Genomic DNA, 88,640 nt, shown 5'->3' with positions numbered 1-88,640 from the left:
ACTCAGTATTTACAAATGAGAGGCATATGAAACTAGTAAAATTAAAAAAGCTTCCGTGAGGAAGCTGAGTAGTTACAAAATTAGTATTTAAGTTGTGAAAGAAAACGGATATAATGAAGTGGGATTTTTGACAGGTGAGAGGGGAGACGGAATTTGAAACAAGAAAGATCAATCGCGCTACCATTAGCAATTTCCATTATAGCCATTTCATTCGCAGCAGTTTTTGTAAAGATGTCCTCAGCACCATCTTCAATATTAAGTATGTATCGATTATGGATTATCGTGCTTATTATGCTGCCTATCGTTTGGAAAAAACGGGAAGAGTTTAGTAAGATTCAAATAAAAGATTGGGGATTTTTAATTGGATCTGGTTTCTTTTTAGCACTTCATTTTCTTTTGTGGTTTGAATCTTTAAAGCATACGACAGTTGCTAGTTCGACGATTATTTTAGCGCTTCAACCAATCGTATCTTTAGTTGGAGGTTTTTTCTTATTTAAAGAAAGAACAACATACTCAGCCATTGCGACAATGGGAATAGCGATACTAGGCGTAATGTGTATTGGGTGGGGAGATTTAGGGTTAAGTGAACAAGCAATTTATGGAGATATATTATCCTTTTTAAGTGTCCTAGCGGTTGTTGGTTATTTATTTATCGGGCAAACAACAGTAAAGAAAGTATCACACTGGATTTATAGCTTTACAGTCTTTGCATTCGCAGGTATTTTTATGGGGATTTATAATATAGTATTGCAAGTGCCTTTTACAGGTTATACGAAGTGGGATTGGACCGTTTTTCTTTTACTTGCGGTCGTGCCGACAGTGTCACACGTCATTAATAATTGGTTATTAAACTACGTAAATGCAACAACAATTTCAATGAGTATTTTAGGTGAACCAGTTGGAGCATCTATATTAGCGTTCTTCTTACTCGATGAAAGACTAAATGCCATGCAAATTATCGGTAGCATGCTCGTATTGTTTGGTGTATCTGTTTTCTTACTACAGCAACAAAAACGAACAGCAAAAAATGTAGTAAATGAGCCGGCGTATACACAGGAATTATAATGTTAGAGGAGAAAAGAGAAGTTGTGATACTTCTCTTTTTGTTTTACAGAAATATAGGGGTGGAAGGGAAGTTTAATGGAATTTCCATCAAAAAAAGATATATGGTTATATCCGATTTTTTTCGTTGTCATTGGAGCGTGTTTTGCTCCTCTATTTGCAGGAAAAGAGTATTTTCTTTTATTTTTTACAATTCCGTTAGCAATATTATTTATGTGGAGTTGGTTTTCGACAAAATACATCGTCGGAGAAGAAACAATTACAATTAGATCAGGTCTCGTTAAAAAAAGCATATTTATACGAGATATAAAACAAATTTCAAATACGAAAAATCCAATAGCTGCTCATGCATTGTCATTGGATCGACTTGAAATTGTTTACGGCGCACATAAAACAGAAGTTATTTCTCCTAAAGATAAAGACCAATTCATCAACCTTGTTACAAGTAAAAATTCACACATTGAAATCAAGTAAAAGAGTGGCTAGGAAGCCACTCTTTTACTTTGGGCTTGTCATATAAGGTTGTACATGAATAATACATAGGTCACGGAACTTTCCTTCAGTAGTTGTGACAATTACGACTGCTCTTCCGGCACTTTTTCCAGTAATCGTTACCGTATCACCTTTTGGATACATTGTGATAACATCAGCATTCATATTTGTCCAAATAAGTTCTTTATTCGTTGCTTGCACTGGTAAAACGGAGGCTGATAACTCAGTGCTTTGTCCAGTTCTTACTTTCAACTTATTTTTTTCCATATGAACACCAATGACTGAAATAACAGAAGGAGCGATTGAAATTTTAGGTGGATTAGGTTGTATGTTCAAACGAGACGCAGAAGTATTTGTAATAGGTGAAAATTTTCGTGTTTGTTGTTGCTGGAAAGCTGCTAACATGTTGGAGTCCCCTTCCTGTATAAGTGCTGATAGTACTACTATAAAGGACTAGTGTTATGTTTAATTTAACGAAACATAAAGAAATTGTTAAATTCGAGTAGAAGATTGTCGAACTTTCATAAAAAGAAAGCTCTGCTGATACGATAATAGCAGAGCTTTTCCTTTATAGATTATGACTATGTTGTTTTTCGAAATTCTCAAATTGCTCTTCAACTTCTTTTGAAGGTTGTGTTAGTAAACTAACAATTACGATGGCTAGTAAACTAATAGCGAAACCTGGAATCATTTCATATAAGAAATTTTTTAAGAATTCGAATTGAGTCCATATAATAACAGTAGCGGCACCAGAAATCATACCAGCAAGTGCGCCCCACTTCGTCATACGTTTCCAATATAAGCTTAATAAAATAGCAGGTCCGAATGAAGAACCGAAACCAGCCCAAGCGTATCCAACAAGAGCTAAAATCGTATCATTTTGTTTAAACGCTAATGCGCACCCAACTAATGCAATAACAAGTACAGCCATACGACCGACAAATACAAGCTCTTTATCAGAAGCAGAGCGTTTAAAGAAGGTACGATATAAGTCTTCGGTTATAGCACTAGAAGTAACGAGTAATTGAGATGAAATTGTACTCATAATAGCTGCTAAAATAGCTGCTAATAAAAATCCAGTAATAAGTGGGTGGAATAAAATTTTTCCTAGTTCAAGGAAAATTGTTTCTGGATTAGATAATGTTAACTCTTGTTGTGAGTAGTAAGCGATACCGATAAGACCAGTAAACATAGCTCCAACAACAGAGAAAATCATCCAGCTCATACCAATTCTTCGTGCGCTTTTAATCTCTTTTACAGAAGAAATCGCCATAAAGCGTACGATAATATGAGGTTGTCCAACATAACCAAGGCCCCATGCGAATAAGGAAATCATTCCTAAAGTAGAGGCACCTTTAAAAATATCTAGACGTGTTGGATCTACAGAACGAATTGTATCAAATGCAGGCCCAAGTCCGTTCGAATTCATAATTGTTACGATAGGAACAAGAATAAGAGCAATTACCATAATGATTCCTTGTACGAAGTCTGTCCAACTTACGGCTAAGAAACCACCAAATAATGTGTAAGCGACAACAACGCCAGCAACAATGAATAACCCAAAGTGGTAGTTCATACCAAATGAATTTTCAAATAATACAGCGCCTGAAACTAATCCTGAAGCTACATAAAAAGTAAAGAAAATCATAATAACAAGTCCGGATACTAAGCGTAGCATGTGAGATTTGTCGTGGAAGCGGTGTTCCAAAAATTCTGGGATAGTAATAGAGTTGTTTGCAATTTCAGAGTAGGTACGTAAGCGAGGAGCGACATAAAGCCAGTTTGCGTATGCGCCTAGTGTTAGGCCGATCGCAATCCAACTACTACTCAATCCAACGCTAAACATTGCACCGGGTAAGCCCATTAAAAGCCAACCACTCATATCGGATGCTCCAGCACTTAATGCTGTTACTGCGGGGCCTAGTGTACGCCCGCCAAGCATATAATCTGTTAAGTTGGACGTTCGTTTATAGGCGAAATAGCCAATGACTAACATCCCGAGCATGTAAATAGAGATTGAAGTTAAAGTTAACATCTGCGTACTCATGAAGTTCCCCTTCCTTTTGTCATGTCTTTTGATGCGTTATGCATATTTATAATCTATCATGATTATTCTGAAAAATCCATACAGAAATATGAATTTTCAGAAATGTAAGCGTTTTTTGATATCATTTTACTTTTTTAATATATAATATTCATACAAAAAACCTTATTTTTAATAGAGTATTTATTATATTTACATAAAAAGAGGTTGTTTTGTCAATATAATATTGAAAGGAGAGAAAAATAAATTTTTTTAAAAAGTATTGACTTATGAAAAAAGTAAGGTCTATAATGAGTGCAACTTAAAAAAATGCAAGCGTTGATGAAGAAGAGTACACATGATGAACATGTCAGAGAGCTGATGGTTGGTGCGAATCAGTATGGAATTGATGTGGAATGGGCTTCGGAGCTTCCAAACCGAAACGAAAGAAGTAGGCTTTGGCGACATGATCTCATCGATACAAGAGACACGTATTGTTTTTGATACGGTAAAGTGCGTTACATTCGTAACGAATTAAGGTGGCACCACGGGAGTACCCGTCCTTTCTATAGGATGAGTACTCCCTTTTTGTGTACAAAAAATTAAATAAATGAAATCGTTGAAGTAAGAAGAGTACGTATATTGGAGACGTTACAGAGAACCGGGGATAGGTGGGAGCCCGGTGCGGTGCCATATACGGAATGGGCTTACGAGAGGTATGCTGAACAATTATTTTCAGTAGGCAACCCGGGTTCCGCCGTTACAAGGATAAGGTATATATTTTGTACCTGAATAAAGCGGGATGCTTTTGCGTCCAACATGAGGTGGTACCACGGTAAATTTATCGTCCTCTACATATTTTCGATATGTAGGGGACTTTTTTATTTTTCAGATTGAGGTGAAAGGCATGATGACAAAAGAGGAATTTATGAAGCAAAAAGAACAGGGAAGAGCATTTTTAGTAATCGCTGAAGAAGAAGGAGATAGCATTACGCCAATTTCTTTATATAGACGTATGAAGGGAAAGAAAAAGTTTTTATTAGAAAGTTCGCAGCTTCATCAAGATAAAGGACGCTATTCTTACTTAGGATGTAATCCATATGGTGAAGTGAAAAGTGTTGGTACGGAAGTAGAACGAACGATTTACGGCCGGGCAGAAGAGTTGCAAGGTAACGTACTACAAGTGTTAGAAGAAGAAATCGCGTCAGCTCAAGTAGACAGTCCATTCCCATTTTGCGGAGGAGCAGTTGGTTATATTGGCTATGACGTCATTCGGCAACATGAAAACATTGGAGCAGATTTACACGATCCACTAAATATTCCAGAAGTACACCTTTTACTATATCGTGAGTTTATCGTGTATGACCATTTACGTCAAAAATTATCATTTGTATATGTATGCAGGGAAGATGATTCAGCAGATTATGAAGAAGTATATGAAAGATTGCAAGTATACAAAGAGGAAGTGCTGAGGGGAGAAGAAGCGGAAGTAACTGAAATAAAATCAACATTATCATTCACTTCTTCTATAACAGAAAAAGAATTTTGCGCGATGGTAGAAACGGCGAAAGAACATATAAGAGCCGGGGACATATTCCAAGTCGTACTGTCACAGCGTTTGCAAAGTGAATGTATTGGGGATCCATTCGCGTTATACCGAAAACTTCGAATTGCCAATTCGTCACCATATATGTTCTATATCGATTTTCAAGATTATGTTGTACTCGGTTCTTCGCCGGAAAGCTTGTTATCAGTTAGAGAAGATAAGGTGATGACGAATCCAATTGCGGGTACGAGGCCGAGAGGGAAAACGAAGGAGCAAGATGCGGAAATTGAAAAAGAACTGTTAGAAAATGAGAAAGAACGAGCGGAGCATATGATGCTTGTAGATCTTGGGCGAAATGATATTGGCAGAGTAAGTGAAATTGGATCCGTGACGATAGATAAATATATGAAAGTAGAAAAATACTCTCACGTTATGCACATTGTATCTGAAGTTTACGGAATATTGCGAAAAAGGATGAGTGGATTTGATGCATTAGCGTATTGCCTACCAGCAGGAACAGTGTCGGGAGCTCCGAAAATTAGAGCGATGGAAATTATAAATGAGCTAGAGAATGAAAAAAGAAATGTATACGCAGGTGCAGTTGGATACGTTAGTTTTTCAGGGAATCTTGATATGGCGCTCGCCATTCGAACAATGGTCGTAAAGGATGAAAAAGCATACGTTCAGGCAGGAGCGGGAATTGTTTATGATTCAGACCCAGTAGCTGAATATGAAGAAACGTTAAATAAAGCGAGAGCACTATTGGAGGTAATGAAATGATTGTACTAATTGATAATTACGATTCATTCACATATAACTTGTATCAACTGTTAGGTGAATGCGAGGAAGAAATTGTTGTCGTAAGAAATGATCAAATAACGATAGAACAGTTAGAAGGGATGAATCCAACAGGAATTGTGCTATCACCAGGACCAGGAAAACCAGAGGATGCTGGCATTTGTATCGAAGTGATTCGTCATTTTTATAAGAACGTTCCCATATTAGGTATTTGCCTTGGTCATCAAGCAATTATATCAGCATTTGGAGGAGACATTGTAAGAGCAGGACGCATTAAACACGGTAAAACATCACGTGTAAAACATAATGGAACTTCAATCTTTTCATATGTAACACAGCCATTAACGGCGATGCGCTACCATTCCCTTGGTGCAGCGCAAACGAGCTTGCCAGAGTGTTTTGACATACTAGCGACAGCGATGGACGATGGAGAAATTATGGCAGTTCGTCACAATTATTATCCGCTATTCGGATTACAGTTTCATCCGGAATCAATCGCGACAGAAGAAGGTGGAAAGTTAATACGTGCCTTTTTAACAGAAGTGAAGGAGGAAAGAGTATGAATAACTATCTTCGTAAATTAGTGGAGGGACAACATTTAACAGAAGAGGAGATGTATAGAGCAGGGCTTCTTTTATTAAATGAAAACATATTGGAGAGTGAAATTGCAGCTTTCTTAGTATTACTGAAAGCGAAAGGTGAAACAGCAGAAGAAATATATGGCCTTGTTCGAGCTCTTCGTGAAAAGGCATTACCGTTTTCGAACCATATACAAGGAGCGATGGACAATTGTGGGACGGGTGGTGACGGTGCCCAAACGTTTAATATTAGTACAACATCGGCATTTGTACTGGCAGGAGCTGGCGTAAAGGTTGCAAAACATGGTAATCGAGCTGTTTCTAGTAAAACAGGAAGTGCAGATTTATTAGAAGAACTCGGTGTAAATATTAGCAGTACGCCAAACGAAATTGATCATTTATTAGAGCATGTCGGCATCGCATTTTTATTTGCACCAGCGATGCATCCAGCATTAAGACGCATTATGAAAATAAGAAAAGAATTGAATGTGCCGACGATTTTTAACTTAATTGGTCCTTTAACAAATCCGGTAAATTTAGAAACACAATTTGTCGGCATTTATAAACGAGATATGTTACTACCAGTTGCACAAGTATTACAGAAACTAGGCAGAAAACAAGCGCTTGTCGTAAACGGAAGTGGATTTTTAGATGAAGCATCATTACAAGGAGAGAATCATGTTGTCATTTTAAAAGATAATGAAATAGTAGAAACGAGTATTGAACCTAAGAAATATGGTTTCTCAATAGTGAAAAACGAAGAGATTAGAGGCGGGGATTCGAAAGAAAATGCAAAGATTACGCTCGGAGTATTAAGCGGAGAAAAGAGTGTCTATCGTGATACTGTTTTATTAAATGCAGGTCTAGCCCTTTTTGCAAATGCAAAAGCAGAAACGATTGAAGAAGGAATTACACTAGCGGCATATAGCATTGATTCTGGAAAAGCATTAGCCAAACTAAACTTATTAATTGCAGCAAGTAATGAAAAATTAGAAAGGGTGAATTAACGTGGGGAAGATTTTAGATAAAATTGTAGACCAAAAGAAAAAGGAAGTTGCGGCATTATATGAAACGTATACACCATTAAAAGAAAGTAGAAAGACACTTTCACTTGTAGAAGCATTACAGCAGTTTACTGTCATTGCAGAAGTAAAGCGAGCATCACCATCAAAAGGAGATATTAATTTACACGTTGATGTACGAAAACAAGTGAAAATATATGAAGAATGCGGCGCAGGAGCAGTATCTGTTTTAACAGACGGTCAATTTTTTAAAGGATCGTTTCACGATTTACAAACGGCAAGAGCAGAAAGTAACATTCCGCTTTTATGTAAAGATTTCATAATTGATAAGATTCAAATTGATAGGGCGTATGAAGCTGGAGCAGATATTATTTTATTAATTGTAGCGGCGTTAACGAAAGAAAAATTAAAAGAGCTGTACAGCTACGTACTAGAAAAAGGATTAGAAGCAATTGTTGAAGTTCATGATGAGCAGGAATTAGAAATTGCAATTCAATTAAATCCGCACGTTATCGGTATTAACAACCGTAATTTAAAAACATTCGAAATCGATTTAAGCCAAACAGAAAAGCTTGGAAAACGATTAAACGAGGAGAAATTACTTTGGGTTAGTGAAAGTGGGATTCATTCAAAGGAAGATATTATCCGTGTTAAAAAAGCTGGAGCGAAAGGTGTATTAGTTGGAGAAGCACTTATGACATCATCTTCTATTCATACCTTTTTTGAAGATTGTAAGGTGAACATATGAAAGTGAAAATTTGCGGTATCACTGATGTTGAAACGGCAAAACGTGCTTGCGAATACGGAGCTGATGCACTCGGATTTGTTTTTGCAGAAAGTAAGCGGAAAATCACTCCAGTGCTAGCGAAAGAAATCATTCAGGAGCTTCCAACAAACGTGTTAAAGGTTGGTGTTTTCGTAAATGAATCAGTAGAAGTGATCGAGAAAATTGCAGATGATTGCGGGTTAACACATGTGCAACTACATGGAGATGAAGACAATCATCAAATCAGAAGATTGAATATTCCGTCTATAAAATCACTTGGGGTAACTTCAGAGAGTGATATGAAAAATGCTCAAACATATGAAACGGATTATATATTGTTTGATAGTCCGAAAGAAAAGTTTCACGGGGGAAATGGAAAGAAATTTTCATGGGAGTTACTCGCACATATGTCAAAAAAATTGCGAGAGAAAACGATATTAGCTGGTGGATTAAACGCTTTTAATATAGAAGAAGCGATTCGAACGATTCAGCCATACATGGTCGATGTAAGTAGCGGAGTGGAGACAGAAGGAAAGAAAGATCTAAAGAAAATAAAACAATTTATTATAAAAGCGAAGGAGTGTTCCAAATGAACTACGCATATCCAGATGAAAAAGGTCACTACGGTATATACGGAGGACGATACGTTCCAGAAACGTTAATGCAATCTGTATTAGAGCTAGAAGAAGCATATAAAGAAGCGATGCAAGATGAAGCGTTCCAAAAGGAATTAAATCATTATTTAAAAACGTACGTCGGAAGAGAAACACCGCTTTATTTCGCTGAAAATATGACGAAGTATTGCGGCGGTGCAAAGATTTATTTAAAACGTGAAGATTTGAACCATACAGGAGCTCATAAAATTAACAATACAATCGGTCAGGCACTTCTTGCAGTACGAATGGGCAAGAAAAAAGTTGTCGCTGAAACAGGAGCAGGACAACACGGAGTTGCAACAGCTACTGTATGTGCCCTACTCGGATTAGAATGCGTCATCTTTATGGGAGAAGAAGATGTGAGACGTCAAAAATTAAATGTGTTCCGAATGGAATTACTCGGAGCGAAAGTAGAAAGCGTAGCGGCAGGTAGCGGCACATTAAAAGATGCGGTAAACGAGGCGCTTCGCTACTGGGTTTCACATGTACACGATACACACTACATTATGGGATCCGTTCTTGGACCACATCCATTCCCGCAAATTGTTCGTGATTTCCAAAGTGTAATTGGGAAAGAAACGAAAAAACAATATGAAGCGTTAGAAGGGAAATTACCAGAGGCAGTCGTTGCATGTATTGGTGGTGGTAGTAATGCGATGGGCATGTTTTATCCGTTCGTACACGATGAAGAAGTCGCTCTTTACGGCGTAGAAGCAGCTGGGAAAGGTGTTCATACAGAAAAGCACGCAGCTACTTTAACGAAAGGAAGCGTTGGTGTTTTACACGGATCGATGATGTACCTTCTGCAAAATGAAGAAGGACAAATTCAAGAAGCGCATTCTATTTCAGCGGGACTCGATTATCCAGGTGTTGGGCCAGAACATAGCTTGCTAAAAGATATTGGACGCGTTTCTTATCATTCAATAACAGACGAAGAAGCGTTAGAAGCATTTCAATTATTAACGAAAAAAGAAGGGATTATTCCGGCGTTAGAAAGCTCACATGCTGTCGCATACGCATTAAAATTAGCGCCGCAAATGAAGAAAGACGAAGGGCTTGTCATTTGTTTATCTGGCCGCGGGGATAAAGATGTAGAGAGTATAAAACGTTATATGGAAGAGGTGTAAAAAATGGGAGTAGAAAAAATTAAAGCAGCGTTTGAAAATGGTAAGAAAGCATTTATTCCGTACGTAATGGGCGGAGATGGTGGCCTTGAAAAATTAAAAGAAAGAATTTGTTTTCTAGACGAAGCAGGAGCAAGTATCGTTGAAATCGGTATTCCGTTTTCAGATCCAGTCGCAGACGGTCCAACGATTCAAAGAGCAGGGAAACGAGCGCTAGATAGCGGTGTAACATTAAAAGGCATTTTTCAAGCATTAATAGAGGTAAGGAAAAAAGTACAAATTCCGTTTGTACTCATGACATATTTAAATCCAGTACTCGCATTCGGAAAAGAACGATTCATCGAAAACTGTATAGAAGCAGGTGTAGACGGTATGATCGTTCCGGATTTACCGTATGAAGAACAAAATATTATTGCCCCGTTACTTCGAGAGGCAAACATTGCGCTAATTCCACTCGTTACAGTAACGAGTCCAATTGAGCGAATTGAAAAAATTACGAGTGAATCAGAAGGGTTCGTTTACGCTGTTACAGTAGCGGGCGTAACAGGAGTACGTCAAAACTTTAAAGGTGAGATTCATAGTTACTTAGAAAAAGTAAAATCACATACACATTTACCGGTAGTAGCAGGGTTCGGTATTTCAACGAAGGAACATGTAGAAGAAATGATTACAATATGTGATGGAGTAGTCGTTGGAAGTAAAGTCATCGAGCTGTTAGAAAATGAAAAGCGAGAAGAAATATGTGAATTAATACAGGCAACAAAACAAAAAGAAGAGGCATAAGTCTCTTCTTTTTGTTTTACGTAATAAATGTTAAAATATACAGAAAATACATATAACTTAGAGGGTGAGAAAGCATGCTAAGACGGAAACTACTATATCTTCTTCTAACTGTACCATTATACGCTTGGCTTATTAGCATGACGAAAATAGAGGTGATGGCTCTATTTTTAGGATATGTATTCATCTTTTCCAACTTAAATCGCATTCAAGAGCAATCTATTTTAGAAATATGTATATTTTCGATTAGTATAGAACTATTTAGTATCGTTTCGATTGTATTATTAAACGAATTATTTCGCTGTATCCATTCATTTGAATTAATGAAATTTGGAAATGTTGTATTGCAAGTAATATGTGCTTATATTGTGTTTGTTGTATTAGACAAAATAGTTGGACAGCAGAGCGTTTTTCAGGATAAAAGAAAATGGGAGTGATTCAAAAAAGGAGCTAAATGGCTCCTTTTTTGAATCTGTAGTAAAAACAATTGAAAATTATGACATCTGTTATATAATAGTTAAAAATTGTATTTTTAATGAAAAGAGATGATAACATGGCCATATTGTTGGCGCTTATCCCAATTATGATGATTTTCATTTGTTTATTTTTATTTAAACAAACGTCATTAAGGTCCTCTTTAATTGCTTACGTTGTGTCTGTTGGAATCGTTTTACTCTCGCCAACGTTTCAACTAGGGATAAGTGAAACTGTGCACGCAACGATTAAAGGTTGGTTAATTTGTTTTATTGTCGGGTACGTGTTGTTTTTCGGTATTTTTTTATTTCACCTCATGAACAAAATGGGGTACATCGATCAAGTAGCACGTTTTCTAGAAGAAGTGACGCACGATCGTTTATTACAAATGCTCCTTATGTGTTTTGGTATTTGTCCGCTAATCGAATCAGTAAGTGGATTCGGAATTGGCTTCATGGTTGCAGCACCTATCTTTCTATCATTAGGCTATAAACCGTTTCAAGCTGTACTACTTTCATTTATTGGTTTACTAGCTAGTTCATGGGGCGCAATGGCAACTGGTACGATTATCGGTTCGCAGCTTATAAATATGCCGCTTACAATACTTGGCACGAATACGGCACTACTAAGCATTCCGATGTTTGCTTATTTCGTCATCCTTTCTTTACACGTTGTTGGTGGTTGGCAGGCTGTTATTGAAAAGTGGAAAGAAGGATTCAGTTTCTTTCTATTATTTTCTCTCGGAATTTATCTTTCTAACGCATACGTAAGTGTTGAACTAGCAGGTATATTAAGTTCTATCGTTACAATTGCATTTGGTTTTCTTATCATTAAATTAAAAGGAAAAAGTGAGCAAAATTTAATGACAGAACATGCTGCGGCAACGGAGAGAGAAGTATCTATTATAAAAATTATTAGCCCTTATATATTCCTAACAGTTTGTATTTTACTTTCTCGCCTCGTACCAGCATTACATGATGTATCCAGGTCATATGCCGTTCTTGATTTGAAATCATACTCTTATAAACTGGAGCTACTATATTCACCAGGATTTTGGCTCGGTATGACTTGCTTATTTACTATTATTTTCTTCCGCATTCCATCTCATATTATTAAACAATCACTCTTGCAAACGATAAAACAATGGATTCCTTTTGCGATTACAACGACAATGTTTATCGCCATTTCAGAACTAATGGGTGCATCTGGCATGCATTCATTACTGGCAAAAACAGCTGGTGAAACATTTGGCACATTTTTCGTTTTCGTTGCGCCGTTTATCGGCGGAATCGGTGGCTTTTTAACAGGTAGTAACGCAGGATCAAATGCGATGTTCATAAAACTACAAATGCAAACTGCGCAAAACGTAGCACTTCCGTGGCAATACGTTACAACACTGCAAAACACCGCATCATCAGTAGCGACAATCGCTTGCCCGTCACGGATTACGTTAGGTGCTTATTTATGTAATATACCGTATCGTGAAAATGAACTATTAAAGAAGACGACGTTAATGATTTTGGGTGCGGTGTTACTTGTGGTGGTAGAGGTTATTTTTTGGTATCTGTTGAGAAAATAAGAAATCCTCCTGAGAAAGGAGGATTTTCTTTTTATATGGATAATGCCTTAAGTATGAAAAGCTTCTACTAAATGAATAGGAGATGAAATGTATGCCCCTAAAAAACTACGGCGTGTTAAAAGGTACAGTTATACAATCAAAGATTGGAAAAGGGAAAACACCTCATTATCAAGTTCATTTACAAGGCGAAGCAGGAGTAGATTATCGTATTGCAATTAACGTGAAATCGCAAAGTTATCCGTCAGAGGTTTTATATTTTGCGAGTACCGATATTCGGTCAGAGGCGATTCACATTTTACCGACATTACCATTCGGTTTTACAGAAGTTAAAAACAATGAGCCGAAAATAGCTTTAGACTACGTAAGAGGTAATGTATTTGATTCGAAGCAAATGATTCCTTTACCAGCTGAAAAAGCAGGAGTGGATAATGATTTAAATGAAAAAATAGAGCGTTATATAAAACGAGCGATAGAAGAAAAAGCAATTATTTATGCGTTCGGTGAAAGATGGGGACCAGAAGAAAATACACCTGATTCTTACTTTCATTTCGAGCCAGGAAACGGTATACACGATATTCATATGAATCAAGGGAATGTAGAGAAATGGAAAGGTGATAATGGTATATGGCAAGACGGGGGGAATACTTATTCACTTTGAAAAGGAAGAAGAATGGATCGGTATCTTTCTTGCCTTCCAATCACAGTCATGGTGTACTGATGAAGAAGGACATGCTCGTGTTCCGGTTGAGCATTGTGATTATAAGGGAAATAAATGATGAGAGGAGGGCGTTCAAAACGAACGCCCTCCTCTTATTTTATAAAACCCAAAACTAACAAGTGTAGAAATACAAGAGAACAGCAGAGCCACACTAGAAAACGCAATGAGGTACATATTATACTTCATCACTTTTCCAATGAGCTGGTTACTGTCGTACTGAAATAGTCCTGCTATTATGTTGAATAAAAATAATACGATAAACATGACGATAACACCGTCTATTGACCCTTTAATATCTGGTTTACTTAAAGCGATATGTGCAGAAATACAAATGGCGATAAATAAAAATAACCAAAAAGAAGGATTTAATAAATTACTTATTGTAAATAAGCTTTTCAATAATACAAACGTCGATAAAAGCATGTTTTGAACCATTTCTATATTAATAGAAGTAGAAGCGATTGTTTTTTCGAGGGTTGTATTAAATAAGAAATATGAATTTGGTACGAAATAGCGCATTAAAAGGATTAACGCAGTAATACCGGAAATAATAGGACCGATTCCAATAAAGAAGTTCCCAATTCGTTGATATACACTTTTTTGATTGTATTGATGTTGTACGTAGCCTAAAGCACCTTGGCTTGTATCTGTTGGGAAAAACTGCGTTGCTACAATTTTATGACGAAATAGTACACACATAATGGCATGTCCAAGTTCATGAATAGGAACACCAATCCACGCCGTTAAAAGGAATCCTTTTCTTCCGAAAGCCCTTGACCAATACATGCGTGTGAGAGATTCTAAATAACCTAATAGAAATCCAATTACAATGATAACGCCAATTAAAGAAAATAATTGGATTAAGCTTGTAAGGAGTATTTGAAAAATTGAGTTTACTAATTCCATTGCCAGTCATCCAATCTGTTAAAAATGTTATTTGTTCTGTTTCATAATAGCATTATTTTTCAAGATTGCTAGCACATATATTTTCATTTGAAAGAAGGATTTCATAATCTTTTTCTTGTAGTCATGTTTTATGTACAAAGTCATATATTGAATTTGTAACACCCTATATGGTATCTGCTTAAGGGGGGGGAATGCGATAATGAAATGTCCGGCGTGTCATACGGAAAATACAGCAGAGGCAAAATTTTGTGGGAATTGTGGACATTCGTTGACGGAGGAAGGTGAGCAACAAGCACGCGTAGCACCAGCAGAGGAAACTCGATCAAATGAAACGGTAGAGCAAGCGAAGCGGTTTGCAAGTGGCTACTTTCAGTTTTTTAAACACGCATTACAAGCACCGACAGCTATTATGAAAAGTGGCAAGGTTGAAGTACGAAATGGAATTGTAAGTCTTGTTCTTATTTGTTTTTTAGGGGCATGTATTTTTTATAGAATGATGAGTGCTGCAGCAGCTGTTACGAAAACATTTGCACCAGATATATCTACCCCTACATTCTTTTTGGACTCTGTAACGGTCTTTTTATTTTTACTCATTTTAACTTTATTTGTCGGATTTATTATTTTTGTCAGTGGGAAGATGATGAAATCATCTTTTTCGTTTCTTGAAGTATTTGGAATATGGGGAACGATAGCAACTCCGGTAATTGCTATATTAGTGCTTTCTTTTCTGTTTAGCTTTTTATTAATCTTTTTCTTACCAATTTTATTAGGGCTGGCTACAACATATATGGGAATTAGTATAATTGTAGCTACAGTAAAACTAGATAACGGTGGATTAGATCTTGTTTACACTCTTTTTATCGCAAATATTTTCATTGGAATTGCAACATTCATTGTACTGTGGTCTTACATTAGCACGATAATTCAAACCTTTACACAGGGATTAAAGGGCCTCTAAAGAAAAGGTGGTTGAATGGATGAATGTATGTACAAAGTGTGGGACTCAGCTTGAAGACGGTGTGCAATTTTGTCAAAGCTGCGGGAGGAAGAGGGAGAGTCTTGCAGTAAAGAAGAAAATGAGCAGCGGTACAAAGGTTGGCATTACAATTTTAACATTACTTGCTGTAGTGATTGTTGGACTGTATTTGTACGGATCATCGTATTATAAGCAGGCGGCACAAGTAGATCGGATCATTACTATTTTACAAGAGAGGAACGGGGAGAAGTTAGCTGAAATCGTCACGGCAGATGATCCATCAGTTACTGTAACGAGAGAGAGTCTAATGCCACTATTTTCGTATATAAAAGAAAATCCATCTTATGTGAATGAATTGAAAGAACAGTTGAGGATAGGTGAAAAACAAGGGAACGGAATCGAAAGAGCAGACTTTTCGTTAACGAAAGACGGAAAGTATTTCTTTTTATTTGATCGGTATAAATTGAAAGCGAAGACGTATTATACGACATTGCTTACAAATGAAAAAGGTACATCTTTAAAAATGAACGGAAAAGAAATAGATAAAACAGATGACAAAAAGTTTGAGAAGCAATATGGACCGTTTCTTCCAGGAACTCAAGTGTTTCAAGCAGAATATAAAAATGATTATGTGAAACTATCACGTGAAGAAAAGGTTGTACTTATGAAACAAGGTCAAAATAACGTAACGATAGATTTAACGTTGCAAGGACAATATATTACGGTTCAAACGAACGTGCCTGGTGCAACATTGTATGTGAATCAAAAACCAGTTACAGCGCTGGCAGGAGAAGAAATTACATGGGGGCCTGTAGCAACTGATGGAAGTACGACGATTTATTTAGAACGAAATGGAGAAAACGGAAGGGAAACGACGAAGGTAGAAACGGTAACGGCACTTCCGTCTTATAATCTTCCATTCGAAAAGAAAGGTACAGAAAAACCAGTTGTTTACAATGTTACTCCGCCACCTACGACTCGGTATGTATATAATGGTTTCATCTTTCCTGATAGTGATATTCGAAAATTAACGAGTACGGACTTAGCATATGTATCGAAAGAACAAATGAAAATAGCGAGAAACGAAATATACGCAAGACATGGACATATGTTTCAAACGGAAGATATGCAAGCGTATTTTTCAAAACAGTCTTGGTATAGAGAAAATCCATATTTTACAGGAAAGCTAACAGATATTGAAACTTATAATGTTGAATTGATCAAATCAAGAGAATAAACACGTGAAAAAGGTACAGTGCATAGCTGTACCTTTTCTATGGTTTTTTAGCTGAACCAGGATCCCTTGAAAAAAAGATATGAAAGAGGAATGTGACTTTACTTGCTCCTCCTGATGTACTTGCTTGCACATCAGATAATGCACTAGATGTTAACACACCTTCAGAATGAGGAGGTACCACTATTTTGAGGGTATCATCTGATTCTGATGATGCAGTAACTGTTATTGTATCATCAGATAAGTTTAAAATTTTTACAGTACCGATTGGTAAGATAGACTTGCCAGCGTGTGATGCTGAAGCGAAGTGAGAGCCTTTCCAAATCGTTTGTGCGAAGGTTTCATCATTAGATAACCAAGCGCGAGCGCTGTATAATGTTGCGTTAATGGAAAATTCTTGGTCAAGTGACACGGCGGGTTTCGGTTCTTGCGGTTCCTCTGGAGTTTGAGCGAGAAGACCGGCACACATATATGTTTCACCTACTTTCGATAGTTACTGTTATAGCATATTAAACATGTTATTTATAAGACACGACGGCTACCTATTCAGGCATAGGTTTGTGCACCAAATTTGAAGATGAAATTATCTTTCTTTACAATGGAAGTAGGTGTTATTTCTGAAAAATATGGAAAACGTAAAGAGTATGTAGAAAAGAAGGAGTGGTAAAGTGAACTATGTCATTATTGGCGGAGATGCAGCTGGTATGAGCGCAGCTATGCAAATTGTTAGAAACGATGAAAATGCAACTGTTGTAACGTTAGAAAAAGGTGAAATTTATTCGTACGCGCAGTGTGGGTTACCATATGTCATTAGTGGTGCTATCGCTTCAACGGAAAAATTAATTGCGCGTAATGTGAAGACGTTTCGTGATAAATATGGAATTGATGCGAAAGTACGACATGAAGTAACGAAAGTAGATACGGAAAAGAAAGTGGTGTACGCAGAGCATACGAAGACGAAAGATATTTTTGAATTTCCGTACGATCGTTTATTAATTGCAACTGGCGTACGTCCTGTTATGCCAGAGTGGGAAGGTCGAGATTTGCAAGGCGTTCATCTTTTAAAAACAATTCCAGATGCTGAGCGTATATTAAAAACGCTAGAAACGAATAAAGTTGAAGATGTAACCATTATTGGCGGTGGTGCGATTGGACTGGAGATGGCAGAAACATTCGTCGAACTTGGTAAGAAAGTAAGAATGATTGAGCGAAATGATCATATCGGTACGATTTATGATGCAGATATGGCTGAATATATACATAAAGAAGCAGATAAACACAATATTGAAATTTTAACGAATGAAAATGTGAAAGCATTTAAAGGAAATGAAAGAGTGGAACAAATTGAAACGGATAAAGGTACGTATAAAGCAGATCTTGTTTTAGTATCGGTTGGAGTGAAGCCGAATACTGATTTTCTTGAAGGAACAAATATACGTACAAATTATAAAGGGGCAATCGAAGTAAATGCATATATGCAAACGAATGTGCAGGACGTATATGCAGCTGGTGATTGCGCAACACATTACCATGTTATAAAGGAAATTCATGATCATATCCCGCTCGGAACGACTGCCAATAAACAAGGGCGACTTGCTGGACTGAATATGCTTGATAAACGAAGAGCATTTAAAGGTACGTTAGGTACAGGTATTATTAAATTTATGGATTTGACGCTCGCAAGAACAGGTTTAAATGAAAAAGAAGCAAAAGGGCTACATATTCCGTATAAAACAGTCAAAGTAGACTCCACAAATATGGCGGGCTATTATCCTAATGCGAAACCACTTTACTTGAAATTATTATATCGTTCTGACACGAAACAATTATTAGGTGGACAAGTAATTGGAGAAGAAGGTGTAGATAAACGAATTGATGTGATCGCAATGGCACTTTTCAATAAAATGAGCATTCACGATTTAGAAGATGTCGACTTAAGTTACGCACCACCATATAACAGCGTTTGGGATCCAATTCAGCAAGCGGCAAGGAGAGCAGAATAGCACTTTTTAAGTGCTATTTTTTTCGTTAAAGGGGAATCATTATTTTTGGCGAAAGAAGCGAATTGGAAATAGTTATATATAGGGAAGGGGATCATTAAAAATGTTTGTAACACTTCAAACAGTTCAAGAATCAGAAAAAGAAATATTACGTAATTTATATGCACTATATCTTCATGACCTCTCTACATTCACTCCTAATATAAAGATTGGGGCAAATGGATTTTTTGAATACGAAGATTTGTACATGTTTTGGGAAAATGACGGAATCACTCCGTATTTTATTAAAAGTAATAATGATATTGTAGGATTTTTATTACTACTGGAACGTCCATTTTTGAAAAAAGAAAATGACTTTTGTATTAATGACATTTTCATATTGAATCAGTACAAGGGAAAAGGAATCGGTAAACAAGTTATTGAGAATGTACTAAAAGAGAAACGAGGACAATATTTCGTTATCGAACTTGTGAAAAATGTACCAGCTGTTTCTTTTTGGAAGAAAGTATATAGGGAGCTAAACATCGAATTTGATGAAAAAACACAGTTAATCGATGATGAAGAATGTCTCGTTCAAACGTTTAAAATATAATGAAATCGGTGCCTCTAGTAGATTAATTTGAAATTTAACTTTATCCTGCATTAACGGGCAGTAAGACCCCCACCTCAAAATTCAGCGAAAGCAAAGAAGCTAAGTGGGGGGCGGGCTGCCCGTAAAAGCCCGATTGGTGAAGGCTGATAATCAGTGGGGGATGAAGAAAACCCCCACTAATTAAAGTTTCACTTTATTTCGAATATACCGTTCGCCCTTGAAAACATAGTACTTATCGCTTATATTTTCATATAGTATTTATTTTTTAATAAAGCAATGATCGAACCAGGGGGCACAGTATGGCAATTAACATGAAAACAATCGAAGAATGGATTGCTGAATCAAACGCAAGACAAGAAGAAGACTTTGGAAACGTTGTTGAAGAAATGAAAGAAGTATGCGTCGGACTTGATAATGCGACATTAATTTATACAAAAAATGTATTTTGTTTCGGTAAGAAAGTAGAAGTATTGTTCTTCTTCCAAGATCATGTCGTGATTGGACAAGAAAAAGATGAATATGTTGAAATCGAAAAATTAAAGTATGAAGCAATTACACATAGCAACTTAAAAACAAATGACAAAAATACAACGTTAGAATTAAAGTTTGCTAACGGACAATCTATCAATTTAGATAGTTTAAATGATAACTACGGTACGAAAAATTGGTTATTCGCGAGACAAATTAAGAGTATTTTTAAATTAATCTAGTAAAAAAGCACGCCGTCCACCGGCGTGCTTCTAATTACGCAAATCCCCTTTTAACCAATTCCGCGCTCGATACGCCCCAACAGGAATTTGAATGAGAGACGTTTCATTTCCAGTATCTATCCCGTATAACTGATCACATGAATTTGTATCAAAACTTAGTAATGGATGCCCGCCCATCCCCATCGCGGTTGCGGCGAAAACGAGTTTATGAACGAGTATGCCAGCTTCCATTTGGTGAATACGGTATCCTCTATAGCCTAATACATTTGTATAGTATTCTTTCTTTCCGACTACATGTAGGCAAAGCGGTACTTGAAAAAGATTTACGTTATCCATCGTCATACTGGATTGAAGGGGATAACGAAGGTCTCCATATCGAAGTGGCTGTATGGAATGTGTTTTACTGTTATAAGAATAAGCGCCGTTCTCTATATCTTTTACGTTATAAAAACATCCATATAATGAGACCCGTGCATTTTCATTTACATACTGACCATCAAGGTCGTTGTAATAAGGGAAGGAGAGACTCGCTTCTTGTAGTAAAGTAGCGAGCTCGGCTGCATCCCATTTCGTGAAAGTAAAGTCAGCATCAGGGGAATACCGTTCTTTACAAAGTTGTAAGAAATCATACGATAACCGTTCTACTTGCGGCAACTGTACAGCGTGCGCATGATGTTGATAGTGCTCTTCATGATGTAGTGTTTGGAAGTGTGCTGTCGATTCAATCATAGAAGCTTCATTTATTTTTGTTATCATCGGATGTTTATATACTTGCTTTGATCGAACGAAATGTTCGTGTGCTAACGGCGGAATTTGCTGTAACAACTCATGAGAAGTAACTGTTTTATTTTCACGGTAATCATTGTGAAACCAATTAGTTTGCGGTTCTGTACTTAAAGGAACGACAGCATACACGCTTTCTTCGCCTTCTGACAGTCCGAGTAAATGGTTGATTGCCCGGTCTAAAAACTGAAAGTATACGCCATTTTTGTAACCGAATTGTTTGGCACATGCAAGTAATTGTCCGATGAGAACACCACTATCTAATCCTTGAAGTCGATATGAAAAGTTATTGTATTTAAAGTAGTTTTTCCAAAACATAGTGGATACGAATGCAGCGCCAAAACAAGACTGTATGTTACAACGGTTGCCAAGTGCTTCTGTAATGTAAGAATCGAAATTTCCTTCGCGAAGTAAAATAAGTCGGTGGTGCGCAGCGTCGTAATGGTAAATACCGTCTGGATAATCATCGATCTTTAAATATATATACAATTCATTTGGATATAAAGCGCCGCCTGAAGGGGTAGATCTTCGGAATAAAATTTTTTCGCTACTTAGCTGACATAACTGTGTTAAACCAAATGAGGACCAAAGGTAATGACCAATCTCTTTTAAAGTAGGTGTAGTAGAAGAGTTAGGTAAAGATAATGGGATTTCTAAAGAGAGTGGAATGATAGGGACATTTCGATATAATTTATAAGGGAGCGGTGCATCTTCCCAGTCCACTTCATGGTTCGGCATAATTTCGTCTATAGAAAAATGGAGATGATGTAAAAAAGTATCCAGCTGCATAGAATCCCCTCCTTTACTATGGAAACGGATGCGGATGTGGATTTAATTGTTCATTCGTTAAAGGTTCGTTTGTATATCCAAGTGTCATCGGCACAGTATATACTCTATCCAGTCCTGTAACCCGAGTGAGATGGTGACCGAACGTCATCGGTAGCATGCCTGGAATAATGACTTTTACACAATGTAATCCGTTTTTTTCTATAAGAGGTACTGTTTGATTTACAACGATTACGTCAAGTCCAGATTGCTGCAGACGGTTTAAAAGTTGATGAAGATCAGATGTTAAATCTAGATCAACTGATTGTAATGCATTCATTTCTTGGAATGATTGTACCAGGGCATCGTCACGTAAAAGAAAGTGAAGACGTTCTTCTGCTTCTTTTAATCCGTACAGCATACTATGGTCTTCCATTTTATTTACGAGATAAGGGTCTTGTAAGCAGTTTTCGTAGTGCTCTCTTTTTTGTTCAAGTTCATCGTCTGCTATTAGTAACATGCCTGCTATTTCATGGATGGCACTCTTTAAAGCGCGGACAGGGTCTAAATGAGAGCCTCCCGCACAAACAACGTTCATTCCATTTTCACGCGTATTTTTCGCAATTACCCATAAGCTTGGGATACCGTGTTCCATCGTTGCGTTAAAAGCATGTAATTCATACCCAGTAATCGTGTACAGCCGCTGAATCATTAATTGTAATTCCGTATCATTTGCTGAACTAAGATCAAGGCGGGGGAGAGGTAATTCGGCATACCAAGTGAGCAAAAAGGCGTCACGCTCTACAATTTCTAAAATGCCATGAAAAATTGCTTCTTCTAAACTACCACCAATTGCACATCCATTTGATGTTTCATACACGAAAGCATCTCGATGACCGAGGCTATAATAAGCAATTGATTCAGGAACTAAAAGTGGCCGGTTTTGTAATAAAGAGTAGCCCCATACCCAGTTTTGTTCATAGTCAGGATCAAACGGTTTAAACGGAAAACTATTACGATTATAATGTTCATTTGTATGGACACCGAGCAAGAGGGGATTAAGTGCATGATCCTCTAACTCACGAAAACTGCCGTGTACATTTGTCTTTTTTCCTCGAGGTGACATACCACAATATCGTTCTAAACCTTCTAAAATAGCAGTCGCTTCACTCATTGCAAATGAATGAGTTCGGCCTGCAACACCTTCATTTCCAAACATTAATGGCATGTTTATAATAACGTCAGCAAATGGTAATAAAGAATGCTGCATTTTTCCGTTCAACATACCGACGCGATAATCGAAATAATCTCTCGTTAAAAATGTGTTTAGTTCATGAATGGAACGACAGCGATATGCTGCTTCGCTTGTTTTTAAGCTCGGTTGTAACGAAATCGCTGCTGCATCTGCCGTATCATCAGGCAAATTGCTACATACAGGGCAGAGCGGATCGGGAAGAAAAGAATGCCGCGTACATTGCAGTGTTTGTAAGTTTAGTAAAATGAGTTCATTTTCTAAAGAAGAATGGTTATGAGTTAATATTTTCTCTGTTTCTGCACGAATAAGATGGCACATTTGTAACATACCATTTTGGGTGGCACGTACATCACGCCTTGTTACATTATCTGCCTTTAACGCATATTTCCGCTGTAGTGCCCACATTTCTTGTTGATCAAATCCAGCGATAAATCGGCGTCCATCAGAGCAGTTGGAACAGCCAGTTGCAAGAGGATGAATGTAAGGACCGATAATACCTTCACCAAATGAAGTGAATGCACGTAGCCATGGAATATGATTCGATCGAAACATTAGCTCGGCATCATGATGAATAGTAGAAGGAGAGCCATCATGTAATACGAGAGCGAGATGAATATTTTCAGGGAGTTCTTCTGTAAGGTTATGTTGGCGAATGATAGAATATTGTTTGCATAGTTGATCATGTACATAGTTTGCAAGTAAGCCATCGCCTATAAGCAATATATTTTGAGTCATAGACTGTCCTCCTTTGCAATTAATACACCGTATACACCATCTAAGTTTTCTTTCAAAAATGATTCAATGGCTAAATCAAACACGAATGGATAAAAATTATGTTCTTCTAAATGTTGCAAGGCAAGCTGCACAGATTGCACACCTGGAACTTCTTCTTCCGCTTGTATTTCCACTCTAAAAGAATCCGTGTCATATAAAATAATAGAGGATTCAGGCAAGATATTAGCTCTGTAAGGAGTCTCTTCATTTTGAATATGAAGTAGTGATAGTTGTAGTGCGTTTCGTAAGGCTAACGTCATATTAATATTAGATGCACCGTACCAGCGATCATTTATACCGACCCAAACGACAGGAAAGCTGAGAATCTCTTCACTTACTGCTATTTTAGGTGTTTCATGAATTGTAGAGAGAGCATCGTAATAAAATCTACAATGTTTATCATGAATTGCAGTTAAATCAATCGTCGTAATTTCTTCTAGCATATGTGACTGCCGCTCATACAATTTATTATTTAAATGTTGTTGTAGCGCCCGGTATACACCTTCTGTCATCGTTTCTCCAGCGCCAATACCGATATCATTATGTTCAGGAATAAGGCGGTGCATAATTTCCGCTACATATGTTTCAATTCCTGCTAAACCAGCTTCTCGGCGCGCTTCATTATGAGTTAAACCACCACAAGTCATAAGAGGCAGGAGGGAAGCAGGACCATCTGATAGTGGAGTAGCTACTTGAATATGGCATTGTGATAACGGTAATTGATATGAATCTTGTTCATCCCATACATGGAATAAACCAGCTTCTTTAGAAGTTAATGAGTCGAAAAAGCGGAATAAATCAGTTGAGGTATGTTGGTTGGACCGCTGCCCAAGTTGTTCAGAAAGATTTTCTATCGTATCAATTGTAAAACTTTCATCAGTTGCGAGAGGATGTTTTATAAAAGGATGCCATGCTCCTTCGAGTGTTTCGTAATTTAATAAAAAGAATTGTGGTTCTTTTTCTCGGTAGGAATCATCAGCGACATGTTTAAGTAATTCAAATACGATTATATTTGCTAACATTGCAGATGGAAGTGGTGAAAATGATGCTGATGAATGTTCATTTTGTAAAGTTGTTTCATGTAGCCGATGCCATGCGGATTCCCAGCATTCTTCACGATTAGCTGTTACGATAGGGCCGGCTATACCAAGTGCTGATAAACAGACGGCAGGTATGAAGTTCTTTCCTACTTCTCTACAAATCGTGTGAACTGCTCTTAGGCCTTCAATATCTCCATTTTGAGAAATATACAAAATCCAGTCGAAAGGCTCGAACACTTCATGCAGGGGACGATCAATTGTCGTATCTATTTCCTGAACAAGGACATGATCATCAACTTCATGTGCAAGTTCTACTAGCTCATGAATGCGATCGTAATTTGTTTCCTCATAATCTGTAACAAGGTAATGAAAGGTAGGTAATCCTGATTCTAATAAAGAAGAAACTAAGGAAGTAAGCATATCTCCAGAACCAATTATAAGGACGTTTGCTGCGCGATACGTTTCGAATTTTAGAGCGCCTGAATGAGAATCAGCTTCTAAAAATTCAATTTGTGAAGCGTATCTATCAAGTAATGCGCTATTTAATTCATGAGGTGCATCTTGACTTACATCCCGAACGAAACCATTTTCATATAAAATCTCTCCAATTTCAAATACACGATTTTGATAGGGGAGAGGGAGACCATCGGTTATTTCTGCTAAAGAATAATTCCCGTTAAACATTGGCATTAATTTTTCAATCCAGTTGTAAATTCCATCACCGTCCATACGAAATGAACTGGCATTATTTCGAAAATAGACACCCCCGTTTGAGTCGGGGAGGAAAAAAGTATCCTTATTTGCTTTAAGTTTTGCATCAATTGGAAGGTTATTCATTTTAATCCTCCTTACGTTTTAGGCATACATTATTAGCTTATGTAATGAAATTTGTCCCATATGAATGCAATAAAAAAAGGCTGTAGAATAATTCATTCTACAGCCTGTAATAGATTATTAATCTATCAACCTTCTAATAATAATGATTTTGGATCTTCAAGCATATCTTTAACAGCAACAAGGAAGCTAACTGCTTCTTTACCATCAACAATACGGTGATCGTAAGATAAAGCGATGTACATCATTGGACGGTTTTCCATACGTTCTGCATCAATTGCAACTGGACGTACTTGGATTTTGTGCATTCCTAAAATACCTACTTGTGGGCTGTTTAGGATTGGTGTTGACATTAGAGAACCGAATACACCACCGTTTGTAATTGTGAATGTACCACCTTGTAACTCTTTTAATGAAAGTTTGTTATCGCGTGCTTTCATACCTAAATTACGAATTTCGCTTTCGATTTCAGCGAAGTTTAATTGGTTAGCATCGCGTACAACTGGAACAACTAATCCATCTGGAGCTGCTACTGCAATACCGATATCATAGAATTTTTTAATGATAAGCTCATCGCCTTGAATTTCAGCATTTAATAATGGGAATTGTTTTAATGCTGCAACAACTGCTTTTGTGAAGAATGACATGAAGCCAAGACGTACATCATGTTTTTTCTCGAAAGCATCTTTACGCTCTTTACGTAATTCCATGATTGCAGTCATATCAACTTCGTTAAATGTTGTTAACATTGCAGATGTTTGTTGAACTTCTACAAGGCGTTTTGCAATTGTTTGACGGCGGCGGGACATTTTCACGCGCTCAACTGGTTTTTCGAATTCCGTTTTTGCAACTGGAGCAGGAGCTGGACTTTTTGGAGCAGCTGGTGCTTCTTTTGGTGCGGCAGCATGAGCTTGTACATCGTGTGGTCTCACACGTCCAAGTGGATCTGTGCTACGTACGTCGTTTAAGTCGATACCTAATTCACGAGCCATTTTTCTAGCAGCTGGTGATGCGATAGGACGGTTCGTATTCGGTAAACCTTGTAAAGTTGTAGTTTGCTCAGCATTTGGTGCCGCAGCTTTCGGTGCTTCAGTTGTTTCTTGTTTTGGCTGTTCAGCAGCCGGTGCAGGTGTACTTACTGCAACCGGTGCTCCGTTTGCATCTAAAATTGCGATAGTTGCACCAACTTCAACTGTATCCCCAGGTTCGCCTAGTAACTTCGATACAATACCTGAATCTTCTGCAATGATTTCTACATTGACTTTATCAGTTTCAAGCTCAACAACGCTGCCACCTTTCTCAACTTTGTCGCCTACGTTGATAAGCCATTGTGAGATAGTTCCTTCAGTAATAGATTCTGCAAGCTCAGGTACTTTAATTTCGATCATTTTAAATGTCCTCCCCTTATTTGCCTAACGGTGTGTTTTTTCTTCTTTTGTCTTCGGTAATCTCCATTTGTTAGCCTACCCCCGGGCAGAATATCTGTCCGGGGAGCAAGCTAGAAACCTTCATTGTTACTTTCAGTTGCTGAAAACTTCAATTTCTTGTTTATCTTGACGGAAGTTATACTTCACATCTAAAGCGTGTGCAACAATTAGTTCTTGCTCAGCTTTGTGAGCGAATGGATCGCCACCAGATGGGCTAGAGCGATCTGGGCGTCCAATGTAACCTGTTTTCACTTTATCTCCAGCAAGTTCGAACAGAATTGGAGCCATGTAATGCCATGCGCCCATATTACGAGGTTCTTCTTGAACCCAAATAATTTCTTCTAAGTTTTTAAAGCGTTTAATAATAGATTGAACTTTCTCAGCAGGGAATGGGTACAGCTGTTCAATACGAACGACATGAACTTCATCTAAGTTATACTCATGTTTACCAGACTCAATTTCTGCTGCTAAGTCAATCGCCATTTTACCTGTGCTTAAAACAAGACGTTTTACTTTAGTTGGTTTCATGCCAAGGTTTTCTTGTTCTAGAGCAGGTTGGAAACGTCCTTCGCTTAACTGACTAGCAGTTGAAAGCGTAAGTGGGTGACGTAATAAACTCTTCGGCGTCATCAATACTAATGGTCGAACAGCTTCTGTTCCTAAGATAGATGCTTGACGACGTAAAATATGGAAGTATTGTGCCGCGCTCGTTAAGTTTGCAACTGTCCAGTTATTCTCAGCAGCTAACTGTAAGAATCGTTCTGGACGTGCACTAGAATGCTCTGGTCCTTGACCTTCATAACCGTGCGGTAATAGAAGAACTAAACCAGATTTTTGACCCCATTTTGCTCTTCCAGCTGAAACATATTGATCAAATAATGCTTGCGCAGTATTTGAGAAGTCACCATATTGCGCTTCCCACATAACAAGAGTTTCTGGAGCGAATACGTTATAACCATACTCGTAACCAACAACAGCGGCTTCTGATAACGGACTGTTATGAACAGAGAAGGATGCATTAATGTTTGGCAAGCGATGTAATGGCGAATATGTTTCATTTGTATCAGTATCGTGTAATACGATATGACGGTGCGCGAATGTACCACGCTGTGAATCTTGACCAGTTAAGCGAATTGGCGTACCTTCTTGTAAAATAGAAGCGAATGCTAATGACTCAGCAAGTGCCCATTCAATTTTACCGTTCTCTTCAAGAGCGTCTTTACGGCGTTCAAGAATTTTCTTTACTTTCGGATATACGTTAAAGCCTTCTGGCCAAGATAGTAGACCTTCATTAATTGCACGAAGTGAGTCAATCTCAACACCAGTATCAATTGGCTGAATGCCTTTTGCAACAACATCTGGCACTTTAACGTCAATTGTTGCAGCGCTCGTATCAGCTGGCGGTACTTGTGCATAGTCAGATTTTAATTGCTCTTGTATAAACTGAGTCATTGTTTCAACCTCATCTGCATTTAGAACACCAGCAGCTTGTAATTGATCTGCATAAATCGCTCTTACAGTTGGGTGATTTTTAATCTTTTTGTACACTTGTGGTTGCGTAACTGCTGGGTCATCCATTTCGTTATGACCGTAGCGGCGGTAACCAATTAAATCGATTAAGAAGTCTTTTTTGAACAATGTACGATATTGAATCGCAAGGTTAGCAGCAGCAAGACAAGCTTCTGGATCATCAGCGTTCACGTGAACAATCGGAATATCGAAACCTTTTGCAAGGTCACTTGAATATTTCGTAGAACGAGAATCATAGCTATCAGTCGTAAAGCCAACTGCATTGTTTGCGATAACATGAATTGTTCCGCCTGTTTGGTACGCGTTCAATCTGCTTAAGTTCAACGTTTCAGATACAATACCTTGACCAGGGAATGCAGCATCACCATGAACTAAAATTACGAATGATTTTGAAGTATCTTGTTCTGGAAGACCAGATTTTTTACGATTCTCTTGAGCCGCACGTGCAAAACCTTCTACAACAGGGTTAACGAACTCAAGGTGACTTGGGTTATTTGCTAATGTAACGCGAGTGCTAACTTCTTCGTTACTAACGACTTGTTCTCTACCTAAATGGTATTTCACGTCGCCAGTCCAGCCAGAATTTGCCACTGCGCCTTCTATTTTTGCATGTTTGAACTCAGCAAACATGTGACTATATGGTTTTTCTAATACGTGTGCAAGTACGCTTAGACGACCGCGGTGAGCCATACCAATCATGACATCTTCTACGCCGCCCTTTGCACCTTCGAGAACAATTTCATCTAGAACAGGTACAAGCATATCAACGCCCTCGATAGAGAAACGCTTTTGCCCAACGAATGTTTTATGCAAGAATTGCTCGAAACCTTCAACAGCTGTTAAACGTTTTAAAAGAGCAGTTCGTTTTTTATTTGATAGTGGTTGACGCAATGAATTTAATTCCACCATTTGATGCAACCACGCGCGTTCTTCACTATCTTGTATATGAGAAAATTCATAAGCTAAAGATTTTGTATAAACGTCTTTTAATCTATGAATTACATCAAGTGCAGTGTGAATACCTTCTGGTGCATCTTGCCATACTGTTTTCGCTGGAATCGCTTTCAAGTCAGCATCGCTCAGTTCGTTCATTGCTTTCTCAAGAAGAGATTGTCCATCAGCAGCATCTTCCATCGGATTGATGTGAGCCAACGTATGCCCGAATGAACGAATTTGTTCAACAAGCTGAACGACTTTAAGAATTTTTTCAATGTTCCCTGTGTTTTGAGGAGAAAAATGTGTTGCTGTGTTGTCCCCTGTTACGACATCATCTTGAAACGAAGGAGCTCCAAAAATTTCAAAAAGCTCTTGTAATTCCGGATCAACAGAACCTGCTCCAGTTACGTAAAGATCATACTGCTCAATAACATAACCAAGGTTCGGACCATGGAACTTGGCCCAAGGGTTTGTCGTTGTATTCTTCCTCGTCATTTGTTTAAACCTCCCAATGCATATAATCCTTTTTCCAAACAAAAGGTGCATTTTGCTCTTTTCAATAATTGATGAACCAATAATCAATGTAAATGTTTTCTTTATTCTTATGTTATTACAATAATTTACATAATACCAAACACTATTACTTATCTGTTTTGTAAAAAAACATTCACAATAACTTATCACCCAAGTTAATCTTTCATGTTATAAAGTAATTTTACAGAAAAATGGGGTGGATATATTTGGTATACCTACACGAATGACTAAAATTGTTGCATGTAAATATAAGTATAATAATTAGAATGTTTCGATAAAAATGAGTTCGAATTATGTATATTGAAATAATAAGCGCTTTCATTGATATTATACAACAATATAACGGAATATAGTATAAAAAATAAAAAATTATGAATTTATCGTAAACTTCATTTAGATAGTGTTAAATATTGAAAGGAAAGTGAAGGATTTCTACAAAAAAAGTTGCTAAACATAAAATATGCCGAAAAACACCGTAAAACCAATAACGCATTTTGTGGAATAAAGAGATAAATGAAATATTTTAAAAGGATAAAACAAATAGGGAGATATTAAATTTTAAAAAAAGAGAGGAGGAGATATAGTAACTGTTATTTACAGTGTTCCGTGTTGCGCTTCAAAATAGACGTGCTGAAATTGAAAAGTTTCTTCTATATAAATAGAGTGAAACAAACTAAAATGCATGTAAAGGAAACTTGACGTAAAGGTTGCTTTACATATATACTCACTGTAAGGAAGGAGGGAGAAATTTCCTTGGAAAATAAAATGGTTGAATACCGAAAAAAATTTGGACTATCTCAAGAAAAATTGGCTGAGAAACTTGGAGTTTCCAGACAAACCATCATTTCAATTGAAAAGGGAAAATACGATCCGTCACTTCCGTTAGCATTTGAAATAGCGAAAACATTTCAGACAACGATAGAACATGTATTTATTTATGAAGGAAAAGAAGAGGGGGAATAGGGATGAATTATTCACAAAAGTACTTTTTAATTATGGGAATTATTTTCTTTATTATGAGTGGAACCATGGTATTAGCGGGCATAATGACGCATTCCGCACCACCGGCTCCAACGTATACAGTACTCGCGATGATGATTATGTGTTTCTGCCTAAGTTACTTACACCCGCAATTTAAAGAAAAAGATGAGCGAATGAAACTTATTCGTTATAAAGGAATGTTCTTCAGCTTTTTTGCATTAGCAGCATATTATCTTCTTTTCTCTTTCGGTTTGAACTTAAAAATACTTACACTATCTGCTACTGAATTATTGAATATACTAATGGCACTTACGATGAGTACAGTTTTTATCTCATTTGTTGTTTTATCGAAAAGATATTAAGATGGAAGAGAGAAAGGAAGATTAACATATGCAAATGATGTATGCTTTTGGCATTGGACTTGTATTATTTTTAGCCGTATTCTTATTTATTCGGAAAGACGTTCAAGGTGGGACGTTAACGAAAAGAGGCTTTTATAAAATGATCGGCTGTTTAGTCGTTATGTTTATAGCGATCATCGTAATGATCGTTTTAATAAATCAATCACTATAGAATATAAAAATGGAACCTTACTGTAGTAAGGTTTTTCTTTTTGGTATAAAATCCGAAAATTCCCACGATATCCATTTACTACATATAATGGATATTATATAATTTAATAAAATGATAGATAGGGAGCATAGTATATGAATAAAAAAACTATCTTCTTTTTATTAACATGCCTACTACTTATAGCTAGTATTACTTATATAATATGTAACAAACGAGAACAAGTGCCACCTATGTTAGTATGGGAGCACCAAGAATACTATGTTACGAATGAACCTGCCGAAGCTGAAAAAGTTGGACAAAGGCTCGGAGAAGTAACGAAGAAAATCGAAACAAGTAAAAAACCTACTAAAAACAGTGAATCCAACATATTACAAGAAAAAACAGAAGTATTCACAATGATAGAAGAAGAAAAAAATCCTCACTCACCTTTAATCATAAAGGAGCCTTATAGTGACGAATATAGAGTAGTAAGACCGATGTTACATGTACTATAAAGTGAAAAGGAGACTCATATGCAGACAGTAATTTATCCATGGTCGTTAAGAAAAATGTTTGTTTTTTTCCTTTGCTTCATCTTTCCGCCAATCGGCGCAATTTATATTTTGATGAATCGAGAAGCGCTACAAAAGAGAGACTTCATTTTATATGTATTATTTGCTGCTATTAATATATCGCTTTGGTTATCACTTATGATCCTCGATCGGAGCGTGTGGATGGTAGCGGGTCATTATGTGTTCGGAGCAATTGTTATTGTTTTTTCGAATATGAATAAGAGATAAGCCAGCAACCTTAAAGTTGCTGGTTTTAATTTTGCTATTTATAATGAGGAAATAAATTTTTAATAGAGAGTAGTGGGCGTTATGAGATGGAAAGAGGGGACGTTTGAAAAAATAGACACGAATGACTTATCTATTGAGCAACTCATACATTCAAGGAACAAAACGTAAATGGCGGAGCGGTTATAAGCTGTTTTAAAGTACATAAAGAAAATTTTTTCAAAGAAATACCACATTTGAAAGATGGATACGAGCACTTCTTTAGAAGAATCTTCAACTCTTTAGATATAATGCATAACTTAGAAGAGTTAAAAATACATACGTCAGAAAAATATAAGTTTCAATTTCAATATAGAAGCGCAGTAATGCTTGATGGGAGTATTGCATTTCAAATCATAAGAGGAGGAGCATATGAAGAATTTAAGGAACGACCAGTTATTGCAAAGCAATTAGCAGTCAATGTATGCCAATATATGTTCCAAGATCGATACGAAGATATTAAAGTGTTCGAAAGCTATCGTCCTTGGACAGATTGGTTTTACGATGTTGCGTGGGATGCTACTTGGATGGTGCTAGATAGTAAGGAGCGTAAAATGTGGCTCATTTGTGCTACAGATACGGATTGAAAGATAAAGGGCCTTTTAGGAATGCTGCAAGGGTTTTTATCTTTTTGGAATGAATAGGAAATGAATCATATAAATGCTATACTAAAAAATGTTTGTAATGTCAGTTTCATACCCTTGTATAATGCTGACTTACTAGAAAAGATAAGAGGAGAATAAACGTGAAAAAGATACAGAAATTATTGCTGTTAATGATGGTAGTAGGATTAACAGTAGGTGTATTAGCAGGATGTGCAAATCCGAAAGATACGACAGAAGAATTTTTAACCGCGATACAAAAAGGTGATGTTGAAAAGGCTCGTACATTTGTTGAGAGTGACAAAGAATTTAATAAACTAAATGAAAAAACAGATGATGCTGAGGCAAAAGCAATGCTGAGTGCAATTACGAAAAACTTTAAATTTGAAAAGCCAGAAGAAGTATCGAAAAAAGATGACAAAGCAGAAGTGAAAGTGAAAATTACATCTGCTGATCTATCCGTTGCTGTAACAAAAGCAGTGGGAGAAGTTATGCCAATGGCCTTCGCTAGCGCCTTTAGCGAAGACAAAGAACAGTCTGAAAAAGCAATCGAAAAAACGATGACATCAGCAATCGTCAAACACTTATCAGATAAAGATGCAATCATGGCAACTCGCGAAGTTACATTGAACTTAAAGAAAAACAAAGATGGCGACTATAAAATCGTTGCAGATGATAACTTGAAAGAAGTATTGTTTGCTAATGCGAAGTCTTTGGAGAAGATGTTTGGTGGGAAGTGATTGATTTAGATAAAAAAGAGAAACCATATCACGTAGAAGGTTGATACGGTTTCTCTTTTTTTATGACCCCGGAGAGGCTCGAACTCACGGCCTCCACCCTGTCAAGGTGGCGCTCTCCCTGCTGAGCTACGGGATCTTCAAAAATGCGTATGTAACAGCATCTTTAATCTTTATGCTAAAGCAATTATATATAATTAACTGAAATTTTACAATATTTTATATTAATGTTTTGATAGGAAAGTAGTTGGAATCACTTAGTTGTGTATTAAGGAATATATAAGAAGAGAATGTAATGAAAAGTGATTTCGAATAAAGTGGTTATATTATTTTTTTCGATACCAATCTAAAGGACCATCATCACTTAAATCGACAAGAAAAGGGAGTAAGAAATGTAAAGGTAAGCTAATAAATTCGGGCATAGCGTTCACTGTTTTCTTTGATAGATACTGTCTCCCAAAACAATACGGGCAATCTTTTTCAAATGTCACGAGTATTGACCATACATCTTTTATTGTCCACTTCGTTTTACAATACGTACAACGCGCCATAGAGTTCCTCCTCATTTTAAGTCTTCTTCTAGTATATTCCATTTTATTGTACTGAAGTCATTTGTATTTGGTGTGATAAAATGTAAGTTGTTTTGTTTTTTTATGTGGATTTATTTAGTCATTTATGATCAATTACATATCGTTTCATGTTTTTGCAGGATGATAGATTTTTAGCTTCAATATGCAAATTGGCCAATATATCCTTTTTACAATTTACTTAAAATCATGTATAACAGAGATACAAGATTATTTTACCCCGCTATTTGCGGACGGTAAGATCCCCACCTCAAAATTTAGCGAAAGCAAAGAAGTTAGGTGGTGGCAGGCTGCTCGTAAAAGCCCGATTGGTGAAGGCTGATTAAAGTTTCACTTTATAAATATTCAGTAGTAGAGGGAGAATTATTGTAATGGTAAGGAAAACGTTCAAGATGCGCGTATCTAGAAATAGAACGATTTCGATTAATGGATCGATTCTTGATGTGGATGTTACACATGATGAGTTTTTACAAGAGTTTGTTGAGTGGGTCGATTCTAAAGGCTGGTCGTTTATGGGGATGACAGATGAGATTACACCCGAGGAAGCTAGTCAAAATTTAATAGATTCATTGATTGATGAGAAGGATAAGAAAGAATAATTCCTTCTTATTTTTTATTGTATATTTATGTTCTTTATCGTAAAAGTATGATATAGTAAAAAACAGTGAATGTTCTTCCAATTTAATACAATTCACATATAGATTGGTAGATTCAGTTTTTAAGCTGTGAGAGTATAGTGAAAAGGGAGAGTCATATGGTAAATTTTAAGAAAATTTCGGTTTTCGTTATGGTTATTTGTTTATTTTTTTTGACACCTATGACGTTATATGCTGAGACGAATATTGGAGTAAATCCGGAGCAAGTGGCACCTCCACCTGCGGAAGGGCCGAATGTTTTTAGTCAGTTTGCGACTACGATTGATGCGAAAACAGGAGATATGTTGTACGACAAAAATGCACATCATCGTGCGTTCCCTGCTAGTATGACGAAAGTGTTAACGGCGATTTTACTGATGGAGCATACGAAGCCAGAGGATCAATTTACGTTTTCACAATTAGCATTAGATCAAGAGAAGAGTAATTATCAAATTGAGTTTCACCCTGGTGAGACTATTAATAGAAATACTGCACTTATGATTTTAATGGTGCTGAGTGCGAATGATGTGTCGTATGCGATTGCGGAGCGTATTGGAGGAAGTGTTGAAAACTTCGCCAATATGATGAATGAAAGGGCGAAGCAATTAGGGGCTAAAGATAGTCATTTTGTAACGCCAAATGGATTGCATGATCCAAATCATTATACGACGCCATATGATATGGCCATGATTACGAGAGGTGTGCAAAAGTATCCTGAAATTTTACAAGCGATGAATACGAAAAGAACGACGGTTACGACATCTACGCAAACAGTTTCTATTTTTAATAAGTCTACTTATTTTGAAAATCCATATAGTATGGGTGGTAAGACAGGATTTACGAATGAAGCACGCAATACGCTCGTTTTATTAAATGAGAAGGATGGTAATCGTATTATAAATGTAGTAATGGCTTCTCAAAGACCTGAAATTTATGAAGATTTGAAGCAGATGGCGGAATATTCTTTTGGGCAATTTACGAAGCAAACTGTACTAGATAAACATAGTTGGCACCAAAAGGCAAAGTATTTAAATAAAGATGTTGATTCTGAGCTGGAAAAAAGTGCAGAGCTTATGCTAAAGAAAGATGAAGGGAAAAATATAAAAACGGCTTTTCGGGTTAATTCAGTGGATAAAGAATCTTTGTATCAAAAAGGAATTCATCGCGGTGAAGTAGTTGGTGCGGTAGATATTATAAAGAATAATCAAACGATTGCGACTATAAATGTTCTTTCAAAAGAAGATGTTACTTTTGCGATGCCTAAAAAAGATACAGTTGCACCTGAAGTAAAGGAATCGAATGTGAAAGTGATAAGTGTTGGAATAGGTGCGATTTTATTATTTGGAGCGATTTTATATGTAGTGCTGCGCCGAAATAACCAAGGGATGAAATCAGAAGAAAAATAAATTGCTAGTAGACCGTGATGAGATTTTGTCACGGTCTTTTTTGTATGCATTTCAAAAATGATTTAACTAATAATTGTAAATTTTCTTATTGCATTTCCGTATCGTTCGTTATATTATTTACTTGTGTTCTTGTTAGAGAACTAAAGTGAATATTGTATACTTCAAATAACATAAAACAACGGAGAGGGAGAGAGACGATGAAATTAATTTGGAAGGTGATTAGCAACGTTATCTCATTTGTTTTATTTGCGGTAATGGTTTGTTTAGCTTTTGTAGTTATTTCTTCAAAAGCGAGTGGCGGGGATCCAACAGTGATGGGATATCAATTTAAGAGCGTTCTTTCAGGATCGATGGAACCAACATTTTTAACAGGATCAATCATTGCGATAGAGCCAACGAAAGATGGTTCTAAATATAAAAAAGGTGATGTTATTACGTTTAAAGAGAAAGATGACAAAATTATCACTCACCGTATTATCGGTGTGAAAGATACAAATGGAAAAGTAATGTATGAAACAAAAGGGGATAACAACAACGGACCAGATTTAGCACCAGTACTTGCAGAGAATGTAATTGGAAAGTATGCAGATATTACAGTTCCATACGTTGGCTATGGACTGAATTATGCGAGTTCAAAAGCGGGAGCAGCATTACTTCTCATTATTCCTGGAGTCTTTTTACTTGGCTATTCCGCAATTTCTATTTTTGGCGCTATTCGTAGCATTGACGGAGAAAAGAAAGATAAAAAAGTAGAACAATCCGTCTAGTTCGTTTGGTTATACTTTCCGTTTAGGAAGTTAACAAATATATATATATATTAAGGGGATATGGACATGACTTTAAAGAAAAAATTAGGAATGGGTATCGCATCAGCAGTATTAGGAGCAGCGTTAGTGGGTGGAGGAACATTTGCATTCTTTAGCGATAAAGAAGTGTCAAATAATACATTTGCGGCTGGTACGCTTGATTTATCATTAAATCCATCAACAGTTGTTAATGTATCGAATTTAAAACCTGGTGATACAATTGAAAAAGAATTTAAACTAGAAAATAAAGGCTCTTTAGATATTAAAAAGGTTCTATTAAAAACAGACTATAATGTAGAAGATACGAAGAAAGATAATAAAGATGATTTTGGTAAACATATTAAAGTAACATTCTTAAAAAATGTAGATAAGCATGAGACGATTGTGAAAGAAACTACATTAGATAAATTGAAGGGTGATACACTTACAGCAGTAAATAATGATTTAGCTGCTTGGTTCTGGGATGAAAAAGGTATTTCTGCAGGTAAATCTGATAAATTCAAAGTGAAATTTGAATTCGTTGATAATAAAAAAGACCAAAATGAATTCCAAGGCGATAAGTTACAATTAACTTGGACGTTTGATGCACAGCAAGGCGATGGTGAAACGAAATAATAATGACAACAAAAAGAGACTATCAAAAGTGGTAGTCTCTTTTTGTGTTAAAAGAGAAATGTAAAAAGAAACATAATTTTTATATCATTTTATAATTCACTTTATTATAATAAAGGTATAGTTCTTGATAAAGAACAAGTTGTTCGATAGGAGAGATTAAAATGCTGAAGCCACCTCGCAAATTCAAAAGGATGCTTATATTGCCATGTTTGTGTTCTATTACTTTTTATTTAGGCTCTCAAATGATGACTTATACAGAAGCAGCTTTCATTCATGAAACGAGAGTTGAGGCTACTATTTCTACAGCAAGTATTTTTCCAAAAACAGTTGATCAATTAACAGAACAAGCTAAGCAACATAAGGAAGTTATTTTGCGTGAGTATGAAGGGATGAAATTGAAATTAACCTTTACTTCCATTCAAGAGTTAGAGCAGGTGCTTGCTACGTGGAAGCAAGGGCGTGAGAAAATAGTTGCGGAAAGAGAATTGTTACAAAAAGTATATGTATCAATAGAGGGTCCTTATAATCAAGTGCAAGAAGAGTTAAAAGGAAATAAAAGCGAATCGAATAAGCAAGTATTCTCATATGTGAATGCTGGTTTTCATATAGTGAAAGACAATTGTGAGTATGTTGATAAAGAGGTAAAGTTACAGGTGATTGATAAACAAATTCAAGATTTTGAGAAATTACTAGTAGAGGAAACAGCAAAACAAGTAAGTGAGGCTAAGAAACAAGAAGAAGCGAAAAAGCAAGAAGAGAGTAAAAAGCAAGAAGAAGCGAAAAAACTAGAAGAGAGTAAGAAGCAAGAAGAAGCGAAAAAACTAGAAGAGAGTAAGAAACAAGAAGAAGCGAAAAAACTAGAAGAGAGTAAGAAGCAAGAAGAGGCGAAAAAACTAGAAGAGAAGAAACAAGAAGAAGCAAAAAAGCTGGAAGAGAAGAAGAAACAAGAAGAACAGAAAAATAAAGATAGCAAGTAAATACAGCAACATTTCAGAGCGAATAGAGGTTATAAAGCCGAATAGGTGAGAGAGCATTGTGACTCACCTATTCGGCGTGTCTTCTTTATTTTAACAATACACGTCATATACGAGAAAACTGGTTGGCAGCATGATGGTGAAAGATACTAATTAGTATAGATAGTGAAAATTAATTACGTTTTTCTTTGTTTCTCAACAAATTTCCGAAAATTTAAAATGATATTGAGAAATAAAAATAACTGAAAATACTAATAAAAAAATGTTGTATTTATATAGAGTTGTTCGTTATAATGAACTTAAGGTTTTTAAAAGAGAACGAATATTAGCTAAGCTAATATGGTTTTCTTTATGTCCCTTATTGAAAAATTATAGGGGGAAAAATATAAAAAACAGCTAGGGGGAATTGATTGTGAGTCTGAAAAAGAAATTAGGTATGGGAGTTGCATCAGCGGCACTGGGGTTATCTTTAATTGGTGGAGGAACGTTTGCATACTTTAGCGATAAAGAAGTATCAAATAATACATTTGCAGCTGGGACGTTAGATCTTACATTAGACCCTAAAACGCTTGTAGATATTAAAGATTTAAAACCAGGGGATTCTGTTAAGAAAGAGTTCTTATTAAAGAATAGCGGTTCATTAACAATTAAAGACGTTAAACTAGCAACAAAGTATACTGTGAAAGATGCAAAAGGCGATAATGCTGGTGAAGACTTTGGTAAGCACGTTAAAGTGAAATTCCTTTGGAACTGGGATAAACAAAGTGAGCCTGTATATGAAACAACTTTAGCTGATTTACAAAAAACTGATCCAGATCTTTTAGCTAAAGACATCTTTGCTCCTGAGTGGGGAGAAAAGGGTGGATTAGAAGCTGGTACAGAGGATTATTTATGGGTACAATTTGAATTTGTAGATGATGGAAAAGACCAAAATATCTTCCAAGGTGATTCATTGAATTTAGAATGGACATTCAATGCTAACCAAGAAGCTGGCGAAGAAAAATAATAAAAAAGCGGGTATCCCCCGCTTTTTTTTATAAAGAAAAAGAAGTGCTGGTTGTTAGCACTTCTTTCTATTATTATTTTTGATCGTGCTTCCATTTTGTAAATTCAAGAAATTCACGAAATTGTTCTTTGGAGACACCAGAGTTCATTGCATCTTTAACAAGCTGTGTCCATTCGGAGTCTAGGTTAGTTTCCTTTGTTGTTTCATCATGAAGTAAAGTATCAACTGGAATTTGTAGAACTGCTGCGATCTTTTCAAGAAACTGAATGGAAGGGTTTTTTTGTAAATTTCGCTCTATAGAACTAATGTAAGATTTAGCAACACCAGCTTTTTCGGCAAGTTCAGTTAATGAAATACCTTTTTGTAAGCGAAGGCGTTTTATACGTTCTCCAATCATATTTGCGCACCTTTCTATCAATATGTAGTCGTCTTATGATGTCATTATTATAACATAAACTTCGTTAAAAAGAACAAGGCTATTGAGCCTGACTGGATGGCTTCATACGTCTTAAAAAATGTTCGATATCTTGCAGGGCGATACCAGCGTCTAGAGCTTCAAGTATTAAATCAATCCATTCTTGGTCCAGTGCGTCAGTCTTATCTTTGTACAAATGTAATTCCTCCCTAATTATCGGTCATAACTGCTGCTACAGAATATATGATAATGCAACCGCATTTTGTGTTTTATATAGTGAATTATCAAATATTTTGTAGATAAAACAAAGATAAAATCCCCATTAAATTCCCTCTATGGCGATTATAAAGTTTCTGACAAATATTTTCAATATTTTCAGAAAACATTGTTGAATTGTGATATATTCGTATGCTAACTATGGAATTTTTACAAATATGTTAAAAAAATTACATAATATAACTAAATATTGAAAAAATATTGAATTTTTAATAAAATTCAATTTGTAATACATATTTTTTATTAGGGGAGGAAATAAGGGATGAACAAGAAACCGTTCAAAGTTTTGTCATCAATCGCTTTGACAGCTGTGTTAGGTCTTTCATTCGGGGCGGGTGGCCAGTCTGCATATGCTGAAACACCTGTGAATAAGACAGCTACGAGTCCAGTCGATGATCATTTAATTCCAGAAGAACGTTTAGCAAATGCGCTAAAAAACCGTGGGGTAATTGATTCGAAGGCTTCAGAGACAGAAACAAAGAAAGCCGTCGAAAAATACGTAGAGAACAAAAAGGGTGAAAATCCTGGGAAAGAAGTATCAAATGGGGACCCACTTACAAAAGAAGCATCTGACTTTTTAAAGAAAGTGAAAGATGCGAAAGCTGATACGAAAGAAAAGTTAGACAAACCAGCAACAGGAACACCTGCAGCGACAGGCCCAGTTAAGGGTGGTCTAAATGGTAAAGTACCAACTTCTCCAGCAAAGGGAAAAGAATATAACGGTGAAGTTCGTAAAGATAAAGTACTCGTTTTACTTGTAGAGTACGCTGACTTTAAACATAACAATATCGATAAAGAACCTGGTTATATGTATACTGACGATTTTAACAAAGAACATTATGAAAAAATGTTATTCGGTAATGAGCCATTCGCATTAGAGGATGGAAGCAAAATCGAAACGTTTAAACAATATTACGAAGAGCAATCTGGCGGTAGTTATACAGTAGACGGAACAGTTACAAAATGGTTAACAGTTCCTGGTAAAGCTGCTGATTACGGTGCAGATGGTGCGACAGGTCATGATAATAAAGGACCAAAAGGACCACGTGATTTAGTAAAAGATGCATTAAAAGCAGCTGTAGATAGCGGTATTGATTTATCAGAGTTTGACCAATTCGATCAATATGATGTAAATGGCGATGGAAATCAAAAACAACCGGACGGTTTAATCGACCACTTAATGATTATCCATGCGGGTGTTGGACAAGAAGCAGGCGGCGGTAAATTAGGTGACGATGCAATTTGGTCACATCGCTGGACTGTTGGACCAAAACCATTCCCAATTGAAGGCACACAAGCGAAAGTTCCATATTGGGGCGGAAAGATCGCAGCATTCGACTACACAATTGAACCAGAAGATGGCGCAGTTGGTGTATTCGCACATGAATATGGTCATGATTTAGGTCTTCCAGATGAGTATGATACAGACTATACTGGTGACGGTGAACCAATTCAAGCTTGGTCTGTTATGAGTGGCGGAAGCTGGGCTGGTAACATTGCAGGAACAACGCCAACGAGTTTCTCACCACAAAATAAAGAGTTTTTCCAAAAAACAATCGGTGGTAACTGGGCAAATATCGTAGAAGTAGATTACGAGAAATTAAATAAAGGTATCGGTCTAGCAACATATTTAGACCAAAGTGTTACGAAATCTAACCGCCCAGGTATGATTCGTGTTAACTTGCCAGATAAAGATATAAAAACAATTGCTCCAGCATTTGGTAAGCAGTATTACTACAGCACAAAAGGTGACAATCTTCACACAAAAATGGAGACGCCACTGTTCGATTTAACAAATGCAACGACTGCGAAATTTGATTTCAAGTCATTGTATGAAATTGAAGCAGAGTATGATTTCCTTGAAGTACATGCTGTAACAGAAGATGGTCAGCAAACATTAATCGAAAAACTTGGTGAGAAAGCAAATAGTGGAAATGCACATTCAACAAATGGAAAATGGATTGACAAATCATACGATTTAAGCCAATTCAAAGGTAAGAAAGTAAAATTAACATTTGAGTACATTACAGATGGTGGTTTAGCATTAAACGGTTTCCTACTTGATAATGCATCACTAAATGTAGACGGTAAAGTAGTATTCTCTGATGATGCAGAAGGTACACCGCAGTTCAAATTAGATGGATTCGCTGTATCTAATGGAACAGAGAAGAAAAAACATAACTATTATGTAGAGTGGAGAAACTATGCTGGTTCGGATAACGCATTGAAATATGCTCGCGGTCCAGAATACAACACAGGTATGGTTGTATGGTATGCAGACTCAGCTTATACAGATAACTGGGTTGGTTTACATCCAGGACATGGTTTCCTTGGCGTAGTTGATTCTCATCCAGAAGCAATTGTTGGAACTTTAAATGGTAAACCAACAGTAGCAAGTAGTACACGATTCCAAATCGCTGATGCGGCGTTCTCATTTGATAAAACGCCAGCTTGGAAAGTTGTATCTCCAACGCGCGGAACGTATACGTATAATGGCTTAGCAGGCGTACCGAAGTTTGATGATTCGAAAACGTATATTAATAAACAGATTCCAGATGCAGGACGTATTTTACCGAATCTTGGCCTGAAGTTTGAAGTAGTAGGACAAGCTGATGATAATTCTGCTGGTGCTGTTCGTTTATATCGTTAATACAGTAAAACTACCGAAAGATTTTCTTTCGGTAGTTTTTTTGTGAGCAATGAATTTTATATGCAAGAAGAAATTATATATAATGTAACTTTACGAATAGAAATTTATTATATATGAAGTCTATATAAATAATGAAAGAATTGGATAAAAATAGTGGGAGAAGGTGAATGAATGAGTGTTTCTTCTATTGTAAATAAACAAAAAGCATATTTTTATAATGGCCATACGAGAAGTGTAGAAGTGAGAAAGAATAATTTGAAGAAGCTTTATGAAGGCATTCAGCGTTTTGAAGAAGAAATATTTCAGGCATTGAAATTAGATTTAAATAAGTCAGTTCATGAGTCGTTTACAACGGAAGTTGGATATGTATTAAAAGAAATTTCCTTTCAATTGAAGCATATTTCATCGTGGAGTAAACCGAAGCGGGTTCGAACAGCACTCACTCATTTTGGATCAAAGGGGAAAGTAGTTCCTGAACCGTACGGTGTGACACTTATTATTGCACCATGGAACTATCCGTTTCAATTAGCAATTGCACCTCTTGTAGGAGCGTTGGCGGCTGGAAATACAATTGTTTTAAAGCCGTCAGAGCTAACGCCAAACGTTTCCAAAGTACTTACGAGGATGTTAGAGGAATTATTCCAAGAAGAGCTTGTAGCGGTAGTAGAAGGCGGTGTAGAAAAGAGTACGGAATTGTTAAAGGAACCGTTTGATTATATTTTCTTTACAGGTAGTGTCGGTGTTGGAAAAGTTGTGATGGAAGCAGCAGCGAAACGGTTGACGCCACTCACGTTAGAACTTGGGGGAAAAAGCCCATGTATTGTACATAAAGATGCAAAAATAGATGTAACAGCAAGACGAATTGTTTGGGGTAAGTTTTTAAATGCAGGGCAAACGTGTGTAGCGCCTGATTATATGTATGTGCATGCTTCGGTGAAAGAACAGTTAATCGAGGCATTACGACACGAAATTGCGGAGCAGTATGGAAAAGATCCACTAAACAATGATAATTATGTACGAATTGTGACTGAACGTCATTTTGAACGTTTATGTTCATTTTTGAAAGATGGTAAAACGGTAATCGGCGGGAACTATAAAAAAGAAACTTTACATATAGAACCAACAGTGTTAACAAATGTTACATGGCAAAGTACTGTTATGGAAGATGAAATTTTTGGTCCGATCTTACCAATTGTAGAATACGACAACATAGAAGAGGTAATTGGAACAATTCAGCAACATCCGAAGCCATTAGCGTTATATGTATTTTCTGAAGATAAAGAAGTACAAAAGAAAGTGACAAGTAATATTTCATATGGCGGAGGCTGTATTAATGATGTTGTCTATCATCTTGCAACGCCATATTTACCTTTTGGTGGTGTTGGAAGTAGTGGATTAGGTAGTTATCATGGGGAAGAAAGTTTTCGGACTTTTTCACATTATAAAAGCATTTTAGCCCAATCTACGGCATTCGATATGAAAATTCGTTACTCTTCTACAAAAAGTGCTTTAAAATTCATACGAAAGTTGTTAAAATGATGATGGTGTTTATCAGTAGGCGTAGCCGTATGATAATAGCCCCTTCGTAATGGAAGGGGTTTTTCTGTTCGACATATGTATCATGCAAAAATGAATCAAACATACTACATAAAGAATAGAAGAGAACGCTAAACAACCATTTTTGTTTGGATCGAAACAAAAAATAGTCTATAGAACATAAATATTTATTCATGAATATAAAAATTAAAATTTAAGGTAGATAGGACGGGAAAATGAAAAAGATTATTAAAGTTGAAGCAGTAGAAAAACATTTTGGAAATCAAGTGATTATCCCACCTCTTTCTTTAGACATTAAAGAAGGGGAATTTTTAACGATTTTAGGGCCGAGTGGTTGCGGGAAAACAACGTTACTTCGCATGATCGCAGGCTTTGAAACGCCAACTAAAGGGAATCTTTTATTAGATGATGAAAAGATTAACGATTTGCCACCATATAAGCGTCATATGAACTTAGTGTTCCAACATTATGCGCTATTCCCACATATGAATGTGGAGAAAAATATTTGTTTCGGTATGAAAATGCAGAAAGTACCGGCAGCAGAGCAGAAAGAGCGTGCTGAAGAGGCAATGCGTTTAACGCAGTTACTTGAGTTCCGTAATCGTAAACCTGCAAAGCTTTCTGGTGGACAGCAGCAGCGTGTAGCAATTGCGAGAGCGATTGTAAATAACCCGCGTGTATTATTACTAGATGAGCCACTTGGGGCGTTAGACTTTAAGTTAAGAAAAGATTTGCAACGTGAATTGAAAAACTTACAACGTAATTTAGGAATTACATTCATATACGTAACGCACGATCAAGAAGAGGCGATGAGCATGAGTGATCGTATTGTCGTTATGAATAAAGGACATATTGAACAAATTGGAACGCCGAAAGAAATTTACAATAAGCCGAAAACAATGTTCGTTGCGACATTTATCGGTGAAAATAATATTGTGAAAAACGGGGAAGGCTATGTAGCAATTCGCCCTGAAAACGTAAAAGTACGTTCGGTTGAAGAGCCGATTTTAAAAGAATACCATCTTGGACATATTGAAGACGTTGAGTTTGTTGGAAATATGGAAAAGCTGTATGTACGTGACGAGAAAACATCAGAATTACTAATGGCATATCAAACTGCTGAAGAAGCAGCGCAGTGGAACATTGGAGATAATGTATACGTAGGCTGGGAGCAAGAGGACGAGGTGACCTTAAATTGAAAAAAGGGAAATTACTCGCACTACCGACAGTCGCGTGGCTGTTAATCTTCTTCCTAATTCCCCTTCTGTTTGTATTGGCATTTGCCTTTATGCAGCGCGGGGCATATGGGACAGTGGAAATGCAATTTACGTTAGAGAATATAGCTCGTGTGTTTGATCCACTATACATGGGAACGTTATGGGAAACTGTTAAGATTGCAGTTATTACAACAGTAATCTGTTTAGTAATTGGTTATCCATTTGCTTATACAATTACAATTGTTGATCGCAAATACCGTTCAATTCTTTTATTATTGGCAACGATCCCGTTTTGGATTAACTTCCTTGTTCGTTCATACGCATGGATTGTTATTTTACGTTCACAAGGTCTTGTAAACACATTGCTATTGAAACTAGGTATTATAAGTGAACCTTTAAATTTACTATATAACACACCTTCTGTAATACTCGGAATGGTCTATTCTTTATTACCATTTATGATTTTACCGGTGTATGCAGCGATTGAGCAGCTTGATAAGCGTAAGCTAGAAGCAGCTTATGATTTAGGAGCAACACCAGCAAAGGCATTTTGGAATGTAACAGTACCAATGACGATGTCAGGGATTGCTACTGGTTCTATTTTAGTGTTTGTTTCTTCTATTGGAATGTTTGTTGTATCAGACGTTATGGGTGGATCGAAAGTAGCGTTAATCGGAAACGTAATTCAAAATCAATTCTTAGGAGCGCGTGACTGGCCGTTTGGATCTGCGTTATCTATGATTGTTGTTCTATTCTCTGTTCTGTTAATTTACTTATATTATCGTGCAACGAAAGTATATAAATATGATGGGAACGGAGGGGAATAGGCAAAGATGAAGAAGTTTTTAGTTTCTTATTCTTGGTTAATTTTATTGTTCTTGTATTTTCCAATGATGGTTTTAATGGTATATTCCTTCAATGATTCTCGCATTAATGCGGAATGGGAAGGTTTTACATTCCATTGGTATACAGATTTATTTCAAAAGCAAGATGTTATTGATGCGTTTGTAAATAGTATGACGATTGCGATCGTAACGACGGTTGTAACGACAGTTCTTGGTGTGATTTTCGCGATTGCATTACATCGTTATAAATATCGTTACGAAGGGGCTATTAACGGTCTTGTGTATTTACCAATTTTAATTCCTGATATTTTAATGGGATTATCTTTACTTATCTTATTTAGTCAATTAGGTATGGAACTTGGCAAAACAACAATTATTATTGCGCACATTACATTTAGTATTTCATTTGTTGTCGTTATTTTAGCAGCGCGTCTTTCTGGTATGGGACGTGATTTAGAAGAGGCTGCGAATGATTTAGGAGCAACGCCGTGGCAAACGTTTCGTTATGTAACGTTCCCAGCAATTGCACCAGGAGTTATTTCGGCCGCATTATTAACATTCACATTATCAATTGATGATTTTGTAATTAGTTTCTTCGTATCAGGACCAGGATCAACAACATTGCCATTATACATTTACAGTATGGTTAAGCGCGGAGTATCACCAGAAATTAATGCACTTTCTACAATTTTAATTGTGGCTATCGTAGGATTAATGGTTCTATCTGAAATCTTCCGTAACAAAGGTGCAGATGGTGAAGAAAACTCTGGAGGACACCTTCCTTTATAATACGAATGATATAGAAAGTACGAGGAGGTAATAAACCGATGAAATTAATGAAAAGATTAGCCGGCGCAGCAATTAGCTTTAGCCTTGTTGCTGGTGTACTTGCTGGTTGTGGTGAAAAGAAAGAAGAGTTAAACATTTATAGCTGGGCTGACAATTTTGATGAGCAAGTGCTAAGAGATTTTGAAAAGAAATATAACGTGAAAATTAACTATGATAAGTATGCAAGTAATGAAGAAATGCTTGCGAAATTACAAGCAGGTGGCGCGAAGTATGATTTAATTCAGCCGTCTGATTACATGGTTAAAACAATGGCGAAAATGGATTTATTAGCGCCGTTAGACAAAAAGAATATCCCGAATATCGAAAATATGGTTTCTAACTTCAAAACACCAGCGTTTGATCCAGAGAATAAATATTCTTTAGTATATACTTGGGGCGTAACAGGTATTGCATACAATAAAAAGTATGTGAAAGAAGCTCCTACAAGCTGGGCTGACCTATGGAATGAGAAATATAAAGGGCATGTAACTTTATTAAATGATTCTCGTGAAGTATTAGGTATGGGTCTTAAGAAGCATGGATTCTCAAACAGCACGAAAGACGATACACAGTTAAAGACAGCAGCAGATGATTTAAAGAAGCTGCTTCCAAACTTATTAGCATTTGATACAGATAATATTAAACAAAAATTCATTACAGAAGATGCTTGGATCGGAACAGTTTGGTCTGGAGATGCAGCATTTATCGCAAAAGATAATAAAGATGTAGAGTACGTTGTACCAAAGGAAGGCGGCACAATTTGGGCTGATACGTTAGCAATTCCAAAAGGTGCGAAAAACAAAGAGCTTGCAGAGAAGTTTATGAACTACTTATTAGATGAAAAAGTAAGTGTGAAAAACTACGAGTCAATTGGATACAGTAATCCTAATGAAAAAGCTCATCCTCTTCATAGTAAAGAATATCGTGATAATCATATGATCTTCTTAACGAAAGAAGAATTAGATCGTACAGAATGGCTTGTTGATGTAGACGATAAGCTAAAAGACTATGATCGTTACTGGACAGAGTTAAAAACAAAAGGTAAATAAGTAAGGAAATGCGGTTTCTAAAATAGAAATCGCATTTTTTCATAGTAGGAGGAAATCGCTTGAAAAAGAAGTTACATCAATATGAGGTAGTATGTATCGTTTTATTACTTGCTGTATTTGGCATTGTTGCTTGGCGCGTACATGCGGGTGGCGTTACAGTGATGGATACATATGTCCGAGCATTAGTAAAAGGATTACAAACAGAAGGTTCGCTTACATTTTTCTCACACTATACAAAATTAGGTTCTGCTATCGGGATCGTAACTACGCTGGCTATAAGTTTACTTGTTTTTTGGAGAAAACGTTATTATGCTGCGATGATCGTGTATCCAATGGGCATTTTAATAACACATCTTGTTAATAAAGGGATAAAAGAAATTGTGAAAAGGGAGCGCCCATCGTTAAATGAAACGTTGGATGCGCTTGGGTATAGCTTCCCTAGTGGACATGCAATGTTATCTATTATGACATTCGGGTTTCTTACTTATATTATTGCGGCAAATTTGAAGAGTGTAACTGGAAAATATGTTATAACGATTTTGATGGGAATTGTAATTGTATCGATTGGATTAAGTAGAGTTATTTTAAATGTACATTATCCAACTGATATTTTAGCTGGTTATTGCGTAGGTGGTATTTTGTTAATTATGGCGATTTACTGCCATCGTTTACTTACCAAGAGATTGGGACTTAATAAAGAAAGATAAAAAACGTCTGGAAAAACTATCATTATAGTGTTTCCAGACGTTTTTTGTTTGTACGAAGATGTGATACAGTATAAATGACAATTGAATTATTTAAAGTAGGTGAAAATGTGTGAAAACAAATGTACATAAAGTAGATAAGTGGGGGAAATTAGGAGATTTTTTGTATCAGTTTCGTTATACAGTAATTGTAGCATTACTATTGGTTGCGATCGCACTCGGTATTTTCGCTCCAAAGCTGCCGGGAGTATTAGGCGGTGATGGTTTCCAAACGGAAGGGGACTATCAAAAAACGAAAGAAATTTTAGATAAAGATTTTAAGAGGTCTCAAGACACACTTCTACTCGTTTTTGAAAAAAATAAGGGTGCTTCACATGAGGAATTTCAAAAGCAAGTAGAGGGAATTGTAAAGAATGTACAAGAGAAAGAGACATATGAATCTTTCCATCACCCAGTGCAAAATAAAGAAATGTTACAAGATGATATCGGCTATGCGACAATTTTATTTTCCGGGAAAACAAATAAAGAACGAATGGAAAAGACATTGCAATTTGCTGATAAAATCGAAAAGGAAAGTAATGCAGCGGTAAAAGTAACGCCGACAGGATTTCCAAAAATTAATAAAGAGATTAATGAAAGAACGCAAAATGATTTGAAAGTAGCAGAGATGATTGGGTTACCAATTGCATTTCTCGTATTACTATTTTCATTTGGTAGCCTTTTGGCATCTATTTTACCAATTGTAAATGGGGCACTTAGCGTTATTAGTACGATGGGCATATTATACTTTATAGGTAGCGATAAGGAACTATCTATCTTTGTGTTAAATGTTGCACCGATGATTGGACTTGCACTATCTATTGATTTTGCACTATTATTTGTAAATCGCTTTCGAGAGGAAGTTGCAAAACGAACGGTAAAAGAAGCGATAGCGATTACATATCAGACAGCAGGGCGCGCTATCGTATTTTCGGGATTATGTGTATTTGTTGGATTATCCGGCTTGTTTTTCTTTAAAATCGATTATATTCAGTCTGTCGCAATTAGCGGAATGATTGTTGTGATTATGAGTATTTTATTCTCACTCACACTTCTTCCAGCGCTATTATCATTAATTGGGAAACGAATATTAAAAAAGAATCAAGTAGCACATACGCCGGCAAAGGCGTGGCGTAAATTTGCGCAATTTGTAATGAAACATCCAATCGCAATGATTATTGTTGTTACAACATTTATTGTTATTTGCTTATTACCGTTACGTACAGCTAATTTGCAGTTCCCTGACGTAGAAGCTCTACCTAAACAAAGTGATACAAGAATTGTATATGAGAAGTACGAAGAGGCATTTAATAAAACTGCAAAAAAACATGCTGATGTTACGTTAGTGGTAGAGACGAAAAAAGATATGAAAGAAAAAGAAAGTTTACAAAAGATAGAAGAAGTCGTTCAAAAGTTAAAAGATGATAAGAAAGTATATGAAGTTAGAAGCTTATACGACGGGTTAACTCGTATGAAAGCAGATCAAGTTGCTGGAATGTTAGAGTCGCCAGAAGCGGCGAAACTAGCTCCTATATTTGAAGCGTATACGAAAGGAAATAAGACGACGATAGAAATCTTTTTGAAAACAAAACCACGTACTGAAACTGCTAAACAGTGGGTTCGTGATTTTAAACAAAATTATAAAGAAACAGATGTTACGTATTATTTAGGCGGGATGACGACGTTCCAACAAGAGTTAGAAGATGAAATTAAAGATAAAGTTGCAATTGGTATGTCTGTTATATTTGGATCGACCTTTGTTATATTATTATTTGCATTCCGATCTATACTCATTCCAATTAAGGCGATTATTATGAATATACTTAGTTTAAGCGCAACAATTGGAATTGTTGTTTGGTTATTTGAAGGTGGGCATTTTGGTTTAGAAGCGAGTCCTGTTCTATTTGTCTTACCAATCTTTATTTTCGGTCTCGTATTTGGGCTTAGTATGGATTATGAAGTTTTTCTTATTTCACGTATTCATGAGTTATATGAAGAAACAGGAGATAATGATCAAGCAACGTTAGAAGGACTTGTGTCAACAAGTAGGATCATTACATCAGCTGCGTTAATTATGATTGTTGTAACAGGTGCGTTCGCCTTTACTGATATTTTACCAGTACGGCAAATGGGGCTTGGTGTTGCATTAGCAATATTCCTTGATGCAACAATTATTCGTCTTATGCTTGTACCAAGTTTAATGAAACTGTTTGGAGATTGGAACTGGTGGTTACCATTCCGAAAGAAAAGAGAAAAATCATCGTAAGAAATACTCATCTTATAGATGAGTATTTTTTTATGAATAGCAAGACCTACATTTTGCAAATAGTATGTGATAAGAACATTACATATAAGTAGGTGAAGGCAATGTTTCGTTATTTTAAGTTTAAGCTAAATGATACAGTACAGTTTGCAGAAAACGATGGGCATATGTATCGCATTGTCGGTTATCGGTTAGAAAAAGGATATTATCCAAAAGATGAATGGACTCATATCATTTATGAATTACTTAGAGATTTTGATGGGTATACGATGGATGCGGAAGAGGAGGAACTTGTAAAGGTCATTCAAGTAGAGGATGAGTATTACAAAATACAAGAGGTATCGGGCTATCGTTATCCAGTAAAAATGAAGCAAAAACAACAAGTGATGAAAGTAGAAAAAATTGATGACTTATTAGATACGTATAATGATTATAAAAGATTGGCGGATTTCTTTAAAGATTTATCGTATGAGCAAAAAGCGGAAGAAGTATTGCAGGAAATGAAACGGCGTAGAGCGTGAGGGGGCCAGTCTACTATAAGACTGGCCTCTATTTTTGACGGTGCATCAAATTGTGTTTTCCGTTACAATGAGAGAATCAATAGAAATAAGGTGATACAGTATGGAAACGAAGAAGAAGGGCGAATGGTGCGAAATTACTGTTCCAGCGAAATGGAATGGCATAAGTATTGATTCGTTATTAAAAATAGAATGGGAAATACCGAAAAAGTTGTTACATCAGCTTCGTATGGAAAAAGGTATTACCGTTAACGGAGAACAGAGAAGATGGAATGAGCTTTTAAAAGAAGGCGATAAGTTACAAGTGCATATGTTTATGGAAGAAGAATACGATGTAGATCCTGAATATGGTGAATTAGATGTAGTATATGAAGACGATCACGTACTCATCGTAAATAAGCCTGAGAAGATGGATACGCATCCTGCGGAAAAAGGTGGGATGGGAACACTTGCAAACCTTGTTGCTTTTCATTTTCAAATGCAAGGTTTAGAGACGAAGGTTCGTCATATTCATCGGTTAGATAAAGATACGACAGGTGGTGTCGTGTTTGCTAAGCATAGAATTGCTGGTGCAATTATGGATCGTTTATTAATGGAACGAAAAATTAAAAGAACATATGCGGCGCTTGTGGAAGGGAAAGTAAAAGGTAAGCAAGGAACAATTGACGCAGCTATTGGAAGAGATCGCCATCATGCGACGAGACGACGTGTTTCTCCAAAGGGAGATCAAGCTATCACATTTTATAAAGTAGAGAAGTATTTTAAAAACCAAAATGTTACGTTCGTAACGTTACAATTAGAAACAGGTAGAACCCATCAAATTCGTGTTCATATGAGCTATCATGGTAATCCATTAGTTGGAGATGTATTATATGGTGGACAAACGCAATATATGTCCAGGCAAGCATTACATGCGATGAAGATAAACTTCTTACATCCAATTACGAAAGAAGAGATCGAAGTGGATGTACCATTCCCTGCAAAATTAAATGATACAATGAAAGAATTGCAAAGAATGAATGCGTAAAGTGTAAGTTTAAATTTGAGAAAAGTAGATTCTTGCAGGAATTTCTCTAAAAGAAGCGAAGCCGTTAAGAGAAAAGAGAGGTGAGAATTGCTTGGTCAAATATAAATACATACTAGGAATATTTTTCGTGTGTCTTTTAGTTACTCTATGCCTCTATCCATATTTACCAAATGAGATGGCTGTACATTGGGATGAAAATGGTGGGCCGAACGATTTTATGAGTAAACAAGTTGTTATAGCATTTATTCCTTTTTTTCTTATTTTTTTACATGGGTTGATGTATATTATTTCACATAATATATATAAGTTTAATGAAGGCGAGCATGTCATTATAAGTGGATTTCTAAAGACGATTACTTTATTTATGTTGTTTATCCATATGCTCATTCTCTTTATTAATTTTGGAAGTATGATATCCTTTCAAACAGGACTAACAATTGGGATTAGTATGTTTCTTTTTATGCTTAGTAAGTTGTTTAAACAAGTTCAGAGTACGGAAAAAGACCCAATCAAATTACAAAAGATCCGTTTAGTGAGTAGGCGGATTTTTCAAATGATGGCATGTAGTATATTATTTTCATTATTTTTGAACTTGAAGTGGGGGTTTTATGTATTACTTAGTGTAATAAGTAGTGGTTCTACTTTGTTCATGTTTTACATTTTATACTCATACATAATAGAAAGTTATGAAACATAAAAAAGAGTCTTCTCATTATGAGAAGACTCTTTTAATCTATTTACTTCGTAATAAATTGTTGTGTCCAGTAGTTGCCGCTTTCTACATAGCCAACACCGATGTGAGTGAAGCCGTTATTTAAGATGTTTGCACGGTGTCCAGCACTGTTCATCCAAGCTTGTACTACCTCTTCAGGTGTACGTTGGCCTTGAGCGATGTTTTCACCTGCAGATGTATAAGAAATACCAAATTTCTTCATCATGTCAAACGGAGACCCGTATGTAGGGCTGTTATGATCAAAGTAGTTATTCTTCTGCATATCTTCAGATTTAACACGTGCTACTTTGCTTAATTCAGTATCGATTTTTAGTGCTGGTAAGCCTTGTTTTGCACGTTCAGCGTTTGTTAATTCAACAACACGTTGTTCGAATTCGCTTAAAGATTTTGCTTCTTCAGCAGGCTTTTGCTCAGCAGGTTTTTGTTCAGCAGGTTTTTGAGTATTGTTGTTTTCAGCAGGTTTTTGAGCTTCTGGTTTTTGAACTTCTTCAGCAGGCTTTTGTTCAACTGGTTTTTGCTCAGCAGGCTTTTGAGTTTCTGGCTTAGCTGTTGGTTGCTCAGTTACAACATTTTCAGTTGGTTGTTGACCAGGAATAATGCAATTTGGTTGGAAGTTTCCTTGTTGCCATTGTGCTAATGATTCCACGCCCATAGATTGTAAGAATGCTTGTAATTCTTGTTGGCTCATTTGCTTCATCATCACTTTTGAATGCTGAATATTTTGAACCTTTACGTTAGATGGTTGTACTGTTGCAGCTTGTGCATCTAGAGAAGATACTCCTAAAGTAAGAGCCGTTGCAGCAGCTACAGATAATAAAACACGCTTTTTCATGATGTGTGTCCCCCTATATAAAGTTTTAATTTGTTTTCACACGATTTGTTTTTGACAGCCTGTCTGACTGACAAATTCATCGTAGCATAGATTTTGTGAGAAAAAAGATGGAAAAAAATTCATAGACTTAAAATTTACCTAATTTATCCTAAGAGGGGAAAAGAGGAAAAATAAGAGAAACATAGAGTATAAAAGGAATTTTCAGCATTTTTATACTTGGTTTTAAGAGGGGTATTTTGGATGAATTTACCTAAACAGAAAATGAAGAATCCTATTGTATCAATGGTTTGAGAGTTTTTTTTAGGAATATACTGGATTGATTTTTACAAAACTGTAATGTATCTGTTGTTCTTTTTTATAATAAAGTAACATATTTTTAATATTGTAGCGGACAAAAAAGCGGCTATCTCTTTACATAGACGAAGGAGATAGCCGTTTTCCTATTATTACGTATGTTACGAGTTATTACGAGTTGGTTTCAATTGCTTCTAATAATAAATCTACAATGTGAATTCCTCTCATTTTATGAAAAAGTCCTTCTCGTTCAATGCCTAATTTCATTTGTAGTAGACAACCTGGATTTGCAGTAACAATAGTTGCTGCTTCTGTTTCATGTACACGGTCCATTTTATAATCTAGAAATTCCATGGAGAGTTCTGAATGAACAATATTGTAAATACCAGCAGAACCACAGCAGCGATCCGCATCTTTCATTTCACGATATGTTGCGCCTTGAATTGCTTCTAGTAACATACGAGGTTCTGAAGATGTTCGCATAACATTGCGTAAATGACAAGAGTCTTGATACGTAATAATTTGCGATGGAAGTCGTAAGTCATTTCGTTTATGGAAATCTAGTTCTACTAGAATAGCAGTAATATCTTTAATTTTAGAAACAAACTGCTTTGCGCGTTCAGCCCACTGTGGATCATCTTTTAAAAGATAATCGTAGTCTACGAGATAAGCTCCGCAACCACCTGCATTCGTAATAATATAGTCGATATTTAAATCTTCGAATGCTTTTATATTTCGTTTCGCTAATTCTTTCGCTCCGCTCTTTTCACCAGCATGCCCATGTAATGCACCGCAGCAACTTTGTGTTTTCGGAATAACGATATCACAACCAGCTAACTGAAGAAGTTTCATCGTTGCGTTATTTGTTTCTAAAAACATCGTATCCATTAAACAGCCTGTGAAGAATGCAACTTGTTTCTTTTTTGTACTTTCAGCAGGTAAAAATGCAGGACGATCTTTCATTGCTTTCATTTTAGGGACTTTTGGTAAAACGAGATCCATTGTTGCAAGTGTTTCAGGGAATAACTTCATAATACCCATTTTATGTGTTAGTGTTTGTAAACCAGAACGTTGGTAAAATCCGATTAACCCTGTTAATGTTCTCATTCGATTTTGATGCGGGAAGAGCCCTTCAAAAACGACTTTACGAACGGCTCTCACTGGCACCGAGAACTTTTTGTTTTGATTTATAATATCACGAGCTTCTTCTAATAAATGTCCGTAATTTACACCTGATGGACAAACAGGTTCACAAGCACGGCAGCCAAGGCAAACGTTCAATGTATTTTCAACATCTTCATCTGGTTCAATTAAACCGTCAACGACCGCTTTCATTAATGCAATACGTCCTCGTGGTGAATGTGATTCTTTATATCCAGATTGAATGTAAGTAGGACAAGTAGGTAAACAGAAACCGCATCGCATACAGTTTAGTAGTTCATCTTCACTTAATCTTTCTTTAAATTCTTTTTGAATGTTTTCTTTATTTAATGTTGTCATCGCTCAACCATCACTCTTTTGCGAGTGTCTTTCGCGAACATCTTGCCAGGGTTCATAATGTTATTTGGATCGAAGGCTTGTTTAATTCCTTGCATGGCAGCGATACCTTCTTTACCTAATTTCATTTCTAAATAAGGAGCTTTCATCGCACCAACACCATGTTCACCAGTAATTGTGCCACCAAGTTCAATTGCTTTCGCAAATATTTCAGCAAAAGCTTGTTCAGCTCGGTGCATTTCTTCTTCATTACGAGCATCTGTCATACAAGTTGGGTGTAGGTTGCCATCGCCAGCATGCCCAAATGTACAAATAGGAATATTATATTTTTTTGCAATGGCATTAATAGCTTCAACCATCGGAGCTATTTGTGAGCGTGGTACCGTTGCATCTTCTAATATTGTAGTAGGTTTTAATCTTGCAAGTGCTGATAGTGCACTACGGCGAGCTGTCCGAAGCGCATCTGCTTCCGCTTCATCTTTTGCAATGCGAACATCGACTGCATTCATAGAGCGGCAAACGTTAGCCATTTTTTCAATATCTCGATTGACAACTTCAGGTGGACCGTCTTGTTCAATTAATAAAATTGCTTTTACATCAGTTGGTAAACCGATTTGTGCAAACTCTTCTACTACTTCAATTGTCGGCTGGTCTAAAAACTCAAGTGTCGCTGGAATGATTTTATTTGCAATAATAGAAGAAACAGCACGTGCGGCTTCATTAATATCTTCATATAGTGCAAGCATCGTTTTCTTCGTTTCAGGCATAGGAACAAGTTTTAATATTGCTTCTGTTACGACGCCAAGTGTTCCTTCAGAACCGATAAATAAACGAGTTAAATCGTAACCGGCTACATCTTTTGCTAATTTACCGCCAGTACGAATAATATCGCCATTTGGTAAGACAAGTTCAAGACCCATCACATAATCACGTGTTACGCCATATTTTAATCCGCGTAATCCACCTGAGTTTTCATTAATGTTACCGCCGATTGTAGAAATTTTCATCGAGCTTGGATCTGGTGGATAAAATAAACCTTTTTCTTCTACCGCTTTAATAATATCAAGTGTAATTACACCAGCTTGTACAGTAATTGTTAAATTCTCTTCATCAATTTCTAAAATGTTATTCATATGGCGGAAGATAAGGACGATACCGCCTTCAAGTGGACATGTCCCCGCGCAAAGGTTTGTTCCAGAACCACGAACATATACAGGAATTTTGTGAGTGTTACATATTTTTAACACTTCAGCTACTTCATTTGTATTACGAGGAGCAATGACTGCATCAGGCATTGCTTGGAAGTTTGGAGTGGCATCATAACTATACGTTAAACGCCCCATATTGGATGTATCTACATTATCTTCGCCAACAATGGATACGAATGAATGAATAAATTGCTTTTCTAACATTGGAAATCCCCCTCAAACTGTTAACGTATTTAGTCATCATAAAAAACGTTGTAACAGTGCTTTCATTATAATGATAAAAAAGTTGGGGGATTCTTTCTATGTATAATCATCTAAAGATTAATCTTTTTTATCATTCTTTTTTGTATGATTATCTAATAAGAGGAGCGAGAAGTATAAAATGTTTAAGTCTTTGAATTGTTTCGGGTCAAGTCCTGTATGCTCCTCAATCTTTTTAAGTCTGTAATGCAATGTGTTAATGTGTATATGTAATTGTTCAGCTGTTTGTTTATAGGATTGGTTATAATCAATAAATAAGCGTAAAGTGTGCATAAGCTCAGGAGATGATAGTAAGTTTTCGATAGTACGCCTTAGAAACTGTTCACGCGTTTCAGCAGAAATATCTTGTAAGCACATTTCTAAACGTAAATCTTCATTAAATACAATTTTTTTCGTTTCAAGTGATACGGAAAGAGCTTGTAATGCTTGTTCGTACGATAAGTTCATATTGCTTGGTGTAACGGATTGTCCAATCCCAATATATAAAGGAATAGAAAACAAAGTTTCACAGTCTTGTTTTAATCTTTTTAAAAATTGATACGTTTGCTCTTTGGAGTTTGTGGCTGTAAATAAAATGAATCGATCATTTCCCCAACGAACAAATAGATGCTCCTTTGTTAATAGATTGCGTACGTGTTGCCAAATCTTACGCTGAAGCATCGTGTCATTTTGATCGATAGAGAACAAAATAAGTTGTTTCTTCTTATATAAATCAATACCAAGTGTTTTTGCGCGATCGAGAAAGCTTGGAGACCAGTCTGTATTTTGAAGCCAATCAAAGACAAATGCTTCATAAGAACGGTGTTCAAGTTCCAGTTGTTCTAAAAAATAGTTTTCGTGAATGAGTAGTTCGGTCATTTTACGTAATATTTCTCCGTATTGTGAAATGTTTTCAGGTTCGCCTGTAATTCCAATGACACCAATTACTTCGTCATGAAATAGTAAGGGGAGGTTCATACCCGCCTTTACGCCTTGCAAACGTCGTTCATCTTCTTTTGTAATAATGACAGTTTTCTTTTGTTTCGCGCATCGGAGTGCACCTTCATGAAATTGGCCGATTCTTTCTACATCTGTACTTGCGATAATAACGCCTTGTATATTAATGATAATGATATTTTCTTTAATTAATCTGCGTACTTCTCGTACAATTTTATTCGCTAAATCAGGAAAAAGCATAATTTGCACACCTCAAATTCTATTTGTTGTACATTATATATGTAAATGAAGTAAGAAAGGAAAATTTCACACTTTCCACACATTTATTTGTTATTTTACAATTATAACGAAATCATCCGAAGATGGAGGGAATCTTTTGAGAAAGTATGTTTTTCTTCTCTGTTTTTTATTTCTATTAGTAGGGTGTCAAGGAAGTTCATATACACCGATTGCTAAAGATAAAAGTGTTATTATAACAACGAATATAAAAGAAGGTAGTATTAGTTTTGTTGATGAAAAAACTAAAAAGTTAATTACGACATGGGAACTTAATGAACCAATGGCAGGAGTTGCACTACTTCCAAACGGTGAGGACATACTTGTATATGGCAAGCAGTTAGAGTGCATGTATGTATATTCACTAGCAGAAGGAAGGCAAGTGGACAAATATAAAACGGGAAAAGGCATTGTAAATGTGATTGTATCCGAGGATAAAAAACAATTATTTGCTGCCGATCAAACTGCCCAAAAGGTAAGGTTCTTTACAATAAAAGGGAAAGAGACAGGGAGTGTATCAACAGGAAAAGGACCAATTACGATGGTAGAGCACGATAACCAGTTATCTGTATTAAACTTTTATGATACGAAGCTAACGACCATTGATACAAAGAAAAAAGAAGTGATACAATCCTTTATGATTCCCCCAGCATCAACGGGAGCGACAATTAGCCCGGATGGGAAAGAAATATGGATTGGCGGACATGGTGATGGAAATCAAGTCAATGAAAAAGTATTAGTGTATTCATTGCAGAGCGGAGAAATGGTACGTTCTTTACATGCTCCGTTTATGCCTGTGAATATAACGAAGGATAATAAGAATGTATATGCATTAAGTCACGGTTCGAATACGCTTAGAAAGTTTGATGTTAGCACGTATAAAGAGGTGGCTTCTGTAGAAGTAGGATCGAATCCATTTGCATTTTTGAAGAGCGGAGCAGAAGGATACGTAGCAAGCTATGATAGTGATGAAGTGTGTGTCATGGATATGAAGAGCTTGAAAATAAAACAAACAATTAAAGTCGGAAAAGGGCCGTTTCAACTCATAGAGAGGGAAGGGAAGGACAATGAGTAAATATAGGGTGCTAGTTGTAGATGATGAAAGTGATATGAGGCAGCTTGTTGGAATGTACTTAGATAATTTCGGATACGAGTGGGGAGAAGCTGAAAATGGAAAAGAGGCTCTAAAAAAATTAGAGACTGATCATTATGATTTCGTTGTATTAGATATTATGATGCCAGAGATGGATGGACTTTCAGTTTGTAAAGAAATTAGAAAAACGTCGGATGTACCAATTATATTTTTAACAGCAAAAGGTGAAGAGTGGAATAGGGTGAACGGCTTGCGTATGGGAGCAGACGATTATATTGTAAAGCCTTTTAGTCCTGGAGAACTAATTGCTCGTATGGAAGCTGTGCTAAGACGTTATACAAAGCAAGAGCAACAAGAAGAGATTCAGTTTGGACCGATACTTATTAATGAAAAAAGTAGGAAGATTGAGGCTGATGGTGAGCCGATTTCTCTTACAGTAAAAGAGTTTGATTTACTCTATTTTCTTTGCCAACATACGGGACAAGTATTTAGCCGGGAACAATTGCTGGAAAAGGTATGGGGATATGATTATGCCGGAAGTACAAGAACAGTGGATACGCACGTGAAAACGATGCGTTTGAAGCTTGGAGAAAGTGGAAACTACATTCAAACGGTTTGGGGTGTAGGCTATAAATTTGAGGTGTAACGTATGTTTACGATGGTACAGAAGCTTTGGCTTACAGTAGTATGTGCAGTATGTGTAACAGTTTCCTTTCTTTATTTTGTATCTTTATACTCGTATGAAAAACTATACGTTGATAATTTAAAAGATTCATTAGTAATGGAAGGGAAACGTCTTGCTGCGCAATATGATAAGCGTGAAGGAATAGCAACTTTTGAAGAGAAAGTAAGAGCATTTGATCAAATATCTAGTTCAGATGTTCTTTTCGTATCTAATCCGCGTGATTTAAGCGCGTGTTTACCTTTTGATGTGCATCATCATTCTCTTATAAGTGAAGGGGACAGGCAAGCATTATTAGATGGAAAAACTGTGACAAAGATAGGGTATGAGGAACATTTTGACCGAAATATTATGGGGGTTGTCATCCCTGTTTTAGAAAATAAAAAGTTAGTTGGCATTGTATATTCTTATATTCCTTTAAAAAGTATAAAAGACTTAATATATGATATGGGCCTTATTTTAGCACCATTAGCACTTGCTATGACTTTACTGACAATATGGATTGGTAGAAAGATTATTATTGCTATTACGAGACCGCTTTCGCAAATGGAACGAGTTGCCAATCATTTGGCTACGGGAGATTTCTCAGAACGGATTACAATTTCTTCCGAAGATGAAATTGGACGATTAGGAAAAGCATTTAATAAAATGGCAAATTCTTTAGAGACAGAAGACGTAAAGCGTAAGGAATTTTTAGCTAACGTTTCGCATGAACTAAGAACACCGCTTAGTTATATAAAAGGATATAGTGAAGCTATTTTAGATGGTGTAGCGAAGGGACCACAGCAGGAAAAAGTAACACAGCTCATTCATAAAGAAGCGGGTCGTATGCAGCGTCTCGTTCATGATTTATTAGATTTAGCACAATTAGAAGGTGAACATTTTCCGTTAAAGAAACAACCTATCGTTTTTTCACAACTAATTGAAGATGTGTTAGATACGTATGAGATTAAGTTTATAGAAAAGAAAATTCGTATTTCAACAAATTTAAATCCAGAAATCATTGTAATGATTGATGAGGATCGTATGCAACAAGTGCTTCATAACGTGTTAGATAATGCGATACGGTATACAAATCAAAATGGGGATATTGTGATAACACTCAGGCAGATAGATGATTACTGTGAATTAAACATAAAAGATACAGGAATCGGTATTGAAACAGAGCATTTAGAAAATCTTGGTGAACGTTTTTACCGCGTTGATAAAGCGAGAAGTCGTCAACATGGTGGAACAGGTTTAGGCCTTGCCATTGTCAGACAAATTGTTCATATACATGATGGACAGTGGCGAATTGAAAGTGAAAAAGGGCATGGAACGACGGTTAGTATTAAATTGAAAATACAAGTTGAAGAAAGCATGTTCTAACGTGAAGGACATGCTTTTCTTCATGAGTGCAATGAATAGAGGAATAAATATAAATTAATATCAAATAAATATTAAAAATTTGACGATTTTATGAACAAAACATTTGTACTTCTTACCAATTCGTTCTAAAATAGTTATGATGCAAAGTTCTTATAAATCGTTTCAATTGTTGTTTGGAAGATACTGAGGTGATTTAACTGGAGTACAAATCTATTAAACCGAAAAAGATTTACGAAGAAGTATCTGAAGCTATTTTAACAATGATTAAAAATGGTACGTTAAAACCTGGTGACAAACTACTTCCTGTACATCAATTGGCTGAGCAGTTTCAAGTGGGTAGATCTGCTGTTCGTGAAGCGCTAAGTGCGCTAAGAGCAATGGGCTTAATTGAGATGAAACAAGGAGAAGGTACATATGTGAAGAATTTCGATTCTTCTTCATTAACAAAATCATTAAACAATAAATTATTAATGAAGAAAGAAGATATTTTAAACTTATTAGAAGTACGAAAGGTGCTTGAAGTGGGGGCAGTTCGAGCAGCTGCGGCAAAACGTACGGAAGATAATTTGCAAAATATGAAGCATTGGTTAGATGAAATGGTAAAGAGCATTGGAGATGAAAAGGCTGGCGAAAAAGCAGATTTTCAGTTCCATATGGGAATTGCGGAGTCTTCGCATAACAACATTTTGCTTGAACTCATGAATCATGTTTCAGAGATGATTGCTGAAACGATTGGTGAATCAAGACGCATTATTTTATATGGTGAACAAACAACATCAGAACGACTTATAGAAGAGCATCAAGTTATATATGATGCAGTGTTAAAGCAAGATGTAGAATTAGCGCAGCAAGCAATGCTAGATCATTTAACAAATGTAGAACATATTGTCACAGGTAAAAACGATATAAATTCGTAATTTAATCTTTTAAAAATCAAATTTTTTGATAAAATAGAGAAAGATTAAGTAAGCGTTTTCTTTAGAAGAGGGAGAGGATAGGCCATGGTTGAGCCTACTTCTTCTTTCCTTAGTCATCTGATGACCATACGTTTATTGGTGGAGTTGTAAAAAGGGGGAGTAATAATTATGAAAGTTACTTTATTTGTTACTTGTTTAGTCGATATGTTTGAAACAAACGTCGGCAAAGCAACAGTTGAAGTGTTGGAGCGTTTAGGTTGTGAAATTGAATTTCCAGAAGCACAAGTTTGTTGTGGTCAGCCTGCTTATAATAGCGGCCATGTAGAAGCAGCAAAAGAAGCGATGAAACATATGATTGAAACTTTCGAAGATGCAGAATATATCGTTACACCATCTGGTTCTTGTGCGACAATGTTTCATGAGTATCCGCATGTTTTTAAAGATGATCCGAAGTGGGCTAAACGTGCACAAAAGGTTGCTGATAAAACATATGAATTTACACAATTTATTGTAGATGTTTTAAAAGTGACAGATGTTGGTGCAAGCTTACCAGGGATAGCTACTATTCATAAATCTTGTCATATGACACGCCTGCTTGGAGTAAAAGAGGCACCAGGAATTTTATTATCAAACGTAAAAGGATTAACTGTGAGAGAACTGCCAAACGAACAAAATTGTTGTGGGTTTGGGGGAACGTTTTCAGTGAAGATGACTCCAATTTCTGAGCAAATGGTAGATGAGAAGGTAGATAGTGCAATGGAAACAGGTGCTGATTATTTAATCGGTGCAGATTGTGGGTGTTTGTTAAACATTGGCGGACGTATTGAGCGTTTAGGAAAAGAAATAAAAGTAATGCATATTGCTGAGGTACTAAATAGTCGCTCATGAAGGGGGAACATAAGCTATGTCTATGAAAATCAGTGAGAAAAAATTTAATGATCGCGTTGGCGATGGAATTCAAGATTCTTTTATGCGCGGAGCAGTATCTTCTGCGCAAACGCGCTTATATACGAATCGCTTAAAAGCAGCGGAAGAATTAGGAAATTGGGAAGAGTGGCGTGAACTAGGTGAACAAATTCGCCAACATACGTTAGAAAATCTTGATTATTACTTAATGCAGTTAAGTGAAAATGTATCAAAAAGAGGCGGACATGTGTACTTTGCGAAAACGAAAGAGGAAGCAGCAAAGTATATTCAAGACGTTGCAAAAAAGAAACAAGCGAAGAAAGTTGTAAAATCAAAATCAATGGTAACTGAAGAAATTAGTATGAATCATGCCCTTGAAGAGATTGGTTGTGAAGTGTTAGAAAGTGACTTAGGAGAGTATATCTTGCAAGTAGATAACGATCCACCTTCACATATTATTGCGCCCGCACTTCATAAAAACAGAACGCAAATTCGTGATGTATTTAAAGAAAAGCTTGGCTATGAAAATTCTGATGATCCATATGAAATGACAAAGTTTGTTCGTAAACAACTTCGTGAGAAATTTATGGATGCAGAAATTGGTGTGACAGGTTGTAACTTTGCAGTTGCAAATACTGGCTCTCTTTGTTTAGTAACGAACGAAGGTAATGCCGATCTTGTTATGTCGATTCCGAAAACTCAAATTGCAGTAATGGGTATGGAACGTATGGTTCCGACAATGGAAGAATTAGATGTTTTAGTTGGTTTACTATGTCGTAGTGCAGTAGGGCAAAAATTAACAAGTTATGTAACTGTAGCGGGACCAATCCAAGAAGAGGAAGTAGATGGACCAGAAGAATTCCACTTAGTTGTTGTTGATAATGGCCGCTCTCAAATTCTTGGGTCTGAATTCCGCTCAGTATTGCAATGTATTCGTTGTGCTGCTTGTGTTAACGTATGTCCTGTATATCGTCACGTTGGTGGACATTCGTATGGTTCTATATACTCAGGACCAATCGGTGCGGTATTAACACCACTTTTAGGTGGATACGATGATTACAAAGAGCTTCCATATGCCTCTAGTTTATGCGGAGCGTGTACAGAAGCTTGTCCAGTAAAAATACCATTGCATGATTTATTATTAAAACATCGTCAAGTAATTGTTGAGCAAGAAGGACGTGCACCACTTGCAGAAAAATTAGCAATGAAAATGTTTAGTATGGGTGCATCTTCAGCAGCTTTATATAAAATGGGATCAAAAATGGCGCCAGCAGCAATGAGTCCATTTACATCGGGCAACCGTGTATCAAAAGGTGTTGGGCCACTTAAAAACTGGACAGATATTCGTGAATTCCCGGCTCCAAGTAAAGAACGATTCCGTGATTGGTATAAAGATCATAAGAAAGGCGGGGACAAATAATGACAGGATTAATTCAAAACCGTGAGTCCTTTCTAGATAATATTGCAAAAGAACTTGGACGTGAGCGGAAAACGGAAGGCGTAAAGCGTCCAGCATGGAAAAGTAATGTGAATGTAGAAACGCTAAAAGATTATTCAAAAGAAGAATTGTTAGAAGTATTTAAAAATCAATGTACAAACATTCATACAACTGTAGTGGAAACGACAAACGACCGTTTACGTGAAGATATTCAAAAAGTAATCGTGGAAAACGGCGGGGGACCTATTATGTTATCGGCAGACGAACGTTTTGATTCTTATGGATTGACTTCTTTATTTAAAGAAGAGCTTCCAAAGCAAAATGTTGAAGTGAATGTATGGGATCCTGAGAAAAAAGAAGAGAATATGCGTATCGCAGAAAGAGCGAATATTGGAATCGCATTTAGTGATTATACTTTAGCTGAATCTGGTACGATTGTTGTACAAAGTCATAAAGGCCAAGGTCGTTCTTTACACTTTTTACCGACTGTATACTTTGCTATTATTCCACGTGAAACACTTGTGCCTCGTATTACACAAGCAGTTCAGGATATGAACACACGTGTAGAAAATGGCGAGGCAGTAGCATCTTGTATTAACTTTATTACAGGACCTAGTAACTCGGCAGATATTGAAATGAATCTTGTTGTCGGAGTACACGGACCATTAAAAGCAGTATATTTCATCGTATAAAAGAGGGGAAAGCAGGCCAGAAAATGGCCTGCTTTTTTAATAGAATAGAAATAATATGAAGTAGAATTTCTCTCCTTTTTTTGCTATGTTCTTCTGGAAAGGAGAGGAAGGGATGTTCACTTATTTATATGCATTGTTAGTGGGGATGGTGTTTGGTTCTTTTTTTATGTTAATTGCGATGAGAGTACCACTTGGTGAGTCTATCATTACCCCTCGTTCACATTGTCATTATTGTAAGTATGTGCTAAAGCCAAAAGAATTGATTCCAATCATTTCTTTTTGTATACAAAGAGGACGTTGTACGAATTGTAAGAGGAAAATTTCAATTTTGTACGTAGTATTTGAACTTGTAACAGGAATGATATTTCTTCTTACTGTATATATGATTGGGGTGGAACGGGAGCTTATCATCATTTTATCGCTTTTTTCTCTACTTCTTATTATTTCAGTTACAGATTACATATATATGTTAATCCCCAATCGTATTTTAGCTTGGTTTGCCTGTTTACTTATTTTAGAATGTGTTTTTGTGCCGTTAGTGACTTGGACAGATAGTATAGTTGGTAGTGGCGTTATATTCATTTTGTTATATTGCATGCAAAAGATATATCCAGAAGGGCTTGGTGGAGGAGATATAAAATTACTTTCGTTACTTGGATTTATAGTGGGACTGAAAGGGATTTTTATGATCTTATTTTTAGCATCTTGCTTTAGTCTTTGTTTCTTTGGAGTTGGTATAGTATTAAAACGTATGAAAATGAGGAGCCAAATTCCGTTCGGTCCTTTTATTAGCCTTGGGGCAATATGTTACATGTTGGTTACGTATACAAAATAGAGAGAGGATAGAACATGAATGTATATATGGATGATCAAAGAAGTTGTCCGTACGGGTATGTGCCCGCCACTACAGTAGAATGTGCCTTGCAAATGGTTCGGGATTATGATGTGAATATTCTTTCCCTTGATTTTAATATGGGATGGGGGAAAAGAAATGGATTAGATTTTGTAGAGGCTTTTTGTAAAGAGGGTTTATATGTAAATGAAATTCACCTTCATACGAATGATGTCATCGGTATGCACAAGATGAAACAGAGAATTAATAAGGGAAAGGAAGAAGGAGAAATTAATCCGCACCTTGTTGTTAAATATGTGGGGAGCTAAAAACTCCAAAGTTTTACTTTGGAGTTTTTAATGTTTCATATGTGCTTGTAACGGAATGATTTCTTCTTGTTGAGCCGCTACTAATTCAGTTTCTTCTTGTTTCACGTCAGGTACTTTCTTTGTTAAGTAATGGTATACCATGCCGACAAAGACGGACCCGCCAATAATGTTACCGATTGTAACTGGAATTAAGTTATGAATAGCACCTGCAAAAGAAATTGTCTCCGGATGCGGTGAAACTAAAGATAGAGCAAACAGTGATAAGTTTGCAATGCTATGCTCGTAACCAGATAAGAAGAATGTGAAAACGAGTAGCATCATCATCATAATTTTTGCTGTATCACCTTTAACTTGAGAAGGTAAGAAACACGCAAGACATACAAGCCAGTTACATAAAATTGCTTTAAAGAATAATTGCATTGTAGGTGTATTCATTTTTCCTTCTACTACTTTATTCATGAAATGGCCGTGATCAATTGCTTCGAAAATTCCAGTTGCATAAAATAGTAAGGCAAAGAATAAAGCTCCAGCTAAATTCCCTGCATAACAAGCGACCCAGTTACGAAGTGTATCAGAAATCGTTGTTTCTTTTCTTAAAGTTGCTACAGTAAAGTACATTGTGTTTCCAGTAAACAATTCAGCACCGCCATATATAATAAGTACGAGGGCAATTCCGAAAAACATAGAAGCAGCTAAATAAGTTGCCGGTGAATCTGCAATGTGAAAAAAGTTACCTAATTTAAAACATAGTACAATAATAAAACCGATATAAATACCCGCAAGTGCGGCACGAATGAAATATTGCATCGGGTTTGTATCTAGCATTTGTTTTTTGATCTTAGCCAGTTTGACAACATAATCTATTCCTTGCTCTAGCATGAGTAATACGCTCCTTTAGTACATCATCTATAAATACTCCTTATATGAATAAAGTACATGGAATTGTTCTTAGTTTCAATAAGTTTGTGCAATGTTTCACAAAAAGGACATACATATATCAAGAAAACGCTTACAAATGGTAGTATAATAGAATTTTTTCTGGACATTGAGAGGGGAAGGGAAAAAGAAAAAGCGCTGTAATTACAGCGCTTTTTCGTCTAAATTCTTTTCTACTTTTACTTCTACTTCTTTCGAGAAGAACCAACCGCCAACTGCGATTCCGACTAATACAATCCAGAATGTAAGCTTCCATAGTGTAGATTCTGGGAATGAATGCGGAATTACATTTAATGCAGGGTGCGCTAATGTATAAACTGCTAGTTTCACACCAACCCAACCTACAATTAAGAATGCTGCAGTTTCAAGTCCTGGTTTACGTTTTAAGATTTGTACGAAAGCAGTTGCTGCAAATCTCATGATGATTAACCCGATAAGTCCACCTACAAAGATAACAACGAATTGCCCAGTATCAAGACTACCAATTGTACCTAATCCTGTTTTTGGTAAAGTCATTGCTAACGCAACTGCAGCTAAAATTGAATCAACTGCGAAGGCGATATCAGCAACCTCAACTTTAAATACAGTCCACCAAAAGTTCTCTTGTTTTTTCTTTGCTTCTTTTTCTTCTGTTTCTTCATCCGTATTCTTTTTAACATACGTTTTAAATAAGTGATTACCAGCTATAAACATAAGGTAAATGGCACCGATTGCTTGCACTTGCCATACGTCGACTAAGAACGAGATCATAAATAACGATCCGAATCGGAAAACAAATGCCCCCGCTAATCCGTAAAATAATGCTTTCTTTCGTTTTTCTTCTGGTAAATGTTTTACCATAATTGCAAGAACGAGAGCGTTATCAGCCGCTAAAATCCCCTCTAGTGCAATTAGGATGAGTAATACCCAACCATACTCCAATAATAATGATACATCCATGTACATTCTCCTCTCATTTCTATAAGTACTAAATAAGTGAAGAATTTCCCCACTATTTAGTTTCCCCATACTCCTGCCTATTAACTTTGGAAGAATTTGGAAATTAATACAAAAAAGACCTCTGCCGTTAATAGGCAAAGGTCTTGCTAGACATATGTAATGAAAATGCCAACAAAGCCGGAAGAACTAAGTTCTACGTAATGACGACTTTGTTTCCAAGAAATATTCTTGGACGCTACTCCCCTTTGGAGATATGCTATTGTACTCTCATTATATGGATAATGTATACGGTTGTCAACCTGTTAAAATATCTTCATTCGGATATTTTATTTTTCGGTTCTTTTTACGTGCAAATGAAAAAGCCAATGTTAAAGGTCCCATTTTCCCAAAAAACATCATAAAGATGATAATAGCTTTTCCGATCATAGTTAAGTGTGGTGTGAAATTCATACTGAGACCGACAGTCCCAAATGCTGAAAATACTTCGAAAGCACTCATCAATAGAGGAACTCGCTCAGTAATACTTAAAATTAAAATAGCAAAAAAGATAAATGAAATGGAAATAATAGTGATGGTCAATGCTTTGACAATGAGAGTATCTTTAATAGATTTTTTAAAAACGACAATATCATCTTGTTCTTGTAAAAATTTAAATACCCCAAAAAACATGATTAAAAATGTTGTTAACTTAATTCCACCACCGGTTGAAGCACTACCAGCGCCAATAAACATAAGGAGCATCATTAATAGTAGGGAAGGCTTTGATAATGCAGAAATATCAACTGTATTAAACCCGGCAGTACGAGTTGAAACCGCCTGGAAATAAGCGGCCATTCCTTCTTCAAATGGGGTAAATCCTCTCATAGAAAGGGAATTGTGGAACTCGAATATAAAAATAAAAACAGTCGCAATAATATTGACGATTAGAGTAGAAGAGAGCATAAGTTTTGAGTGTAATGTAAGGTTTTTAAAATTTTTCTTTCTTTTTATATCTACGATTACTGTAAAACCAATCCCACCTAAAATAATGAGGGAGGAAATAACGAGATTGACAAGAATGCTATGAGAATGGGACATTAAATTATCGCTCCACACAGAAAAACCAGCATTGTTAAAAGCAGAGATCGAATGAAAAAAGCTATAATAGATTCCTTTAGCAATCCCGTATTTTGGTACCCATTCAAAAGAAAGAATCAAAGTAGCGATACATTCGACTGTAAAAGAGAATAAAAATAATGCTTTGGCAAGACGAATGACACCACCAATGTTCGTTTGGTTTAACGCTTGTTGCAGTAAAATTCGGTTTTGAAGACCAATTTTTCTGCCGAGCATAATCGCAATTAAAACGGCAAAGCTCATAATGCCAAGTCCCCCTACTTGTATAAGCGTTAAAATGACACACTGTCCAAACAAAGTAAATACTTTTCCGGTGTCTACAACACCAAGCCCAGTAACAGTACAAGCAGAAACTGTTGTAAATAAAGCGTCGATCCATGAAATAGAAGTTGTTGTAGCAATTGGTAGTTTTAATAAGCATGTACCGATAACTGATAACATAATAAAAGACAAAGTAAGAACACGGGGAGGACTCATGCTAATATTAATCCGTTTCATGTCACATATCGTTCCTTTCAGTTTGCTCTTACTAGTATGTGAAAAAGCACGATTATGTATGTTAAAAATAGAAAGAGGCAGAGAATATCTGCCTCTAAGCCATAGGTTATTGTATTATCCACGTAATTGTTGTTGAGCTAAAGCGACTAGTCGTTTCGTTACTTCACCGCCAACTGAACCGTTAGAACGAGATGCTGTATTAGAACCTAAGCTAACACCGAATTCTTGTGCGATTTCATATTTAAATTGTTCAAGCGCTTGTTCTGCACCTGGAACTAGTAATTTGTTTGTTTTTACCATGTTGATACACATCCTTATGAGTAGTCCAATTCAGCTAAATACTTATCTAAACTGGTAACGTTATTTTATGTGGAAACGACGTACTCATACGCGGAAGTAATCGGTGTGATTAGAAGTTATTGGATAGAAAAAAGAGTAGCAAATTTGCTACTCTTTTTTCAGTATTGTCGCTGTACCTTCCACGACAATATCATCGGATTGATTATATATGTTTGTTTGCAACGTAATGATTTTTTTATCGTCTCGTTTTTTAATGACTTCTGCCACAACGCGAAGTGTATCACCGATTTTGACAGGAGCACGGAATGAAACGTTTTGAGATAAATAAATCGTGTTTTTGCCAGGGAGTTTCGTTCCAAGAATCGTCGAAATGAAACTGGAAACGAGCATGCCATGAGCAATACGTTCTTTAAACATTGTCGTTTTTGCAAAAGAATCTAAAATATGAATAGGATTCACATCTCCAGTTAATTTTGCAAAATTAATAACGTCCTCATCCGTAATAGTTTTTGTAAGGGATGCTTGATCACCGACTTGAATCTCATCATAACGAAGCTCCGGAACAGTTTGTGCTTCTTGAAATGGATTCATTTTGGCCTCCTTCTTTTCCATATCGAAAAATGCTAGCCATCTTGATGTAGTAGGAGGAAGAAAGAGTTTTGTTTGTGCTGCAGTTAGCTCCCACATTTTTCTTACTTGATGGAAGTAAATAAATTTTTTGAGTTTTCCTCGAACTGCTTTGCGAGTTCTAGTTGTTTGGACTTGAACTCTCCCAAAAAAACTTCTAACTGTTTTTGAACCTCTTCACGTTGTAATTGTTGTTGTTCAATAAATTGTTTTGTTGTTTCTTCAAATTGACCGCTAGTTTGAGTAAGAATAGACAAAGATGTTTTCGTAGGAGAAACAGTCAGTTGGTGCATTTGATTAGAAAGTTCATTCCATTTCCCTTGCCACTCGTTAATTTGATCATTTAAGGAGTTTCCAGTTAATTGCTTCACGTAATCTGTATATTGGTTATTGAACTGAGCAGTGAATTGTTGTAGTTCTTTTTCTAGTTCATCTACTCCTGATGTTAATTTATGCAAAGCGTCTTGTTGTTGTTTTAAAGTTTCTAAAGTAAGTTGCTCTAATTGTTTCCCAGCTGAAGAGAAGAGGGAAAGAGATTGAGACCAGTTTTTCCAAAATGCATCGACTAATTCGTATGGTTTAGTTTCCATTGTTTGACCTCCAAATGTTTTTTTGCATATTGTGAACGCAGATTACTCTGCTGTACCACCAGGTGAAGATGAAGAATCCTTTTCATCCTTTTCTGGAGAAGTAGAAAATGGAAAGAACGCATTGGTGTATAACGTAAAAAACGTCCGCAACATATTTTGATAATGTTCAAAAGAAGTTGCACATGTTGTTAAATATTGCTCTCCATATTCTGTTAAAGAATAAATTCGTTTCGCTGGCCCGCCTTCACTTGTATCCCAAGTGGAAGAAATGAGATTTTCTTTTTCTAACTTGCGCAATGTTCTATACACATTACCTTGGTCAACAGAAGAAAAGCCGATGTCCATTAGCATTTGAATGAGTTTGTAACCATGAAGACTCCAGTCTTTTAGACAGAGAAGTAAGAAAGGAACTAAGAAGTTTTTGGGCATGGAGTTTGGTTGTTTCGCTTGGTTTTTTTCCAAACTTTCTGGGTGTTCTGGTTCATTATGTAGCATGATTGTGCATCACCTCATGAATCAGTTAGATGGAATTTTTTTGCTTATAAGTGCAATTTACACCTATCTGTTTTTAATGTCAACAAATTTATCGGAAAATAAAGAAAAATAAAATATAGACTTGAAGTTTTATTCAGAATATTAGAAAATAGTGAATAGGTTGAATTGTTTCAAAAACGAAAAAGGGAGTGTAGGCGAAGTGATTGATCAAAAATTCGATCCATTGCAAGCATGGAAAAATGCTTATGAACAAACCGAAACATTTTGGGGAAAAGCGCTCAATGAAACAATTAAAACAGAAGAATATTCTGCTTGGATGGGCAGCGTTCTAGATTTGAATTTGTTTTATCAAAAAGCATTAAATGATACGACAAAAAATTATTTAGAACAGGTGAATGTGCCGACGAGAGAGGATATCGCTAGAGTAGCTACGCTTGTTATCAATTTAGAAAATAAAGTTGATAACATTGAGGAGATTCTAGAAGAGAAAGTGGATTCATTAGGACAAGCTCCTACATTAAAGCGTGATGTTACGAAAGTAAAACAAGATATTCGCACGCTAGAAACGAAAGTTGATCAAATTTTAGAGTTACTAGAAAAGCAAAATGCAGTACTAGCGAAACTACAAGTACCTGCAAAAGAAGAAGTAAAACCTACGAATAAGCCGGAAAATAAAAAATGATAATAGCGTTTGTTTATAACGTGTAAAAGGGAAGGGGAGAATCTCTTTTTCATGTATAAACAACGAAACATAATTAATATATGGACTCTATTAATATGAGTACCAAAATGATTCATAACAATCGTTCACAAATTCATTTAAGGGGGAAAAGAAATGGTTCAATTAAATGGCAAAGTAGCAATCGTAACAGGTGGGGCAAAAGGAATTGGAAAAGCAATTACAGTAGCATTAGCACAAGAGGGAGCAAAAGTAGTTATTAACTATAACAGCAGTAAAGAAGCAGCTGAAAACTTAGTAAATGAATTAGGAAAAGAAGGACATGACGTTTATGCAGTTCAAGCGGATGTTTCGAAAGTAGAAGATGCAAACAGACTTGTAGAAGAAGCTGTGAATCATTTTGGTAAAGTTGATATTCTTGTTAATAATGCTGGTATTACAAGAGATCGTACATTCAAAAAATTAAATCGTGAAGATTGGGAGCGCGTAATTGACGTGAACTTGAGCAGTGTATTTAATACAACAAGCGCGGTACTTCCATACATATCGGAAGCAGAAGAAGGAAGAATCATTAGTATTTCTTCTATTATTGGCCAAGCTGGTGGATTTGGACAAACAAACTACTCTGCAGCAAAAGCAGGTATGTTAGGATTTACAAAATCATTAGCATTAGAGCTTGCAAAAACAAATGTAACTGTAAACGCAATTTGCCCAGGATTTATTGATACTGAAATGGTAGCAGAAGTACCAGAAGAAGTACGTCAAAAAATCGTTGCGAAAATCCCGAAAAAACGTTTTGGTCAAGCTGATGAAATTGCAAAAGGTGTAGTATACCTATGCCGTGACGGTGCATATATCACAGGTCAGCAATTAAACATTAACGGTGGATTATACATGTAATGAAGCGAGAAAAAAGTGCATATCCATAGCAGGAATGCACTTCTTTTTTTAGAAATAAATCGACCGAAAAGGAGATAGAAAAATGACTACATTCGTAACGGAATGGGAAAAGCAATTGGAGTTGTACCCAGAAGAATATCGTAAAGCATATCGCCGTGTGAAAAGAGCGAGCGAAGTTTTATTGCGCGAACCAGAACCACAAGTTGGTTTAACACCAAAAGAAGTTATTTGGACGAAGAATAAAACGAAGCTGTATCGTTACATTCCAAAACAAGAAAAAACACAGAGAGTTCCAATCCTATTAATATACGCGCTTATTAATAAACCGTATATTATGGATTTAACTCCAGGAAATAGTTTAGTGGAATATTTAGTAGATCGTGGTTTTGATGTGTATATGCTTGATTGGGGCACATTTGGTTTAGAAGATAGTCATTTGAAATTTGATGATTTCGTGTTTGATTATATTGCAAAAGCAGTGAAGAAAGTAATGAGAACTGCAAAATCGGACGAGATTTCTTTACTTGGTTATTGCATGGGTGGAACGCTAACTTCTATTTATGCAGCACTTCATCCGCACATGCCAATTCGCAACTTAATCTTTATGACAAGTCCTTTTGATTTCTCTGAAACAGGATTATACGGTCCTTTATTAGATGAGAAATACTTCAATTTAGATAAAGCGGTTGATACATTCGGAAATATTCCGCCAGAAATGATTGATTTCGGAAATAAGATGTTAAAACCAATTACAAACTTTGTCGGTCCATATGTCGCTTTACTCGATCGTTCAGAAAATGAGCGCTTCGTTGAAAGCTGGAAATTAGTTCAAAAGTGGGTTGGTGACGGTATTCCATTCCCAGGTGAATCGTATAGACAATGGATTCGTGATTTTTATCAAAATAATAAATTAGTGAAAGGTGAACTCGTTATTCGCGGACAAAAGGTAGACCTTGCAAATATTAAGGCGAATGTCTTAAATATTTCTGCGAAACGTGATCATATCGCCCTGCCATGCCAAGTAGAAGCTTTGCTAGACCATATTTCTAGCACAGATAAACAATATGTATGTTTACCAACGGGACATATGTCGATCGTTTACGGTGGAACAGCGGTAAAACAAACATATCCGACGGTTGGAAATTGGCTGGAGGAGCGTTCTAATTAAAAATAAAAAGTCCAACTAGCGTATGTTAGTTGGATTTTTTTATGGGAAATAACAAAAGATAGAAAGGAGAAATTTATATTTTAGGAGTATAATTATGAAACTTATGACTGGTAAGTTGTTTTGGAATACAGGAGTTTCTATACCTTGTTATCCATCATTAGAAAATGATATGATATGTGATGTGCTTGTAGTCGGAAGCGGAGAAGCAGGTGCTCATATAGCATATTCGTTAGCAAAAATTGGAATGCGTGTTACGCTCATTGAAAAACGAGCAATCGCATGTGGTAGCACAGCTGCTAATACAGGTTTACTACAATTTCTTCATGATAAATCGCTAACCTCACTTATCCATACATTTGGTGAAAAAAAGGGGGTACGAGCATATAAGCTTTGTTACGAAGCGCTACGAACAATGGAGCAAGTTGTACCGACTCTCGATATTGATCCCCAGTTTATTCCGCGAAGTAGTTTGTATTATGCAAGTAGAAATGAGGATGTATCGTTTTTACAAGAAGAATATAATACGTTACGCCATTATGGATTCCCGGTTGAATATTTTACCAATTCACATATGAAGAAGAAGTATTCATTTATAAAACAAGCAGCGTTATATACGCATGGTGATGCCGAAGTGAATCCGTATTTATTAGCGCATAGCCTTTTGCATAAAGCAAATCAAATGGGAGCTACTATACTTGAGCATACAGAGGCCATACATATAAAAAAACGCCAAAATGATTTAATTTGTTACACGAAAACAGGAAATCAAATTGTAGCAAAGAATATTATTATGGCGACAGGTTATGAAGCACTTTTCGGAAAGAAAGAAAAAAATACAACAGTGGAAACATCATATGCAGTGGTGACAAATAAGGTAGATTCATTTGAAGGCTGGCATGAACAATCATTAATTTGGGAAACAGCACGGCCTTACTTATATTTTCGAACGTATCAAAACCGTATTATTGTAGGCGGATTAGATGAAGCGATGCAAATTCAAACAATTGGTGATACGAAATTATTGCATAAGCGTGATATCCTTATTAACATTGTAAAAGAGATGTTCCCGCAGTATAAGAATATACAGGCAGAGTACTATTGGGCGGCAGCATTTGGCGGTAGTCATGATGGTCTCCCTATTTTAAAAGAAGACAAAGAGATACATAATTTATTTTACGCATTGCCGTATGGAGGTAATGGAACTGTGTATGGAATGGTATTTGCCAAATTATTTGAGCAGTTATTTACAAATAAAGAAAGTGAAGATTTTTCTTTATTTAATCGATAGAAAAAAAGGTAGCGAAGTGATGGAATGAGAGATATAAAAAAATTTTTACAAAAATTACGTCCTGTACAACTCATTGTTTTATTTTATTTATTAGCAGTAGTTGTATCGGTGATATTGCTTAGTTTCCCGTTTGTTACGAAGTCTGGTGTGAAATGGACATTTATCGATGCCCTCTTTACATCTGTTAGTGCGGTAAGTGTTACGGGACTGTCTGTTGTTACAATTTCAGATACATTTACTACGGCAGGAATTATTATGTTAGCCCTTATTTTACAATTAGGCGGCTTAGGAATTATGGCACTTGGTACGTTTGTTTGGATTATAACGGGGAAAAAGATCGGTTTGCAGAGAAGAAGACTCATTATGGCAGACCATAATCAAGGGAATTTATCAGGCCTTGTAGAATTGATGCGTTCTATTTTAATTGTAATTATTTCGATAGAACTTATCGGAGCGATACTATTAGGTACAAGATTTCTACTTTATTTTCCAACTTGGCAAGAAGCTTATTTTCACGGTTTCTTTGCCGCTGTTAGTGCAACCACGAACGGCGGATTTGATTTAACTGGACAATCACTAATTCCGTACAAAAAAGATTATATTGTGCAAATGATTCATATGTTACTTATTGTTTTAGGAGCGATTGGCTTCCCGGTGTTAATGGAAATAAAGCAATTCTTTAGTAAAAGGCGACAGCAATTATTCCGCTTTTCGTTATTTACAAAATTGACGACAACAACATTTTTTGCCCTCGTTATCGTTGGAACCATTATGATTTTTTTACTAGAACGAAATCAATTTTTAGCAGGAAAGTCATGGCATGAAACAGTTTTCTATACATTATTCCAATCTGTGACGACGCGAAGCGGTGGACTTGCTACAATGGATATACGTGAATTGTCACAACCGACGCTTTTATTTATGAGTATATTAATGTTTATAGGGGCATCTCCAAGTTCGGTTGGGGGCGGAATACGTACAACAACATTTGCTGTTAGTATATTATCGTTATACACTTTTGCAAGAGGTGGAAGAACGGTTAGAGTCTTCAAACGTCAGTTACATGAAGAAGACGTGCTAAAAGCATCTGTCGTTATGACGATGGGGATTTTATTATGTGCCACAGCACTCTTTATTTTATCTATTACGGAAAATGTACCGCTTATGAGTTTAATTGTTGAAGTGTGTTCTGCTTTCGGAACGACAGGGCTATCGACAGGTATTACGCCAGATTTAACAACTGTTGGTAAACTTGTACTCATTGTACTTATGTTTATTGGGCGTGTCGGTATTTTAACATTTATACTGGCTAGTGGGGGAAGAGAACAGCCACCTCGCTATAAATACCCGAAAGAGAGAATTATTATTGGATAGTATGAAACCATTCTACCTATGTGAGGTAGAATGGTTTTTTAGTCGTTAATGCCAAATTGCGGATGCATAAAAGCCTCATTTTTATTATCCACTTCTTTTTTTAGCAACTCTTGATTTTCTTCTGAAATCCACCCAATATCATTTGTAGGATGAATCCATTCTTCTCCAGCCATAATGGCAGGGTCTACTTCATCAGTCCAATTGTGAAGTGGACTATTCTCGGAATCATATTTACTGTCTCCGATTACGACGTCATATTGATTTATGAAAGGTTGTTGCATCTTCTTTCCTGTTCCTTTAAAAGATGGGAAATTCATTTGATGCGGGAGCGTTTCATCTAAAATTGGTGACTGGATTTTATCTTTCTTCTTCAAAATAATCGCCCCTTTTCTAATGTTCTTTTCATAGGTAGTATTTCCATCTAGCGGCCTTATGTACTTGTTAACACTTGCCAGTAATAATTATTTAATGTTGTTTCAAACTAGAGTAGAAAGTGAATTCTTGAGAGCAGGTGAATGTATTGGTAAAAAGAAAAGTGAAACAAAATGCGGCAATCAACAATAATAAAACTCCGAAAGAAAGCTTACCAGATGCAGAATTTGCATTAGAGTATGAAGGAGAAAATAGCGCGAAGTATGCAAATCGTAATTCAAAAAAAGGTAAACAAAAATGAGGCGTTTTTTACAAACGCCTCATTTTTTTGTGGGATTATAAAGGTTTTTTTAATTATTTGTAAATTTAGTGTTCATTATTAGCAGAAAAATGCGAAAAAACATAGAAGTAGCAACGTATTACACAAAAACAAACAACAAACAAAAGATTAATGTTGGTTTAATACTGCTTTTACACTAGTTGTTTATATTAGAGTTGTACATAAGATTTATAAAAGGAGAGAGAGACAGTGAAAAAAACAATCTTTAAAGCTGTAGCAACTGGAATGGTATTTTCGTTATTAATGGGGTGTGGTGCAAAGAAAGAAGAAAGTGCTGGGGCAAAAGTAAAGGATGATAAATTATCTGGATCATTAACTGTTTACACAGCGATTGAAGAAGAACTTGTACCAATTTATCTTGATTCTTTTAAAAAGAAATATCCAGATGTGAAACTGAATATTGTTCGTGATTCAACTGGAGTTATTACAGCGAAATTGCTAGCTGAAGGAAAAAATACACAAGCAGATGTTGTATGGGGAACAGCAGCGTCTAGTCTATTAGCTTTAGATAAAAAAGATATGTTAAAAGGATACTCTCCAAAAGGAGCGGATCGTGTTCTTCCGCAATTTAAAGATGATAAGCAACCAGAAAAATGGGTAGGTAATACGGCATTTATGACGGGGATTGCTATAAATAAAGAAGAATTAAAGAAGAAGAATTTACCGATGCCAGAATCATACGAAGACTTAACGAAACCAGAATATAAAGGAACGCTTGTTATGCCACATCCAGCTTCTTCTGGAACAGGATTTTTAACAGTTTCTGCATGGTTACAAATTATGGGTGAAGATAAAGGCTGGGATTACATGAAGAAACTTCATGATAATATGGCAACTTATACTCATTCAGGTTCAAAACCAGCGAAATTAGCAGGCGCAGGTGAATATCCAGTTGGCGTATCAATGGTTTATAGTGCTTTGAAAGAGAAACAAAAAGGTGCACCAGTTGAAGTTGTATTGCCGAAAGAAGGATTAGGTTGGGAAGTAGAAGCGAACGCACTTATTAAAAAAGATAATGCAAAAAATGAAAAATTAGCGCAAGCATTTTTAGATTGGGCAATTACTGATGATGTAATGAAGTTATACTTCGAGAAAAATGGATTCGCGACAATTAAAAATGATTATAAACTTCCAGATGGATTCCCTAAAGATGTGACAGAAAAGTTATACAAAAAGAATGACTTTAAATGGGCAGCAGAAAATCGTGACAAAATTTTAGAAAAATGGGAAAAAGAGTTTGGCCAAAAAGCAGAACCGAAAAAGTAAGTGAGTGGGAGAGAGAAAAAATGAGCGAATATTTATCAATTCAACACATTCAAAAACAGTTTGATGCATTTACAGCGTTAAAAGATATTTCTTTTACTGTGAAAAAAAATGAGTTTGTATGTTTATTAGGCCCAAGTGGTTGTGGGAAAACAACATTGCTTCGAATTTTAGCAGGGCTAGAAGAGGCAACAACAGGTAGTATCGCTGTGGATGGAAAAGATATTACAGCATTACCTCCTGGAAAGAGGAATTTCGGAATGGTGTTTCAATCGTATGCATTATTTCCGAATTTAACAGCACTTGAAAACATTGAATATGGCTTAAAGACAAAAAAATATGGAAAAGCAGAAGTAAAAGAGAAAGCGCTAGAGGCGTTAGAACTTGTAGATTTGCTGAATGTAAAAGATAAATATCCTGCTCAAATGTCTGGTGGACAACAGCAGCGAGTAGCACTTGCACGTGCGCTCGCTCTGTCTCCGGATATTTTGTTACTCGATGAGCCATTATCTGCTTTAGATGCAAAAGTGCGTGAAAAGTTACGTAGAGAAATGCGTGATTTGCAAGAAAAAGTAGGAGTAACAACTATTATGGTTACGCATGATCAAGAAGAGGCATTAACGATGGCCGATAAAATTGTTGTAATGAATCATGCGGAAATTATGCAGATTGGCACACCAGAGGAGATTTATCAAAGACCAGCCAATCCATTTGTGGCAGATTTTATTGGTTCTATTAATTTCTTTTCGAAAAACAATGAAGAACATGCAATTCGTCCTGAGCATGTAACAGTTGTACAAAAGGATGGTATTAAAACGGTTGTGGAAAGCATGGAATTTCGCGGATCTGTATATCGGACGGAAGTGCGGGTCGTAGAAGAAAAAACACATCTTTATAACGAGAAAATTGTAGTGGATATATTGGCATCAGAAGTAGAAGCAACCGCAATTAGAAAAGGAAAGCCGATTCAAATCTCTTTCTTAGAAAATCATATGTTGTCATATGGAAAGAAGGTCATTGTATAGATGGAGATGTTAGAAGATTTCAAGGTAGAAAGTACGAAAAAAAAGATTAAGAGACGTATCGGTAAAGAAGAGTGGATACAAAGACTATTAATTATTGGTATGCTTCTCGCGTTTTTGATCATGCTTGTATTACCTCTATTACAATTGTTTACACAAGCTTTTTATGATAAAGATGGAGCTTTCATTGGTGTTGCGAATTTCAGTAAATATTTCACAACACCAACGCTAGTTCAATCATTACAAAATACGATATGGATTTCGGGCGCGACAACAATTATTGCAGTAACACTCGCTTTCGCTTACGCCTATGCGATCGCTCGTACGAATGTGTTTGGAAAGCGTGTATTTCAATATATTGCGTTGTTACCATTATTCGCACCAACGATGATGCATGGTATCGCATTTACATATTTATTTGGTAATCAAGGGTTAGTAACGAAAGGAATGTTTGGTTTGTTTGAAGGGATACAAATCCCTTTATATGGACCAGTAGGAATTGTAATGGCTGAAGTCATGTATACATTTCCGCAAGCATTTCTTATATTATTAATTGCTTTTCAAGGCTCTGATTATCGTTTATATGAAGCTTCTAATATGTTAGGAGCGAGTAAAACAAAGCAATTTTTCACTGTTACTTTACCTAGTGTAAAGTACGGATTAATTAGTGCGATGTTCGTTGTGTTTACACTTAGTTTCACTGATTTTGGGGCACCAAAAATTGTTGGTGGGCAATATAATGTACTTGCTACTGACGTATATAAGCAAGTAATTGGGCAGCAAAATATGCCGATGGGTGCAACTGTCGGAATGATTTTATTAATCCCAGCTATATTTGCCTTTGCAGTTGATCGCATTACGCAAAGAAAGCAGGCGAATCTCTTATCTTCCAAATCAGTACCTTACAGAATAATAAATAATAAGAAACGAGATGTTATTTCATTCGTATATTGTAGCGTAGTAACGCTTATGATCATTCTATTATTTGTGGCAGTTGGTATTGCTGCAAGTGTGAAAGTATGGCCATATAATATGAGCTTTACATTTGAGCATTTCAATTTTTCCAGTTTAACAGGAGATGGACTTGAAGCATTTAAAAATAGCGTAATTGTTTCAGCAATTACTGCAGTTATTGGAGCGGTTTTAACATTTATGTTCGCTTATGCGATTGAGAAAATAGATCAGCTACAATTTTTCCGAAAAGCAGGTTACTTTTTCTCTATCGTTCCTTTAGCGATACCAGGTTTAGTACTTGGGTTAGGCTACGTCTTCTTCTTTAGTCAACCAACAATACAAATCTTTGGACTTTCCGTAACGAACCCGTTCCATTCTCTATACGGAACAATTGCTGTGCTAGTACTAGTCAATATCATTCATTTTTATTCTGTAACATTTGTTACGGCAACGACAGCTTTAAAGAAATTGGACCGAGAGTTTGAACTTGTTTCACAGTCGATGGGGATACCGTTTTATAAAACATTCTTTCGAGTTACGGTACCGATGTGTTTACCAGCCATTTTAGAAATGGTAATGTACTACTTCGTAAATTCAATGGTAACTGTCTCAGCAGTTGTATTCCTGTATGCAGCTGATTTTAAACTAGCTGCCGTATCAATTGTAAATATGGATGATGCAGGAAATGTAGCACCAGCAGCTGCAATGAGTGTACTTATTGTTGTTACAAATATTGTAGTGAGAGTTGTATATGAATGGGGAACGAAAGCACTTCGTAACCGAACGTCACAATGGCAAAAAAGATAAATAAGAAGGGTGATGGATTAGATGAAAGTAGAAGCAGTTATTTTTGATTGGGCAGGTACAACAGTTGATTACGGATGTTTTGCACCACTGGAAGTATTTATGGAGATTTTCCATAAACGCGGTGTTGCAATTACTGCAGAAGAAGCCCGTAAGCCAATGGGATTATTGAAAATTGATCATGTTAGGGCATTAACAGAGATGCCTCGTATTGCGAGTGAGTGGAATCGTATTTTCGGACAATTACCAACAGAAGCAGACATTCAGGAGATGTATGAAGAATTCGAAAAGATTCTCTTCACTATTTTACCGCGCTATGCGTCGCCGATTAATGGAGTAAAAGAAGTGATTGCTTCTTTACGTGAAAGAGGAATTAAAATTGGTTCAACGACTGGTTATACGAGAGAAATGATGGACATTGTAGCAAAAGAAGCAGCACTACAAGGGTATAAACCTGATTTTCTTGTAACACCAGATGATGTTCCAGCAGGTCGTCCGTATCCGTGGATGTGCTATAAAAATGCGATGGAGCTTGGTGTATATCCAATGAATCATATGATAAAAGTTGGAGACACGGTATCAGATATGAAAGAGGGAAGAAATGCTGGTATGTGGACAGTGGGTGTAATTCTCGGCAGTAGCGAACTCGGCTTAACTGAAGAGGAAGTGGAGAATATGGATCCGGTAGAACTTCGTGAAAAAATAGAAGTAGTTCGCAATCGTTTCGTTGAAAATGGGGCGCACTTTACGATAGAAACGATGCAGGAACTCGAAAACGTAATGGAACATATCGAGAAACAAGAACTTATTATTTCATAAAAGGGGAATAGGATCATGACTGAAAATCACTATTTATTATTAACGCCTGGACCATTAACAACAACCAAAACAGTAAAAGAAGTTATGTTATACGATTGGTGTACGTGGGATGCTGAATATAACAAAATGGTACAAGAGGTAAGAGCTAAGCTTGTATCGTTAGCAACGAAGGAAGAAGAGACATATACAACTGTTCTCATGCAAGGAAGCGGTACGTTTTCAGTTGAAGCAGTGATTGGATCTGTCGTTCCTAAAAATGGAAAGCTGCTCGTATGTACAAATGGTGCGTACGGTAAGCGAATTGTACAAATGGCAGAGCTGTTACATATAGATGTCGTGGTCAGTCAAACAGAAGAGTGGGAGCCTACTAATATTGCAGAGGTAGAAAAGATATTGCAACAAGATAAAGAGATTACACATATTGCAGTTGTTCATTGTGAAACAACAACAGGTATTATCAATCCAATTGTAGATGTATGTAAATTAGGGAAGCAATACGGAAAAGTAACACTAGTTGATGCAATGAGTAGTTTTGGTGGTATTGAAATAAATATCGCTGAGTTGCAAATTGACTTTCTAATTAGTAGTGCGAATAAATGTATTCAAGGGGTTCCTGGATTCGGCTTTGTTATTGCAAAGCGCGATGAATTGGTGAAATGTAAAGGGCAGGCACGTTCATTATCATTAGATTTATTTGATCAGTGGGAAACGATGGAAAATCAAAATGGGAAATGGCGTTTTACGTCACCTACACATGTTGTACACGCTTTTTATCAAGCACTACTTGAATTAGAAAAAGAGGGCGGAGTAGAAGCGCGTTACAATCGATATTATAACAATCAAAAAATATTAGTGAATAGAATGAGAGAAATCGGATTTAAGCCACTAGTAGATGAAAAATATCAATCGCCTATTATTACATCCTTCATTTATCCAGAAGAGGGGTTTGATTTTGGGCAGTTATATAATGAATTAAAGTGCGATGGGTTTGTTATTTATCCAGGTAAAATTTCAAAAGTAGATACATTCCGCATTGGAAATATCGGTGATGTACATGAGGCAGATATCCATCGCTTAGTTGATAGTATTGCTAAAGGAGTTGTTATAGGTTGAAAGTATTTTGCTTAGGGGGAGCAGGTAAAATTTGTCGTGAAGCAATTTTAGATTTAGTGCAATTTTCATCTTTTGAGGCGATTACAGTAGCTGATTTTAATGAAGAAGAGGGCCTGAAAGTAGTAGAATGGCTCAATGATCCTCGTGTTGATTTTGTGAAAGTAGATGTAACGAATCACGAGGATACGGTTGCAAAAATGAAAGGTTATGACATTGTAATGGACGGTACGACAATTAAGTTAAATGGATTGTCTACTCGATGTATTGCAGAAGCGGGTTGTCACGGTGTGAATTTGAATGGATTTGGTGAAGAAAATGAATCTCATTCTATATTTGCTCAAAATGAAAAAACGTGTTTACCCGGTTTTGGTATGACGCCAGGTGTAACGCAAATGATGGCAATGCATGCAGCAAATCAGCTAGATACTGTAGAGTCAGTACGTGTAAGTCATGGCTCGTACCGTCCAATTGCTTTTTCTGCATCAATTACAGAAACAACGACATATGAATATGATCCACATTTACCATCGCGTACAGTATATGAAGATGGTGAGTTTAAGCAAGTACCTCCGTTTGCGCGTCCAAGAGAAATTGAATTACCGGCGCCTTATGGTAAGGCAACGCAGTATATAATACCGCATTCTGAAACGATTACGTTAGCAAAAGCACTAGAAAATAAAGGCGTCAAACTGATAGAGACGAGAGGAACTTGGCCAAAGCAAAATATGCAGCTCGTACGTGCTTTATATGATTATGGTATATTGCGTAATGATCTGGTTGACATAAATGGGAAAGAAATTGGTATTATGGATTGTATTTCGAAGTATTTATTGCAATCGAAAGAAGGAAAAGAAACAGAAATTTACGGTTATGCACTTCATGTAGAAGTAATAGGTATGAAAAATAATGAGAAACAAAGGCACATATTATATCATACACACCCGTTATCTGATGGTTCTGTTGTAGGGTGGGAAAAATTAAGAGCTTATACGAGAAACGTCGGTATTCCATTTGGGATTGCTACAGAGTTAATCGCAAAAGGGAATGTAAATAAAGTTGGTGTTGTGACACCTGAGGAAGCTTTTGTAAATCCACAAATTATTTTTGATGAACTAAAAAAGCGTGGTATTCATATTCATGAAGAAATTTTAACTGAAAAAGAAAGTTATAACTTTGTATAAGTAAGGCAGTGTATGAGGTAGAAATCAATGGGGTGAAGCTATGTCTGTAGTAGGTGAAGAAAGAAAGCGAACCATTCTTGAGAAGGTAGAGTTTAAAGGGAAAGTAAAAGTTTCAGAGTTAGCGAGAGAGTTTGCTGTATCAACAGAGACGATTCGTCGTTATTTAGAAGAATTGGATCGTGAAAAGAAGTTGAAGAAAGTGTATGGTGGAGCCGTCCAACTTCCGGGAGCTGGAATAGAGGCACCAATGTTAGAACGAGAGATGCTGCATATAGAAGAGAAGAAGAGAATTGGGTATAAAGCAGCAACGTTTGTGGAAGATGGGGATGTGATTGCGATTGATGATGGAAGTACACCACTTCAAATGGTGCCATATCTTGTTCATCGTAAAAATTTAACGATTGTAACAAGTTCATTTCCAGTAGCTACACAATTAATTTCTTCTATTAATAAAAAGATGTTTCACGGTGAAGTTTTATTTATTGGTGGAAAAGTATCTCCAAAGCATTCACGTGTGTCAGGTTCTATTTCGCAGCAAGTAATCCAGCAATTTCATTTTCATAAAGCATTCGTTTCGATTGATGGATTGTTACCTGGTTTTGGGGTTTCTAGTTTTGAATTAGAAAAGGCGAAACTGTCAGAAGCGATGCTGAAATTAGCGGAGAAAACATATATTTTATGTGATCATACAAAAGTAGGGGTAAAAGGAAATTACCGAATAGCAGCATTTTCACGTATTCAACATGTAATTTGTGATAAGAAAATGCCCTATAGTTTTGAAGAGGAAGTCAAAAATCATAATATTCAATGGACAATTTGCTAAATAAATTGAACTCCCACCTGTTTTTGAGGTGGGAGTTTTACTGTCCGCAAATAGCGGGATAAAAGATTTGTATGTATGCAAAAAGTGGACACATTTTCTCATCTCTTTCATATAATTTACCAATACAAAAAAAGTTGGTCGAAGGAAAGAAGGGAGAAGCATGTCAGAACGGATATATAATAAACTTGTATTGTATGCAAATATTTTGCAAAAAATTGGTTTTATTAATGAAAAAGAAAAAAGTGAAATTCTTCATACGCTAGGTAAAAAGGCCCTTTGATTAAAGGGTTTTTTATTTTTTATCTTTGGAAATATAAACTTAGTGTAATATTACCATTGACAATGATAATGATATTCATTATCATTTATTTGTATATAATTGATAACGTTTATCAATTATGAAAATTATATATGATAGGGGATATTATTTTGAAAAAAAGTTATATTAAGGCGCTAGTAGTAGCCACAACATTAGCAATTCCATTTGCTACATACTCTACTCCCGCATTAGCAGCACTAAAAGCTGAAGCAAACCAGTCGGTGGCAGCAGCTAGTGAACGTACATACGATACTGAGATTAAAATATATAAGGATCAAAAAGATGAGCCATCTATGGTTTCTCAGTACATAAAAAATCCTAAAGTAGCAATTGAAGATGGGAAAAAAATCGTTACTGTAACAATACAAGATAGCGATTATTTTCAATATCTTAGAATAGAGGATAAAAACCAACCTGGTGTATTTCAAGATGTGAAAGTTTTATCAGAAGATAAGAGGAAAAATGGAACGAAAGTGGTCCAATTTGAAATTGGCGAATTTGAGAAGAAGCATAATATGCAAATGCATATACTTATTCCGGCCATCGGATATGATCACAAATATCAAGTTCAATTTGAAATTAAAGATCCAACTGTAGGTGACAAAGAAACAGAGAAACCAGATGATAACTCTAATTCAGGCAATACGGAAACGGATCGTTCAGTTGATAGTCAAAATATGATAACAGATAACAAATTAAGAGAACTTGTTAATAAAAAAGTATTTAATAGAAAAGATTTAAATACACCAATTACGAAAGAGGAGTTATTACAAGTAAAGGACTTGTTTTTAAACACGAATGAGATTCTTGATTATAGTGCATTAAAATATATGCCAAATTTAAAATCTTTAACAGTTGCGAATGCGAAGATAACAGATCCGTCGTTCTTTGCTAATTTAAAGCAATTAAATCATTTAGCTTTGCGTGGTAATGAATTTTCAGATGTAACACCACTTGTTAAGCTGGATAATTTAGCATCTCTTGATTTGAGTAATAATAAAATTACAAACGTTGCACCACTCGTTGAAATGAAAAATGTAAAAAGTTTATATCTATCAGGCAACCAAATAGAAGACGTAACAGCATTAGCGAAAATGGAACAACTAGATTACTTGAATTTAGCAAATAATAAAATTACGAATGTTGCTCCATTAAGCGCGTTGAAAAATGTAACATACTTAACTTTAGCAGGTAATCAAATTGAAGATATTAAACCGTTATATTCATTACCTTTAAAAGATTTAGTATTAACGCGTAATAAAGTTAAAGATTTATCGGGTATTGATCAAATGAATCAATTAAATAAATTATGTAACTACTCAGCTTCCTCACGGAAGCTTTTTTAATTTTACTAGTTTCATATGCCTCTCATTTGTAAATACTGAGT

Annotated in this window: 85 protein-coding genes, 1 tRNA gene, 3 pseudogenes, 1 riboswitch and 2 other annotated features; of the genes and pseudogenes, 64 read left to right on the top strand and 25 right to left on the bottom strand. The window is 36.2% G+C overall.

Annotated elements, in window-relative coordinates; translation table 11 throughout:
* Positions 1–153 precede the first annotated feature (153 nt).
* Positions 154–1,065, top strand: coding sequence for a DMT family transporter (locus JDS99_RS15945; RefSeq protein ID WP_199695344.1), 912 nt, complete (start codon positions 154–156; stop codon positions 1,063–1,065).
* Positions 1,066–1,140: 75 nt separating this feature from the next.
* Complete coding sequence (locus JDS99_RS15940) at positions 1,141–1,536, top strand: PH domain-containing protein (protein ID WP_088608363.1); 396 nt, start codon at positions 1,141–1,143, stop codon at positions 1,534–1,536.
* A 24-nt stretch (positions 1,537–1,560) separates the two neighbouring features.
* Here JDS99_RS15940 and JDS99_RS15935 read toward each other — a convergent pair whose 3' ends face one another.
* Entirely contained in the window at positions 1,561–1,959 is a 399-nt protein-coding gene (locus JDS99_RS15935; protein WP_199695343.1) for an Ig-like domain-containing protein, read from the bottom strand.
* Between the two features lie 163 nt (positions 1,960–2,122).
* Entirely contained in the window at positions 2,123–3,601 is a 1,479-nt protein-coding gene (putP, locus tag JDS99_RS15930) for a sodium/proline symporter PutP (RefSeq protein WP_199695342.1), read from the bottom strand.
* Between the two features lie 306 nt (positions 3,602–3,907).
* Positions 3,908–4,145 (top strand) — a binding site (T-box leader).
* A gap of 42 nt (positions 4,146–4,187) precedes the next feature.
* Positions 4,188–4,432: a binding site (T-box leader), on the top strand.
* Positions 4,433–4,484: 52 nt separating this feature from the next.
* Between putP and trpE the strand changes: the two genes are divergently transcribed.
* From trpE to JDS99_RS15880, 10 genes and pseudogenes are all read left to right on the top strand, one after another.
* The gene (gene trpE, locus JDS99_RS15925) at positions 4,485–5,903 is read left to right on the top strand and encodes an anthranilate synthase component I (protein WP_199695341.1); all 1,419 of its coding nucleotides are present in this window, start codon (positions 4,485–4,487) and stop codon (positions 5,901–5,903) included.
* Positions 5,900–6,484, top strand: a complete 585-nt coding sequence (locus JDS99_RS15920) for an anthranilate synthase component II (RefSeq protein ID WP_199695340.1) — start codon at positions 5,900–5,902, stop codon at positions 6,482–6,484. Before trpE ends, JDS99_RS15920 begins: the two co-directional genes overlap by 4 nt.
* Positions 6,481–7,506: an anthranilate phosphoribosyltransferase gene (trpD, locus tag JDS99_RS15915; RefSeq protein ID WP_199695339.1), complete on the top strand. Its 1,026-nt coding sequence runs from the start codon at positions 6,481–6,483 to the stop codon at positions 7,504–7,506. The genes JDS99_RS15920 and trpD overlap by 4 nt, the downstream gene beginning before the upstream one ends.
* Before the next feature lies 1 nt (position 7,507).
* On the top strand, positions 7,508–8,269 hold the full coding sequence (gene trpC / locus JDS99_RS15910) for an indole-3-glycerol phosphate synthase TrpC (RefSeq protein WP_199695338.1): 762 nt from the start codon (positions 7,508–7,510) through the stop codon (positions 8,267–8,269).
* A complete protein-coding gene (locus tag JDS99_RS15905; protein ID WP_098857337.1) occupies positions 8,266–8,880 on the top strand; it encodes a phosphoribosylanthranilate isomerase in 615 nt (204 codons plus the stop codon). Before trpC ends, JDS99_RS15905 begins: the two co-directional genes overlap by 4 nt.
* Entirely contained in the window at positions 8,877–10,070 is a 1,194-nt protein-coding gene (gene trpB, locus JDS99_RS15900) for a tryptophan synthase subunit beta (RefSeq protein ID WP_048561488.1), read from the top strand. Before JDS99_RS15905 ends, trpB begins: the two co-directional genes overlap by 4 nt.
* 3 nt (positions 10,071–10,073) lie before the next feature.
* Complete coding sequence (gene trpA / locus JDS99_RS15895) at positions 10,074–10,850, top strand: tryptophan synthase subunit alpha (RefSeq protein ID WP_048545100.1); 777 nt, start codon at positions 10,074–10,076, stop codon at positions 10,848–10,850.
* Positions 10,851–10,924: 74 nt separating this feature from the next.
* Positions 10,925–11,284, top strand: a complete 360-nt coding sequence (locus tag JDS99_RS15890) for a DUF4029 domain-containing protein (RefSeq protein WP_199695337.1) — start codon at positions 10,925–10,927, stop codon at positions 11,282–11,284.
* Between the two features lie 116 nt (positions 11,285–11,400).
* A complete protein-coding gene (locus JDS99_RS15885) occupies positions 11,401–12,900 on the top strand; it encodes an L-lactate permease (RefSeq protein ID WP_199695336.1) in 1,500 nt (499 codons plus the stop codon).
* A 91-nt stretch (positions 12,901–12,991) separates the two neighbouring features.
* Positions 12,992–13,676 (top strand): annotated as a pseudogene (locus JDS99_RS15880) (DUF2278 family protein).
* A gap of 14 nt (positions 13,677–13,690) precedes the next feature.
* Here the strand turns inward: JDS99_RS15880 and JDS99_RS15875 are convergent.
* Positions 13,691–14,524 carry a hypothetical protein gene (locus JDS99_RS15875; protein WP_199695335.1) on the bottom strand — a complete coding sequence of 278 codons (834 nt, stop codon included), beginning with the start codon at positions 14,522–14,524 and terminating at the stop codon, positions 13,691–13,693.
* A gap of 199 nt (positions 14,525–14,723) precedes the next feature.
* Between JDS99_RS15875 and JDS99_RS15870 the strand changes: the two genes are divergently transcribed.
* Positions 14,724–15,482, top strand: coding sequence for a zinc ribbon domain-containing protein (locus tag JDS99_RS15870; protein WP_199695334.1), 759 nt, complete (start codon positions 14,724–14,726; stop codon positions 15,480–15,482).
* A 19-nt stretch (positions 15,483–15,501) separates the two neighbouring features.
* Positions 15,502–16,737 (top strand): TcaA 3rd/4th domain-containing protein, encoded by a 1,236-nt coding sequence (locus JDS99_RS15865; RefSeq protein ID WP_199695333.1) that lies wholly within the window; start codon positions 15,502–15,504, stop codon positions 16,735–16,737.
* 37 nt (positions 16,738–16,774) lie between these two features.
* Here JDS99_RS15865 and JDS99_RS15860 read toward each other — a convergent pair whose 3' ends face one another.
* Positions 16,775–17,203: a hypothetical protein gene (locus JDS99_RS15860; RefSeq protein ID WP_141555597.1), complete on the bottom strand. Its 429-nt coding sequence runs from the start codon at positions 17,201–17,203 to the stop codon at positions 16,775–16,777.
* Positions 17,204–17,402: 199 nt separating this feature from the next.
* Between JDS99_RS15860 and JDS99_RS15855 the strand changes: the two genes are divergently transcribed.
* The 3 genes from JDS99_RS15855 to JDS99_RS15845 all read left to right on the top strand — a co-directional run bounded on the left by JDS99_RS15855 (position 17,403) and on the right by JDS99_RS15845 (position 20,036).
* Entirely contained in the window at positions 17,403–18,737 is a 1,335-nt protein-coding gene (locus tag JDS99_RS15855; RefSeq protein WP_079245213.1) for an FAD-dependent oxidoreductase, read from the top strand.
* Positions 18,738–18,837: 100 nt separating this feature from the next.
* A complete protein-coding gene (locus tag JDS99_RS15850; RefSeq protein WP_087984769.1) occupies positions 18,838–19,326 on the top strand; it encodes a GNAT family N-acetyltransferase in 489 nt (162 codons plus the stop codon).
* A gap of 299 nt (positions 19,327–19,625) precedes the next feature.
* Complete coding sequence (locus JDS99_RS15845; protein ID WP_000996802.1) at positions 19,626–20,036, top strand: DUF3908 family protein; 411 nt, start codon at positions 19,626–19,628, stop codon at positions 20,034–20,036.
* A gap of 30 nt (positions 20,037–20,066) precedes the next feature.
* Here the strand turns inward: JDS99_RS15845 and JDS99_RS15840 are convergent, their stop codons facing one another.
* The 5 genes from JDS99_RS15840 to odhA all read right to left on the bottom strand — a co-directional run bounded on the left by JDS99_RS15840 (position 20,067) and on the right by odhA (position 29,875).
* Positions 20,067–21,608, bottom strand: a complete 1,542-nt coding sequence (locus tag JDS99_RS15840) for a SagB family peptide dehydrogenase (protein WP_199695332.1) — start codon at positions 21,606–21,608, stop codon at positions 20,067–20,069.
* Positions 21,609–21,624: 16 nt separating this feature from the next.
* Complete coding sequence (locus JDS99_RS15835; protein ID WP_098857346.1) at positions 21,625–23,574, bottom strand: TOMM precursor leader peptide-binding protein; 1,950 nt, start codon at positions 23,572–23,574, stop codon at positions 21,625–21,627.
* Positions 23,571–25,490, bottom strand: coding sequence for a putative thiazole-containing bacteriocin maturation protein (locus JDS99_RS15830; RefSeq protein WP_199695331.1), 1,920 nt, complete (start codon positions 25,488–25,490; stop codon positions 23,571–23,573). Before JDS99_RS15830 ends, JDS99_RS15835 begins: the two co-directional genes overlap by 4 nt.
* A 125-nt stretch (positions 25,491–25,615) precedes the next feature.
* Positions 25,616–26,875 carry a 2-oxoglutarate dehydrogenase complex dihydrolipoyllysine-residue succinyltransferase gene (gene odhB, locus JDS99_RS15825; protein WP_000569906.1) on the bottom strand — a complete coding sequence of 420 codons (1,260 nt, stop codon included), beginning with the start codon at positions 26,873–26,875 and terminating at the stop codon, positions 25,616–25,618.
* A gap of 132 nt (positions 26,876–27,007) precedes the next feature.
* Positions 27,008–29,875, bottom strand: coding sequence for a 2-oxoglutarate dehydrogenase E1 component (gene odhA / locus JDS99_RS15820; protein WP_199695330.1), 2,868 nt, complete (start codon positions 29,873–29,875; stop codon positions 27,008–27,010).
* A 792-nt stretch (positions 29,876–30,667) separates the two neighbouring features.
* Between odhA and JDS99_RS15815 the strand changes: the two genes are divergently transcribed.
* The 7 genes and pseudogenes from JDS99_RS15815 to JDS99_RS15785 all read left to right on the top strand — a co-directional run bounded on the left by JDS99_RS15815 (position 30,668) and on the right by JDS99_RS15785 (position 33,625).
* Complete coding sequence (locus JDS99_RS15815; RefSeq protein WP_000428506.1) at positions 30,668–30,877, top strand: helix-turn-helix transcriptional regulator; 210 nt, start codon at positions 30,668–30,670, stop codon at positions 30,875–30,877.
* A 2-nt stretch (positions 30,878–30,879) separates the two neighbouring features.
* Positions 30,880–31,257, top strand: coding sequence for a permease (locus JDS99_RS15810; protein ID WP_199695329.1), 378 nt, complete (start codon positions 30,880–30,882; stop codon positions 31,255–31,257).
* Positions 31,258–31,285: 28 nt separating this feature from the next.
* A complete protein-coding gene (locus JDS99_RS15805) occupies positions 31,286–31,468 on the top strand; it encodes a DUF3976 domain-containing protein (RefSeq protein ID WP_001178300.1) in 183 nt (60 codons plus the stop codon).
* A gap of 134 nt (positions 31,469–31,602) precedes the next feature.
* Positions 31,603–31,962: a hypothetical protein gene (locus tag JDS99_RS15800; RefSeq protein ID WP_075308517.1), complete on the top strand. Its 360-nt coding sequence runs from the start codon at positions 31,603–31,605 to the stop codon at positions 31,960–31,962.
* Between the two features lie 18 nt (positions 31,963–31,980).
* A complete protein-coding gene (locus JDS99_RS15795) occupies positions 31,981–32,247 on the top strand; it encodes a hypothetical protein (protein ID WP_199695328.1) in 267 nt (88 codons plus the stop codon).
* An 81-nt stretch (positions 32,248–32,328) separates the two neighbouring features.
* Positions 32,329–32,870: pseudogene (locus JDS99_RS15790) on the top strand (hypothetical protein).
* A 158-nt stretch (positions 32,871–33,028) separates the two neighbouring features.
* Positions 33,029–33,625, top strand: a complete 597-nt coding sequence (locus JDS99_RS15785) for a hypothetical protein (protein ID WP_137012228.1) — start codon at positions 33,029–33,031, stop codon at positions 33,623–33,625.
* A gap of 63 nt (positions 33,626–33,688) precedes the next feature.
* Here JDS99_RS15785 and JDS99_RS15780 read toward each other — a convergent pair.
* Positions 33,689–33,761: transfer RNA gene (locus JDS99_RS15780), tRNA-Val, on the bottom strand.
* Between the two features lie 187 nt (positions 33,762–33,948).
* Complete coding sequence (locus tag JDS99_RS15775) at positions 33,949–34,173, bottom strand: hypothetical protein (protein ID WP_087984783.1); 225 nt, start codon at positions 34,171–34,173, stop codon at positions 33,949–33,951.
* Between the two features lie 407 nt (positions 34,174–34,580).
* Here JDS99_RS15775 and JDS99_RS15770 point away from each other — a divergent pair, with 407 nt between their 5' ends.
* From JDS99_RS15770 to calY, 6 genes are all read left to right on the top strand, one after another.
* Positions 34,581–34,808, top strand: a complete 228-nt coding sequence (locus JDS99_RS15770; protein ID WP_000251865.1) for a hypothetical protein — start codon at positions 34,581–34,583, stop codon at positions 34,806–34,808.
* Positions 34,809–34,963: 155 nt separating this feature from the next.
* Positions 34,964–36,250 (top strand): D-alanyl-D-alanine carboxypeptidase family protein, encoded by a 1,287-nt coding sequence (locus tag JDS99_RS15765; RefSeq protein ID WP_002126097.1) that lies wholly within the window; start codon positions 34,964–34,966, stop codon positions 36,248–36,250.
* Positions 36,251–36,447: 197 nt separating this feature from the next.
* The gene (gene sipW / locus JDS99_RS15760) at positions 36,448–37,017 is read left to right on the top strand and encodes a signal peptidase I SipW (RefSeq protein ID WP_002064334.1); all 570 of its coding nucleotides are present in this window, start codon (positions 36,448–36,450) and stop codon (positions 37,015–37,017) included.
* 66 nt (positions 37,018–37,083) lie between these two features.
* Entirely contained in the window at positions 37,084–37,671 is a 588-nt protein-coding gene (locus tag JDS99_RS15755) for a CalY family protein (RefSeq protein ID WP_000172837.1), read from the top strand.
* A 161-nt stretch (positions 37,672–37,832) separates the two neighbouring features.
* Positions 37,833–38,648, top strand: coding sequence for a DUF4047 domain-containing protein (locus JDS99_RS15750; protein ID WP_199695327.1), 816 nt, complete (start codon positions 37,833–37,835; stop codon positions 38,646–38,648).
* Positions 38,649–39,057: 409 nt separating this feature from the next.
* Positions 39,058–39,651, top strand: a complete 594-nt coding sequence (gene calY, locus JDS99_RS15745; protein WP_000053730.1) for a biofilm matrix protein CalY — start codon at positions 39,058–39,060, stop codon at positions 39,649–39,651.
* A 73-nt stretch (positions 39,652–39,724) separates the two neighbouring features.
* Here the strand turns inward: calY and JDS99_RS15740 are convergent, their stop codons facing one another.
* A complete protein-coding gene (locus tag JDS99_RS15740; RefSeq protein WP_088062549.1) occupies positions 39,725–40,048 on the bottom strand; it encodes a helix-turn-helix domain-containing protein in 324 nt (107 codons plus the stop codon).
* Between the two features lie 79 nt (positions 40,049–40,127).
* Positions 40,128–40,262, bottom strand: coding sequence for an anti-repressor SinI family protein (locus JDS99_RS15735; RefSeq protein ID WP_088062551.1), 135 nt, complete (start codon positions 40,260–40,262; stop codon positions 40,128–40,130).
* Between the two features lie 342 nt (positions 40,263–40,604).
* Between JDS99_RS15735 and inhA1 the strand changes: the two genes are divergently transcribed.
* The 11 genes from inhA1 (at position 40,605) to JDS99_RS15680 (ending at position 53,736) form a co-directional block, all read left to right on the top strand.
* The gene (gene inhA1, locus JDS99_RS15730; RefSeq protein WP_001035922.1) at positions 40,605–42,992 is read left to right on the top strand and encodes a M6 family metalloprotease immune inhibitor InhA1; all 2,388 of its coding nucleotides are present in this window, start codon (positions 40,605–40,607) and stop codon (positions 42,990–42,992) included.
* A 171-nt stretch (positions 42,993–43,163) separates the two neighbouring features.
* Positions 43,164–44,531: an aldehyde dehydrogenase gene (locus JDS99_RS15725; RefSeq protein ID WP_060489442.1), complete on the top strand. Its 1,368-nt coding sequence runs from the start codon at positions 43,164–43,166 to the stop codon at positions 44,529–44,531.
* Positions 44,532–44,764: 233 nt separating this feature from the next.
* Positions 44,765–45,748: a spermidine/putrescine ABC transporter ATP-binding protein PotA gene (gene potA, locus JDS99_RS15720; protein WP_199695326.1), complete on the top strand. Its 984-nt coding sequence runs from the start codon at positions 44,765–44,767 to the stop codon at positions 45,746–45,748.
* On the top strand, positions 45,745–46,593 hold the full coding sequence (gene potB, locus JDS99_RS15715; protein WP_000715495.1) for a spermidine/putrescine ABC transporter permease PotB: 849 nt from the start codon (positions 45,745–45,747) through the stop codon (positions 46,591–46,593). The genes potA and potB overlap by 4 nt, the downstream gene beginning before the upstream one ends.
* A 6-nt stretch (positions 46,594–46,599) precedes the next feature.
* The gene (gene potC, locus JDS99_RS15710; RefSeq protein ID WP_000714201.1) at positions 46,600–47,400 is read left to right on the top strand and encodes a spermidine/putrescine ABC transporter permease PotC; all 801 of its coding nucleotides are present in this window, start codon (positions 46,600–46,602) and stop codon (positions 47,398–47,400) included.
* 38 nt (positions 47,401–47,438) lie between these two features.
* Positions 47,439–48,488, top strand: coding sequence for a spermidine/putrescine ABC transporter substrate-binding protein PotD (potD, locus tag JDS99_RS15705; protein ID WP_000772499.1), 1,050 nt, complete (start codon positions 47,439–47,441; stop codon positions 48,486–48,488).
* 59 nt (positions 48,489–48,547) lie between these two features.
* Entirely contained in the window at positions 48,548–49,195 is a 648-nt protein-coding gene (locus tag JDS99_RS15700; protein WP_000727812.1) for a phosphatase PAP2 family protein, read from the top strand.
* Between the two features lie 109 nt (positions 49,196–49,304).
* Entirely contained in the window at positions 49,305–51,497 is a 2,193-nt protein-coding gene (locus tag JDS99_RS15695; protein ID WP_199695325.1) for an MMPL family transporter, read from the top strand.
* 101 nt (positions 51,498–51,598) lie between these two features.
* Positions 51,599–52,015, top strand: coding sequence for a hypothetical protein (locus JDS99_RS15690; RefSeq protein ID WP_060489448.1), 417 nt, complete (start codon positions 51,599–51,601; stop codon positions 52,013–52,015).
* A 100-nt stretch (positions 52,016–52,115) separates the two neighbouring features.
* Entirely contained in the window at positions 52,116–53,039 is a 924-nt protein-coding gene (locus JDS99_RS15685; RefSeq protein WP_199695324.1) for an RluA family pseudouridine synthase, read from the top strand.
* Between the two features lie 91 nt (positions 53,040–53,130).
* Positions 53,131–53,736, top strand: a complete 606-nt coding sequence (locus tag JDS99_RS15680; protein ID WP_199695323.1) for a DUF1648 domain-containing protein — start codon at positions 53,131–53,133, stop codon at positions 53,734–53,736.
* A gap of 40 nt (positions 53,737–53,776) precedes the next feature.
* Here the strand turns inward: JDS99_RS15680 and JDS99_RS15675 are convergent, their stop codons facing one another.
* From JDS99_RS15675 to JDS99_RS15660, 4 genes are all read right to left on the bottom strand, one after another.
* Positions 53,777–54,604 (bottom strand): CAP domain-containing protein, encoded by an 828-nt coding sequence (locus tag JDS99_RS15675; RefSeq protein ID WP_000747605.1) that lies wholly within the window; start codon positions 54,602–54,604, stop codon positions 53,777–53,779.
* A 465-nt stretch (positions 54,605–55,069) separates the two neighbouring features.
* Complete coding sequence (locus tag JDS99_RS15670) at positions 55,070–56,398, bottom strand: (Fe-S)-binding protein (protein WP_199695322.1); 1,329 nt, start codon at positions 56,396–56,398, stop codon at positions 55,070–55,072.
* A complete protein-coding gene (glcD, locus tag JDS99_RS15665) occupies positions 56,395–57,807 on the bottom strand; it encodes a glycolate oxidase subunit GlcD (protein ID WP_199695321.1) in 1,413 nt (470 codons plus the stop codon). The genes JDS99_RS15670 and glcD overlap by 4 nt, the downstream gene beginning before the upstream one ends.
* 117 nt (positions 57,808–57,924) lie before the next feature.
* Positions 57,925–59,040: a CdaR family transcriptional regulator gene (locus tag JDS99_RS15660; protein ID WP_048545040.1), complete on the bottom strand. Its 1,116-nt coding sequence runs from the start codon at positions 59,038–59,040 to the stop codon at positions 57,925–57,927.
* A gap of 136 nt (positions 59,041–59,176) precedes the next feature.
* Here JDS99_RS15660 and JDS99_RS15655 point away from each other — a divergent pair, with 136 nt between their 5' ends.
* The 9 genes from JDS99_RS15655 to JDS99_RS15615 all read left to right on the top strand — a co-directional run bounded on the left by JDS99_RS15655 (position 59,177) and on the right by JDS99_RS15615 (position 67,333).
* A complete protein-coding gene (locus JDS99_RS15655; protein WP_199695320.1) occupies positions 59,177–60,151 on the top strand; it encodes a YncE family protein in 975 nt (324 codons plus the stop codon).
* Positions 60,144–60,815 carry a response regulator transcription factor gene (locus tag JDS99_RS15650; protein WP_000049878.1) on the top strand — a complete coding sequence of 224 codons (672 nt, stop codon included), beginning with the start codon at positions 60,144–60,146 and terminating at the stop codon, positions 60,813–60,815. Before JDS99_RS15655 ends, JDS99_RS15650 begins: the two co-directional genes overlap by 8 nt.
* Before the next feature lie 3 nt (positions 60,816–60,818).
* Positions 60,819–62,219 (top strand): sensor histidine kinase, encoded by a 1,401-nt coding sequence (locus JDS99_RS15645; RefSeq protein WP_000494801.1) that lies wholly within the window; start codon positions 60,819–60,821, stop codon positions 62,217–62,219.
* A 227-nt stretch (positions 62,220–62,446) separates the two neighbouring features.
* On the top strand, positions 62,447–63,136 hold the full coding sequence (locus JDS99_RS15640) for a FadR/GntR family transcriptional regulator (protein WP_255256195.1): 690 nt from the start codon (positions 62,447–62,449) through the stop codon (positions 63,134–63,136).
* 168 nt (positions 63,137–63,304) lie between these two features.
* A complete protein-coding gene (locus tag JDS99_RS15635) occupies positions 63,305–64,024 on the top strand; it encodes a (Fe-S)-binding protein (RefSeq protein WP_000869144.1) in 720 nt (239 codons plus the stop codon).
* Positions 64,025–64,040: 16 nt separating this feature from the next.
* On the top strand, positions 64,041–65,462 hold the full coding sequence (locus JDS99_RS15630) for a LutB/LldF family L-lactate oxidation iron-sulfur protein (protein ID WP_000061936.1): 1,422 nt from the start codon (positions 64,041–64,043) through the stop codon (positions 65,460–65,462).
* Complete coding sequence (locus tag JDS99_RS15625) at positions 65,462–66,172, top strand: LutC/YkgG family protein (RefSeq protein ID WP_000147203.1); 711 nt, start codon at positions 65,462–65,464, stop codon at positions 66,170–66,172. Before JDS99_RS15630 ends, JDS99_RS15625 begins: the two co-directional genes overlap by 1 nt.
* Before the next feature lie 112 nt (positions 66,173–66,284).
* A complete protein-coding gene (locus JDS99_RS15620) occupies positions 66,285–67,007 on the top strand; it encodes a prepilin peptidase (RefSeq protein ID WP_000495731.1) in 723 nt (240 codons plus the stop codon).
* 14 nt (positions 67,008–67,021) lie between these two features.
* Complete coding sequence (locus tag JDS99_RS15615; RefSeq protein ID WP_048545036.1) at positions 67,022–67,333, top strand: cyclic-phosphate processing receiver domain-containing protein; 312 nt, start codon at positions 67,022–67,024, stop codon at positions 67,331–67,333.
* Positions 67,334–67,360: 27 nt separating this feature from the next.
* Here the strand turns inward: JDS99_RS15615 and JDS99_RS15610 are convergent, their stop codons facing one another.
* The 7 genes from JDS99_RS15610 to phaQ form a co-directional block, all read right to left on the bottom strand.
* Positions 67,361–68,212 (bottom strand): formate/nitrite transporter family protein, encoded by an 852-nt coding sequence (locus tag JDS99_RS15610; protein WP_199695319.1) that lies wholly within the window; start codon positions 68,210–68,212, stop codon positions 67,361–67,363.
* Positions 68,213–68,413: 201 nt separating this feature from the next.
* Entirely contained in the window at positions 68,414–69,208 is a 795-nt protein-coding gene (locus JDS99_RS15605; protein ID WP_000383317.1) for a TerC family protein, read from the bottom strand.
* 90 nt (positions 69,209–69,298) lie between these two features.
* Positions 69,299–69,464, bottom strand: a riboswitch (yybP-ykoY riboswitch).
* 38 nt (positions 69,465–69,502) lie between these two features.
* Entirely contained in the window at positions 69,503–70,822 is a 1,320-nt protein-coding gene (locus tag JDS99_RS15600) for a TrkH family potassium uptake protein (RefSeq protein ID WP_087984798.1), read from the bottom strand.
* Positions 70,823–70,936: 114 nt separating this feature from the next.
* Positions 70,937–71,122 (bottom strand): alpha/beta-type small acid-soluble spore protein, encoded by a 186-nt coding sequence (locus JDS99_RS15595; RefSeq protein ID WP_000241212.1) that lies wholly within the window; start codon positions 71,120–71,122, stop codon positions 70,937–70,939.
* 147 nt (positions 71,123–71,269) lie between these two features.
* The gene (locus tag JDS99_RS15590; protein WP_001067916.1) at positions 71,270–71,713 is read right to left on the bottom strand and encodes a MaoC family dehydratase; all 444 of its coding nucleotides are present in this window, start codon (positions 71,711–71,713) and stop codon (positions 71,270–71,272) included.
* A gap of 101 nt (positions 71,714–71,814) precedes the next feature.
* Complete coding sequence (gene phaP, locus JDS99_RS15585) at positions 71,815–72,339, bottom strand: polyhydroxyalkanoic acid inclusion protein PhaP (RefSeq protein ID WP_000448583.1); 525 nt, start codon at positions 72,337–72,339, stop codon at positions 71,815–71,817.
* A 42-nt stretch (positions 72,340–72,381) separates the two neighbouring features.
* The gene (phaQ, locus tag JDS99_RS15580; RefSeq protein ID WP_000903018.1) at positions 72,382–72,834 is read right to left on the bottom strand and encodes a poly-beta-hydroxybutyrate-responsive repressor; all 453 of its coding nucleotides are present in this window, start codon (positions 72,832–72,834) and stop codon (positions 72,382–72,384) included.
* A 199-nt stretch (positions 72,835–73,033) separates the two neighbouring features.
* On the opposite strand from phaQ, the gene phaR reads away from it, so the two are divergent.
* From phaR to JDS99_RS15555, 5 genes are all read left to right on the top strand, one after another.
* The gene (gene phaR / locus JDS99_RS15575; RefSeq protein ID WP_088062564.1) at positions 73,034–73,516 is read left to right on the top strand and encodes a polyhydroxyalkanoic acid synthase subunit PhaR; all 483 of its coding nucleotides are present in this window, start codon (positions 73,034–73,036) and stop codon (positions 73,514–73,516) included.
* 153 nt (positions 73,517–73,669) lie between these two features.
* Entirely contained in the window at positions 73,670–74,413 is a 744-nt protein-coding gene (locus JDS99_RS15570; RefSeq protein WP_000250411.1) for an acetoacetyl-CoA reductase, read from the top strand.
* Between the two features lie 82 nt (positions 74,414–74,495).
* Complete coding sequence (phaC, locus tag JDS99_RS15565) at positions 74,496–75,581, top strand: class III poly(R)-hydroxyalkanoic acid synthase subunit PhaC (RefSeq protein ID WP_000206842.1); 1,086 nt, start codon at positions 74,496–74,498, stop codon at positions 75,579–75,581.
* Between the two features lie 94 nt (positions 75,582–75,675).
* The gene (locus JDS99_RS15560) at positions 75,676–76,869 is read left to right on the top strand and encodes an NAD(P)/FAD-dependent oxidoreductase (RefSeq protein WP_199695318.1); all 1,194 of its coding nucleotides are present in this window, start codon (positions 75,676–75,678) and stop codon (positions 76,867–76,869) included.
* Between the two features lie 24 nt (positions 76,870–76,893).
* The gene (locus JDS99_RS15555; RefSeq protein WP_088062567.1) at positions 76,894–78,243 is read left to right on the top strand and encodes a TrkH family potassium uptake protein; all 1,350 of its coding nucleotides are present in this window, start codon (positions 76,894–76,896) and stop codon (positions 78,241–78,243) included.
* Between the two features lie 38 nt (positions 78,244–78,281).
* Here JDS99_RS15555 and JDS99_RS15550 read toward each other — a convergent pair whose 3' ends face one another.
* Entirely contained in the window at positions 78,282–78,617 is a 336-nt protein-coding gene (locus JDS99_RS15550) for a DUF3905 domain-containing protein (RefSeq protein WP_000725963.1), read from the bottom strand.
* A gap of 146 nt (positions 78,618–78,763) precedes the next feature.
* Here JDS99_RS15550 and JDS99_RS15545 point away from each other — a divergent pair, with 146 nt between their 5' ends.
* The 9 genes and pseudogenes from JDS99_RS15545 to JDS99_RS15505 form a co-directional block, all read left to right on the top strand.
* Positions 78,764–78,916 carry a hypothetical protein gene (locus JDS99_RS15545; protein WP_000240799.1) on the top strand — a complete coding sequence of 51 codons (153 nt, stop codon included), beginning with the start codon at positions 78,764–78,766 and terminating at the stop codon, positions 78,914–78,916.
* A gap of 228 nt (positions 78,917–79,144) precedes the next feature.
* The gene (locus JDS99_RS15540) at positions 79,145–80,221 is read left to right on the top strand and encodes a putative 2-aminoethylphosphonate ABC transporter substrate-binding protein (protein ID WP_000750887.1); all 1,077 of its coding nucleotides are present in this window, start codon (positions 79,145–79,147) and stop codon (positions 80,219–80,221) included.
* 20 nt (positions 80,222–80,241) lie between these two features.
* Positions 80,242–81,243 carry a putative 2-aminoethylphosphonate ABC transporter ATP-binding protein gene (locus tag JDS99_RS15535; RefSeq protein WP_088608354.1) on the top strand — a complete coding sequence of 334 codons (1,002 nt, stop codon included), beginning with the start codon at positions 80,242–80,244 and terminating at the stop codon, positions 81,241–81,243.
* On the top strand, positions 81,244–83,001 hold the full coding sequence (locus tag JDS99_RS15530; RefSeq protein WP_142293430.1) for a putative 2-aminoethylphosphonate ABC transporter permease subunit: 1,758 nt from the start codon (positions 81,244–81,246) through the stop codon (positions 82,999–83,001).
* Positions 83,002–83,022: 21 nt separating this feature from the next.
* Positions 83,023–83,817 (top strand): phosphonoacetaldehyde hydrolase, encoded by a 795-nt coding sequence (phnX, locus tag JDS99_RS15525; RefSeq protein WP_046957074.1) that lies wholly within the window; start codon positions 83,023–83,025, stop codon positions 83,815–83,817.
* 15 nt (positions 83,818–83,832) lie between these two features.
* Positions 83,833–84,930 carry a 2-aminoethylphosphonate--pyruvate transaminase gene (gene phnW, locus JDS99_RS15520; protein ID WP_046957075.1) on the top strand — a complete coding sequence of 366 codons (1,098 nt, stop codon included), beginning with the start codon at positions 83,833–83,835 and terminating at the stop codon, positions 84,928–84,930.
* A complete protein-coding gene (locus JDS99_RS15515; RefSeq protein WP_088608353.1) occupies positions 84,927–86,111 on the top strand; it encodes a saccharopine dehydrogenase family protein in 1,185 nt (394 codons plus the stop codon). The genes phnW and JDS99_RS15515 overlap by 4 nt, the downstream gene beginning before the upstream one ends.
* A gap of 40 nt (positions 86,112–86,151) precedes the next feature.
* Positions 86,152–86,934: a DeoR/GlpR family DNA-binding transcription regulator gene (locus JDS99_RS15510; protein ID WP_000117659.1), complete on the top strand. Its 783-nt coding sequence runs from the start codon at positions 86,152–86,154 to the stop codon at positions 86,932–86,934.
* A 429-nt stretch (positions 86,935–87,363) separates the two neighbouring features.
* Positions 87,364–88,563 (top strand): annotated as a pseudogene (locus JDS99_RS15505) (NEAT domain-containing protein); the annotation flags it as partial.
* Positions 88,564–88,640 lie beyond the last annotated feature (77 nt).

Origin of the sequence: Bacillus cereus group sp. N6 (assembly GCF_016483705.1) — a bacterium.
In the GTDB taxonomy this organism is placed as follows: Bacteria; Bacillota; Bacilli; order Bacillales; family Bacillaceae_G; genus Bacillus_A; species Bacillus_A wiedmannii.
Note: the sequence above shows the minus strand (reverse complement) of the source record. Positions and strands in the feature narration are given on the sequence as shown.

Bases quoted from the DNA above. Each gene is read 5' to 3' on its own strand.
- JDS99_RS15860 (WP_141555597.1), bottom strand. From the start codon at position 17,203: ATGTGTGCCGGTCTTCTCGCTCAAACTCCAGAGGAACCGCAAGAACCG.
- trpB (WP_048561488.1), top strand. From the start codon at position 8,877: ATGAACTACGCATATCCAGATGAAAAAGGTCACTACGGTATATACGGA.
- putP (WP_199695342.1), bottom strand. From the start codon at position 3,601: ATGAGTACGCAGATGTTAACTTTAACTTCAATCTCTATTTACATGCTC.
- JDS99_RS15800 (WP_075308517.1), top strand. From the start codon at position 31,603: ATGAATAAAAAAACTATCTTCTTTTTATTAACATGCCTACTACTTATA.
- JDS99_RS15750 (WP_199695327.1), top strand. From the start codon at position 37,833: ATGCTGAAGCCACCTCGCAAATTCAAAAGGATGCTTATATTGCCATGT.
- JDS99_RS15835 (WP_098857346.1), bottom strand. From the start codon at position 23,574: ATGACTCAAAATATATTGCTTATAGGCGATGGCTTACTTGCAAACTAT.
- JDS99_RS15560 (WP_199695318.1), top strand. From the start codon at position 75,676: ATGAAACTTATGACTGGTAAGTTGTTTTGGAATACAGGAGTTTCTATA.
- JDS99_RS15940 (WP_088608363.1), top strand. From the start codon at position 1,141: ATGGAATTTCCATCAAAAAAAGATATATGGTTATATCCGATTTTTTTC.
- JDS99_RS15795 (WP_199695328.1), top strand. From the start codon at position 31,981: ATGCAGACAGTAATTTATCCATGGTCGTTAAGAAAAATGTTTGTTTTT.
- potA (WP_199695326.1), top strand. From the start codon at position 44,765: ATGAAAAAGATTATTAAAGTTGAAGCAGTAGAAAAACATTTTGGAAAT.
- JDS99_RS15630 (WP_000061936.1), top strand. From the start codon at position 64,041: ATGTCTATGAAAATCAGTGAGAAAAAATTTAATGATCGCGTTGGCGAT.
- JDS99_RS15770 (WP_000251865.1), top strand. From the start codon at position 34,581: ATGGTAAGGAAAACGTTCAAGATGCGCGTATCTAGAAATAGAACGATT.
- sipW (WP_002064334.1), top strand. From the start codon at position 36,448: ATGAAATTAATTTGGAAGGTGATTAGCAACGTTATCTCATTTGTTTTA.
- JDS99_RS15845 (WP_000996802.1), top strand. From the start codon at position 19,626: ATGGCAATTAACATGAAAACAATCGAAGAATGGATTGCTGAATCAAAC.
- JDS99_RS15535 (WP_088608354.1), top strand. From the start codon at position 80,242: ATGAGCGAATATTTATCAATTCAACACATTCAAAAACAGTTTGATGCA.
- JDS99_RS15920 (WP_199695340.1), top strand. From the start codon at position 5,900: ATGATTGTACTAATTGATAATTACGATTCATTCACATATAACTTGTAT.
- phaP (WP_000448583.1), bottom strand. From the start codon at position 72,339: ATGGAAACTAAACCATACGAATTAGTCGATGCATTTTGGAAAAACTGG.
- JDS99_RS15885 (WP_199695336.1), top strand. From the start codon at position 11,401: ATGGCCATATTGTTGGCGCTTATCCCAATTATGATGATTTTCATTTGT.
- JDS99_RS15690 (WP_060489448.1), top strand. From the start codon at position 51,599: ATGTTTCGTTATTTTAAGTTTAAGCTAAATGATACAGTACAGTTTGCA.
- JDS99_RS15625 (WP_000147203.1), top strand. From the start codon at position 65,462: ATGACAGGATTAATTCAAAACCGTGAGTCCTTTCTAGATAATATTGCA.
- odhA (WP_199695330.1), bottom strand. From the start codon at position 29,875: ATGACGAGGAAGAATACAACGACAAACCCTTGGGCCAAGTTCCATGGT.
- JDS99_RS15850 (WP_087984769.1), top strand. From the start codon at position 18,838: ATGTTTGTAACACTTCAAACAGTTCAAGAATCAGAAAAAGAAATATTA.
- JDS99_RS15805 (WP_001178300.1), top strand. From the start codon at position 31,286: ATGCAAATGATGTATGCTTTTGGCATTGGACTTGTATTATTTTTAGCC.
- JDS99_RS15610 (WP_199695319.1), bottom strand. From the start codon at position 68,212: ATGCTAGAGCAAGGAATAGATTATGTTGTCAAACTGGCTAAGATCAAA.
- phnW (WP_046957075.1), top strand. From the start codon at position 83,833: ATGACTGAAAATCACTATTTATTATTAACGCCTGGACCATTAACAACA.
- trpD (WP_199695339.1), top strand. From the start codon at position 6,481: ATGAATAACTATCTTCGTAAATTAGTGGAGGGACAACATTTAACAGAA.
- JDS99_RS15620 (WP_000495731.1), top strand. From the start codon at position 66,285: ATGTTCACTTATTTATATGCATTGTTAGTGGGGATGGTGTTTGGTTCT.
- JDS99_RS15865 (WP_199695333.1), top strand. From the start codon at position 15,502: ATGAATGTATGTACAAAGTGTGGGACTCAGCTTGAAGACGGTGTGCAA.
- JDS99_RS15725 (WP_060489442.1), top strand. From the start codon at position 43,164: ATGAGTGTTTCTTCTATTGTAAATAAACAAAAAGCATATTTTTATAAT.
- JDS99_RS15670 (WP_199695322.1), bottom strand. From the start codon at position 56,398: ATGACAACATTAAATAAAGAAAACATTCAAAAAGAATTTAAAGAAAGA.
- JDS99_RS15595 (WP_000241212.1), bottom strand. From the start codon at position 71,122: ATGGTAAAAACAAACAAATTACTAGTTCCAGGTGCAGAACAAGCGCTT.
- phnX (WP_046957074.1), top strand. From the start codon at position 83,023: ATGAAAGTAGAAGCAGTTATTTTTGATTGGGCAGGTACAACAGTTGAT.
- inhA1 (WP_001035922.1), top strand. From the start codon at position 40,605: ATGAACAAGAAACCGTTCAAAGTTTTGTCATCAATCGCTTTGACAGCT.
- glcD (WP_199695321.1), bottom strand. From the start codon at position 57,807: ATGTTAGAAAAGCAATTTATTCATTCATTCGTATCCATTGTTGGCGAA.
- potC (WP_000714201.1), top strand. From the start codon at position 46,600: ATGAAGAAGTTTTTAGTTTCTTATTCTTGGTTAATTTTATTGTTCTTG.
- JDS99_RS15635 (WP_000869144.1), top strand. From the start codon at position 63,305: ATGAAAGTTACTTTATTTGTTACTTGTTTAGTCGATATGTTTGAAACA.
- odhB (WP_000569906.1), bottom strand. From the start codon at position 26,875: ATGATCGAAATTAAAGTACCTGAGCTTGCAGAATCTATTACTGAAGGA.
- JDS99_RS15935 (WP_199695343.1), bottom strand. From the start codon at position 1,959: ATGTTAGCAGCTTTCCAGCAACAACAAACACGAAAATTTTCACCTATT.
- JDS99_RS15840 (WP_199695332.1), bottom strand. From the start codon at position 21,608: ATGCAGCTGGATACTTTTTTACATCATCTCCATTTTTCTATAGACGAA.
- JDS99_RS15675 (WP_000747605.1), bottom strand. From the start codon at position 54,604: ATGAAAAAGCGTGTTTTATTATCTGTAGCTGCTGCAACGGCTCTTACT.
- JDS99_RS15685 (WP_199695324.1), top strand. From the start codon at position 52,116: ATGGAAACGAAGAAGAAGGGCGAATGGTGCGAAATTACTGTTCCAGCG.
- JDS99_RS15590 (WP_001067916.1), bottom strand. From the start codon at position 71,713: ATGAATCCATTTCAAGAAGCACAAACTGTTCCGGAGCTTCGTTATGAT.
- JDS99_RS15600 (WP_087984798.1), bottom strand. From the start codon at position 70,822: ATGAAACGGATTAATATTAGCATGAGTCCTCCCCGTGTTCTTACTTTG.
- JDS99_RS15905 (WP_098857337.1), top strand. From the start codon at position 8,266: ATGAAAGTGAAAATTTGCGGTATCACTGATGTTGAAACGGCAAAACGT.
- JDS99_RS15755 (WP_000172837.1), top strand. From the start codon at position 37,084: ATGACTTTAAAGAAAAAATTAGGAATGGGTATCGCATCAGCAGTATTA.
- phaQ (WP_000903018.1), bottom strand. From the start codon at position 72,834: ATGCTACATAATGAACCAGAACACCCAGAAAGTTTGGAAAAAAACCAA.
- JDS99_RS15890 (WP_199695337.1), top strand. From the start codon at position 10,925: ATGCTAAGACGGAAACTACTATATCTTCTTCTAACTGTACCATTATAC.
- JDS99_RS15775 (WP_087984783.1), bottom strand. From the start codon at position 34,173: ATGGCGCGTTGTACGTATTGTAAAACGAAGTGGACAATAAAAGATGTA.
- phaC (WP_000206842.1), top strand. From the start codon at position 74,496: ATGACTACATTCGTAACGGAATGGGAAAAGCAATTGGAGTTGTACCCA.
- trpE (WP_199695341.1), top strand. From the start codon at position 4,485: ATGATGACAAAAGAGGAATTTATGAAGCAAAAAGAACAGGGAAGAGCA.
- JDS99_RS15615 (WP_048545036.1), top strand. From the start codon at position 67,022: ATGAATGTATATATGGATGATCAAAGAAGTTGTCCGTACGGGTATGTG.
- JDS99_RS15740 (WP_088062549.1), bottom strand. From the start codon at position 40,048: ATGATTGGAGAACGTATAAAACGCCTTCGCTTACAAAAAGGTATTTCA.
- potD (WP_000772499.1), top strand. From the start codon at position 47,439: ATGAAATTAATGAAAAGATTAGCCGGCGCAGCAATTAGCTTTAGCCTT.
- JDS99_RS15650 (WP_000049878.1), top strand. From the start codon at position 60,144: ATGAGTAAATATAGGGTGCTAGTTGTAGATGATGAAAGTGATATGAGG.
- JDS99_RS15810 (WP_199695329.1), top strand. From the start codon at position 30,880: ATGAATTATTCACAAAAGTACTTTTTAATTATGGGAATTATTTTCTTT.
- JDS99_RS15570 (WP_000250411.1), top strand. From the start codon at position 73,670: ATGGTTCAATTAAATGGCAAAGTAGCAATCGTAACAGGTGGGGCAAAA.
- JDS99_RS15830 (WP_199695331.1), bottom strand. From the start codon at position 25,490: ATGAATAACCTTCCAATTGATGCAAAACTTAAAGCAAATAAGGATACT.
- trpA (WP_048545100.1), top strand. From the start codon at position 10,074: ATGGGAGTAGAAAAAATTAAAGCAGCGTTTGAAAATGGTAAGAAAGCA.
- JDS99_RS15510 (WP_000117659.1), top strand. From the start codon at position 86,152: ATGTCTGTAGTAGGTGAAGAAAGAAAGCGAACCATTCTTGAGAAGGTA.
- JDS99_RS15660 (WP_048545040.1), bottom strand. From the start codon at position 59,040: ATGCTTTTTCCTGATTTAGCGAATAAAATTGTACGAGAAGTACGCAGA.
- JDS99_RS15870 (WP_199695334.1), top strand. From the start codon at position 14,724: ATGAAATGTCCGGCGTGTCATACGGAAAATACAGCAGAGGCAAAATTT.
- JDS99_RS15530 (WP_142293430.1), top strand. From the start codon at position 81,244: ATGGAGATGTTAGAAGATTTCAAGGTAGAAAGTACGAAAAAAAAGATT.
- JDS99_RS15765 (WP_002126097.1), top strand. From the start codon at position 34,964: ATGGTAAATTTTAAGAAAATTTCGGTTTTCGTTATGGTTATTTGTTTA.
- JDS99_RS15875 (WP_199695335.1), bottom strand. From the start codon at position 14,524: ATGGAATTAGTAAACTCAATTTTTCAAATACTCCTTACAAGCTTAATC.
- JDS99_RS15645 (WP_000494801.1), top strand. From the start codon at position 60,819: ATGTTTACGATGGTACAGAAGCTTTGGCTTACAGTAGTATGTGCAGTA.
- JDS99_RS15605 (WP_000383317.1), bottom strand. From the start codon at position 69,208: ATGGATGTATCATTATTATTGGAGTATGGTTGGGTATTACTCATCCTA.
- JDS99_RS15555 (WP_088062567.1), top strand. From the start codon at position 76,894: ATGAGAGATATAAAAAAATTTTTACAAAAATTACGTCCTGTACAACTC.